At 61.0% G+C, this 115,343-nt stretch carries 93 protein-coding genes and 1 pseudogene (1 of these 94 running past the window's edge); 43 read left to right on the plus strand and 51 right to left on the minus strand.

What is annotated here, in order from left to right:
- Nucleotides 1-167 precede the first annotated feature (167 nt).
- Nucleotides 168-7,379: an NEL-type E3 ubiquitin ligase domain-containing protein gene (locus VNV36_RS12440; protein WP_325718012.1), complete on the minus strand. Its 7,212-nt coding sequence runs from the start codon at nucleotides 7,377-7,379 to the stop codon at nucleotides 168-170.
- A gap of 172 nt (nucleotides 7,380-7,551) precedes the next feature.
- On the opposite strand from VNV36_RS12440, the gene VNV36_RS12445 reads away from it, so the two are divergent.
- The 3 genes from VNV36_RS12445 (at nucleotide 7,552) to VNV36_RS12455 (ending at nucleotide 10,419) form a co-directional block, all read left to right on the plus strand.
- Nucleotides 7,552-7,770 (plus strand): DUF2970 domain-containing protein, encoded by a 219-nt coding sequence (locus VNV36_RS12445; protein ID WP_325718013.1) that lies wholly within the window; start codon nucleotides 7,552-7,554, stop codon nucleotides 7,768-7,770.
- Nucleotides 7,771-8,282: 512 nt separating this feature from the next.
- The gene (locus tag VNV36_RS12450; RefSeq protein WP_325718014.1) at nucleotides 8,283-9,941 is read left to right on the plus strand and encodes a nitrite/sulfite reductase; all 1,659 of its coding nucleotides are present in this window, start codon (nucleotides 8,283-8,285) and stop codon (nucleotides 9,939-9,941) included.
- Nucleotides 9,925-10,419, plus strand: a complete 495-nt coding sequence (locus VNV36_RS12455; protein ID WP_325718015.1) for a DUF934 domain-containing protein — start codon at nucleotides 9,925-9,927, stop codon at nucleotides 10,417-10,419. The genes VNV36_RS12450 and VNV36_RS12455 overlap by 17 nt, the downstream gene beginning before the upstream one ends.
- A 66-nt stretch (nucleotides 10,420-10,485) precedes the next feature.
- On the opposite strand, the gene sohB is transcribed toward VNV36_RS12455, so the two are convergent.
- Nucleotides 10,486-11,517, minus strand: a complete 1,032-nt coding sequence (gene sohB / locus VNV36_RS12460) for a protease SohB (RefSeq protein ID WP_325718016.1) — start codon at nucleotides 11,515-11,517, stop codon at nucleotides 10,486-10,488.
- Between the two features lie 204 nt (nucleotides 11,518-11,721).
- Here sohB and VNV36_RS12465 point away from each other — a divergent pair, with 204 nt between their 5' ends.
- Together VNV36_RS12465 and VNV36_RS12470 are read left to right on the plus strand one after the other, a co-directional pair.
- Nucleotides 11,722-12,432, plus strand: a complete 711-nt coding sequence (locus VNV36_RS12465; RefSeq protein WP_325718017.1) for a histidine phosphatase family protein — start codon at nucleotides 11,722-11,724, stop codon at nucleotides 12,430-12,432.
- 63 nt (nucleotides 12,433-12,495) lie between these two features.
- On the plus strand, nucleotides 12,496-12,813 hold the full coding sequence (locus VNV36_RS12470) for an SCP2 sterol-binding domain-containing protein (protein WP_325718018.1): 318 nt from the start codon (nucleotides 12,496-12,498) through the stop codon (nucleotides 12,811-12,813).
- A gap of 76 nt (nucleotides 12,814-12,889) precedes the next feature.
- Here the strand turns inward: VNV36_RS12470 and VNV36_RS12475 are convergent, their stop codons facing one another.
- Together VNV36_RS12475 and VNV36_RS12480 are read right to left on the minus strand one after the other, a co-directional pair.
- Nucleotides 12,890-13,393 (minus strand): RES family NAD+ phosphorylase, encoded by a 504-nt coding sequence (locus VNV36_RS12475; RefSeq protein WP_325718019.1) that lies wholly within the window; start codon nucleotides 13,391-13,393, stop codon nucleotides 12,890-12,892.
- Nucleotides 13,390-13,809: an antitoxin Xre/MbcA/ParS toxin-binding domain-containing protein gene (locus VNV36_RS12480; protein ID WP_325718020.1), complete on the minus strand. Its 420-nt coding sequence runs from the start codon at nucleotides 13,807-13,809 to the stop codon at nucleotides 13,390-13,392. Before VNV36_RS12480 ends, VNV36_RS12475 begins: the two co-directional genes overlap by 4 nt.
- A 467-nt stretch (nucleotides 13,810-14,276) precedes the next feature.
- Here VNV36_RS12480 and VNV36_RS12485 point away from each other — a divergent pair, with 467 nt between their 5' ends.
- The 4 genes from VNV36_RS12485 (at nucleotide 14,277) to VNV36_RS12500 (ending at nucleotide 19,389) form a co-directional block, all read left to right on the plus strand.
- Nucleotides 14,277-15,995 carry a hydrogenase maturation protein gene (locus VNV36_RS12485; protein ID WP_325718021.1) on the plus strand — a complete coding sequence of 573 codons (1,719 nt, stop codon included), beginning with the start codon at nucleotides 14,277-14,279 and terminating at the stop codon, nucleotides 15,993-15,995.
- Between the two features lie 199 nt (nucleotides 15,996-16,194).
- Complete coding sequence (locus VNV36_RS12490; RefSeq protein ID WP_325718022.1) at nucleotides 16,195-17,058, plus strand: LysR family transcriptional regulator; 864 nt, start codon at nucleotides 16,195-16,197, stop codon at nucleotides 17,056-17,058.
- Nucleotides 17,059-17,170: 112 nt separating this feature from the next.
- Nucleotides 17,171-18,316, plus strand: a complete 1,146-nt coding sequence (locus tag VNV36_RS12495) for a sterol desaturase/SRPBCC family protein (RefSeq protein ID WP_325718023.1) — start codon at nucleotides 17,171-17,173, stop codon at nucleotides 18,314-18,316.
- A gap of 56 nt (nucleotides 18,317-18,372) precedes the next feature.
- Complete coding sequence (locus tag VNV36_RS12500; RefSeq protein WP_414705511.1) at nucleotides 18,373-19,389, plus strand: SMP-30/gluconolactonase/LRE family protein; 1,017 nt, start codon at nucleotides 18,373-18,375, stop codon at nucleotides 19,387-19,389.
- Nucleotides 19,390-19,496: 107 nt separating this feature from the next.
- On the opposite strand, the gene VNV36_RS12505 is transcribed toward VNV36_RS12500, so the two are convergent.
- Together VNV36_RS12505 and VNV36_RS12510 are read right to left on the minus strand one after the other, a co-directional pair.
- Complete coding sequence (locus VNV36_RS12505) at nucleotides 19,497-19,661, minus strand: hypothetical protein (protein ID WP_325718025.1); 165 nt, start codon at nucleotides 19,659-19,661, stop codon at nucleotides 19,497-19,499.
- Nucleotides 19,662-19,760: 99 nt separating this feature from the next.
- A complete protein-coding gene (locus VNV36_RS12510; RefSeq protein ID WP_325718026.1) occupies nucleotides 19,761-20,009 on the minus strand; it encodes a hypothetical protein in 249 nt (82 codons plus the stop codon).
- A 203-nt stretch (nucleotides 20,010-20,212) separates the two neighbouring features.
- Between VNV36_RS12510 and VNV36_RS12515 the strand changes: the two genes are divergently transcribed.
- The gene (locus VNV36_RS12515; RefSeq protein ID WP_325718027.1) at nucleotides 20,213-20,734 is read left to right on the plus strand and encodes a DUF4142 domain-containing protein; all 522 of its coding nucleotides are present in this window, start codon (nucleotides 20,213-20,215) and stop codon (nucleotides 20,732-20,734) included.
- 59 nt (nucleotides 20,735-20,793) lie between these two features.
- Here the strand turns inward: VNV36_RS12515 and VNV36_RS12520 are convergent, their stop codons facing one another.
- A complete protein-coding gene (locus VNV36_RS12520) occupies nucleotides 20,794-21,057 on the minus strand; it encodes a hypothetical protein (RefSeq protein ID WP_325718155.1) in 264 nt (87 codons plus the stop codon).
- A gap of 255 nt (nucleotides 21,058-21,312) precedes the next feature.
- Here VNV36_RS12520 and VNV36_RS12525 point away from each other — a divergent pair, with 255 nt between their 5' ends.
- The 6 genes from VNV36_RS12525 to VNV36_RS12550 are packed head-to-tail and all read left to right on the plus strand — an operon-like array spanning nucleotide 21,313 to nucleotide 26,743.
- Nucleotides 21,313-22,164: an STAS domain-containing protein gene (locus VNV36_RS12525; protein ID WP_325718028.1), complete on the plus strand. Its 852-nt coding sequence runs from the start codon at nucleotides 21,313-21,315 to the stop codon at nucleotides 22,162-22,164.
- A gap of 4 nt (nucleotides 22,165-22,168) precedes the next feature.
- Nucleotides 22,169-22,531 (plus strand): STAS domain-containing protein, encoded by a 363-nt coding sequence (locus tag VNV36_RS12530; RefSeq protein WP_090283199.1) that lies wholly within the window; start codon nucleotides 22,169-22,171, stop codon nucleotides 22,529-22,531.
- Nucleotides 22,528-22,932: an anti-sigma regulatory factor gene (locus tag VNV36_RS12535; protein WP_325718029.1), complete on the plus strand. Its 405-nt coding sequence runs from the start codon at nucleotides 22,528-22,530 to the stop codon at nucleotides 22,930-22,932. The genes VNV36_RS12530 and VNV36_RS12535 overlap by 4 nt, the downstream gene beginning before the upstream one ends.
- On the plus strand, nucleotides 22,929-23,942 hold the full coding sequence (locus VNV36_RS12540; RefSeq protein ID WP_325718156.1) for an ATP-binding protein: 1,014 nt from the start codon (nucleotides 22,929-22,931) through the stop codon (nucleotides 23,940-23,942). Before VNV36_RS12535 ends, VNV36_RS12540 begins: the two co-directional genes overlap by 4 nt.
- Nucleotides 23,935-24,810: a sensor histidine kinase gene (locus tag VNV36_RS12545; protein WP_325718030.1), complete on the plus strand. Its 876-nt coding sequence runs from the start codon at nucleotides 23,935-23,937 to the stop codon at nucleotides 24,808-24,810. The genes VNV36_RS12540 and VNV36_RS12545 overlap by 8 nt, the downstream gene beginning before the upstream one ends.
- Nucleotides 24,800-26,743: a PAS domain-containing hybrid sensor histidine kinase/response regulator gene (locus VNV36_RS12550; RefSeq protein ID WP_325718031.1), complete on the plus strand. Its 1,944-nt coding sequence runs from the start codon at nucleotides 24,800-24,802 to the stop codon at nucleotides 26,741-26,743. Before VNV36_RS12545 ends, VNV36_RS12550 begins: the two co-directional genes overlap by 11 nt.
- Before the next feature lie 163 nt (nucleotides 26,744-26,906).
- On the opposite strand, the gene VNV36_RS12555 is transcribed toward VNV36_RS12550, so the two are convergent.
- From VNV36_RS12555 to VNV36_RS12660, 22 genes and pseudogenes are all read right to left on the minus strand, one after another.
- A complete protein-coding gene (locus tag VNV36_RS12555; protein WP_325718032.1) occupies nucleotides 26,907-29,540 on the minus strand; it encodes an excinuclease ABC subunit UvrA in 2,634 nt (877 codons plus the stop codon).
- Nucleotides 29,541-29,580: 40 nt separating this feature from the next.
- Complete coding sequence (locus VNV36_RS12560; RefSeq protein ID WP_325718033.1) at nucleotides 29,581-31,692, minus strand: ATP-binding protein; 2,112 nt, start codon at nucleotides 31,690-31,692, stop codon at nucleotides 29,581-29,583.
- Between the two features lie 134 nt (nucleotides 31,693-31,826).
- Nucleotides 31,827-32,516 (minus strand): GntR family transcriptional regulator, encoded by a 690-nt coding sequence (locus VNV36_RS12565; RefSeq protein ID WP_325718034.1) that lies wholly within the window; start codon nucleotides 32,514-32,516, stop codon nucleotides 31,827-31,829.
- Between the two features lie 372 nt (nucleotides 32,517-32,888).
- Nucleotides 32,889-33,548, minus strand: coding sequence for a DUF799 domain-containing protein (locus VNV36_RS12570; protein ID WP_325718035.1), 660 nt, complete (start codon nucleotides 33,546-33,548; stop codon nucleotides 32,889-32,891).
- A complete protein-coding gene (locus VNV36_RS12575; protein ID WP_325718036.1) occupies nucleotides 33,545-33,913 on the minus strand; it encodes a DUF4810 domain-containing protein in 369 nt (122 codons plus the stop codon). The genes VNV36_RS12570 and VNV36_RS12575 overlap by 4 nt, the downstream gene beginning before the upstream one ends.
- A gap of 28 nt (nucleotides 33,914-33,941) precedes the next feature.
- Nucleotides 33,942-34,628 carry a CsgG/HfaB family protein gene (locus VNV36_RS12580; protein WP_414705512.1) on the minus strand — a complete coding sequence of 229 codons (687 nt, stop codon included), beginning with the start codon at nucleotides 34,626-34,628 and terminating at the stop codon, nucleotides 33,942-33,944.
- 272 nt (nucleotides 34,629-34,900) lie between these two features.
- Nucleotides 34,901-37,999 (minus strand): error-prone DNA polymerase, encoded by a 3,099-nt coding sequence (locus tag VNV36_RS12585; RefSeq protein WP_325718037.1) that lies wholly within the window; start codon nucleotides 37,997-37,999, stop codon nucleotides 34,901-34,903.
- The gene (locus tag VNV36_RS12590; RefSeq protein ID WP_325718038.1) at nucleotides 37,975-39,390 is read right to left on the minus strand and encodes a Y-family DNA polymerase; all 1,416 of its coding nucleotides are present in this window, start codon (nucleotides 39,388-39,390) and stop codon (nucleotides 37,975-37,977) included. Before VNV36_RS12590 ends, VNV36_RS12585 begins: the two co-directional genes overlap by 25 nt.
- 5 nt (nucleotides 39,391-39,395) lie before the next feature.
- Nucleotides 39,396-40,013 (minus strand): translesion DNA synthesis-associated protein ImuA, encoded by a 618-nt coding sequence (imuA, locus tag VNV36_RS12595; protein WP_325718039.1) that lies wholly within the window; start codon nucleotides 40,011-40,013, stop codon nucleotides 39,396-39,398.
- The gene (gene lexA, locus VNV36_RS12600; protein ID WP_325718040.1) at nucleotides 40,013-40,630 is read right to left on the minus strand and encodes a transcriptional repressor LexA; all 618 of its coding nucleotides are present in this window, start codon (nucleotides 40,628-40,630) and stop codon (nucleotides 40,013-40,015) included. The genes imuA and lexA overlap by 1 nt, the downstream gene beginning before the upstream one ends.
- Nucleotides 40,631-40,771: 141 nt before the next feature.
- Entirely contained in the window at nucleotides 40,772-41,077 is a 306-nt protein-coding gene (locus VNV36_RS12605; RefSeq protein WP_325718041.1) for a DUF971 domain-containing protein, read from the minus strand.
- Nucleotides 41,074-42,036 carry a HEAT repeat domain-containing protein gene (locus VNV36_RS12610; RefSeq protein WP_325718042.1) on the minus strand — a complete coding sequence of 321 codons (963 nt, stop codon included), beginning with the start codon at nucleotides 42,034-42,036 and terminating at the stop codon, nucleotides 41,074-41,076. The genes VNV36_RS12605 and VNV36_RS12610 overlap by 4 nt, the downstream gene beginning before the upstream one ends.
- Complete coding sequence (locus VNV36_RS12615) at nucleotides 42,033-42,881, minus strand: ABC transporter ATP-binding protein (RefSeq protein WP_325718043.1); 849 nt, start codon at nucleotides 42,879-42,881, stop codon at nucleotides 42,033-42,035. Before VNV36_RS12615 ends, VNV36_RS12610 begins: the two co-directional genes overlap by 4 nt.
- Nucleotides 42,881-43,663, minus strand: a complete 783-nt coding sequence (locus VNV36_RS12620) for an ABC transporter permease (RefSeq protein WP_325718044.1) — start codon at nucleotides 43,661-43,663, stop codon at nucleotides 42,881-42,883. The genes VNV36_RS12615 and VNV36_RS12620 overlap by 1 nt, the downstream gene beginning before the upstream one ends.
- Before the next feature lie 130 nt (nucleotides 43,664-43,793).
- On the minus strand, nucleotides 43,794-45,188 hold the full coding sequence (locus VNV36_RS12625) for an ABC transporter substrate-binding protein (protein WP_325718045.1): 1,395 nt from the start codon (nucleotides 45,186-45,188) through the stop codon (nucleotides 43,794-43,796).
- 221 nt (nucleotides 45,189-45,409) lie between these two features.
- On the minus strand, nucleotides 45,410-45,655 hold the full coding sequence (locus VNV36_RS12630) for a 4Fe-4S dicluster domain-containing protein (protein ID WP_007959413.1): 246 nt from the start codon (nucleotides 45,653-45,655) through the stop codon (nucleotides 45,410-45,412).
- Between the two features lie 26 nt (nucleotides 45,656-45,681).
- Entirely contained in the window at nucleotides 45,682-47,412 is a 1,731-nt protein-coding gene (locus tag VNV36_RS12635; protein WP_325718046.1) for a fumarate reductase/succinate dehydrogenase flavoprotein subunit, read from the minus strand.
- The gene (locus VNV36_RS12640; protein WP_325718047.1) at nucleotides 47,409-48,161 is read right to left on the minus strand and encodes a GntR family transcriptional regulator; all 753 of its coding nucleotides are present in this window, start codon (nucleotides 48,159-48,161) and stop codon (nucleotides 47,409-47,411) included. The genes VNV36_RS12635 and VNV36_RS12640 overlap by 4 nt, the downstream gene beginning before the upstream one ends.
- Nucleotides 48,162-48,713: 552 nt before the next feature.
- A pseudogene (locus VNV36_RS12645) lies at nucleotides 48,714-48,897 on the minus strand (gfo/Idh/MocA family oxidoreductase); the annotation flags it as partial.
- Between the two features lie 30 nt (nucleotides 48,898-48,927).
- Nucleotides 48,928-49,815, minus strand: a complete 888-nt coding sequence (locus VNV36_RS12650; RefSeq protein WP_325718048.1) for a Dyp-type peroxidase — start codon at nucleotides 49,813-49,815, stop codon at nucleotides 48,928-48,930.
- Nucleotides 49,816-49,890: 75 nt separating this feature from the next.
- The gene (locus VNV36_RS12655; protein ID WP_325718049.1) at nucleotides 49,891-50,628 is read right to left on the minus strand and encodes a DUF72 domain-containing protein; all 738 of its coding nucleotides are present in this window, start codon (nucleotides 50,626-50,628) and stop codon (nucleotides 49,891-49,893) included.
- 10 nt (nucleotides 50,629-50,638) lie between these two features.
- Nucleotides 50,639-52,426 carry a thiamine pyrophosphate-requiring protein gene (locus tag VNV36_RS12660; RefSeq protein ID WP_325718050.1) on the minus strand — a complete coding sequence of 596 codons (1,788 nt, stop codon included), beginning with the start codon at nucleotides 52,424-52,426 and terminating at the stop codon, nucleotides 50,639-50,641.
- Nucleotides 52,427-52,608: 182 nt separating this feature from the next.
- On the opposite strand from VNV36_RS12660, the gene VNV36_RS12665 reads away from it, so the two are divergent.
- The 4 genes from VNV36_RS12665 to VNV36_RS12685 all read left to right on the plus strand — a co-directional run bounded on the left by VNV36_RS12665 (nucleotide 52,609) and on the right by VNV36_RS12685 (nucleotide 57,929).
- The gene (locus VNV36_RS12665) at nucleotides 52,609-53,109 is read left to right on the plus strand and encodes a cupin (protein ID WP_325718051.1); all 501 of its coding nucleotides are present in this window, start codon (nucleotides 52,609-52,611) and stop codon (nucleotides 53,107-53,109) included.
- A 211-nt stretch (nucleotides 53,110-53,320) separates the two neighbouring features.
- Nucleotides 53,321-54,160 (plus strand): glutathione-dependent disulfide-bond oxidoreductase, encoded by an 840-nt coding sequence (yghU, locus tag VNV36_RS12670; RefSeq protein WP_325718052.1) that lies wholly within the window; start codon nucleotides 53,321-53,323, stop codon nucleotides 54,158-54,160.
- A 268-nt stretch (nucleotides 54,161-54,428) separates the two neighbouring features.
- On the plus strand, nucleotides 54,429-56,609 hold the full coding sequence (locus VNV36_RS12680; protein ID WP_325718053.1) for a TonB-dependent siderophore receptor: 2,181 nt from the start codon (nucleotides 54,429-54,431) through the stop codon (nucleotides 56,607-56,609).
- Nucleotides 56,610-56,735: 126 nt separating this feature from the next.
- On the plus strand, nucleotides 56,736-57,929 hold the full coding sequence (locus VNV36_RS12685; RefSeq protein WP_325718054.1) for a GAF domain-containing sensor histidine kinase: 1,194 nt from the start codon (nucleotides 56,736-56,738) through the stop codon (nucleotides 57,927-57,929).
- A gap of 11 nt (nucleotides 57,930-57,940) precedes the next feature.
- On the opposite strand, the gene VNV36_RS12690 is transcribed toward VNV36_RS12685, so the two are convergent.
- Complete coding sequence (locus tag VNV36_RS12690) at nucleotides 57,941-58,873, minus strand: helix-turn-helix transcriptional regulator (protein WP_041478660.1); 933 nt, start codon at nucleotides 58,871-58,873, stop codon at nucleotides 57,941-57,943.
- Nucleotides 58,874-59,424: 551 nt separating this feature from the next.
- Between VNV36_RS12690 and VNV36_RS12695 the strand changes: the two genes are divergently transcribed.
- The 4 genes from VNV36_RS12695 to VNV36_RS12710 all read left to right on the plus strand — a co-directional run bounded on the left by VNV36_RS12695 (nucleotide 59,425) and on the right by VNV36_RS12710 (nucleotide 63,351).
- A complete protein-coding gene (locus VNV36_RS12695; protein WP_325718055.1) occupies nucleotides 59,425-60,774 on the plus strand; it encodes an MFS transporter in 1,350 nt (449 codons plus the stop codon).
- 99 nt (nucleotides 60,775-60,873) lie between these two features.
- Nucleotides 60,874-61,566: a fumarylacetoacetate hydrolase family protein gene (locus VNV36_RS12700; protein WP_325718056.1), complete on the plus strand. Its 693-nt coding sequence runs from the start codon at nucleotides 60,874-60,876 to the stop codon at nucleotides 61,564-61,566.
- Between the two features lie 38 nt (nucleotides 61,567-61,604).
- Nucleotides 61,605-62,363 (plus strand): SDR family oxidoreductase, encoded by a 759-nt coding sequence (locus tag VNV36_RS12705; protein WP_325718057.1) that lies wholly within the window; start codon nucleotides 61,605-61,607, stop codon nucleotides 62,361-62,363.
- Nucleotides 62,364-62,394: 31 nt separating this feature from the next.
- Entirely contained in the window at nucleotides 62,395-63,351 is a 957-nt protein-coding gene (locus VNV36_RS12710; protein ID WP_325718058.1) for a 2-hydroxyacid dehydrogenase, read from the plus strand.
- A gap of 664 nt (nucleotides 63,352-64,015) precedes the next feature.
- Here VNV36_RS12710 and VNV36_RS12715 read toward each other — a convergent pair.
- Together VNV36_RS12715 and VNV36_RS12720 are read right to left on the minus strand one after the other, a co-directional pair.
- On the minus strand, nucleotides 64,016-64,357 hold the full coding sequence (locus VNV36_RS12715) for a YajG family lipoprotein (protein WP_325718059.1): 342 nt from the start codon (nucleotides 64,355-64,357) through the stop codon (nucleotides 64,016-64,018).
- A gap of 85 nt (nucleotides 64,358-64,442) precedes the next feature.
- Nucleotides 64,443-65,087 carry an ATPase gene (locus tag VNV36_RS12720; protein ID WP_325718060.1) on the minus strand — a complete coding sequence of 215 codons (645 nt, stop codon included), beginning with the start codon at nucleotides 65,085-65,087 and terminating at the stop codon, nucleotides 64,443-64,445.
- A 163-nt stretch (nucleotides 65,088-65,250) separates the two neighbouring features.
- Between VNV36_RS12720 and VNV36_RS12725 the strand changes: the two genes are divergently transcribed.
- Nucleotides 65,251-65,538 (plus strand): hypothetical protein, encoded by a 288-nt coding sequence (locus tag VNV36_RS12725; protein WP_325718061.1) that lies wholly within the window; start codon nucleotides 65,251-65,253, stop codon nucleotides 65,536-65,538.
- Nucleotides 65,531-66,025, plus strand: coding sequence for a PaaI family thioesterase (locus VNV36_RS12730; protein ID WP_325718062.1), 495 nt, complete (start codon nucleotides 65,531-65,533; stop codon nucleotides 66,023-66,025). The genes VNV36_RS12725 and VNV36_RS12730 overlap by 8 nt, the downstream gene beginning before the upstream one ends.
- Before the next feature lie 70 nt (nucleotides 66,026-66,095).
- Here the strand turns inward: VNV36_RS12730 and VNV36_RS12735 are convergent, their stop codons facing one another.
- Nucleotides 66,096-68,300: an OsmC domain/YcaO domain-containing protein gene (locus VNV36_RS12735; protein ID WP_325718063.1), complete on the minus strand. Its 2,205-nt coding sequence runs from the start codon at nucleotides 68,298-68,300 to the stop codon at nucleotides 66,096-66,098.
- A 219-nt stretch (nucleotides 68,301-68,519) separates the two neighbouring features.
- On the opposite strand from VNV36_RS12735, the gene VNV36_RS12740 reads away from it, so the two are divergent.
- Nucleotides 68,520-71,129 (plus strand): bifunctional diguanylate cyclase/phosphodiesterase, encoded by a 2,610-nt coding sequence (locus tag VNV36_RS12740; RefSeq protein ID WP_325718064.1) that lies wholly within the window; start codon nucleotides 68,520-68,522, stop codon nucleotides 71,127-71,129.
- Between the two features lie 49 nt (nucleotides 71,130-71,178).
- Here the strand turns inward: VNV36_RS12740 and VNV36_RS12745 are convergent, their stop codons facing one another.
- Together VNV36_RS12745 and VNV36_RS12750 are read right to left on the minus strand one after the other, a co-directional pair.
- Entirely contained in the window at nucleotides 71,179-71,568 is a 390-nt protein-coding gene (locus tag VNV36_RS12745; protein ID WP_325718065.1) for a VOC family protein, read from the minus strand.
- A gap of 22 nt (nucleotides 71,569-71,590) precedes the next feature.
- Nucleotides 71,591-72,070, minus strand: coding sequence for a hypothetical protein (locus VNV36_RS12750; RefSeq protein WP_325718066.1), 480 nt, complete (start codon nucleotides 72,068-72,070; stop codon nucleotides 71,591-71,593).
- 31 nt (nucleotides 72,071-72,101) lie between these two features.
- On the opposite strand from VNV36_RS12750, the gene VNV36_RS12755 reads away from it, so the two are divergent.
- Nucleotides 72,102-74,228 (plus strand): TonB-dependent receptor family protein, encoded by a 2,127-nt coding sequence (locus VNV36_RS12755; RefSeq protein WP_325718067.1) that lies wholly within the window; start codon nucleotides 72,102-72,104, stop codon nucleotides 74,226-74,228.
- Nucleotides 74,229-74,257: 29 nt separating this feature from the next.
- On the opposite strand, the gene VNV36_RS12760 is transcribed toward VNV36_RS12755, so the two are convergent.
- Complete coding sequence (locus VNV36_RS12760) at nucleotides 74,258-74,776, minus strand: GNAT family N-acetyltransferase (protein WP_325718068.1); 519 nt, start codon at nucleotides 74,774-74,776, stop codon at nucleotides 74,258-74,260.
- Nucleotides 74,777-75,028: 252 nt separating this feature from the next.
- Here VNV36_RS12760 and VNV36_RS12765 point away from each other — a divergent pair, with 252 nt between their 5' ends.
- Nucleotides 75,029-76,045: an alpha/beta hydrolase family protein gene (locus VNV36_RS12765; protein WP_414705513.1), complete on the plus strand. Its 1,017-nt coding sequence runs from the start codon at nucleotides 75,029-75,031 to the stop codon at nucleotides 76,043-76,045.
- A gap of 90 nt (nucleotides 76,046-76,135) precedes the next feature.
- Nucleotides 76,136-76,642, plus strand: coding sequence for a peptide-methionine (S)-S-oxide reductase MsrA (gene msrA, locus VNV36_RS12770; protein ID WP_325718070.1), 507 nt, complete (start codon nucleotides 76,136-76,138; stop codon nucleotides 76,640-76,642).
- 54 nt (nucleotides 76,643-76,696) lie between these two features.
- Here msrA and VNV36_RS12775 read toward each other — a convergent pair whose 3' ends face one another.
- Nucleotides 76,697-77,941, minus strand: coding sequence for an MFS transporter (locus tag VNV36_RS12775; protein WP_325718071.1), 1,245 nt, complete (start codon nucleotides 77,939-77,941; stop codon nucleotides 76,697-76,699).
- Between the two features lie 63 nt (nucleotides 77,942-78,004).
- On the opposite strand from VNV36_RS12775, the gene VNV36_RS12780 reads away from it, so the two are divergent.
- Complete coding sequence (locus VNV36_RS12780; protein ID WP_325718072.1) at nucleotides 78,005-78,997, plus strand: AraC family transcriptional regulator; 993 nt, start codon at nucleotides 78,005-78,007, stop codon at nucleotides 78,995-78,997.
- A 45-nt stretch (nucleotides 78,998-79,042) separates the two neighbouring features.
- Here the strand turns inward: VNV36_RS12780 and VNV36_RS12785 are convergent, their stop codons facing one another.
- Genes VNV36_RS12785 through VNV36_RS12795 form a run of 3 tightly spaced genes read right to left on the minus strand, consistent with a single transcriptional unit; the run spans nucleotide 79,043 to nucleotide 81,305 of the window.
- Nucleotides 79,043-79,804 (minus strand): carboxymuconolactone decarboxylase family protein, encoded by a 762-nt coding sequence (locus VNV36_RS12785; protein ID WP_414705509.1) that lies wholly within the window; start codon nucleotides 79,802-79,804, stop codon nucleotides 79,043-79,045.
- 11 nt (nucleotides 79,805-79,815) lie between these two features.
- Nucleotides 79,816-80,253: a cyclophilin-like fold protein gene (locus tag VNV36_RS12790; protein ID WP_325718074.1), complete on the minus strand. Its 438-nt coding sequence runs from the start codon at nucleotides 80,251-80,253 to the stop codon at nucleotides 79,816-79,818.
- Between the two features lie 23 nt (nucleotides 80,254-80,276).
- Nucleotides 80,277-81,305, minus strand: coding sequence for an alpha/beta hydrolase (locus VNV36_RS12795; RefSeq protein ID WP_325718075.1), 1,029 nt, complete (start codon nucleotides 81,303-81,305; stop codon nucleotides 80,277-80,279).
- Between the two features lie 134 nt (nucleotides 81,306-81,439).
- Between VNV36_RS12795 and VNV36_RS12800 the strand changes: the two genes are divergently transcribed.
- Nucleotides 81,440-82,354 (plus strand): LysR family transcriptional regulator, encoded by a 915-nt coding sequence (locus VNV36_RS12800; protein ID WP_325718076.1) that lies wholly within the window; start codon nucleotides 81,440-81,442, stop codon nucleotides 82,352-82,354.
- A 194-nt stretch (nucleotides 82,355-82,548) separates the two neighbouring features.
- Here the strand turns inward: VNV36_RS12800 and VNV36_RS12805 are convergent, their stop codons facing one another.
- Entirely contained in the window at nucleotides 82,549-82,791 is a 243-nt protein-coding gene (locus VNV36_RS12805) for a hypothetical protein (RefSeq protein ID WP_325718077.1), read from the minus strand.
- A 101-nt stretch (nucleotides 82,792-82,892) separates the two neighbouring features.
- Complete coding sequence (locus VNV36_RS12810) at nucleotides 82,893-83,117, minus strand: DUF2188 domain-containing protein (RefSeq protein WP_253501027.1); 225 nt, start codon at nucleotides 83,115-83,117, stop codon at nucleotides 82,893-82,895.
- An 18-nt stretch (nucleotides 83,118-83,135) separates the two neighbouring features.
- On the opposite strand from VNV36_RS12810, the gene VNV36_RS12815 reads away from it, so the two are divergent.
- From VNV36_RS12815 to VNV36_RS12835, 5 genes are all read left to right on the plus strand, one after another.
- Nucleotides 83,136-84,023: an alpha/beta hydrolase gene (locus VNV36_RS12815; protein WP_325718078.1), complete on the plus strand. Its 888-nt coding sequence runs from the start codon at nucleotides 83,136-83,138 to the stop codon at nucleotides 84,021-84,023.
- Between the two features lie 431 nt (nucleotides 84,024-84,454).
- Nucleotides 84,455-96,175: a BapA/Bap/LapF family large adhesin gene (locus VNV36_RS12820; protein WP_325718079.1), complete on the plus strand. Its 11,721-nt coding sequence runs from the start codon at nucleotides 84,455-84,457 to the stop codon at nucleotides 96,173-96,175.
- Between the two features lie 75 nt (nucleotides 96,176-96,250).
- Complete coding sequence (locus VNV36_RS12825; protein WP_325718080.1) at nucleotides 96,251-97,657, plus strand: TolC family outer membrane protein; 1,407 nt, start codon at nucleotides 96,251-96,253, stop codon at nucleotides 97,655-97,657.
- A complete protein-coding gene (locus VNV36_RS12830) occupies nucleotides 97,654-99,816 on the plus strand; it encodes a type I secretion system permease/ATPase (RefSeq protein WP_325718081.1) in 2,163 nt (720 codons plus the stop codon). Before VNV36_RS12825 ends, VNV36_RS12830 begins: the two co-directional genes overlap by 4 nt.
- 5 nt (nucleotides 99,817-99,821) lie before the next feature.
- On the plus strand, nucleotides 99,822-101,009 hold the full coding sequence (locus tag VNV36_RS12835; RefSeq protein WP_414705514.1) for an HlyD family type I secretion periplasmic adaptor subunit: 1,188 nt from the start codon (nucleotides 99,822-99,824) through the stop codon (nucleotides 101,007-101,009).
- Here VNV36_RS12835 and VNV36_RS12840 read toward each other — a convergent pair whose 3' ends face one another.
- Both VNV36_RS12840 and VNV36_RS12845 read right to left on the minus strand, forming a co-directional pair.
- Complete coding sequence (locus VNV36_RS12840) at nucleotides 101,010-101,606, minus strand: trypsin-like peptidase domain-containing protein (protein ID WP_325718082.1); 597 nt, start codon at nucleotides 101,604-101,606, stop codon at nucleotides 101,010-101,012.
- 220 nt (nucleotides 101,607-101,826) lie between these two features.
- Nucleotides 101,827-102,579, minus strand: coding sequence for an SDR family NAD(P)-dependent oxidoreductase (locus tag VNV36_RS12845; RefSeq protein WP_325718083.1), 753 nt, complete (start codon nucleotides 102,577-102,579; stop codon nucleotides 101,827-101,829).
- Nucleotides 102,580-102,699: 120 nt separating this feature from the next.
- Here VNV36_RS12845 and VNV36_RS12850 point away from each other — a divergent pair, with 120 nt between their 5' ends.
- Both VNV36_RS12850 and VNV36_RS12855 read left to right on the plus strand, forming a co-directional pair.
- Entirely contained in the window at nucleotides 102,700-103,626 is a 927-nt protein-coding gene (locus VNV36_RS12850; protein ID WP_325718084.1) for a LysR family transcriptional regulator, read from the plus strand.
- A gap of 118 nt (nucleotides 103,627-103,744) precedes the next feature.
- Nucleotides 103,745-104,749: an SDR family oxidoreductase gene (locus VNV36_RS12855; protein ID WP_325718085.1), complete on the plus strand. Its 1,005-nt coding sequence runs from the start codon at nucleotides 103,745-103,747 to the stop codon at nucleotides 104,747-104,749.
- Nucleotides 104,750-104,769: 20 nt separating this feature from the next.
- Here the strand turns inward: VNV36_RS12855 and VNV36_RS12860 are convergent, their stop codons facing one another.
- The 5 genes from VNV36_RS12860 to VNV36_RS12880 all read right to left on the minus strand — a co-directional run bounded on the left by VNV36_RS12860 (nucleotide 104,770) and on the right by VNV36_RS12880 (nucleotide 110,364).
- Nucleotides 104,770-105,879, minus strand: a complete 1,110-nt coding sequence (locus VNV36_RS12860) for an NAD(P)/FAD-dependent oxidoreductase (protein ID WP_325718086.1) — start codon at nucleotides 105,877-105,879, stop codon at nucleotides 104,770-104,772.
- On the minus strand, nucleotides 105,876-106,979 hold the full coding sequence (locus tag VNV36_RS12865) for a DegT/DnrJ/EryC1/StrS family aminotransferase (RefSeq protein ID WP_325718087.1): 1,104 nt from the start codon (nucleotides 106,977-106,979) through the stop codon (nucleotides 105,876-105,878). The genes VNV36_RS12860 and VNV36_RS12865 overlap by 4 nt, the downstream gene beginning before the upstream one ends.
- The gene (locus VNV36_RS12870; RefSeq protein WP_325718088.1) at nucleotides 106,963-108,204 is read right to left on the minus strand and encodes an MFS transporter; all 1,242 of its coding nucleotides are present in this window, start codon (nucleotides 108,202-108,204) and stop codon (nucleotides 106,963-106,965) included. The genes VNV36_RS12865 and VNV36_RS12870 overlap by 17 nt, the downstream gene beginning before the upstream one ends.
- A gap of 82 nt (nucleotides 108,205-108,286) precedes the next feature.
- A complete protein-coding gene (locus tag VNV36_RS12875) occupies nucleotides 108,287-109,558 on the minus strand; it encodes an OmpP1/FadL family transporter (protein ID WP_325718089.1) in 1,272 nt (423 codons plus the stop codon).
- Nucleotides 109,559-109,737: 179 nt separating this feature from the next.
- A complete protein-coding gene (locus VNV36_RS12880; protein ID WP_325718090.1) occupies nucleotides 109,738-110,364 on the minus strand; it encodes a TetR/AcrR family transcriptional regulator in 627 nt (208 codons plus the stop codon).
- Nucleotides 110,365-110,563: 199 nt separating this feature from the next.
- On the opposite strand from VNV36_RS12880, the gene VNV36_RS12885 reads away from it, so the two are divergent.
- Together VNV36_RS12885 and VNV36_RS12890 are read left to right on the plus strand one after the other, a co-directional pair.
- The gene (locus tag VNV36_RS12885; RefSeq protein ID WP_325718091.1) at nucleotides 110,564-111,676 is read left to right on the plus strand and encodes an SMP-30/gluconolactonase/LRE family protein; all 1,113 of its coding nucleotides are present in this window, start codon (nucleotides 110,564-110,566) and stop codon (nucleotides 111,674-111,676) included.
- A gap of 366 nt (nucleotides 111,677-112,042) precedes the next feature.
- A complete protein-coding gene (locus tag VNV36_RS12890; protein WP_325718092.1) occupies nucleotides 112,043-112,405 on the plus strand; it encodes a DUF6124 family protein in 363 nt (120 codons plus the stop codon).
- Nucleotides 112,406-112,508: 103 nt separating this feature from the next.
- Here the strand turns inward: VNV36_RS12890 and VNV36_RS12895 are convergent, their stop codons facing one another.
- Nucleotides 112,509-112,901, minus strand: a complete 393-nt coding sequence (locus tag VNV36_RS12895; RefSeq protein WP_325718093.1) for a RidA family protein — start codon at nucleotides 112,899-112,901, stop codon at nucleotides 112,509-112,511.
- Nucleotides 112,902-113,132: 231 nt separating this feature from the next.
- Here VNV36_RS12895 and VNV36_RS12900 point away from each other — a divergent pair, with 231 nt between their 5' ends.
- Nucleotides 113,133-114,035 (plus strand): bestrophin family protein, encoded by a 903-nt coding sequence (locus VNV36_RS12900; RefSeq protein ID WP_325718094.1) that lies wholly within the window; start codon nucleotides 113,133-113,135, stop codon nucleotides 114,033-114,035.
- 72 nt (nucleotides 114,036-114,107) lie between these two features.
- Here VNV36_RS12900 and VNV36_RS12905 read toward each other — a convergent pair whose 3' ends face one another.
- Complete coding sequence (locus VNV36_RS12905) at nucleotides 114,108-114,407, minus strand: hypothetical protein (protein WP_325718095.1); 300 nt, start codon at nucleotides 114,405-114,407, stop codon at nucleotides 114,108-114,110.
- Nucleotides 114,408-115,213: 806 nt separating this feature from the next.
- Here VNV36_RS12905 and VNV36_RS12910 point away from each other — a divergent pair.
- On the plus strand, nucleotides 115,214-115,343 hold the 5' portion of the coding sequence (locus tag VNV36_RS12910) for a methyltransferase regulatory domain-containing protein (protein WP_325718096.1). Its footprint extends 1,412 nt past the window's final position; the window shows 130 of its 1,542 coding nt (coding positions 1-130); the start codon lies at nucleotides 115,214-115,216; its stop codon lies beyond the right edge, outside the window.

Genomic DNA, 115,343 nt, shown 5'->3' on the forward strand with positions numbered 1-115,343 from the left:
CGGCCGGCTGAGCCAGCGAAGCCGATGGGCCGGACGGTGGACTGGAAGAGATTGCGTTCATGATTGCTCCTGTTTAATGGAGCCATCAGCAAATCATTTCAGGCCATTGCATTTGCGGTATCCGGCTATGGCTCGACCGGCTGCGCGTAACAAAAGATGTGCTGCGTTCAGGGCCGCCGTGAAGGTCCCGGCCTCGGCGACAGGCGACCAAGCGCCTCTGACTCATCGGCAAAGCTCTTGAGATCGATGATCTCGCGGCGCGTCAACTCAACCTGTTTCTGTCGGCGCAGCACCTCCATGGCCGCGCCAAGGTTATTCAATTCCCGATTGTACTGTTGCTTGTCGAGTTCACCCCGCTCAAGTCGCTCATCCAGCATGCTCCACAGTTGCAGGCGCCGCTCGTCAACGGCGGCATTGATCGCGCGCATCTCTTGCGGGTAACGCTCTTGCAGCCAGGAGATCCAGTAATCGCGTTCCACCATGCTCGCGGGCAGTGCGTCAGTCTGCTCCGCCTCCAGGATCGAGGCGCGGGTTCGTGCCTGGATTTCACCGCTGAGCGGGCTGTCGTAATGCATGTAGGCCGGTTGCCCGGGCAATTCCAGGCCGTCGTCCCAGCCACGGCTCAAACCGATGCGATATCTCAGGCGTACCTCGGCGCGGTCAAGACCGTCCCCGGCGGCTTCAGCCAGGGTTTCGACCCTGTCCAGGCGAAACAACTGGCGGGACAAACGCAACAGGGCCTGGCCCCTGAGCCCCATCTGGTTCAGTGGAATTTCCTGCAAGGCGCGCTGCACGGCGACCCGGACTTCCATATCGCTGAACGTCAGGATCCGCCCATCGGTACAGGTGCCGTGGGTTTCAGCACCCGCGAACAGCAACTGTCGCAATTCGGTGTCTTCGCTGGCCGCTTGCATCACATCCCACATTCTGCGGCGCAAATCCGCCGGCACCCGCCGGAAGTCCTCAGTATCACGCAGCAAGCGCAACAACTGAAAGAACCGCTCGTGACCGGGTTCTTGCGCCAATTGGGTCCAGAGCGATGTTCTTTGCGCTGCCAGTTCCGGGCCGCTGTTCTCCAGCCAGGGCTCCAATGCCTCGGGCGCAACATTAATGGCCGGATTGAGGACAGCTTCCACTGGCTCCACAACGGCGTGGGGATCGTGCACGACGGGGTTGTCATTCTCCCCGGCAGGTATGTCCGGCGATTCGAGCAAATCGCCGAAAACATGAGCCTCGATCATCGCCTCGATGTTTGCGCGGGACATCTCCATCACATCTGGCGCTGCGTGCTCGCGGGCGTAGCGCCGCATCGTCTGCAAAGCCGGCAAGGACAAGCGCGGGTTATCCGACACAGCAGTTCCTTGCAGCAGGTGCTCGTGGGCACCATTGAACAGTTCTGCAGGAATGTCGACGAGCTCGTTGCCAGTCAGGTTCAGGCTGCGTAATTGCCTTGCCTGCAAGGCACCGACAGGCCACTCGTTGAGGTGGTTGTAGCGCAGATCCAGGTTCTGCAGGGCGCCGAAGTCGGGCGGGTTGAATACGCGGACCTCGTTATAGCCGATATCGAGCCGGCGAAGACGCCCGCGGCCCAGCAACGGATAAAGACTGGTCGCGCTGCGCAGGTCGCAATATTGCATTTCCAGCCGCTCCAGATGCCGCATCCGCAGCACCGGGCCGGGCACCGACCTCAGTTCATTGCCACTGATGAACAAGGTCTCCAGGTTGGGAAAGGCATTGAGAAACCCGTCAGAGCCGCGCGTGGTCATGCCCACACGGCTCAGATCCAGTGTGGTCACAGCCGGAAGCTGTACCGCAAGCACCGGTAAATCACCGGTGTGCAGCCCATCGAACTCAAGTTCCAGCCCTGGACCGCCGACGTTTTCAGCAAGGTCATCGAGCCACGCGTCGCGGATTCTACGAGCCGCCACCGAGCGGTTTTGCGCGTTGATCTCCAGTGTTTCGGTGCGGACTTCGCGGGTATACAGCCAGCCATTCAACTGACGGGTCAAAGCTTCGCAGGTCAGCTGCCATCCATTGATCTGCGCTTCGATCTGCGCATCGTTCAAGCCCAGCGCCTGCAGATTCCGCACCGTGAGCCGAGCTTGCTCTGGCAGCATGATCCGGCTCAAGCGTTGCACGTGTGCATTGGCTCCTGCTTCTGCGGAGATCCCGGCTGCGGGCTCGGCAAGCGGCAGCAGCAGGTCGAGGAACGACCATCCGGTTTCGTTCGGCGGAAAATGCTCCGGCACCGGTTCGGCAGCGAATCGCGTCAAGGTGCCCCGTTCGAGTCCTCTTTGCTGCTCGATACGCTGCATTGCCGTGTTCAGACTGACCTCACCTTCAGGGTTGAAAACGTTGCCCGTCAGGTTGGTTCTCATCAATACATCGGGGTGGGACAGCACGGGGGCCGGCAGCGAGGCGATGCGGTTGTCGCGCAAATCGAGCCAGTTCAAACGCGACAGGTTTTCGGCGCCGCCGGGCCATGTTTGCAAATGGGTCGACCTCAGGTTCACGGCGCGCAGCCTGCTCATTGCCCCGACATCGACACTCCCCAGCGGATTGTCGCTCAGATTCAACCGCTGTAGATGCTGCAGCCCATTGAGCTGCTGCTGCACATCCGCCGTGACGACGATCCTGTTGCCTGACGCGTCGAGGCGGGTCAGCGCTGGCAGGTCAGCCGCTGCAAAGGGCAGTTCGGTAAAGGTATTGCCACTGACTTCAAGGGTTTCGACACGGCTGAAAGCGCGGATAAAACTGCTGGCCTGTTCACCGGGAATGTCCAGCAGCCGCAAACGCACGGTACGCACGTGGGCAAAACTGCCCGGCGGCAGCGGCGGAAGTTCGGTGATTCTTTCTGCTGCCGGCAATACGGCGAGATCAGATTGCGGCGCAGGCAGCTCGAACGTCGCGACGTCGGCCCGCAGGCCATAGCGCTGACGAACCGTGCCATGCCAACTGGTTTTAAGCGCGTTGAGCAGCTCGGCATTGCGCCCCGTCGCCCAACGTCGCCGGGGCGCTGAATAGCGTGTTCCATGCCGCAGAGTGGGTGTGTAGAACGGCGCAAAGATGGCTTCATAATCGGCCCTGAGTTGCTCGATCGCTGCCAGTCGCGCCGCAGGTGTTGGCCAGGCGGCATCGAAGACTTGCGCCAAAGGATCGATGCCACCCGGCATCACGGCCATTGTGTCCAGTTCGGCACGGCAGAATTCGCTGACCATTTGATGCACATCGACCAGATGGCCGAAGGGGCCGGCATACTGACTGACATAGTCATAAGCGCGCCGGAACGTCGTCGGGGTGACCCTCGACCAGTCCAGCGACAGCCCCGCCCAGAGTTGTTCGTGTCCGTGATACAGCGACTCGGGCAAGGTTTCGATCAAGGTGTGTGTCAGGTCCAGCCGCTCCAGCTGGTCAAGCCGTTCGACATACTCCGGCCATCGCCACAAGGCGCGCGGAGCATCGATGCGCAAGCTGCGCAGTCGCGTCAGTGACGTCAGATCCATCCCGTGCAGGGTGGTTGCGTCAGTTCCCGAATAGTCGATGCGCAGGGTTTCCAGCGATGTTAGCGCCTGGAGCCGTGGCGCAAAGGTCTGGTCGAGCAACCGGGCGTCGGTGGAAAATCGCAGACGAGTCAGTCCGGGCATCCGGGTAACCGCTTGCGGCAGTGTAGTGAGCGGACGGGCCAGGGCGGCCTGGCCATATCGTTGGCCCGCTTCGCCCATCGACAAATCCGTGACGTTCGGGAACGCCGTCAGGAAGCTGTCCGCATTGGCGTCCGTGATGCCGGTGCCCGTCACGGACAGTTCACGCACATGGGGAAAACGCGTGGTCAACGCCGGCAGTGAAGTCTCGCCAACCAGTGACAGCCGCGCTGCTTCGGGATCGCTTGGGGCCAATGGGCCATTGCGCCAGGCTTGCCTCAATGCCTGCGCCACTTGCCCCCGGTGCTGTGCAGTCTGACTGCTGGACGGGCCTGCCTGCCATTGATCAAGGGTGACATTGAGGGCGTCCCATTCCTGCCGCCTGGATTCCAGCTCGGCGTTGATTTGCACATCGCTGCGACCCCGCTGCTGAGCGAAAAAGGCTTCGGCCTGTCGCGGCTCGGGATATAACTGCGCCACGCGTGACTCCAGCGTCGGGTTGAAACCCGGGCCAAGCCCGTTCGCGTGATAGCCCCTCAATTTCTCGCCGACCCGTACCGGCGGCTTGAAACTTTTGGCTCGCGGAGCCAGCACTTGCACAGCCTCATGCCGATGAACATGCGCAGATTCAATGATTTTGTGTTGCAGTTCACTGCCACTGCTGCCCTCGAACAGTCCCAGATCCGCACGCATATCATCGGGCAACGCGTACATGAGCGAACGGTAAAAACTGTCCTCTACCCTGGACACCCGATTGATCGCTTGCCCACGCTCATTGAACGCCTGGTAAAAAGGCCCGTTCTTGACCAGGTAGCGTTTAACCGGCGCTGACGGCTCACCGATACTGTCCAGCAATGCGCCACTGACGCTGCCGTCACGAATTTCCAGACGCAGCAGCGGCGACCACTGCGGTAACTGTTCCAGAGCAAACAACGCGAGCCGCCGACTCTCTGCCGTCGCCAGGTTCTCACTGTGCAAACCGACAAATGCGCGGGTCTGGCGCCCGTGGCGAACATGCCAGCGGGCTTCTTCGAGCAGCTTCAAAGGCGGGCGCCCGGTCGCTTCCATTCGCGCCAACTGTGAAGGCGTTGCATGATCCACAACGTCCTGCGCGGCCGCATCGCTCAGGCCGGGACAATGACGCTGCAGGCTGCGCACACGGGTGCTCAGTGGTTCGGTGCCTTTGTAGAGGCTGTCAAAAATCGCTGACTGGCGCGTATAGGCCAACTCGGCGAGCTGCTTGCCAAACTCACTGGGTCGCGCCGCACGGTGCTGCGCCGCGCGCCTGCCCAGCAGATGAATGATCTCGTTTTCCTCAAGCGCTGCCAGAACCCGCGCTGGCATTTCCCCGTTCAACACCTGGGTACGACTCACGCGGATCACCGGTTTGCGAGCAATCCCGAACGCGGGATGTTGCCCGCCATACGGGATGGTCTGCCCCGTTCCTTCCGGCCCCATGGAAATCTCCAGCACCCGGTCAGGCGGCCAGTTCGGCATTTCGGTGACCAGCGGCAGTGCATACATATAGCGCTCATCGATCGGCCTTGCACCGCGTAATTGCTCGATCATTTGCCTGGCTCCCGTGTCGGCCTCGAACAGACGCATGGCGTCGCGCAATTCGGGTGGCGGTGGCAGATGATCCATATGCATCTTGCGCAAGGCGTTGTCGCTGACGGCACTGATATCGGCCAGCCTCAGCAATGACTCGTCGGAGAAGCCATCGACGATATGGCCCATGCGCCGCAGCAACGTCAGCCGCTCCCAGCTCATGGGTTGCTCCAGTGTCAGGCGCCAGGCACCGTAGCCATTATGGCCAAGGACAGGTTGCCAGGCGTCGGGATCCGTGGGGTGTCTGAGGCGCCATTGAGCGGTCGACGGGTCAAGCACTTGCTCGTAGACCTTGCCGCCCTGCCGAATGAAGGTCTTGCCATTGACCTGGTACTGCCCCAGCACATTCGGCCCCGACGAATCGCTCAGGGCGATGTCGTGTTCATAGCCGCTGAAATCGGCTTTCCACAGGCGGGTTTCGCCGTTGGGCAAAGTCACCGGGTGCAGTTGCTCGATGACCGGCTCGGCTTTGACTGCCGTCAATCGATTGAAAATCGCGCCCCCTGCGACCATCAAGCTGATCTGCGCAAGATTTTCGGCGACATCCACCAGATGCGCCTTGGCGGCGTGCTTGTCGCCCTCGCTCCACTCGATCGCACCTTCAATGGTTTCGTACAACAGTTGCCCGGCCATGACCGCCATCATGATTTCGCCTAGCACCGGCACGAACATCGACACCATATTGAGCGCCAGGAGGCCGAACTGCAGCAGGCCAGCGAGTTTGGCGTCGCGCGCGTTGGCATCGACGTCACGGGTGGGAACTGCATGACTGCGGGCATCGGCAAATACCTTGTCGCGATGTTGTTCGTAGAGATAGGTCCACAGGTCGGAGTTATCCGTCCAGTAACCTTCGTTGTTGCGAGGGATAACCTCGGGTGCAATGAAAGGATCTGGCTCCGGCTCCATCAAAGGCCGTTCAGGCGGGGTTTCCCTCAGCTCGAAGAACGGAAAAAACGCAGAGGCATAAGTAGCCACCTTCAGCCATGGCGATGACAGCAGGTCAGCTGGAGAGTCGGGCGATGTGCGCATGAATTGGCTGAAGTAATAGGTGCGCTGGTCATAAGGCATGAACTGACTGAAAAACGTTTGATAAGACGTCGGATCGCCGTTTTTCACCTGCTCATCGTCGCGCTCGGTAAACCGACGCTTGAACCTGTTCTCTGCACTGTCATCGTCGTAGCGCATCAGTGGCTGTTCGGGATCATTGGGCACATAAAGGATCAGCGCATCCGCTCTATGCCGTCGCTCACCGACGGAGAAAACGACACAACCCACTGTTCTGTGCCGCATCAGACTCAGGTCACGAAACCAGACCGGTTTGTTGCCGATTTTTGGATGAACCTCGCCCTTGATCACCGAGAGGATCATCGCGTGATCTTCCGGGAGAATATCCTTCGTCAATAAAGCGCGCTCGGCCGCGGCACGCATCGCGTTTTTTTGACCGGCAATGAATTGTTGCCGAAGCCGGGTTTCGGCGTGTGGATCCGCCGGATGAAAAAACGATTTGAGATAGGCCTGGTATTTCGCACCGATGTCGAGATTTCGGCACAGACGGAGAAACTCTGGAACCGTCAAGTTCAACGCCACGGACACGTAAGTATCGGGCTTTTCGGTTTGTTGAATGAAACCGGAACTGTCATGAAAGGCCCCGGGCAAACACTCACGGTTCTCGAAATTATGCAAAGCGGCCTGCAGCATCGCTAACTTCAATACTTCAAACGAGCCCAGCTCTATGGCGAAAATTCCCAAGGCCAGAGGACGCTTGAGACACAAAAAGGTTTTGTCGACATCCACCTCAACCTTGTATTGATCTTTCAATGCTTTCACGAGGAGCGGTCGGGCAAAATCATCGATGTCCTGAAAGGCTGACATGGTTTTGTCCAGCTCTGTCTGCGCCTTGAAATAGTCCCGATAACTCTCATCGAGAACCTTGCGCTGCTGTATGGGTGCGCCTCTGTACCAGACGGGTAACTTCACCCTCGCCTGTTTGAACTCAGCCTTGCGTTGCACCGAAGCGTCAATCAGCCATTGCGGCACCGCGGCCTCCAGAAAAGGCCCATGGATACTTTCGGTCGCAGAGGTTTTTGCCGGATTGTCCGCAGCGCGCGGGATATGGGAATCGGGGGACATACATCGCTCCTGTAAATAGAGCGACAGCACATCATCCTCGCCCAGTGATCGGGCGGTACATAGTTATAAGAACGGGCGAGAGTTGTAACCAAGTGTCTGAGGCAGGTGAAGAACAGGCAACTGCGCGCTATTTGACTATGCTTGTGAGGCACGACTTTTCGCAGAGGGATTTATGGACGATCCAGTCGACAACAAACCGCCGACCTTCTGGCAAATGCTGCACAGTGTCATGGCAGCGGCGTTCGGGGTACAGAGCGGCAAGAATCGGGAAAGGGACTTCACCCACGGTAAACCCAGCCATTTCGTCATTCTGGGCGTTTTGTTCACGGCAGTATTCGGGCTGACGCTGTTTGCCATCGTCAAACTGGTGCTGCATTTGGCCGGGGTTTGATGCTCCGCCGACAGTGCAATGCTGGAACAGGCAAAGTGAGCTATCCGGGCCTTGTGAGAAAGATCACGCTAACGGCAGTGCGCCGAAAACAGGCCCGGAACGCTGTTCACTGATGACTGACCCAGAAGACCGCTGTTCCCACTACAAGAATGATCAGAAACAAAATGGCCCACGCGTCAACGCTGCTGTCGCTTTTCCTGGCTTTGGTCGGGTTGCTCATTGCATCGCCTCTTGTCGGTTTTATCGGTGATTGCACAAAGACTCAACGACAGTTAAGACGATGATTGTCCGCACGACAAATGTGGAATATCCGAGAGCGATGCTCGTTAGGCTATTTGGTTCTTTGCATATACTCAAACATCACTTTTGCGCATAACTGCAAACGGGTATATTGCCCCGGCTCCGTCAGGGAGTGCGCGGCCGTGCGCGCAGAATTGCAGAGGCAACATCGGACTCCAGCAAGCGAAAACGCAGCGTTTTCCGAGTAGCCCAAGCCTGAGAACAGGACTTATATGTACGTATACGACGAGTACGATCAGCGGATCATCGAGGACCGCGTCAAGCAGTTCCGTGATCAGACCCGACGCTATCTGGCAGGTGAGCTGAGCGAAGAAGAATTCCGCCCCCTGCGCCTGCAAAATGGTCTGTACATCCAGCGCTTCGCGCCGATGTTGCGTGTGGCGGTTCCTTACGGCCAGCTGACGTCGCGCCAGGTGCGCATGATGGCCAAGATTGCCCGCGACTACGACAAGGGCTACGCGCACATCAGTACGCGACAGAACGTGCAGTTCAACTGGCCGGCGGTGGAAGACATCCCGGACATCCTCGCTGAACTGGCGACCGTACAGATGCACGCGATCCAGACCAGCGGCAACTGCCTGCGCAACGTCACCACCGACCAGTTTGCCGGCGTCGCCGCCGATGAAGTGATCGACCCGCGTCCATGGTGCGAGATCGTCCGTCAGTGGACCACGTTCCACCCCGAATTCGCTTATCTGCCGCGCAAGTTCAAGATCGCCGTCAACGGTTCGACCGCTGACCGCGCCGCCATCGAAGTTCATGACATCGGTCTGGAGCCCGTCTACAACGCCGCTGGCGAGCTGGGTTTCCGCGTGCTGGTCGGCGGCGGCCTTGGGCGTACGCCAGTGGTAGGCGCGTTCATCAATGAATTCCTGCCCTGGCAGGATCTGTTGAGCTACCTCGACGCCATTCTGCGTGTGTACAACCGCTACGGCCGTCGTGACAACAAATACAAGGCGCGGATCAAGATCCTCGTCAAGGCACTCACGCCTGAAGTGTTCGCGCAGAAAGTGGAAGCGGAAATGGAACACCTGCGCGGTGGCCAGACCACGCTGACCGAGGCCGAACTGCATCGCGTCGCCAGGCACTTCGTCGATCCGGACTACAAGATCCTCGACAACCAGAGCGCGCAACTGGCCGATCTGGACAAGGAACATCCAGGCTTCGCCCGCTGGCGTGCGCGCAATACCCTGGCGCATAAGAAACCGGGCTATGTGGCCGTGACCCTGTCGTTGAAGCCGACCGGTGTTGCGCCGGGCGACATTACCGACAAGCAGCTCGACGCCGTTGCCGATCTGGCCGATCGCTACAGCTTCGGCCAGCTGCGCACCTCCCACGAGCAGAACATCATTCTTGCCGATGTCGAGCAGAGCCAGCTGTTCACCCTGTGGGGCGAATTGCGCGAGCAAGGTTTCGCCACGCCGAACATCGGCCTGCTGACCGATATCATCTGCTGCCCTGGCGGTGATTTCTGCTCGCTGGCCAATGCCAAGTCGATCCCGATTGCCGAATCGATCCAGCGCCGTTTCGACGATCTGGACTACCTGTTCGATATCGGCGAGCTGGACCTGAACATCTCCGGTTGCATGAACGCCTGCGGTCACCACCATGTCGGCCATATCGGCATCCTTGGCGTGGACAAGAAAGGCGAAGAGTTCTATCAGGTCTCCCTCGGTGGCAGCGCCAGCCGTGATGCGAGCCTGGGCAAGATCCTCGGCCCGTCCTTCGCGCAGGAAGCCATGCCGGACGTGATCTCGAAGCTGATCGACGTGTACGTTGAGCAACGCACCGAAGATGAGCGCTTCATCGACACCTACCAGCGTATTGGCATCGACCTCTTCAAGGAACGCGTCTATGCAGCGAATCATTAAGAACAACGAAGTCGTCGACGAAACCTGGCACTTGCTGCCGAAGGACGCGACGTTCGATGGCATTTCCAACTGCGATGACCTGATCGTGCCGCTGTCGCTGTGGCGCGATCATGGTCATGCCCTCAAAGCCCGCGACGGCGGCCTGGGTGTCTGGCTGGATGCTGACGAGGAAGCCGAGGAAATCGGTGAAGACGTCAATTGCTTTCAGGTCATCGCGCTGAATTTCCCGGCGTTCACTGACGGCCGCAACTACTCCAACGCCCGCCTGCTGCGTGAGCGTTATGGTTTCAAGGGTGAACTTCGGGCAATCGGCGATGTGCTGCGCGATCAGTTGTTCTACATGCGCCGCTGCGGTTTCGATGCCTTTGCCGTGCGTCCGGACAAAGATCCGTACGAAGCCCTGGAAGGCCTCAAGGACTTCTCGGTGACCTACCAGGCCGCCACTGACGAACCGCTGCCGCTGTTCCGTCGCCGCTAAGCCTGCGCATTGATGCGCACACAAAAAAACGCCGGTCAGTGACCGGCGTTTTTTTATGCGTGTCGTTTACCAGAAGCGTTGCTGGGTCAGACGACTCCACCAGTTCAACAGCACGCGGTCCACTGAACCGCTGGCGGCCATGCCGATGCGTTCCTGCAGACTTTTGCGCTCGGCGTAGTGCAAATGGTAAACCTCAGCCTGTCTGGCCTTCTGCGCGAGGTACTCATCGCTGGTCTTCAATTCGTCTACCAGTTGATTTTCCAGTGCTGCGATACCGAGCCAGACCTCGCCCGTGGCCACCTCGTCGATAGCCAGTTGTGGTCGATAACGGGCGACGAAGTTCTTGAACAGCTGATGAGTGATGTCGAGATCCTCTTGAAACTTCTCGCGACCTTTTTCGGTGTTTTCGCCAAACACGGTCAGGGTGCGCTTGTATTCACCGGCGGTCAGCACTTCAAAATCGATATCGTGCTTCTTCAGCAGCCGGTTGACATTGGGCAGCTGCGCAACCACGCCAATGGAACCCAGAATGGCAAACGGTGCGCTGATGATCTTCTCGCCAATGCACGCCATCATGTAGCCGCCGCTCGCCGCGACCTTGTCGATACACACGGTCAGTGGCACGCCCGCATCGCGGATACGCGCCAGTTGCGAAGACGCCAGGCCGTAGCTGTGCACCATGCCGCCGCCACTTTCCAGGCGCAGGACCACTTCGTCCTTCGGCGTGGCCAGAGTCAGCAGCGCGGTGATTTCGTGGCGAAGACTCTCGGTAGCGGAGGCTTTGATGTCGCCATTGAAGTCGAGCACGAACACCCGTGATTTGGCTTCAGGTTTGTTTTTGCCCTTTTTCTCGCTCTTTTCGGATTTGGCCTGGCTCTTGCGCAGTGCCTTGAGCTGATCCTTGTCGAGCAGGGTCTGTTCCAGCCGCTCGCGCAAACCCTTGTAAAAATCGTTGAGCTTGCTGACCTGCAACTGCCCTGCCGATTTGCGCCGACCTTTGCCACGCAATGCGGCAAAGCTGGCAAGTACCACCAGAATGGCGATCACCAGGGTCACAGTCTTGGCCAGGAAGCTGGCGTATTCGGTGAAAAAATCCACAGAGACTCCTCAAAGCAATGCGTGAACATGAAACACACGCGGAATGGCTCCAGCATACCCATGCACCGGCTCGTCGACCAGCCGTGAAACCTTCGGCAACACGCCTGTAACGAGCATTTCAAACAAGCGTATGTTTTTTCATTGACAGCTCTCTGCCATCCTCATAACCTCGCCAGACCTTCAACGTACCCGGATGACGCGGACGTGGGCAGCATCTACTTGATACGACATGGCCAGGCCTCCTTTGGTGCAGACGATTACGACGTCCTGTCACCGATTGGCGTTCGTCAGGCGGAAATCCTTGGCCAGCACCTGGCCGATCTGGGGATCCGCTTCGATCGTTGCCTTGCCGGCGATCTGCGCCGTCAACAGCACACCGCTAGCAGTGCACTGGAACAATTCAGCGCCAGAGGCCTGCCGGTACCCGTCCTTGAAACCGATTCCGCCTTCAACGAATTCGATGCAGACGCAGTGATCCGCGCCTTGCTCCCGGCGATGCTGCCGCAAGAGCCGGAAGCCCTGGAAATCCTGCGTAACGCAGCGCAGAACCGCGGTGAATTCCAACGCATCTTTGCCCTGATCGTCGAACGCTGGCTGGCTGGCACTTACGACACACCCGGCCTGGAAAGCTGGCTGGGTTTCGTCGAGCGGGTTCAGGCCGGCCTGCATCGTATCCTCGATGTGGCGGACAAAAACCAGAAAATCGCCGTGTTCACATCCGGCGGCACCATCACTGCCCTGCTCCACCTGATTACGCAAATGCCTGCCAGACAGGCCTTCGAATTGAACTGGCAAATCGTCAACACCTCGCTCAACCAACTGAAGTTTCGCGGTCGCGAGGTGGCTCTGGCTTCCTTCAACAGTCACGCACACCTGCAACTGCTGAAGGCCCCGGAACTCATCACTTTTCGTTGAGTCCGGCTTACTGTGACCCTGGCTGTAACCACCCAGCTCCCATGACCAAGAAAGGATCGAACCATGACCTCCGTAGCTGATGCCGTAAAAGCAATGCAAGCCAAGTTCAACCCAGCCGCCGCTGCCGGTCTGGACCTGGTCTTCGGTTTCAACATCACCGACGAAGACAAGCAATACGCCCTGATCGTCAAGGACGGCACCTGCGACATCCAGGAAGGTGAAAACCCGGGCGCCAACTGCACGCTGGTACTGGACAGCCAGACCCTGAAAGATATCGTCAGCGGCGAAACCGACGGCATGCAGGCTTTCATGGGCGGCAAGCTGCGCGTTGAAGGCGACATGATGCTGTCGATGAAACTGTCCGAGCTGTTTCCTTCGTAAGAAGTCGAGCAACTCATACAAATCCCGTCCTTGTGACGGGATTTGTCGTTTCAGGAACAACGGCCATCGGAGCATCTCAACTCAACGCAAAATCCTTCAGCAAACGCGTATCCAGGCCAAACCGCTCCTGTGACACCACTTTGTATTGCCCTTCGGCCAGTTCGCAATTCACCAGCAGGTTCCAGGAGTGTCGGGTTGCAACCGAGGGCATCAGCACAAATGGATGCTCGGCCAACAGCTCCTCGGCAAACCGTTGTTGATTATGTGAGGGCAGCGTCGGTATCAACCAGTTCGGGTTTGGCAACTCTTCAGGCTGCACGACTCTGATACTGGCTTCGTCGACGACTTCGAAGCAGGTGAGGATGTGAGGCTCTCGGTCAAGCACATCGAGGCTTGCATGGGCCGCCACTTCCAGAATCGCGGTGGATGGATCGACCGCTGCGTAAACCACTCGACGACCCGGCGCGTTCCATCGACCACCCTTCTGCCCGGAACCAATGCCCTTGTCCCACGTGCAACGATACATTTCAGGATCGAGTCGCCAGGCATACCAATGTTCATCCCATGGCAGGGGATTCATTGATAAACCCCGTATTTGATGCGGCTCAGATAGTCTTCCACCATCCGAAACCCCAGCGCATGTCCGACCAGATCAAGTGGCACATGACCGTTGAGATACGGCGTGGACTGTTGCAGCCAGGACTCGGCCCTGGCCTGACGCCCAAACACTTCAGTGGCCAGTTCCAGCGCCCAGGCGTATTGGTAGGCGATGATGCTCTGCTGCGTGTCCAGGCGCACCGGGAAGGCTTCCTTGAGCAGACGGCGCACGGTCCTGACGGATTTGCCGGTAATACGTTTGACCATATCGCCTTGCTGATAGAGCTCGCAGGTTGCGAGCATGTTGACCACATCATGCAGCTCAAAACCTTCACTTGTGCAACGGAGAACAAGCATCGGGTCGTCACCCGTGTCCTGCCCGCGCAGTAACAACTGCACGGGTGTGCCCTCGGGCTTTGTCAATCCCGTTAGCCGGGGCGTTTTTGCGGTAGGCATGGCGACGTCCTCCGAGGGGCATCTGGCGCGGTCGTTGCGCCAGTAGTGGCGAGGGGAGTAGGCAGGCGTATGACTTTCAACCAGTGGGATTCGCATATTGCATCCTTTGCTTGGGTTCAGAGCGATCAGTGCGCTCAGTGACTTCAATGTCCGGCCTCGATGCTATAGATCGCGCTTCCGACGACCAACCTGAAAAAGTCGTCAGAAATATCTCCTCATTTGATCGAAACGCTTTTGTTTCCGTAGGACTTGAAGGGAAATTTCCGCCACTGCATTTGCGCATTGGCTGACAGAACGTTGATCCGGGTCAGGTGTGCATGTGCATGCACTGAGTAATCTCCCTGCTCCATCGAAGGCCACGGAAGGCTCATCGGGAGCCTGCGGCCCATCCCTCTCAAGGAAGACCCTTCATGCAATCGCTCAAGATCATTCTGCTGGCGTCAGCGTTCAACGGCTTGACCCAACGGGCCTGGCTGGAACTGCGCCAGGCCGGGCATTCACCCAGCGTGGTGCTGTTTACTGATGAAAACGCTGTGTGCGAACAGATCGAGCACAGCGGCGCCGATCTGGTGATCTGCCCATTCCTCAAGGATCGCGTACCCCATGGGCTATGGAGCAACACCCGGCGCCCGGTGGTGATCATCCATCCGGGCATCGTCGGTGACCGGGGCGCCAGTGCGCTGGATTGGGCGATTACCCACGAACTGCCGACCTGGGGCGTCACTGCGCTGCAAGCGGTGGAAGAAATGGACGCCGGACCAGTGTGGGCCACTTGCGAATTCAATCTGCCACCCGGCTTGCGCAAATCCGAGCTGTACAACGGCCGGGTCAGCGATGCGGCAATGGTGTGTATCCGCGAAGTGGTGGAAAAGTTCGTCGAAGGTTTTCAGCCGGTTGAACTGGACTATACCGACCCCAGCGTGCGCGGCAGGCTGCAACCGAACATGAAACAGGTCGATCGCAGCTTCAGCTGGCACGATTGCGCGCGCTTCATCAAGCGTTGCATCGACGCGGCCGACGGCCAGCCGGGCGTACTGGCAAGCCTGGCTGGCGGGCAGTATTACGTGTATGACGCCCACCTTGATTCGCGCAGCGGTGTGCCCGGTGCAATTCTCGCGGTGCATGACGACGCCGTGCTGATCGCTGCCGGCGATCAAAGCCTGTGGATCGGCTCGCTGCGGCGCAAGCCTCAGCCTGGCGAGGAGACTTTCAAACAACCGGCGCGGCATGTGCTGGCCGGGCAGTTGGTCGATGTACCGGTGCTGCAGTGGTCGATTGCCACACAGCCGTTCTGCGACGAGGCCTATCAACCGATTCGTTACCGCGAATCAGGGCATGTCGGAGAACTGACGTTCGAGTTCTACAACGGCGCGATGAGCACCGAGCAATGCCAGCGCCTGGTCGAGGCGCTGCGCTGGGCCAAGACACGAGATACCCGAGTGCTGCTGATCAGAGGTGGCCGGGGCAGTTTTTCCAACGGCGTGCACCTGAACGTGATTCAGGCTGCGCGGGATCCGGGGGCTGAAGCCTGGGCCAATATTCAGGCGATTGACGATGTTTGCGAAGAGCTGCTCAGCGCGCGGCAACTGGTGGTCAGCGGCGTGACCGGCAACGCTGGCGCGGGTGGTGTGATGCTGGCGCTGGCGGCGGATATCGTTTTGGCCCGCGCCGATATCGTGCTCAATCCACACTACAAGAGCATGGGTTTATACGGTTCCGAATACTGGACCTACAGCCTGCCCCGCGCTGTCGGCCCGGCGATGGCCGAGCAATTGACGCAAGCCTGCCTGCCGGTCAGCGCGATTGAAGCCTGGCAACTGGGCATGATTCAGGAAATCGGTCCACGCTGCCCGGATGAATTTTCCCTGTGGCTGTTGCAGCGGGCCAATGGCGTATTGAGCGATCCGACCTACGCGGCGGTACGGGAGCGCAAATCGCGGATTGATCAGGAGTCGATCCGCCGGTGCCGGGAGGCTGAGCTGGAGCAAATGCGCGAGGACATGGTGCATGACCGCAATGGCTTTGTCGAAAAATGCAGCAACTTCGTTTATAAGCGCAGGGTGTGTGGCACGCCGGCGCGGTTGATCGAGGACTGGGCGCGGGCGCATCTGGTCGAGTTGGCCAGTTGATTTTGCCCTGACCGGACGCCGGATGCCGTTCGGGTAGGAGCTGCGGCACGCTGCGATCTTTTGATCTTGCTTTTAAAGATCAAGATCAAGAGATCGCAGCCTCGTTTCACTCGACAGCTCCTACAGGACTTTGGAAACCTGTAGGAGTGATTCAACGCCTGCACTTACAATGCGCCCACCTCCAGAACCCGGCCCGCCCATGGACATCGACCTCGCCCGCACCTTCCTTGAAATCGTCCGTCACGGCAGCCTCGCAGCCGCTGCGCAGAAGCTGTTCGTCACGCAGACGGCAATCACCGCGCGGGTACAGAAACTCGAAAGCCAGTTGGGTAGCACACTATTCGTGCGCAATCGCGCCGGGGCGAAGTTGACGGCCAATGGCGAAGCCTTCGTCATCTACGCCAACCAATTGGTGCAGACCTGGGAAGCCGCCCGCCGCGACTTGCCGTTGCCCGAGGGTTATCACAACGTTCTGCACATCGGTGGCGAAGTCAGCCTGTGCAATCCCCTGATGCTCAGTTGGGCAGCGCAACTGCGCGAGAAAATCCCCGGGCACGCGCTGCGCATGGAAATTCGCGATGGCGAAAACCTGCTGCGCCAGCTCGAACTGGGGGTGCTCGATGCGGCGCTGGTTTATCAGCCGGAATACTGGCCAGGATTGCAGGTCGAGCAGGTGCTGGAAGAAAAACTGATTCTGGTGCGTGCGCCCGAGCGTCCCGACCCGTATGTCTACATCGACTGGGGTCCGGACTTTCGCCGTCAGCACGACGCCGCCCTGCCGGAAAAAGCCAAGGCTGCACTGAGTTTCAACCTTGGCCCGCTGGCCCTGCAATACATCCTCGAAAATGGCGGCAGTGGCTATTTCCGCACCCGCGTTGTGCGCACTTACCTGGAAACCGGCGCACTGGAAGCCGTCACCAAGGCGCCGGAATTCGGCTATCCGACCTATCTGGTGTACTCCCGTGATCGCGACTCGGCGGTGCTGCAGCAGGCCTTCGATCTGTTGCGCGAAGTGATCCGCACCGATGATGACTGGTCGCAACGCTGGAACCCGCTAAGCTGAAACAGCGCCTTCAGTCCAGAGCATGGCGCTTGTGACCTCAAGGTTCGCCCTGCACACGTCAGCGGATCGGCTAATCTGCCGGGTATAACCACAATACCCGCAGGTGAAAGCGTTGAGGCAGACCACCGAGGCATTTCGCAGCCGTTACCGTGCGGCCATTCATCCGTCGTACAACCCGTGGCTGCACGGCACGTTTGTGCTGCTGTTCGGCATGCTCGCGGTCGCCGCATTCTGGCGCACGGTGCATTCGGTGAGTTGGCTGCAATGGCTGACCGTGCCGCTGACCCTGCTGTTGTTCAACTTCGGCGTGTACATGGTTCATCGCCATCTCGGTCATCAGAAAAAAGCCTTCGCGAAGATGTTCTATGCCCGGCATGCCGGCGACCACCACAGTTTCTTCACCCCCGGCCACATGACTTACGACAGCGCGCGTGACTGGCGGGTGATTCTGTTTCCAGCCTGGTTGATCGTGATCCATACGCTGGTGATCACCCTGCCCCTGTGGTGGCTGCTCGCCCGATTCAACGCCAACGTCGCCGGGCTGTTTGGCGGCTGCATGGTGCTCGGCTATCTGCTCTACGAGGTGTTTCACGCCTGCGAACATTTGCCCCCGCAGAATGCGTTGACCCGCTTGCCGTGGATTCGCCAGATGCGCCGTCTGCATGAGTTGCACCACCGCCGCGAGCGCATGCAGGCGCGCAACTTCAATATCGTTCTGCCCTTGATGGACTACCTGTTCGGCACGCTGTACCGCGAGCCGGAATCCGCCCCTTTGAGTCATTCGAGAATGCCCATGACGCGCATGCAGCATGAGATCGATATCGCCGGCGAACCGATCGCCGTACTGGCGTACGCCGCCAGCGTCAGTCACTGGCCGCAGTGGCATCCCTCCTCGTTGAAGATTGACGGCCCACAAGGTCCATTGCATGCCGGTGCGCGTTTCGAAGAGGACATCAATGCCGGCGGACGTGCCGGTCACTTGCGCTGGGAGGTCACGGAATATTTACCCGGCCGGCGCTGGTGCGCACGCGCGCAAGGTGATCACGGCCTGGCCTTGCGCCTGACCTACGAGTGCTCGGCTGCAGCAAGCGGCACGCGTTTCTTGCGTATGCTGGAATATCGCTTTGAGGGTTTGGCCATGCGCCTGGCCAATCGCCTGTTGCTCAGGCGGCGCATCGAGCGTGAGTCCGCCGCCTCGATGCTGGCGTTGCGCGACACGGCTGCGCAGTCCATCGACTCGGCGAGGGTCAACGCGTGAAATTACGCCATGGACTGTGCCTGCTGATCGTTCTCGTCATCGCCTTCCTGTTACTGATGCCAACCAAAGTCGAACCGGTGGCCTGGACACCGCAACCGGCGCCCTCGCTGAAGGATGGAATCTATGCGCAGAACCAGCGGCTCAAAGGGGTGGTGAAAGTCGGCCCGAGTGACATCGAAGGGCCTGAAGCGCTGCTGCTGGAGGATGAATTCCTCATCACCGGTCTGCACGACGGTCGGCTGATCCGCAGCAGCCTCGATGGCGCGCAGCGCAAGGTGCTCGCGGACACTGGCGGCCGTCCCCTGGGTCTGGCACGCCACCCGAACGGCATGCTGGTGATCGCCGACGCGGTAAAAGGTCTGCTGTCCCTGGATGCACAAGGTCGGGTGATTCCCTTGACCACCGAAGCCAACGGTGTGCCGTTCGGTTTCACTGACGACGTAGCGATCGACAAGTCAGGGCACTACGCTTACTTCAGCGATGCGTCCAGCCGTTGGGGCTACGGCCATGACGGCGAGGCAATCATCGAACACGGCGCCGACGGTCGCTTGCTGCGCTACGACTTTCAGAGCGGCAAAACCAGCGTGCTGCTCGACAAGTTGCAATTCGCCAACGGCGTCACCCTTGGCCCCGACGAAGCCTATGTGCTGGTCAATGAAACCGGCGCCTATCGCATCAGCCGCTACTGGCTGAGCGGGCCGAAGGCTGGCACTCAAGACCTGTTTATCGACAACTTGCCGGGGCTGCCGGACAACCTCGCTTTCAATGGTAGCAATCGTTTCTGGGTGGCCTTGTATGCGCCGCGCAATGCGTTGCTCGATGTCACTGCCGAACACCCGTTCATGCGCAAGATGATCGTGCGGGCATTGATGGTGTTGCCCAAGCCTGTAGAGAAGCGCGGGTTCGTGTTGGCGCTGGATCTGGACGGCAAGGTGGTTGCCAATCTGCAGGATGCGGGCAGCGGCAACTACTCACCGATTACCACCGTGCGCGAGTATGGGCAGTGGTTGTATTTCGGCTCGTTGAAGGCCAGGCATATGGGCAGGATGGGGTTGGATTCGGCCCTGAAATGAGCCTGCTGGATTGGCGGGGAATGGACATGCGCCTTCGCGAGCAGGCTCGCTCCCACAGGGGGAACCCATTTCAAGGTGGGAGTGAGCCTGCTCGCGATAGCGGTCTGTCAGTTGCTGGATCTGTCAAACTTCTCCGGATCGTCGTCCTCCGGAAGCTCCTCGACAGCTTCTTCGGGATTGGCAGTGGTATGTGCCGGGCTGTTCGGTTCAGGACGGGTGGGAATCGGATCGAAACCGCCCTGCTCTTCACTGGGAAACTTCGGATCATTCATGAGGCACCTCGCAACGAGTCGATGGTTTGCAGACTCTGCACATTGGAGGTGCCGTTTGCGGTCACCGTTCCCTTCAGATGGCAACCACGGGTCGGTTGATTACTGTCCCGTCAGCGGCTGCCCGGCCAGTCGGGCGACAATGTCTTCTTTGGCAAGCACGCGTTTCTCTTTGAGTTTTTTCAAGTCGTCATCGCTGAGTGAATTAGCGTCCTCGGCCTCGACCACTTCCTTATCCACCGCGAAGTATTTATTCAACAACGAATCCAGTTTTGGATCCGCGGAGCGTTTGTGCTCGATCTCTTCCTTCTTGCAGCCCAAGTCCTGATACAGATCATGTGAAACCGGCATGAAACACCTCCATCAAAGTGATCGACAACCAGCGCGACCGATGCGCCGACTCGTTGTCAGCATGGCCTTGCACAATGGCTCCTGTCGACACCCTGTCAGACCAGCGGTTGCCGTTCGTCGCCCTGTCGTAAATGCGATAAAACCTTTCGCGCCCGCGCTCGCTCCATTGATTAACGCTCACAAAAACCTGCGTGGAGATACCAATGGACGGATTCAACCTGCGTCATCTTGCTCTGGCTGTTGCCCTGACTACCGCCATGGGCAGTGCGTTCGCCGCAACTGACAATGACTTTGTCGATAACGCTGCCGCTGGCGGCATCGCTGAAATCGAAACCAGCAAGCTGGCTCTGCAAAAAAGCCCATCAGCCGATATCAAAGCCTTCGCCAAGCAGATGATCACCGATCATACGAAGGCTAACGAAGAGCTGAAGAAAATCGCCCAAGCCAATGACATCGAAGTCCCTGACGACACCACCCTGGTCAAACAGGCCAAGGAAAAGATTCTCGACATGCGCGATGAATCCTTCGATGCGGCCTATGCCAACAACCAGGTCAAGGCTCACGAGGAAACTATCGAGCTGTTCAAGAAACAGGCGAATACCGTGACCGACGACAAGACCAAAGGCGCTACGGAACTGAAAGCGTTCGCGCAACAAATGCTACCCGCGCTGGAAACACACTTGGTCCATGCCAAAAAGTTGCAAGCCGACCACCCGAGCAAATAAGCACCGGGACAATGAAAAAGGCCGCATCCCTGGATGCGGCCTTTTTTCTGGTTCGCCCATTAACCGCCGTCTGTGTCGATATCAGCGTCGGTATCTTCCCCCGGTTCCGGCCGATCCGGGTCGGGCTTGAAGCCTGGGCTGAAGTCGTTGCTGTTATCGCTGTGATGCTGCTTCTGATCGACCTCGGTCGCTGCGCTGTCAGCCTGGCCTTGTTCAGCCGGCGCAGGGGTGTGTTGCCCCGGGGTCTGTGGGTCGATGGCCGGATCGTTGCGATTGATTGATGCAGAGGACTGATTTTGCTGTTGCGGCGCTTGCTCGTTCATATCCACCTCATTCATAGTCCCGCCTCCTTCTTCCAGCACCACTGGAAAACGTCGGGCATGCAGATTCGAAGCCTGGCGCCATGGATTCGTTCAAAAGATCGCCGCCTGTTGCCACGCCGACTAGAGTTACCGGGGCGTTCGACGCGACAGAAAAAATCATCGCAAGCCGACCAACTATTTCAAGCGGCAAATGTCAGTCAATCGCGCCGGTCATTTCGTTGAACCGGTCCTCTTTCGTAACGGAGCGACACGCACATGGCAGCACTGCAGAACAGCACAGTTGAAGCAATCAAGAACAACCAGACTCAACTGCTGAGCGAGTGGACCAAACGCCTCGAAGCCAGTGGCGCCACGCGCAACCTCAAAGAGCAAGACCTTGCCCAGCAAACCCGCGATCTGCTGAACCTGTTGCTGGCGGGTCTGGCAAACGGCAACGGCAGCAAGATCGCTGCCGCAGGTTGGGAAGATACTCGCCAGTTCCTTGAGAAGCTCTCCCAGAGTCGCGCCCTGCTCGGTCAGGACTCCCAGCAAACTGCCAACTTCATTTTCGCGCTCAAAGGGCCGATCTTTGCGTTGCTGCAGAATCATTATCAGGATCAACCGGCCCTGCTTGCCGAGCAACTGCTGGAAATGTCCGAACTGCTCGACACCGTCGGCATGCACACCATCGGCACTTTCCAGAAATCCCGCGAAGCGGTAATCAAGCGTCAGCAGGAAGAATTGCTCGAACTGTCGACCCCAGTGGTCAAGCTGTGGGACGGCGTTCTCGCGCTGCCGATGATCGGCACCCTCGACTCGCAGCGCACGCAAGTGGTGATGGAGTCGCTGCTGCAACGCATCGTCGACACCGGTTCGGAAATCGCCATCATCGACATCACTGGCGTACCGACCGTTGACACACTGGTCGCCCAGCACCTGCTGAAAACCGTGACCGCGATTCGCCTGATGGGCGCCGATTGCATCATCAGCGGCGTGCGTCCGCAAATTGCCCAGACCATCGTTCACCTGGGTCTGGATCTGCAAGGTGTCGTGACCAAGGCCAATCTGGCCGATGCGCTGAAACTGGCCCTGACTCGCCTGGGCATCAGCCTCGGCAAAGCGGTCTGAGCCGATGGAACGTATTCCGATTCTTCAAATGGGCGATTTGCTGCTGGTGACCATTCAGGTCGACATGCATGACCAGCTCGCCCTGACCCTGCAGGACGATCTGTCCGAGCGCATCAGCCGAACCTCGGCGCGTGGCGTGTTGATCGACATCTCCGCGCTGGACATGGTCGATTCGTTTATCGGGCGCATGATCGGCACGATTTCCGGCCTGTCGAAAATCATGGACGCCGAAACCGTGCTGGTCGGTATGCAACCGGCGGTGGCGATCACGCTCGTGGAGCTGGGTATGACCTTGCCGGGTGTCAGCACGGCACTGAACGTCGAACGCGGGATGAAACTGCTGCAGGATCGAGTACGCCTGCAATGACCGTACGCAGCAGCGGCACTCAACCCATTCTGATTGAGCAGGACGTCGTGCTGGCGCGCCAGACCACGCGCAAGCTCGCCACCGATTGCGGCATGCGCCTGATCGATCTGACCAAACTGGTGACCGCCGTCAGCGAGCTGGCGCGTAACACCATGGTCTATGGCGGTGGCGGCGACATGGACTGGCAGATCCTTGAGGAAAACGGCCGTGTCGGTTTGCGTCTGACCTTCCGCGACGAAGGCCCGGGCATCCCCGATATCAAACTGGCGATGACCGACGGCTGGACTTCCGGCAGTGGCCTCGGTTTGGGCCTGACCGGCGCCAAGCGCCTGGTCAATGAGTTCGAACTCGACACTGAGCCCGGCAAAGGCACGCGCATAACGATCACCCGATGGACATGAATATCACCGGGTCGCTGACCCAGGTTTTGCCGATCGAGGACAGCAGCCAGATCGGCCACGCCCGGCGCACCGCGCAAAAACTTGCCGAGCAACATGGTTTCGACGAAAACGATGCCGGGCGCGTGGCGCTGGTCGCCACGGAACTGGCCAGTAACGTACTCAAGCATGCCCAGCGCGGTGAGTTTCACCTGCGGCTGCTGGCGCGACCGGACCACGGCTTCGGCATCGAAATGCAGACCGTGGATCGTGCCCAGGGTTTTGATCTGGATGCGTGTCTGGCCGACGGTTTTTCCACCGGCGGCACCCAAGGCATCGGCCTCGGCGCAGTGTCGCGCCAGACCAACGTGTTTGATGTTTACGCTGACCAGCGTGGCGCTGTGCTGTTGGCGCGGATCTTTCCACGCAGCGATCGCCAGGCCGATATCCGCTTTGGTGTCAGCCAGCATTCGCTGCATGCCGATCCGGCCTGCGGTGATGTCTGGCATTTGTCGTATGAAGGATCGCGGATCAGCGCGCTGGTGGTCGATGGCCTCGGTCATGGCGAAGATGCCGAGCGCGCGGGCCTGGCCGGTGCACAGGCTTTCGCCCGGGCACCGTTTGCCGATCCTGTGGTATTGATGGAAGACCTGCATCAACAAATGCTCGGCACCCGTGGTGGCGCCGTGGCGTTTGCGCAATTTGACAGCCAGCGCGATGGCCTGACGTTCGCCGGTGTCGGTAATATCGGCGCCAGTCTGCTTGACGCTGGCAAGTCGCGCGGGCTGGCCTCGCATCCCGGCATCGTTGGCGGCCAATACCGTAAAGCCAAACCCTTTGACTATGCTCACGTAAACGGACATTTATTGATCATGTACAGCGACGGCTTACAGTCCCGTTGGAACCTTCAAGACTACCCCGGCCTGGTGCATCGCCATCCCGCTGTGATAGCCAGCGTTCTGCACCGTGACTTCTGTCGCGGTCGCGATGACGTTACGGTGCTGGTCGTTGCCCTGGAGGCCAGCCATGGCTGAGTCGACGACCTTGAGCCACGCCGAACAGGCCGCGCTCATCGCCCAGTTGCAGCGCGAAACCACGGCCCTGCGCGAAGAGCTCGATGAAACCAACCAGGGCGTGCTGGCGCTGTATGCCGAACTCGACAACCAGGCCGAGGAGCTGCGTCAGGCGTCGGATCTGAAAAGCCGCTTTCTGTCGTACATGAGCCATGAGTTCCGCACGCCGCTGGGCTCGATACTGAGCATCAACAGTCTGCTCGCCGACGAACTCGACGGCCCGCTCAGTCCGGAACAGCACAAGCAGGTGGCGTTCGTCAGCACCGCTGCCCGCGAGCTCAGTGACATGGTCGATGACCTGCTCGATCTGGCGAAAATCGAAGCCGGGCGCATCACCATCTCTCCGGCCTGGTTCGACATGTTCGACCTGTTCTCGGCACTGCGCGGCATGTTCCGTCCGATCGTCGACGCTACGGCAGTCGACCTGATCTTCGAAGAACCGCGCGGCCTGCCCCGTCTGTACACCGACGACAAGAAGCTCGGGCAGATCCTGCGCAACTTCATCTCCAACTCGCTGAAATTCACCACCCGTGGTGAAGTGCGGGTGTCGGCACGCATGGAGGGTGAAGACAAGGTTCGCTTCGCTGTCAGCGACACCGGCATCGGCATTGCGTCAGAACTGCACGACACGTTGTTCGAGGATTTCTCCCAGGTTGACTCGCCGTTGCAGAAACGCCTGCGCGGCACCGGGCTGGGTCTGTCGCTGTGCAAGCGTTTCGCTGCGTTGCTGGGCGGTGAAGTCGGGGTAGAGAGCACGCCTGGCGTCGGCTCGACGTTCTTTGTCATCATCCCGTTGGCAATCGCTCTGGAGAACGTCGATGAATCGTGACATCCGCCTGTTGATTGTCGATGACAACGTCGCCACCCGTTACGCGCTGCGTCGGCGCCTGGAGCGCCATGGCTACACGGTGCTCGAAGCCGGTACCGGCAGCGACGGTCTGGCCTTGATCGAGAGCGAAGCGCTCGATGCCTTGATCCTCGACGTCAACCTGCCGGACATGAGCGGTTTCGACATCGTCCGCCTGCTGCGCGCCGATCCTCAGACGGCACTGCTGCCGGTGATCCATGTTTCAGCGGCGTCGATCCAGACCGGAGACATCATCACCGGCCTCGACGCCGGTGCCGATGCTTATCTGATTCACCCGGTCGATCCCGACGTGCTTTTGGCAACGTTGCGCACGTTGCTGCGGGTGCGCGACACCGAAAATGCCTTGCGCGAAAGCGAGGCGCGTTTTCGCGAGATTTTTGCCAACGTTTCCGCACCGATCGCGGTGCTCGATGCCACGCTCAAAGTGCACGAATGCAATCATGCGTTCTCCCAGCTGATCGTCGACAACCGCGACCCGCAGGCTCTGCGCGAATGCTTCGCCGAGGACCAGTGCACGATTCTTGACGAACTGCGTCTGCGTCTGGTGGACGGCGAACGCTGGAAAGGCACGTTGAACATGCGCGTGCAGGGCGAAATCCGCGAGACGCAGTGGCAGATTTCGCCGTATCGCACGCCGGAACTGAGTCTGGTGTTCGTCGAGGACGTCACCGAGCACCGCCACCGCGAGCGCTCGCACCTGGCCCGGCTGGACGACACCACCACGCAGTTGGCCAAGGAAGTCGCCGAGCGGGTGCACGCCGAAGCACAGCTGCTGCAAGTACAGAAAATGGACGCGCTGGGCAAGCTCACCGGCGGTATTGCTCACGACTTCAACAATTTGCTCACCGGCATCATCACCAGCCTCGAATTGATTCAAAAGCGCGTTGCCGACCAGCGTCTGGACAAGGTCCAGTTCTACTCCGAAGCGGCGCTCAGTTCGGCGATGAGTGCGGCCTCGCTGACCCATCGTTTGCTCGCATTCGCACGTCAGCAGCCGCTCGATACCCGGCCGGTTGACATCAATGAACACGTCCGTTCGCTGGAAGAGTTGCTGGTGCGCACCATCGGTGAGCGCATCACCCTCAAGCTGGAACTGACCAACAAACCGGCGATTGCGCTGGTCGACCCGGTGCAGCTGGAAAGCGCCGTGCTGAACCTGGTGATCAACGCCCGCGATGCCCTGCCCTCGGGCGGCAATATCTGGGTCAACACCTACGCGGCCTATTCCCATGGCGATCCGAATCTGGCCGATGGTGCCTATGTCGCCCTGTCGGTACGCGACGATGGCACCGGCATCGAACACAACGTGATCGACAAGGTGTTCGAGCCGTTCTTCACCACCAAACCCTTGGGTCAGGGCACCGGGCTCGGCTTGTCAACCATCTATGGCTTCGCCCGTCAGTCGGGCGGTGACGCGCACATTCGCAGCGTCGCCCGGCGCGGCACCGAAGTGACCATCATGCTGCCCGGCACCAACGACCCGACCGGGGCTGACGCGCCTGTGCCCGTGCCTGACGCCAAAGGCAGTGGCGAGCATGTGCTGATCGTCGAAGACATGGCCACCGTGCGGTTGTTCGTCACCGAGGTGCTGGAAGATGCCGGCTATCGCTGCACGCAGGCGGCAGATATCGAATCGGCGCTGGAGCGTTTGCAGAATGACTCATCGATCAACCTGCTACTGACCGACGTCGGCCTGCCGCGCATGAGCGGCCGGGAATTGGCCGATGTCGCCCGCGGCTGGCGCGAAGGGCTGCCGATCCTGTTCATGACCGGCTACGCCGAAACCGCGATCAACCGCCAGGTCTTTCTCGGCAGCGGTATGGACATGTTGATCAAACCGTTCCAGATCAGCGAACTGCTGGACAAGGTCCGCCGCACCCTGGATGGCGCCTGACTCGACGCCCATCACTGACGAGAGACTACCGCCTCCTGTGGGAGCGAGCTTGCTCGCGAAGAAGCCCGTCCAGTCAGATCATCTGCGACTGACGCTCCGCTTTCGCGAGCAAGCTCGCTCCCACAGGGGATCTCGAGTGATTCTGCTGACTTTGGCGCCACTGTCATTGGCGCAAAGCCCGGGCGAGAAACGCCGCAGTCTTGCTCTTCTTGCTGGTCGCGACTTTCTGCGGTGTACCGGCGGCCACGATTCGGCCGCCCTGATCACCAGCCCCGGGGCCGATGTCGATTACCCAGTCGCTCTGCGCCACCACGCGCATTTCATGTTCGACCACGATCACCGTGTGCCCCGCCGTGACCAGTGTGTCCAACTGCTCCAACAGCCGGTCGACATCCCGCGGATGCAATCCCGTTGTCGGCTCATCCAGCACATACAACGTCGCGCCACGCTGGCTACGCTGCAATTCGGTGGCCAGTTTGATCCGTTGCGCCTCACCGCCGGACAGCTCCGTGGCCGGTTGCCCCAGGCGCAGATAGCCCAGGCCAATATCGCGCAAGACCTCCAGCGATCGACGAATCCCTGCCTGTTCGGCAAACACTGCCACCGCTTCATCGACGGTCAATTGCAGCACCTGGGCGATGCTCAAGCCCTGCCAGAGAATCGCCAGGGTCTGCGGGTTGTAGCGCGCGCCATGGCAGGTCGGGCACGGCGCATACACGCTGGGCATGAACAGCAATTCAACGCTGACAAAACCCTCGCCCTCGCACGTAGCGCAACGCCCCTTGGCGACGTTGAAGGAAAACTGCCCGGCGTCATATCCCGCTGCTTGCGCCTCGGGCGTGGCGGCGAACAGTTTGCGCACGTTATCGAACAGCCCGGTGTAGGTCGCCAGATTGGAACGCGGTGTGCGCCCGATCGGTTTCTGATCAACCTGCACCAGCCGCTTGATCGACTCCAGCCCGGCCGTGATCTGACCGGAACCGGGCGGCGGCGTATCGTCTTCCAGGCTGATTTCTTCCGGCTCTGCCTCAGCCACCGGACGCCCCAACTGCGCGCCAACCAGCTCCAGCAAGGCCTGACTGACCAGACTCGACTTGCCGGATCCCGACACACCGGTCACCGAGGTAAAGCAACCCAAGGGAAATTCGGCGCTGAGATTATTCAGGTTATTGCGGGTGACGCCGTCCAGCTTCAGCCAGCCCTGGGGCTTACGCGCGGGGCGAATGTCGCGTTGTTTTTCCGCAAACAGATAAGCGCGGGTCTGCGAGTCCTCAACTTCAGCGAGGCCGTCAGGCGGACCGCTGTACAACACCCGTCCGCCTTTCTCGCCCGCCGCCGGGCCCACATCGATCAACCAGTCGGCGCGGCGCATCGTCTCGACATCGTGCTCGACCACGAACAGCGTATTGCCGTCAGCCTTCAAGCGTTGCAGCGCCTCGAACAGCGCCTCGCCATCGGCCGGGTGCAAACCGGCGGACGGCTCGTCCAGCACATAAATCACTCCGAACAGCTGCGAACCCAATTGCGTGGCCAGGCGCAAGCGCTGCAACTCGCCCGAGGACAAGGTCGGCGTACTGCGCTCGAGCGCCAGATACCCCAAGCCGAGATCGGTAAGCGTACTGACTCGCTCGAGCAAATCTTCGGCGATGCGTTGCGCCGCCAGCCGTTTTTCCAGCGACAGGTTCGGCGTGTGCCGCACGTCCGGTGCGTTGGCATGACCACTGGCACCGTGGGCCACCCGCTGCTGGCGGGCCTCGCGGGTTTGCGCATGACTGAGGGTGTCGCTGCTCTCCTCGGCCTGTTCAAGGTAATTGCTCGCCGCCACCGGCCGCAGCACCTCGGCCACTTGCAGCAACGGCATCTGCGCCAGCTCACCGATGTCATAGCCGGCAAAGGTCACCGACAGTGCCTCGCGCTTCAGGCGTTTGCCGTCGCACAACGGGCACGGACTGCCGCGCATGAACTGCGAAACGCGCTTCTTCATCAGCGCACTTTGCGAATGAGTAAAGGTGTGCAGGATGTAACGCCGGGCGCCGGTAAAGGTGCCCTGATAACTCGGTTCCATCTTGCGCTTGAGGGCGACGCGGGTTTCCTCCGGGGTCAGCCCGGCGTACACCGGCACCGTTGGCGTTTCTTCGGTGAAGAGAATCCAGTCACGCTGTTTCTTCGGCAGTTTTTTCCAGGGAATATCGACGTCGATGCCCATGGTCACGAGGATGTCGCGCAGGTTTTGCCCCTGCCATGCCAGTGGCCAGGACGCCACGGCACGCTGGCGAATTGTCAGGTTCGGATCCGGTACCATCAGTGCTTCGGTCACTTCATAGACGCGGCCAAGTCCATGACACTCTGGGCATGCGCCCTGCGGCGTGTTCGGTGAAAAGTCCTCGGCGTAGAGCATTGGCTGTCCGGGCGGGTAACTGCCGGCGCGGGAATAGAGCATGCGGATCAGGCTCGACAAGGTGGTCACGCTGCCCACCGAGGAACGCGCACTGGGCGTACCCCGCTGCTGTTGCAGGGCCACGGCGGGCGGCAAGCCTTCGATGGAGTCGACATCCGGCACACCGACCTGGTCGATCAGACGCCGTGCATACGGCGCCACCGATTCGAAATACCGCCGTTGGGCCTCGGCGTACAGCGTGGAAAATGCCAGTGAGGACTTGCCTGAACCCGAGACGCCAGTGAACACCACCAGCGCATCGCGCGGGATGTCGACATCAACGTTCTTCAGGTTGTGTTCGCGGGCGCCGCGCACGCGAACCATGCCGACGGGTGCTTTGGAGTTGCGCTTGGAAGTCATCGGCCTGCCTTGATTGAGAAAACGGTGACAGCACTCGGCCTCAGGTGCCGAGCACCTCGCAAATCATCTGCAACAACGCTTGCGGACTGTAGGGTTTGCCGAGCAGATGCGTATCGGGGCTGAGCTGGTGGTCGCGGGAAATGATGTCGCGGGTGTGGCCGGAGGTAAACAGCACAGGCACCGGCGGCGTCTGCACCTTGGCCCAGGCGGCGAGATCCGAACTCTTGATCAGGCCGGGCATGACCACGTCGGTGAAGATCAGGTCGATCTCGATGCCTTCCAGCAACATCTGCATCGCGATATCGCCATTGCTGGCCGTCATGACCCGATAGCCTTCTTCGCGTAGCAACTCGACCGCCGAAGCGCGCACCGCGTCGTTGTCTTCCACCACCAGGAGCGTCTCGTGGCCACCGCCCTTGCGCTCGCCGACACTCGCCGACTCTTCGCGGATCGGGCGCAGACTGCGTGGAAAAAACAACTGCACCCGCGTGCCTTCGCCTACCTTGCTGTCGATCTCGACGTGGCCACCGCTCTGTTTGACGAAGCCGAAGACCATGCTCAAACCAAGCCCGGTCCCCTGCCCGTCGGCCTTGGTGGTGAAGAACGGCTCGAAGACCTGTTCGAGCATCTGCGGCGCGATGCCCACCCCGGTATCGCTGACCGCGACGCGAACATACTCACCGGCAGCGATGCCTTTGCCGGCACAGAATTCACCGTCCAGGCGCACGTTGGCGGCGTTGAGGCCGATCACGCCCTCGCCTTTCATTGCATCGCGGGCATTGATCGCCAGGTTGAGAATGGCGTTTTCCAACTGGTTGCGGTCGACGTTGATATGCCACGGCTGGGGCGGCAACTGCACGTCGATCTGAATGGTTTCGCCCAGGGCCCGCTGGAGCAACTCGCCGACCCCTTCGAAGATCTGCTGCGGGTTGCACACCGCAGGCGACAGCGGTTGACGTCGGGCAAACGCCAGCAATTGTGACGACAGCTTGGCACCCCGCTCGACGGCCGCCAGCGAAGCGCTGACGCGACGTTGCACGTTGGCATTGTCCGGCTCATGGCGGGCCAGCAAGTGAAGGTTGCCGGCGATGACCTGCAGCAGGTTATTGAAGTCGTGAGCGACACCACCGGTCAGGCCGCCGATGGCTTCAAGTTTTTGCGATTGACGCAATTGCTCTTCCGCAGCCAGTCGTGCATCCACTTCAGCGGCTACGCGCTGTTCGAGGTTGCGGGTGAATTTGAGCAGGGATTCTTCGGCGTTCTTGCGCTCATGAATGTCGATCAGCACGCCGGGGAAGCGAAAAGGTTTGCCGTGTTCATCGAACTCGCAGGCACCACTGGCCAACACCCATAAATACTGGCCGTCGGCGCGCTGCACGCGGTACTCGGCATTGTACGGATCGCCGGTGCGCACGCAGTGGGCGACCCGCTCCTGCACCCACAGGTGATCATCGGGATGAATGCGCGATTCGGCGATGTCTTGTGGCAGATCGCTCAAGTCCTGGTCTGGTGGATAGGAGAACGTCCGGGCAAAGCGCTCGTCGGCTGACAAACGATTGTTTTTTATGTCCCAGACAAACGAGCCCAGCAGCGCCCCGGCATTGAGTGCCAGACGCACGCGTTCGTTGTCGGCGCGGTAGGCATTTTCCGCCGCTTGGCGCAGGCGTTCGGAATGCACCAGTTCGGTGGTCTCGACCACCATCGCCATGACGCCGCCGGGCACGCCGTCATCGTTGGCCACCGGGCTGTAATACAAATCCATCCAGACGTCTTCCGGCACGCCATCGCGCAGCAATACCAATTCCTTGTTGCGGTAGGACAAGGTGCCGCCGGCCAGGCAGGTGTCGACAACGTGACGGTTGAATTCGGCGACTTCCGGCCAGCCGAGCTCTACCGGGGCGCCGAGCAGGTAAGGATGGCGCCCGCCGGCGAATTCGGAATAGGCGTCGTTGTAGATCATGTAACCGGCGTGGCCCCAAAGCATCACCATCGGCAACGGCGAAGCCAGCATCAGTTGCACGGTGCTGCACAGGCTGGCCGGCCAGTCGGCAAGCGGACCCAGTTCGGTGTGGCTCCAGTCGAACGCACGAATGCGTCCGGCCATTTCGCCTTTCCAGCCCTCACAGCCATGGCTTTCGGATAAAAACTGCATCGCCTGACTCAGTGTCCCTTTTGCGGTTTTCCGATTGATCGCAACGCTTGAGCTTCGCGATGCCCGTGTGTTTCGAGGCCTCGAAACCGCATTGGTTTCATTGGAGGTATAGTCGATTTCCAACACGGGCCGCTTCAGACGCCAATCAGGTGTTTAAGCGGGTGGTAGCCGGATTTCATTTTCGCGGCAACATCAAGGATTGCCTTCTCGATCCCGTTCAGATGCGTGCAGGTCAGCTCGATGGCCGCGCTCTGATTACCCGCTTCGATATACTCGAGCAAACGCAGGTGTTCATCGTCGCGGCAGGCTTCATGGCTGTCGTCGTCCAGCGCGGCAGCGTACAGCGAGGCGCGGGAAATCAGCTTCTGAAACCAGTCGAGCAACACCGGATTGTTCAGGCTGCGCGCCAGTTTGATGTGGAACTCGCCGAGCAGATGAATCAAGCGTTCGTGATCGCCGGCGGCATGGGCGGCATCTTCGAGCAACAAGTGCTCACGCAGATCCTGCAGCGCAACGACGTCTTTACGTCGACACAGTTCAGTGACGATGCCGATTTCGATCAGTCGCCGGGTTTCGAACAGCGAACGGATCTCTTCGTCACTGGGCAGCGACACCGATGCACCTTTGTTGGGCTCGGTGGTGACCAGGCCATCGGCCTCCAGTTGCTTGAGCGCAGCACGCACCGACGTGCGGCTGACATTGAACAGTTCGGCCAGCGAAGCCTCGCCCAGCTTCATCCCGGGACGCAGCGAACGCTTGCTGATCGCCGCGTAAACCCCTTGATAGACGCGGTCGACCGTGGTTTCCGGTTTCTTTTCGGTCATTCGAACACTCCTTTGGCGTCGGGCAGCCAGCCCTTCGCGGTGGCTGGCCATGGAAAAAGAGCGGCAGACGCAGATTAAACCGGGCATGTCCAAATTGCATTTATATATTGCATACCGGCGGGTGATGGCGCTGAGCATCGACCAGTTGCGGGAGGTCGTTTTGGCGAGGTGTTGGATTATCTGCCGAACCACTCGTTGCGAGCGTGGGCAGTAGCGAACGGATCTGGCTTTGCGCCAGATGAACCGACAGACAACCCATTCCCTTGTGGGAGCGAGCTTGCTCGCGAAAGCGTTGTGTCAGTCAACATCACCGTTGAATGACCCACCGTTTTCGCGAGCAGGCTCGCTCCCAGAGGAATTTATGGTGTGTTCTCAGTCGGTGCCGTACTTCGGCGAACGCGGTCCATACAGCAGACCCGCCGGGTGGCCGGCCGACAGCAGACGATTGCTCGCCACACCGGCAATCGGGTAACCGGCATCGGTGGAGCTGTTGATGATCTGCTTCACCGCGGCAGTGATGAGCATGCCGATCAACCCACCGCCACCGTTGTTGCCACCCTCTTCACTCGAAGCCCGCGCCGCGCCGGTCCAGAGCGTGGTGCCACTTTTCAGGTCGACCAGTTTCGCCGTCGCCGTTACTGCAGTTTCACTGCTGATCACCATGTAACGCGTACCGTACTCGGTCACGGTGATGTACAGCGCCGCGTCCGCACCGAAGATTTCCTTGAGCTTGGCAGGCGGCGCCTGGTGGATGTCATCCGGGGTGGTCAGGCCGTTCTGGCGGAACGTTTCGTCTACCAGCGTGATCGGCAATACGTAGTAACCGGCTTCAGCGAGGGGAAAAGTCACCTGCGACAGCAGGCTGTACGAGGCCTTCACATCCGGCGAGGTGTTCAGCGGTGGCAGCACCAGAATGGTCTTGGGCCGCGCCTGTTTGTAGGCCGCGTAATCCACGGTCTTGGGCGCGACACAGCCGCCCAGCAAGGTCAGAGCCAATGCGGCGGCGAACAGTTTCAAGGTACGCGAGATCATTGCACGGCTCCGGCCTTGGCGTTTTTAAGCAGAAAATCCATATAGGTACCGGACTCGGGAAACAGCGCTTTCTCGGTGTTGAACTGCTGCACCATCTGGTCGTCCTTGCCCATGCTCAGATAGAGCAAACCAAGGTGCGCGTGATAACCCGGCGGCACAGCCTTGCCGGTGGAACGAATCTTCTGCAGATCACGTTCGAGTGCTTCGGCCTGAGCCTCTTTCGGCTCTTCACCTTTGAAGTATTCGTAGACCTGGGGCTCGTAGCCTTCCCATTGATAGAGGGTTTTGGGGCCCGCACAACCGGCCAGCAAAGTGCTGGCAGCCAGGGTCAGCGCTATCAGCGAGCGCGAAAAAATCGGGTTCATGGGTATTGCTCCTTGCAGTAGGCAGTGATCAGTTGCCCGGTTTCCAGGCGCCAGCGTTCATGCCATCGACCAGACGATTGATCGCCTCGCGCATGGCCAGATCGAGGACTTTGCCGTTGAGTGTCGAGTCGTAGGCAGCAGTGCCGCCGAAGCCGATGATTTCGCGATTGGACAAGGCGTACTCGCCGGCGCCCTGGGTCGAATAGACCACTTCCGAGGTGCTGATGTTGACGATGTTGAGGTTGACCTTCGCGTAGGCGACCTGGGTCTTGCCACGGCCGAGAATGCCGAACAACTGGTGATCACCGGTCTCTTTGCGGCCAAACTCGGTGACATCACCGGTTACCACGTAATCGGCACCCTTGAGGCGCTGGGCCTGGCCCTTGATGGTTGCTTCCTGCTGGATTTCGCCCATGTTGTCGCGGTCCAGCACAGAGAAGCGATTGGTCTGCTGCAAGTGGGTGATCAGAATGGTCTTGGCTTGACCGCCGAGACGATCAACACCATCGGAAAAGATCCCGCGCATATAGCTGGAGCGGTTGTCGAACTTGCCCACCGCCATCGGCACGCGAGCGCCGGTCCAGACTTGCGACGCACTTTCAACCTTCGCCACCGGCAGCGCGCGGGAGCTTTCGGTGGCGCAGCCGGCCAGTGTCGTCGCGAGGGTGCCCAGCACGGCGATGGCGACGCCTGAAACCAGCATCCGGGAGATCATTCTCATTGAATATTCCTTTGAAAAACGCAGATGTCCCGGCGCGACAATGCGCTCGGGAGCTGAAAAGGGGCCGCAGTATGACAAAGTGCCATCATTGAGAACAGGTTTTTTTGGCGCCAGCAGATTGGCTGGACCGGCCGTATCCAGATCCACTGTGGGAGCGAGCCTGCTCGCGAAAGCGGCGTGTCAGACGAATCATCTCTGACTGATCAATCGCTTTCGCGAGCAGGCTCGCTCCTACAGGGTTGGGTGTTTGGCTTGGGGGACAGGAATCAGTGGAAATCGCGGCTCTGCACATGAATGCCGTTGAGCAGCGGGGTCAGGTCGCTCATGCGTCCGGCGATCAGGTGGCGGACGTCGCCTTCGCGTTCCCAGCGGCCATCGACCTTGAGCAATTGCGAGCCGACCAGCACTTGCCGTTGGCGCTCGGCCAGGTCACGCCAGACCACCACGTTGACGTTGCCGAACTCGTCTTCCAGGGTCACGAACGTCACGCCGCTGGCCGTGCCGGGGCGCTGCCGTCCGGTGACCAGCCCGGCCACGCTTACTGGCCGGCCATGTTCAATGTCCATTAATTCCCGCGAGCTGCGGCAACGTCGGGCCTGCAATTCGCCACGCAGCAACGCCAGCGGATGCGGCCCCAGCGTGGTGCCCACCGTGGCGTAATCGGCGTGCAGGTCTTCGCCAACGCTGGGTTTGGGCAGGACGATTTGCGCTTCTTCTGTGCCGGGCAGCCCGGCGAACAGGCCAAGTTGTTGCTGCACCCCCGCCACTTCCCAGCGCGCGCGATGGCGATGCCCGGCAAGACCGCGCAAGGCGCCGGAGTCTGCCAATAACGCCTGCGCACGGCTGTCGAGGGACGCCCGCTCGCCCAGGTCGGCAACATCGGCAAACGCCCCGTGGCGGCGCGCCGCTTCGATGCGTCGGGCGTCCTCTTCGCGAAAGCCTTTGATCATGCGCAGGCCCATGCGGATCGCCGGTTGCCCGGCACTCAGCGGTTCGAGGCTGCAATCCCAGTCGCTGGCCCGTACGTCCACCGGGCGGATCTGCAAATGATGCCGGCGTGCATCCTGAAGAATCTGGTCGGGGCTATAGAAGCCCATCGGCCAGCTGTTGATCAGTGCACAAGCGAACGCCGCCGGTTCATGACACTTGAGCCAGCAACTGGCATAGGTCAGCAAAGCGAAACTGGCAGCGTGGGATTCGGGAAAGCCGTAACTGCCGAAACCCTTGATCTGCTCGAAAATCTGCGCGGCGAATTCCGGCGTGTAGCCGTTCTTCTGCATGCCGGCGGCGAGACGTTCCTTGTGCGGTTCCAGTCCGCCATGGCGTTTCCACGCGGCCATCGAACGGCGCAACTGGTCGGCCTCGCCGGGGCTGTAGTCCGCGGCGACGATGGCGATCTGCATGACCTGTTCCTGGAACAGCGGCACGCCCAGGGTTCTTTCCAGCACGACTTTGAGCGCAGGCGACGGATAGCTTTCCGCCTCCTCCTTGTTGCGCCGACGCAGGTACGGATGAACCATGCCGCCCTGAATCGGCCCCGGGCGGACGATCGCCACTTCGATCACCAGATCGTAGAAGGTCTTTGGTTTCAGGCGTGGCAGCATCGACATCTGCGCGCGCGATTCGATCTGGAACACGCCGACGGTATCGGCGCGGCTGATCATGTCGTAGGTCGGTTTGTCTTCGGGCGGAATCGTCGCGAGAGTCAGATCCAGATCGCGATGACGGCGCAGCAGATCGAAGCAGCGGCGAATCGCACTGAGCATGCCCAAGGCCAGGATATCCACCTTGAGCAGGCCGACCGCATCGAGGTCGTCCTTGTCCCACTGAATGATGGTGCGGTCGGCCATCGCCGCGTTTTCGACCGGCACCAGGGTGTCCAGCGGTTGTTCGGAAATCACGAAACCGCCGGGGTGCTGCGACAGGTGCCGGGGGAAGCCGATCAGTTGCCCGGTCAGGCTCAATACCCGGCGCAGCACCGGGCTGTCCGGATCGAAGCCGCCTTCGCGCAGACGTTCCAGCGGGGGTGTTTCGTCGCTCCAGCGGCCGCAGCATTCGGCCAATGCGTTGATCTGATCCGGCGGCAGGCCCAAGGCCTTGGCCACATCGCGCACGGCGCCGGTGGCGTGATAGGTGCTGACCACCGCTGTCAGCGCCGCGCGCTGGCGACCATAACGGTTGAACACGTATTGCAGGACTTCTTCACGGCGCTCGTGCTCGAAATCGACATCGATGTCCGGCGGCTCATTGCGTTCTTTCGACATGAAGCGTTCGAACAGCAGCGTAGTGCGATCCGGATCGATCTCGGTGATGCCCAAGGCAAAGCACACCGCCGAGTTGGCCGCCGAACCGCGCCCCTGGCAAAGGATTTTCTGCTCGCGGGCAAAGCGCACAACGTCGTGCACGGTGAGGAAGTAGCTTTCGTAGCCGAGCTCGGCGATCAGCTTCAATTCTTTGTTGATCTGCCTCAGCACCTTGAAGGGTGCGCCTTTTTCCCAGCGCCAGGCGATACCTTGTCTGGTCAGATGCCGCAGCCATGAACTGGCGCTGTGGCCCACGGGCACCAGCTCTTTCGGGTAGTGATATTTCAACTCGCCAAGTTCGAAGGTGCAGCGGCGGGCCAGATTTACCGACTCTTCAAGCAAGGCCGGCGGATATAACTCGTGCAGCCCATGGAGGCAGCGCAAATGCCGCTCGCCATTGGGGTGCAGACGCAAACCCGCTTCGGCCACCGGCACGTGATGCCGGATCGCGGTCATGGTGTCCTGCAAGGCGCGGCGACCCCGGGCGTGCATGTGCACATCGCCGCTGGCCACTGCTGGAATGTGCAGCTCAGCCGCCAGATTCAACAATGCTGCGAGCCGCTGCTGATCGTTCTGTCCGCGATGCAGTTGCACCGCCAGCCACAGGCGTTCGCCGAAGGCCTGTTTCAGCCAGCGTCCCTCTTGCCGGTCATCCAGTGAGTCCGGCACCCACAACACCAGCAAACCCGGCAGCGCTTGGTCGAAGTCTTCGCGCAGCACCTGATACTGGCCTTTCTGCGTGCGCCGCCGGGCACGGGTGATCAAGCCGCACAGCGCCTGATAACCGGCAAGGTTTTCCACCAGCAGCACCAGTTTCGGGCCATTGTCGATGCGAATTTCGCTGCCGATGATCAGCGGCAAGTCGACGGACTTCGCCGCTTGCCACGCGCGGACGATCCCGGCCAGGGTGCATTCGTCGGTGATCGCCAGCGCCTGATAACCGTGTTGTTTTGCCCGCTGAAACAGCTCCAGCGCACTGGAAGCACCGCGCTGGAAACTGAAGTTCGACAGGCAATGCAGTTCGGCGTAATCGGCGCTCACGCGAACCAACCCTGCAACCACAGCGGACCGCCCTCGCCCACGGCGCGCCAGGCCCAGCCCTGCTGACCGGCGCGGTTCTGGATCAGGTAATAATCGCGCCGCACGTCGCCACCGTCCCACCAACCGGACTCAATACGCTCTGGCCCCATGAGAATCCGCGCCGAACCTTCCGCTACGCTCTGCGGTTCGCTGAGCAGCCAGCCGGGACGCTGCACGCCGGGCAAACCGGTGCAGGGCTGTTTGTCGACAGTGTTCTGCCACGCACACTCGGGGCGGTGGTCGGCCTGAAAGCGCAGCCCATGCACCGCATCATCGCCCAGCCGTGCGCGCAGGCGTTCGCGCAGTTGCTCCCAGGGCAAGGTCTGCTGCGGGCGGTCGTCGAACAGCTCCTGATACTGCGGGACGAAACTCGGCAGGTCTTCGGCGCGCAAACGAAAGCCGCGCACTGGCGCCTCGACCTGCACTTGCTCCAGCCGCCCGCGTGCCAGTTCGAACAGCATCGCCGCGTCACGTTCGGCACTGAGCAGGCCGACCTTTATTACCGTGTCCGCCAGCCCGGCGTGTTCCAGATGCAGGTCGAAACGCTGTACACCGCTGTCGCGCCCGCAGAGGAACGCCGACAGATCGCCGGTCAGACGCCGTAACGGGAACAGCAAGGCTTGGTGAGATTGCACGTCGAAATTGAGTTCGATGCGGCTATCGAAACGATCCGGCGGCAGGTAGAACGCCAGCGCCAGCGGTCGTGCGCCGAACAGTGTGTCGAGGTGCTTGAGCATCTGCGCCTCGAAGCGCCGGGCCAGGGCCTGACGTGGCAGGCTTTGTACTTGAGCGAGATTGCGCAGGCCCATACGTGACAACGCCGTGGCCACATTCGGCTCGAGCCCGACACGGTCGACCGGCAATTGCCCGAGGTGATGCTGCAAGGCTTGGCCGTCCGGTACCACCAGGCCATCGTAGGCATTGGCCAGCACCCGCGCCGCCACCGGATTCGGCGCGGCAACGATGCGATGACGAAAGCCCAGCTCAGTCAGTTCCTGGCGCAGGCGTGCTTCGAATTGTGGCCAGGTGCCGAACAGACCGAGGCTCGATTCAATCTCGAATACCACGGTGCGCGGGTAATGCACGCTGACCTGGGCGCTGAACCGATAGGCCCACGCGGCGAGAAACTGCTGCCAGTGTTCGACCTCCGCCACCTCGTAATCTGCCGTGGCAAAGCCTTTGCTCATGGCCTGGGCGGCGGTCATTGACATCCCCGGCCGCAGGCCAAGTTTGCGCGCCGCCGGATTCACCGCTTGCAGCACCCGGCGCTGGGCCGGGCCATTGAGCAGCACCAGTGGCTCGTCAGGGTCCGGCCGCTGACGCTGTACGGCGTCGAGGGCCAATTGCGGAAACAGAATACATACCCAGCGCATGACGATCAGTGCCCCACGGTAAAGGCAATCGGCGCCGCACGGGCCAACCCGCCACGGCATTTGAGCACGCGCAGCTGTGCCGGTCTGGCATCGATGGCGATCCGTAACGCTGCTGGTGACGGGTTGATTGCTTCGCTCAACGGTCGCCAGGCAAACGCCAGGGTCTGGCCGGTTTCCGCCGCCACCTGCAAACGTCGCAACGCACGGTCATCGGCCTTGTTGGGCCAGCACAGCACCGCGCCGCAACTGCCCGAACGCAGACACTGCTCTGCTGCCCACAAGGCGTCGCGCTCGCTGGCCTGAATCACCGACAACTGGCGCAAGTCGACCCCGGCACTGGCCCAGGCTTGCGGATACGGCACGAACGGCGGAGCCACCAGCACGATGCGTTCGCCCGCCGCCGACAGCCGCGCCAGCGTCGGCCAGACCAGTTGCAGCTCACCGACCCCGGGGCCGGCAAGGAGGATTTCGCTCAGTGCCGCTTCCGGCCAGCCGCCGCTGGGCAGGGCCGCGTCCAGCGCCGCATGCCCGGTCGGCTGCGGGCTGGCCGCCGGTGGCGCAGGCCGGCCGCGCCAGACCTGGCCGCCATTGAACAGCGTATCCAGTGCAACGACGGCGCCCATCAGCCTTGCCTCACCAGACCACAGAACACGCCTTCGATGGCCAGATCCTGGTCATCACGCACGACAATCGCCCGATAAGCCGGGTTGCGCGGCAACAGGCGCACTTGATCACCAACCCGTTCGAAGCGTTTGATGGTGACCTCACCGTCCAGACGCGCGACGACGATCTGCCCATTGAGCGCCTCGGGATTGCGCCGCACACCGACCAGATCGCCGTCGAGGATGCCGTCCTCGATCATCGAGTCGCCCTGCACCCGCAACATGTAATCCGGAGTGCGCGAGAACAGCGCCGGGTCGAGCATCAAGCGGTTATGAATATCGGCATCGGCACCGATCGGCGTACCGGCGGCCACACGACCGAGCACAGGGATTTCCAGCAGTTCCGGGCGCGACTGTTGCCCGAGCAGGCGAATGCCCCGGGCCTGATGCGCATTGACCTCGATGAAACCGGCTTCGGTGAGCGCCAGCACATGCTTGCGCGCCACGCTGCGCGAGGCAAAACCAAAAGCCTCGCTGATTTCAGCGAGGCTTGGGGGCTGACCGTGTTCGGCGATGCGTTCGCGGATAAAGGTCAGGATGGCGGTACGGCGGGGAGTCATATTGGTCATGGAGTACATTTGTACTCCTGTAGGAATTTGCTGACAAGAACCGCCAGTCGGCGTAGGAGCTGCCGAAGGCTGCGATCTTTTGATCTTGCTTTTAAAAGTCAAAGTCAAAAGATCGCAGCCTCGTTTCACTCGTCAGCTCCTACAGAATCCTCAGGTCTCTGTAAGAATGCGCAGAGGCGAAGAATCAAGTTGCGCCAGATACGCCCACGGGTAAATCCCGCGTTGGTGGCCATCGCTGAACACCAGTTGCACGCCATACCCCTGCGGGTTGAGTTCGATCAGCCGAACACGATCATCCACCAGCGGCGTGACGCCGCGCAGGCGAAATGCGCGGCATTGCGAGCACGGGCATTGCCGGCGCAGAACGGCATGCTTGAGCAGCGATTCACTGCCATCCGGCCAGCTCAGCCGTAACGTGCGCTCGCTTTGCGAATTGCCTACCGACAAGGGATTCATTGCAACTGACTCAAGGCAATGCGCACGGCTTTGCGCACTTCCGGATCGCCGTCGTCCTGCGCCGCCTGCAACGCAGCCACGGCACCGCGGTCATTCAATTCACCGAGGGCCAGTGCGGCTTCCTTGCGCAGGTTGCTGATGCGGTGGCCGAGGGTGTCGATCAGCGCGTCCAGCGCCGGAGCGAAGCGCAAGCGACCGAGACTGCGGGTGGCACGCAGGCGCACTTGCCAGTAATCGTCGCTCAACGCTTCGACCAGGGCCGGGCCGGCATCGGTGTGGCCGACCTTGCCCAGCGTGGTCGCGGCTTCTTCGCGCACTTGCCACGCTGTGTCCTGCAAGGCCTGGCGCAGCGCGGGCAGCACTTCGGCACTGCTGGCCAGACCGAGCGCACCGGTGGCGGCGCGGCGCACTTCGGTGTCCGGGTCGTCACTGGCCAGTCGCGCCAAGGCTGGCAGCGCGTCGAGTTGCTTGAGCCAGCCGAGCACGCCCACCGCTTCACGCCGCACATTGGCATCGGCGTCGTTCAGCGCGGCGATGGCCGCCGGCGCGGCCTCGGCGAAACGCAATTCACGCAACGCGCGAAATGCCGCGATGCGCACGCTGACATCGGCATGCGCGGTCCACGGCAAAATCAGCCGCCCTGCCGCTTCAGTCTTGAGCTGGCTCAGACTCTGCGCCGCCGCTGATTGCACGGCGGGCGACGGATCGGTCAGCGCTTCGCACAAGGCTTGCACGACCGCTTCCTCTTCCCAGGCTTCCAGCAGACGCGCAGCTTCAGCACGGACTTCCTCGGCGGAATCCTGGCGCAGGCGATCGACCAGCCAGAGCAAGCCATCGGGCTCTTCCAGATCGGCCAGATCAATCAGCGCAATGCGCCGCACGCCGGCATCGTCGGCGGTCAGGCGCGGTTGCAGGGCGAGAATGTCAGCGTTGTCGGTCAAAGCAAAAATTTCGGTCATAGGGCAAATCGCGGCAAAGGGTTTTCAGGAGGCAGACCGAGCGGATTGAGGCGCGGCAGCGGGCGGTCGTTGTCGTTGCGCAGCAGGTCGAGACAGTGGCGTTTGAGGCGGGCGAACTCTAGGCTGGTCACCAGTTCACTGGTGCGCGGACGCGGGAAATCCAGACGCAGGTCTTCGATGATCCGTCCCGGCCGTGCGCTCATCACCAGCAAGCGATCGGCGAGAAACAGCGCCTCGTCGATGTCATGCGTGACAAACACCACGGTGGTGCGGATGCGCGTCCAGATGTCCAGCAGCAGTTCCTGCATGTTCAGACGGGTCAACGCATCCAGCGCGCCGAACGGCTCGTCCATCAGCAGCAGACGCGGACGATTGATCAGCACCCGGGCGATCTCGACCCGTTGTTGCATACCGCCGGAAAGTTGATCCGGCCAGCGCTCGGCGAAGCCTTCAAGGCCGACCAGTTTGAGAATGTCATCAGCAGCGCGACGCCGCTCGGCCTTGCCGATACCGCGCATTTTCAGGCCGAAGGCGACGTTGTCGCGCACCGTGCGCCACGGGAACAGCGTGTGATGCTGGAACACCATGCCGCGCTGCGGTGACGGTTCGGCCACAGCAGCACCATCGACTTTCAGGCTGCCGGTGTTTGCACTCAAGTGCCCGGCCAGGGCACCGAGCAACGTCGATTTGCCGCAACCGGACGGGCCGAGAATACACACGAACTGGCCGGGTTCGATTTGGCAGTCGAGCCCTTGCACCGCTTCGAAAGCCTCGCGCCCCTGGCCGAGAACGATGGACAACTGACGGATATCGATCCGCCCTTGCGCAGTTTGCATCACGCTCATCAGGCTTTGCCTCGCGGTCGATGCCAAGGCGTGAAGACCCCGCCCAGGCGTTTGATCAGCCAACTGCTGCCCATGCCCAACACACCAATCAGGAGCATGCCGACGACGATGTCGGCGTAGTTCTGGATGGTGTAGGACTCCCAGGTGTAATAACCGATGCCGAACTGCCCGGAGATCATTTCCGCTGTCACCAGGCAGAACCACGAAGTGCCCATGCCGATCGCAAGGCCAGTGATGATGCTCGGCGCCGCGCCCGGCAGAACCACCTCCACAAGAATCGCCCGGCGCCCTGCCCCGAGGCTTTTGGCTGAGGCGATCAGGCGGGGATCGACGCCTTCGACACCGTGCACCGTATTGAGCAGGATCGGGAACAGCGCGCCGGTGAAGGTGATGAAGACCATCGACAACTCCGAGGACGGAAACATCAGGATTGCCAGCGGAATCCACGCGACGGCGGGGATTGGCCGCAGGACTTCCAGTGGCGGCAGCAGAAGGTCTTCGGCCCATTTCGAACGACCGATGGCCACGCCCAGGGCGATGCCGATCAGCAGTGCGGCGAGGTAGCCGGCAAAGACGCGGCCGAGACTGCTGCTCAAGTGCTGCCAGAGTTTGCCGGAGTCGCCCAGGCCCAGCGCTGCTTCGATGACAGCCAGTGGCGTCGGTACGTTGGCGAAGGTCACCAGGCCGAGGTTCCAGTGATGGCTGGCGGCGAGTTGCCAGAAGAGCAGGCAGAGCAGCAGTGAGGACGTTTTTGGAATCCAACGCAAATAAGATCTGAACACAATAATTCCTCTCACCGGGATCCTTGTAGGAGCTGCCAAAGGCTGCGATCTTTTGATCTTGATCTTGAAAAACAAAGTCAAAAGATCGCAGCCTTCGGCAGCTCCTACATGGGAATGCAGCGTTTTGGGGTTAGCGCACTGCGAGGGCTTGCGCAGTGGCATCGCTGAAATCGAACACCTTGCCACCCTGCGCCGTGGCGTATTGCTGGGCCTGGCCCTTGAGCAGAAATGCGCTCAGGCGGCCCTTGGCATCGCTGGCGAACCACGCCTGTTCGGCCAACAACTTGATCCCGCTATCACTGGCCTGGGCATACACCGCACGAATATTCCTGCCCTCCTGCTTCAGCGCAGCAAATGCCGACTCCGCCGAGCCATAACGGCGCACCTTGTCTTCACCGCGCACCCAGATTTCCGCGACATGGCTGAAATCGCTAATGGCCTTGCCTGTTGCGGCATCCACGCCCGGCACCGGCGTTTGCGCGTAGTTGGCCAGTTGTGCGGTGTAGTCCAGATTCGACGCCTTGAATGCCGCGCGAATGTATCGATCATCGATAAAGGTATTCAGATCAAGCCCGCGGTCAGCCTTCTTCAGCAACTTCAAGGTAGCGATGGCGGTGCCGACAGCCTGGCGATATTCCGGCTTCCAGCTCAGATCACGGGTCTGTACGCCAAGGGGGCCGTGGAACAGGTAGTTGACCTCGGCATCGACGCCGGTGACTTTGGCGATCAGTTCGCTGTACTTCTCAGGTTGCGCGGCGAGCAGTTGATTGGCTTCGATGCTGGCGCGCAGATAGGCGACGACGATTTCCGGGTACTTTTTCGCATAGGCCTGATCCACCAGCGCGCCGTGGAAAGTCGGCGCATTGGCCTGTGCGCCGTCGTAGATCTTGCGTGCGAAACCACGGCTCGGGAACAGCTCGGCGAATGGCACAAAATCGGCGTGGGCATCGATCTTGCCGGCCTGCAACGCAGACCCGGCGACTTCCGGCGGTTGGGCGATGATGTTGACATCCTTGAGCGGATCCCAGCCCTGCTCTGCCACCGCGCGCAGCAACATGCCGTGAGCGGTGGAGGCGAACGGCACCGAAATGGTCCTGCCCTTGAGTTCGCTCAGACTCTGCACGGTGGAAGCGCTCGGCACGACGATGCCATTGCCACTGCCCTTGATGCTGCCCGACAGCACGCTGATGAACAGGCTGTGCTTGCCGGCGGTTTCGAACGCCACGCCGTTGAACGCACCGGGGAAATCGGCCATGGCGCCGAAGTCGAGTTTGCCGGCGACCATCTCGTTGGTCAGCGGCGCGCCACTGGTAAAGTTCTTCCACTGCACGTCGTACTGCGCATCTTTGTAGGCGCCGTCGTGCGGCAGGTATTTGTCGAGCAAGCCGAGCTCACGGATCAACAGCCCGCCAGCGGCGCAGTTGATGGTGGTGTCCTGGGTGCCGATGGCGATGCGGATGGTTTCGGCCGAAGCCGATAAAGTCAACGAAGCCAGTACCAGACCGGCGAATGCTGCACGCAACATGAGTGTTCCCCCTCGAATCGTTTTTGAAGTTCGTCTCCGCCGCGATCAGGGCGCGGTGGGAAACGAGGGGTTTTCGGTGAATCGAGCGTCCGGGTGTTGCCGGGTAGCTAATGGCTTGCCACAGATCCCCCTGTAGGAGCTGCCGAAGGCTGCGATCTTTTGATTTTGTTTTTTCAAGATCAACAGATCGCAGCCTTCGGCAGCTCCTACAGGGGTTGTGTTCAACGCAAGAGATAAGGGATTTCGACCTTCACCGCCCCCGTCGGGCAATCCTTCTCGCACGGCATGCAGTACCAGCATTCATCGAACGCCATGTAGGCCTTTTGCGTGGCCGGGTTGATCGCCAGCAGGTCCATCGGGCAGACGTCGACGCACACGGTGCAGCCCTTTTCGGCGATGCATTTGTCCTCGTCCACGGTGACCGGGGCGTTGGAGCGGAAGAAGATTTCCTGAGCTTGATAGGCCATGGTTGGAGCTCTCTATAAAAGATGTCTCAAGCGGCGAAAGCGCCAACGCGCAAGCGGTCGTAGGCCAGCATTTCTTCGGCGTCGAGCGGGATGATGTAAGGCTCGACGGCTTTCTTGAAGCTGGTCATGCGGCCATCCTCGCCCTTCTTCAGATGGCAATGGCAGAACCATTCAGCGTCGTTGCGTTGCGGATGATCGACGCGATAGTGGTACAGGCCCCAGCGGCTTTCGGCGCGGAACAGCGAAGCGCGGGCGGCCATTTCGGCGCAGTCGCGGATCACACTGGTTTCCATGGCGCGCATCAGTTCGTGAGCGTTATTGGCCTTCATCTGCTCAAGGTCGCGCTCGATGTCGCTGAAACGCTGCAGGCCGATCTGCATCTTCCTGGTCACTTTCGGCGGTTGCAGGTAGTCATTGACGAAGCGCCGCAGCTTGTACTCGACCTGTGCCGGCGGCAGGCCGTGTTCGCGATCGAGCGGTGCGTAGACCCGGGCCTTTTCTTTTTCGATCTGGTCAGCGTCCAGTGCGGAAAATTCACGGCCGGCGACAAAGTCAGCGGCGTTGTGCCCGGCAAACCAGCCGTAGGTAAACGCGCCGAGCATGTAGTTGTGCGGCACCGCCGCCATGTCACCGGCCGAGTACAGACCTTTGACCGAAGTCTCCGCGCGCTCGTTGACCCACACGCCGGACGCCGAGTGACCGCTGCAAAAGCCGATTTCCGAGATGTGCATCTCGACCATCTGCGTGCGGTAGTCGGTGCCGCGATTGGCATGGAACTGGCCACGGCTCGGGCGCTCATTGCTGTGCAGGATTTCCTCGATGTTCTGGATGGTTTCCTCAGCCAGGTGGTCGAGTTTGAGGAACACCGGGCCGTTGCCGCTCTCCAGTTCCTGGTGAAACTCCCACATCATCTGCCCGCTCCAGTAGTCGCACTCGATGAAGCGTTCGCCCTTGTTGTTGGCGGTGTAGCCGCCCAGTGGGCCGGTGACGTAGGCACAGGCCGGGCCGTTGTAATCCTTGATCAACGGGTTGATCTGGAAGCACTCGAGATTGGCCAGTTCCGCGCCGGCGTGATAGGCCATCGCGTAGCCGTCACCGGCGTTGGTCGGGTTTTCGTAAGTGCCCATCAGGTAGCCCGACGACGGCAGGCCGAGGCGCCCCGCTGCACCGCAGGCGAGGATCACCGCTTTGGCCTTGATCACGTGAAAGTCGGCGGTGCGGCAGTCGAAGCCCATCACACCGTTGACCGCGCCCTCCTCGTCGGTCAGCAAGCGCGTGCAGACCAGCCGATTGGTGATGCTCACCCGCGCACGCTTCAATTGCCGATACAGCACTTTTTTGATGTCGTGCCCTTCCGGCATCGGCAGCACGTAAGCGCCCATGTGATGAACCTTTTTCACCGCGTAATCACCGGTTTCGTCCTTCTCGAACTTCACCCCCCAACGGTCGAGCTGCTCGATGGTTTCGAAACTGTGGGTGGCATAGGCGTAGACGGCGGCCTGGTTGACGATACCGTCATTGGCGATGGTGATTTCCTTGGTGTACTGCTCCGGCGTCGAATGGCCGGGGATGATCGCGTTGTTCAGGCCGTCCATGCCCATGCTGATCGCGCCGCTGCGTTTGACGTTGGCCTTGTCGACCAGCAGCACGCGCAGATCGGGATTTTTTTCCTTGGCTTTGATCGCGGCCATCGGCCCGGCCGTACCGCCACCGATCACGACGATGTCGTATTCCTGCTCAAGCGTGCTGCGCGTCATGCCTGCTCCCCTTTTTGCCGGTCGATCCGCAGGCGGTACTGGAACGCATCGCCACGGTAATAAAGGTGTTCGAAATCCAGCGGCTGGCCTTGAGCGTCATGGGTCAGGCGCTCGATACGCATGATCGGCGAGCCGGCCTCGATGTTCAGTGCCTGAGTCAGATCGCTGTCGGCCAGTACCGCGTCGATGGCAAGGTCAGCATGGCCAAGGGCAATACCGCAGTCGTTTTCGAGGATCAGGAAGATATCGCGGGTGACCAGATCAGCCTTCTCCAGCCGCTCGCCAACGGCTTTGGGCAGGTAGGTGATTTCCAGTGAGATCGGCTCGCGGTTGATCAGGCGCACGCGTTTGATCTGCGCGACGACTTCGCCTTCGGCTACTTGCAAACGTTCGGCGACACGTTTATCGGCGGCGATGAACCTGAAACTGCGCAGGCGGTTGATCACTTCGTAACCGCGTCCGGTCATGGACTCGGCAAGGCCTTGCAGGCTGCTGACGTTCTGGAAGGTTTTCGGTTTGGCGACGAAAGTGCCTTTGCCGTGGATCTTGAAGATCAACCCTTCCTTTTGCAGATCGCCCAGTGCCTGGCGCACGGTGATGCGGCTGACTTTGAACAGCGCACCGAGCTCGCTTTCGGAAGGCATCTGACTGTCTTGCGGGTATTCACCGTCGAGAATCCGCGCACGGAGTACATCGCGCAGTTGGGTGTGCAGCGGAACGCTGCCAAGAGAGAGAACGTTATCGGTCATCACGGGATCACTTGTTATAACGAGTTATGACGTGATCTTAGAGTGGCTATGACAAGGTTGAGAAATATTGTTTGGACATAACCTTAGATGCACCTTGAAAAGCAAAAGATCGCAGCCTTCGGCAGCTCCTACAGTTGAACTGCGATTCCCCTGTAGGAGCTGCCGAAGGCTGCGATATTTTGACTTCAGCGAACAGTGGCGTTTGAATTGAGAAACAGCGAATGCGCATAACCTTTGAGCTGGACACAGTTCCCGAGCCCCCGGCACCTGTGGCGAGGGAGCTTGCTCCCGCTCGGCTGCGCAGCAGTCGTAAAGGCGACTGACTCGGTTTGCCTGAGACAACGTGCTATCGGTATCGGGGGCCGCTCCGCGCCCCAGCGGGAGCAAGCTCCCTCGCCACAGGGTTGTGGTTTACAGGGGAAGATCAGTGGCGTTTGAGGATTTGGTCCATGTCCCAGTCGGCCTTTAGCGCCTGTTCAGCGACTGCCGGGTGCTGTGCATCACCATGAATATGCGCATTCATCCCCAGCACGTGATGCCACTGAATGTACTCTTTTCCACGCAGCAATGCTTGCCGGCGGCGGCGACTCTGAGGCTGTAGGCGTAGTGGCTGTCGGGCGGCGTAGTCAGTCACCGCTTCGAGGCGGCGGCCCATCACCGCCACCAGCGCCGAACCCGGTGCCTTGTAGAAGGCCGGCCCACTCTTGCGTTCTGTCACATCGCCGCAACCGACCATGCCCCAACGTACTACATTCTTTGTCTGTCCTCAGCCGAGGCGCAAGGCGCGCAGGTCAAGGTGACCGTCCTTGAGCGGCGGGCACCAGTAATAACCACCGGTGATCGGCCGGCTGATCCGGTACAGACCATCGGCGATACCGTCTTCCAGTCCGCTCATGCGCCGCAGCTGTGTTTCAAACGCATCCAGCGAAAAACCGAAGGCAAGGAACATCAACCCGGCGCGATCACCTTCAATCCACGGCATCGAACGGCGCACGACAAACGCCTCGGGGGCAAAGCTTTCCTGAGCGGTGCGTTTGACGTGAGCAGAGATCGGAGCGTCGTCGATTTCTTCGTTATCGCTCAAGCGACGGCCCATGATGTCGTCCTTGGCGCCGGCGGATAAGCGATGAAAACCCTTGAGGTCGTGCTGCCACTGCTGGATCGCGGCGAAGCTGCCTCCGACCAGTCCATCAGCGCCGGTGCTCAGCAGCGCGGCGGCGACAGCGGCGTCGTCATGGGGGTTTTCCGTGCCGTCTTCGTAACCGGTGAGGTCGTGGCCCGCCATGTGGCGGAAGGTTTCCTGCATCTGCACCAGATGCAGGGCCGGGGCCAGTGCGGCTTCCAGGGCGTGGCTGCGATTGAGCAATTCACCGCGGTCGACACCGTGCAACCAGACCCATAATGCGTGCTGGGTCGAAGGGTTCTCTACGCCAACGCCGGTCAGGGCCGGGAAGCTGCGCAGGCCGTCGATCTGCACATTGAGCGCCTTGGTCAGGGATTCACCGAAACCGAGCACCGCCGACTTGCCATCCACCAGCATCAGCAGTTTGTCGATCGCTTGCGGCAATGCTTCAACCGAGTCCAGGGCGAAAAACAGGTGACGTGCTTGCGCAGGAACGGGGGTGGCGAGAATGCCCGGCTGGTAGTAACTCATGTGAACTCCTTGAAAAAGTGCGCGGAGTTTACCTGTAGCCGGATGGTTTGTGTGGGTTGCGAAAGCGTCCTTGTTTCAGCGTTTACTGCGTTCGATCAATGCCTTCAAAACCAGCGCATTCGCAGTCGCAGCGCCGCTGGCAGTATTGTCGAAGATGCACCAGATGTCTTTGCCCTCGCCGCTCGCGCTCTGCAGGTTCTGAGCAAGACGTTGCAGATAAGCCTCGTCATAGGCGCTGTGGTAAATCCGCGGAGAACCGTGCAGGCGCCAGTATTGCAGGCCTTGCCAGCCACCCGGCGCAGTGTCGGTGCTGATCCGCGACGGGTCGACCACCGCTTGAGCAATATGCAAGTCCACTAACGTTGCCTCGCCGCCAGTCCACGATTCGTGTCGCGGTTCCAGTACCACGCTACCGCGGAAACGCTCGCGCAGGGCTCGAAAAAACACCTCGGCAACCGGCTCATCGAACGCAAGCTTGGGCGGCAGTTGTACCAGCAGGCATCCCAAGCGGTCGCCCAGACCTTCGCATTGCCCGAGAAAATCATCGAGCGCCGCCGAACTGTCCGCCAGCCGTTGCTCATGGGTGATGAGCTTGGGCACTTTCACTGCGAAGCGAAAGTCTGGCGGAACCGAGTCGGCCCAGCGTTCGTAGGTCTGGCGTCGATGCGGGCGATAGAACGAGCTGTTGATTTCCACGCAGTTGAAGCGCGCAGCGTAGCGTTGCAGATGCGTGCCGTCGGCCGGAAACGCTGGCCAATGCTCGCGGCCCAGGCTCCAGCCGGCGCAACCTGTGTAAATCGTGGGCTCGTTCAATCGCTCACCGTCATTTCTTGCGCGGGATCACGGCGCCGAGCACCTGTTTGGCGGTTTGCACAATCACCCCGACTTCGTCCGGGTCGCCTTTGAGCAGCGTCGTGGCGAATTTCTTCGCCTGCTCCAGCTTGATGTGCGGTGGCAGCGGCGGCACGTTCGGGTCGGTCTTGAACTCGATCAGCACCGGCACTTCCGAGGCCAGGGCTTGCTCCCACGCTGGCGCAACATCCTCTTCGCGATCGACGAAAATGCCCTTGAGGCCAATGGAAATCGCGAACAAGTGATACGGCACGTCGGGGATGCTCTGCGACGCCTCGAACTTCGGATCGCCCTCCATCACCCGCTGCTCCCAGGTGACCTGGTTGAGGTCTTCGTTATTGAACACCGCGCAGATCCATTTCGGGCTCTGCCATTGCCGCCAGTATTTGGCGACGGTGATCAGCTCGGCCATGTTGTTCATTTGCATTGCGCCGTCACCGACCAGCGCAATGACCGGACGCTCCGGGTACGCGAATTTGGCCGCGATCGCATACGGCACCGCAGCGCCCATCGAGGCCAGGCCACCGGACAATGAGCATTTCATGCCACGGCGGATTTTCAGATCGCGGGCGAACCAGTTGGCGCAGGAACCGGAGTCACTGGTGATGATTGCCTGCTCGGGCAAACGGGGCGACAACTCGTAGACCACCCGTTGCGGGTTGACGGGATCGGCTTTGGCCATGGCGCGCTTTTCCAGGGTTCTTTCCCAACTGCTGCGCCAGGATTCGATTTTCTTGCGCCATTTGGTTGAGGTTTTCTGTTCCAGCAGCGGCAGCAATGCAGCGAGGGTTTCTGCTGCATCACCGACCAGATTGACCTCCATCGGATAACGCAGGCTGAGCATGTCCGGCTGCAAATCGATCTGCACGCCGCGCGCCTGGCCTTCCTTGGGCAGAAACTCGGAATACGGAAAGCCCGAACCAATCATCAGCAAGGTGTCGCACTCGCTCATCAGCTTGTAACTGGGCTCGGTGCCGAGCAGGCCGATGCTGCCGGTGACCCACTGCAGATCGTCCGGCAATGCCGCTTTGCCCAACAAGGCTTTGGCCACACCGGCGCCGAGTTTTTCCGCCACGGCGATCACCTGGTCGGTCGCCTCCAGTGCGCCGGCCCCCACCAGAATCGCGACCTTTTCGCCACTGTTCAGCACCTCGGCGGCGCGCTGCAGATCGGCGTCATAGGGCACGACCTTCGGCTTGCTGTAACCGACACCGGAATGCGCGGTGCCATGGGCGCGGGCCGGTTGTTCGTAAGGCAGATCCTGCAGGTCATTGGGCAGGATGAGTGCAGTAACACGGCGCTCGCCGACGGCGGTGCGCACCGCACGATCCAGCAAATGGCGCACTTGCGATGGCGCCGAAGCCTGCTGCACAAAGGCACCGGCGACATCCTTGAACATCGACACCAGATCCAGCTCCTGCTGGTAGTGGCTGCCCAGCGCCGTGCGCGCCTGCTGGCCGACAATCGCCAGCACCGGCATATGGTCCATCCGCGCATCATAGAGACCGGTGATCAAGTGCGAAGCACCGGGGCCGGAGGTGGCGATGCACACGCCCAGCTCACCGGTGAACTTGGCATGGGCCGAGGCCATGAACGCGGCCATTTCTTCATGCCGCGCCTGGACGAATTCGATCTTGCCTTTGGCCCGGCTCATGGCGCCAAACACGCCATTGATGCCATCCCCCGGATAACCAAAAATCCGCGTGACGCCCCATTCGCTGAGCCGTTCAACCAGAAAATCACCTACTGTCATCGTCATTTCGATCCTCGCCTTTTGCCGCTGCATGGACATGTAAGGGTCTGGACAGTGGCGTTAGCGACGAAGTTTCGATGGATTGTGCGGGCAAGGGCTTTGGCGCCGTATTTGCGCCGCAATGAATTTTTTTGAGGCGAACGCCCTGCCCTGCGGTCGACTGATCACTGATTGACGGAGGATGGCTCATGAGCGAAGTACAAACCTTACGGCTCGAACGCAATGACTGGGTGCCGAACAATCCGCGTTTGCCGGTGTTGATCTATCGCAGCGCGCTTGCCATCCAGGGCGACGATCCGGCGGCGCACTTCGAGCAAACGTTCAGCGCCAACGGCTGGCCACCGCAATGGCGCTACGGGATTTATGACTATCACCACTACCACACCGAGGGCCATGAAGTGCTTGGCGTGGCGGCGGGTCAGGCGCGGTTGATGCTCGGCGGGCCTGACGGACATGTGCTGGAGGTGAATGCGGGGGACGTGTTGCTGCTGCCGGCCGGGACCGGCCACTGCAACCTGGGGTCGAGTGATGATTTTCTTGTGGTAGGGGCGTATCCGCCGGGGCAGCAGGCGGATATCTGCCGGAAGGCGCCGAGTGATGAGCAAATGGCGCGGATTGCAGGGCTTGGGTTTCCCGAGAGTGATCCGGTGCAAGGAGCCGGTGGTGCGGTTGGGCGGTATTGGATTTGATGGTTCACCACATAACCCTGTAGGAGTGAGCCTGCTCGCGATAGCGGTGTTTCAGTCAATATCTTATTTGCCTGATATACCGCTATCGCGAGCAGGCTCATTCCTACAGGGGATTTGGGTTGATTGTTAAATCGATGAGGGGCTGGCACCCGCCGGAAATTTTCCCTACGGTGTCCACCTGTTCTCTCCCAGCATCGACGAGGTCCGTTTCATGAGCAAAGCGTCTTACGTTCCGCCCAAGGTCTGGAAACATGAAGCCCCTTCCGGCGGCCACTTCGCCAGCATCAACCGTCCGGTGGCCGGGCCGACCCACGACAAGGCGCTGCCGGTCGGCAAGCACCCGTTGCAGCTGTATTCGCTGGCCACGCCCAACGGCGTCAAAGTCACCGTCATGCTCGAAGAACTGCTCGCGCTTGGCCACAGCGAGGCCGAGTACGACGCCTGGCTGATCCGCATTGGCGAAGGCGATCAGTTCTCCAGCGGCTTTGTCGAGGTCAACCCGAATTCGAAAATCCCAGCATTGCTGGACCGCAGTGTCGAGCCGCCGATTCGTGTATTCGAGTCCGGCTCGATCCTGCTGTATCTGGCGGAAAAGTTCGGCGCCTTGCTGCCCAAGGATCCGGCCGGCCGCACCGAAACCCTTAACTGGCTGTTCTGGCAAATGGGCTCAGCGCCATATCTGGGCGGTGGCTTCGGGCATTTCTACGCTTATGCACCGGAGAAGCTCGAATACCCGATCAACCGATTCACCATGGAAGCCAAGCGCCAACTGGATGTACTGGACCGCCGTCTCGCCGAGAGTGCGTATCTGGCCGGCGACAGCTACACCATCGCCGACATCGCGGTGTGGCCGTGGTACGGGCAACTGGTGCGCAACAACGTGTATTCAGCGGCGGAGTTTCTTGCGGCGCATGAATACACCCATGTGCAGCGCTGGGCGGAAGACATCGCCAAGCGGCCGGCGGTCGTTCGTGGACAACGGGTGAACCGTACGTGGGGCGATGAAGAGACACAGGTGCCGGAGCGGCATGGGGCACAGGATCTGGATTGATTCCAGAATCCGCATAACCCTGTGGGAGCGAGCCTGCTCGCGAAAGCGTCGTGCCAGACAACGCATCTGTTGAATGACACACCGCCTTCGCGAGCAGGCTCGCTCCCACATTGGCTTACCAGAGATACCCAGATGCAATTGTGAAAAAATCATTAACTAACTGACCCGTACGGGTTTCTTCCTCCGGATTCTTCCGACATACTAATGCGAATAATTCTTACATGCACTCGCATTAATATCGTTTGGGTAATCCTGGGGAAGCAGATTGATGTCGTTTCAGACCGTTCACCGCCGTTCGACCCTCTCACCTAATCTCCTGGCACTGGCCATCGGCATGGCCAGCATCGCCCCTGTCCTGGCCGATGAGGCCGCGCCCGCTGCGCCTGGCAACGCGCCAGCGAACGGCACACTGGAACTGCAAGCGACCGAAATTGGCGCCACCCAAATGAGCAGCACCACCGAAGACACGCAGTCCTACACCACCGGCCCGATGCAGACCGCGACCAAACTGTCGCTGACCATGCGCGAAACGCCGCAGGCAGTGACGGTGATCACCCGCCAGCGCATGGACGACCAGAACATGACCAGCGTCAACGACGTGGTGCGCGGCACACCGGGGCTGTTCCTCAGCGAGGCCAGCGGTCCGGGCCGGCAGACTTACAAGGCGCGCGGTTTCGATATCGACAACATCATGTACGACGGCCTGCCCAGCTCGTATTCGCCCTTCACCCTGGCAGTGCAACCGAACCTGGCGATGTTCGACCGCGTGGAAATCGTCCGTGGCGCGACCGGCCTCGTCACCGGTGCCGGCAACCCGTCGGCGGCGATCAACATGGTGCGCAAGCGCCCGACCGCTGACCAGCGCGTCACCCTCACCGGCGCCGCCGGCAGTTGGGATGACTATCGTGGTGAGGTCGATGCGTCCAGCCCGTTGAACGACAGCGGCACCCTGCGTGGCCGGGTGGTGACCTCGTATCAGGGCGCCGACAGTTTTCGCGACAAGGAAGAAAACGATCACGGCCTGTTCTATGCCATCGGTGAAGCGGATCTGAGCGACAGCACCACCGCGACTCTCGGTTTCTCCCGCCAGAACGACCAGACCAACTATTTCTGGGGTGGTTTGCCGATCGGCGAAAACGGCCACCACCTCGACTTGCCCCGCTCCACTTACCCGGGCACCGACTGGGAAAACCGCAAGTTGCAGGTCGACACCGTGTTCGGCGAAGTCGAACACCGTTTCGCCAACGACTGGAAATTGCACCTCGGCGGCTCGACCTCGACCCTCGAAGGTGAATTCTCCGGCACTTACCTGTCGCGTTACGACGGCCCGCTGGAGACCACCGCGTACCAATCTCACCACACCGACAAGCAACGCGCGTTCGACGGTTTTGCCAGTGGCCCGTTCGAAGCGTTCGGTCGCACGCATGAACTGGTCGTCGGCGCCAGCAACCGCGTGTACGACGCCACCACCAAGGAATACTCGCCGTACGACACGGGTCTGCCGATCGGTGCGCCAAAACCTGATTTCGTGCGTAGCGGCAAATCGCGCAACGTCACCACCCAGGACGCGGTTTACCTGACCACGCGCTTGAGCCTGGCCGATCCACTGACGCTGATCCTCGGCAGCCGCCTTGACTGGTACGACTACGACGACCGCACCGCCGATGGCGATTACAAAGTCACGCGCAACCTGACCCGTTACGCCGGCCTGATCTACAAACTCGACGACCATCACTCCGTTTACGCCAGCTACACCGACATCTTCACCCCGCAGACCCAGAAAGACCTCGGCGGCAAAGTACTGGAGCCGATCGTCGGCGAAAACTACGAAGTCGGCATCAAAGGCGAATATTTCGACGGTGCGCTGAACGGCAGCGTGGCGGTGTTCCAGATGGATCAGACCAACCGCGCGACCCAGGCTGCGACCCAGTTGGGCTGCCCGGAGCTGACCTGCTACGAGACCTCCGGCAAAGTCCGCGCCCAGGGCGTGGACATGGAACTGCAAGGTGCATTGACCGAGCAATGGCAAATCGGCGCCGGCTACACCTACACCCGCGCTCACTACATCAAGGACGAAAACCCGGCCAACAACAATCAGAAGTTCGACACCGACATGCCGGAGCATCTGTTCAAGGTCTCCACCGTGTACCGCTTCAAAGGCCCGCTGGAAAAACTGCGTGTGGGCGGCAACGTCTACTGGCAGAGCCGCATGTACAACGACATCGCCCTGGCCGGCGGCAGCAGCTATCGCCTCCAACAGGGCGGCTACGCAGTCACCGACCTGATGGCCGGTTACGAGGTCAACAAGCATCTCGACCTGCAGGTCAACGCCAACAACATCTTCGACCGCAAGTATTACTCGTCCATCGGCACCGACGTGACCTGGGGGTCGACCGACAATTACGGCACGCCGCGCAGCTACATGATGACGGCCAAGTACAAATTCTGAGTCGACAGGCTCAGCGCGCAGCACGAAAGGCGCCGGGAGTTCTTCCGGCGGTCTTTTTCGCAGGTTCATTAGGCATGGCCGGTAATTACCGATAGTCTTTGGCGACACTTTCGCGAAGCGCCGGCCATGCCCCAGACAGACTTTTCATCCGACCTCCAGGCCATCGGCAGCATTGACGCTGTGCCGGTGATTCTGAGCATGGTCAAGCACATGACGGGCATGCGCTTCGCAGCGGTGGCACGGGTCACCGAGAGCAAGTGGATAGCCTGCGCCGTTGATGACTCGATTGACTTCGGGTTGTTGCCCGGTGGAGAGCTGCTGCTCGAATCGACGATCTGTCATGAGATCCGTCAGCATCGCCAGCCGGTGATCTTCGGCCACGCCAGTGGTCACCCGGTGTTCTCCCTTCACCACACGCCGAAGACCTACGGCCTGGAAAGCTACATCTCCATCCCGATCATCAAGGCCAATGGCGACTTTTTCGGCACGCTCTGCGCCATCGATTCGGTCCCGGCGAATCTCGACGACCCAGCCATCGAAAAAACCCTGACCCTGTTCGCCCAGTTGATTGCGATGAGTCTTGATACCCAAGGTCATCTGCACGCCACCAGAACCGCGTTGGCCGATGCCAACGAACTGGGACGCCTGCGCGAACAGTTCATCGCGGTACTGGGCCACGACTTGCGCACGCCGCTCAGTGCCATCCGCATGAGCACCGACCTGCTGGAAAGCAAAACCGAAGACAAACGCTCGCGGACGCTGCTGGCGGCGATCCGCAACAGTTCGGTGCGCATGGGCGTGTTGATTGAAAACATCCTCGACTTTGCCCGGGGCCGGCTCGGCAGTGGCATTCCGGTGCAGCGCAAACTGGTCGATGACTTGCAACAAACCCTGCGCCTGACCCTTGAAGAGATCCAGGTAGCGCATCCGCAGGCGACGTTCGTGCAGGCGCTGGAGGTGCCGGCCGGCGTGTACTGTGATCCGCTGCGCATCAGCCAGTTGTTGTCCAATCTGCTGGGCAATGCAGTGACCCACGGCTCCACGGCCGAACCGATCGTGCTCAAGGCCTATGCCGAAGGCGACGAGATCGTCATTTCTCTGACCAACCAGGGCACGCCGATTCCGCCCGCACTGATGCCGCTGCTGTTCGAACCGTTTTCCCGTTCCGAGGCCGGCCAGCGCAATGAAGGTTTGGGATTGGGCCTGTACATCGCCGGGCAAATCGCCAATGCGCACAACGGCACATTGAGCGTGACCTCGGACAAGGACGCCGGCACCTGCTTTGTGGCCCGCTTCCCTGCCCGTTTCAAGTGGGTCTGAGGTTCGCTCCACTAAGTGTTCAACGGTGTCTGCGGCGTGTCCGGGTTCAGTTGGCGCCGGCGAAACTGCCCCGGCGGCTGGCCATGGATCTGCCGAAACCGTCGCGAGAAATAGGCCTCATCGGCGAAACCGCACAACCGCGCCACCTCGCCCACAGAGCGCGTGCTGTTGAGGAGGAAATTGCGCGCGGCGTGCATGCGTCGCTCCAGCACCAGCTCGGTGAATGTCTTGCCGATCTCCTTGCGCAGCCAGTGCGTCAGGTAGGTCGGTGACAGATAAGTCGCAGCGGCGACCTTGATCAGGTTGAGATCGGGATCGGCGATGTTCTTGCGCAAATATTCAAACATGCGGCTCAAGGCATCGCGGCGGCTGTTCTCGGCGGCATTCTCTTCCGCCAGACGCTTGAGCGGTTCGGCGTAGAGAAAACACACGCTGCCAATCATCTGCAGCAACAAGCCCTTGAGCATTTCCCGCGTACCGAACTGGCGGTTTTCGTCGAGGCTGCGCATCTGCTCGATCAAGCCGCAGACCTGGGCGAAATCCTCATCGCCGAGGATGAAATCCAGATGCTCCTGAAAGCGGAACGGCGAAAGCTCGGGCGCCAGCAGGATCGACACTTCTTCCAGATCCATCGGGTCGCACTGCAAATGCGGCAAGAGGAACGTCTGGGAAAAGTTGATGACAATGAAATTGCTGTCTGCCGGATGCGGAATCACATGCACCCGATGGGGCAGGATGAACGCCAGGGTGTTGCGCGGGAATGGTCGCTGGACGCTGCCGATGTGCTGCACGGTGTCGCCACCGAGGTTGATCTGAATCTGGAAATACTCGTGCCGGTGAGGAGCGGTTTCGGCGCGCCGACCCTTTTTGTCGCGAATGTAGAAATCGGTCAATTCGCTGCGCTGCTGCATGACGTAGGTCGGGATACGGCTGGGTGAAGACATGGGCGGGAGGTCCTCCGGGCAGTGAGGTGGCGGCTGTCATCTTGCAGGGTTGAGGGGTATGCGGCAACGAGTCATACGATGACATTGGATTTTTTGAAAGAAGCACGACGACGCGCCTGTCCAAAAACAACATTGCTATCGAAATCGTGATAATCGTTATTTTTCATGTAGTTATCATTGATTCATTATCTTGGATATCAAGACAGATCGTATTTATCTTTTTGGACAGGTTTGCTCAACCCACTTTTTTGAAGAAAAAACGTTCTAACTCCATTATTGATTTACAAACGTTGTACGACCACTGTGATGACAACGCAGCCCAACCTCTTTCAAAAACAATCAAAGGTGCGCACGTCATGATCCTGCTATTTCCCCTCGCCGCCCCGCCCGATCCTGCCTCGATAACCGCCGCAGACAGCTGTCGCTGACCGTCTGAATCCAGCGGTTCATCGCGCCCGCTTCACGTTCGATTGCCATGCCCCCCACAGTGCGGGCAACGCCATCGGCTGCTCGAAAAATCTCGACTCTTCTAACAATAACGAGGTCTTTGCATGTCCAACTCCCATACCTCCAATGCCAACGTGCCGCCGGTGATTGTCGGCGCGCGCGATGCCGTTTCGGCGCAGCGCCTGCCTACCCGGCGGCGCTGGTTCATGCTGTCGCTGCTGCTGATCGCGACGATCATCAATTACATCGACCGGGTGAATATTTCGATTGCCGCGCCGTTCCTGGCCAAGGATCTGGGCCTGGACAAGATTGAAATGGGCCTGATCTTTTCCGCCTTCGCCTGGACCTACGCCCTGGCGCTGGTGCCGGCCGGATTTATCGCCGACCGTTTCGGTTCGCGCTTCACCTATGGTGTATCGCTGATCAGTTGGTCGACCGTCACCGTTTGCCAGGGCTTCGCCACCGGTTTCGCTTCGCTGTTCGGCCTGCGCTTGGCGGTCGGGGCCATGGAAGCCCCGGCCTTCCCGGCCAACAGTCGCGCGGTCACGGTGTGGTTTCCGGCGCGGGAACGCGGCCTGGCCAGCAGCATTTACGTGTGCGGGCAATATCTGGGCACGGCGCTGTTCACCGGCGCTCTGCTATGGCTGGCGACAACTTTCGACTGGCGCCATGTGTTCTACAGCACCGGCGCACTCGGCATCGTTTTCGGTGTGCTGTGGCTGTACCTGTATCGCGATCCGCTGAACTGCAAGAAAGTCAGCCAGGAAGAATTGAAGTACATCGAAACCGGCGGCGGTCTGGTCAAAAGCAGCCAGGAACGCACGCGCTTCAACTGGCGGCAGATTGCCGAACTGTTCAGCTATCGGCAGGTGTGGGCGATCTGCATCGGCAAATTCGCCAGCACTTCGGCGCTGTACTTCTTCCTGACCTGGTTCCCGACCTATCTGATCGAAGAACGCAAACTGACCATGATCAAGGCCGGTATCTTCGCCGTGCTGCCCTTCGTCGGTGCGACGGTGGGGATTCTGCTGGCCGGCATCGTTTCCGATCTGCTGATCCGTCGTGGTTACTCGATGTCCTTTGCGCGCAAATTGCCGCTGGTGGTCGGTTCGATGCTGGGCATGTCGATCGTGCTGGTGAATTTCACCGATTCCAACCTGATCTGCATCGCCGTGCTGACCGTCGCCTTCTTCGCCCAAGGCATTGCGTCCTCATCGTGGGCAGCGGTGTCGGAGGTGGCGCCAAAAGAGCTGATCGGCCTCACTGGCGGAATCACCAGCCTGGCGGCGAACATCGGCGGCATCGTCACCCCGATCGTGATCGGCGCCATCGTTCACGCCACCGGCACCTTCGCCTATGCGTTCTGGTTTATCGGGGGCGTGGCGCTGATCGGCACCCTCTCCTATTCGTTACTGCTCGGACGCCTGTATCGCATCGAGCTGAAGGTGCGCTGAGCGAAAAAACCCGGATTTGTCCAAACGCAGGCGGCTTTCGTCCAACTTCGCCGACGCCAGCCGCCGTACGCTGCACTTTCAAACAGGATGACCCGCAGGATGAACATGACCGAATACGTCTTTACCCCGGATCTGCCCGTGACCTTGCCGGTGCTCGGCACTGAGCAACGCTTTCCCGTCGGCCGGGTGTTCTGTGTCGGCCGCAATTACCCGTGGCCGGACACCCAGGGCCAGTCTCGCCAGCCGCCAGTGTTCTTCATGAAACCGGCGAGCTGCGTGGTCGATGCCGTCGGCGAGGTGACTTTTCCTCCGGTGACCGAAGATTTTGTCCATGAAATCGAACTGGTCGTGGCCATCGGTGAAGGTGGCGCGAACATTCCTGAAGACCAGGCCCTCGCCTACGTCTGGGGCTACGCCGCCGGACTCGACCTGACTCGCCGCGATGTGCAACGTGTCGCCAAAAGCAGCGGCTTGCCTTGGGAAGGTGCCAAGGTCTTCGACGGCGCTGCGCCGATGACCGCCATCGTGCCGGTGCCTCGCGCCGGGCATCCTGAAGGTGAGTTGTGGTTGAGCGTCAACGGCGAAGAACGCCAGCGCGACAACCTCGACAGCCAGATCTGGTCAGTCAGCGAAATCATCAGCCGCATCTCGCAATCCGTGGCCCTGCGTGCCGGTGACCTGATCATGACCGGCAGCCCCGCCGGCGTCGACGGTCTGCATCCGGGCGATGTGATCAACGCCGGCATCGACGGCATCGGCCAACTGGAAATGCGCGTCGGCCCACGGCCCTGATCCCATCAGCCGTGGTGTTTTGAACACAGGAGAACACTATGACAACCGCTTTGAAAGTCGCGCTGGTCACCGGTGCCGGCAGTGGCATCGGCCGCGCCGTGGCGCTGGGGCTGATGGCCGACGGCTTCACCCTGGTGCTTGCCGGACGCCGGCCCGAGCCGTTACAGGCATTGGTCGAACAGGCCGCGAGCCAGGGTCATCAAGCCTTGGCCGTGCCCACCGACGTGCGCGATCCGGCCAGTGTCGACACGCTGTTCGCGACGATTGCCGAGGTCTACGGGCGCCTCGACGTGGTCTTCAACAACGCCGGGGTCAACGCCCCTGCCGTGCCGCTGGATGAACTGACCTTCGAGCAGTGGCGCAACGTGATCGACACCAACCTCAACGGTGTCTTTCTGTGCGCTCGCGGCGCATTCGGGATGATGCGCAAGCAACAGCCACAGGGCGGGCGGATCATCAACAACGGTTCGATATCCGCGCACACGCCACGCCCGTTCAGCAGCGCCTACACCGCGAGCAAACACGCGGTGTTGGGCCTGACCAAATCCTTGGCACTGGATGGACGCGAATTCAACATCGCCTGCAGCCAGATCGACATCGGCAACGCGTTGACGGAAATGTCGGTACGCATGACCAAAGGCGTACGTCAGGCCAACGGCAGCATCGCCGTCGAGCCGATGGTCGACGTCAAACACGTCGCCGACGCCGTGCGCTACATCGCCGGCCTGCCACTGTCGGCCAACGTCCTGAACATGACCGTCATGGCCAGCGCTATGCCGTTTGCCGGCCGCGGTTGAGCCGGCCTTTTTATTGCGTAACGAGGTAGCCATGAAGCCAGAAATCCTGCAACTGAGCCCGATCCTGATCCCGCAAATCAACACGCGCCTGGACGAACTGTTCACCGTGCGCCGCTACTTCCAGCAGGCTGACAAACCCGCCTATATACAAGAACACGGCGCCAACATTCGCGGCGTCATCACCGGCGGCCACACCGGCATCAGCCAGGCGCTGATGGCGCAACTGCCCAATCTTGAAATCGTCGCGGTGAACGGCGTCGGCACCGATGCCGTCGACCTGGCCTACGCCCGCGACCGTGGCATCCGCGTCACCGCCACCATCGGCGCCCTCACCGAAGACGTCGCCGACCTCGCCATCGGCCTGCTGATCTCAGTGTGTCGCGGCCTGTGCACCAGCGACCGTTACGTGCGCTCCGGCCAATGGCCGCACAGCCCGACACCCTTGGCCCCACTGCCCTTGGCCCGGCAAGTATCCGGCATGCGCATCGGCATCGTCGGCATGGGCCGCGTCGGCCGCGCCGTGGCCGTGCGCGCCGCCGCCTTCGGCTGCTCGATCAGCTACACCGATCTGCAGCCGATGAGCGATGTCCCGCACACCTTCGTCGCCGACCTCAAACAACTGGCCCGCGACAGCGATGCCCTGATCCTCGCCGCCGCGGCCGACAAGGGTGAAGCGATCATCGATGCACAGGTGTTGCAGGCATTGGGCAAGGACGGCTATCTGGTCAATGTGGCGCGGGGCAAACTGGTGAACGAGGTGGATCTGGTTGCTGCGCTTTCTGCTGGAGAGATCGCCGGCGCTGCGCTGGATGTTTTTGTCGACGAGCCGAACGTACCGCAAGCGTTGTTTGCCAACGAACAGGTGGTGCTGCAACCACATCGAGCCAGCGCCACGTTACAGACCCGCACGCGAATGGGAGAAATGGTGGTGGCGAGTTTGCTTGATAGCTTTGCGGGGAAAGTGCCGGTTGGGTGTGTCACGGGGTGAATGGCTTCTGGAGCGCTGTTCACGATTGCGGCATACACCGCCATCGCGAGCAGGCTCGCTCCTACAGTTTTGATCGGTTGCATTCAGTGAGAAACGGGTCGGCTGTCAGGCCGCTATCGCGAGCAGGCTCGCTCCCACAGAAAAGCAAAATCAAGATCAAAAGATCGTCCGAACGCGGCCCGAGCCTTCGGCAGCTCCTACATACGATGAGCGTTAGCTCGAGTGAAGCTTTTGATCTTGGAGCCCGTCGGCAGGCTGAGCGGAGGGATTGATCCGGGCGTGGGAGCGCAGCGACCGTACGACGCAGTCGTACACAGCGAGTGTAGGTGCAGCGAAGCAAACCGGAGCCGCTGCGCCAGGATCGATCCCGCAGCGAAGGAACCCCGAGCCTCAGCGAGCGGGCCGAACGTCAGGGCGCAGCCTTTTTGGGTACTTTTTCGGCGTCTGGAAAAAGTGCCTCGCCGTAAGGGCGAAACCGCCAGCCGCAACACCCACCAAAACGGATATTCACCCAAACCCCAAAGAAGCATGGTCGGCCCAAAGGCCGCCAAGCCGCCAAGCCGCCAAAAAAAACCCCACAAACCGAAACCCGGCGTGGGGCAAGAAATTGGCTGGTTGCGGCCAACCAAAGGAGCTCTGTCAAAAAACCATCCGAGGGCTCAGATCAAATGCAATCCTGAGCCGCCCGCTCAAAAGTCGAAGGCAACAAATTCGATGCCAGCAAATGCCGCTCATAGATGAACACCTTGCCGCCCTTCCCGGCCTTGTAAGCCTCCAGCACGTTATCCGCCGAGACTTTGCTGGGCACCACAATCCGATAACTGCGCTGATTCTGCGAAACCGTCGGATTCAGCGCACTGCCTTGCAACTTCGGCACCACGCACTCGGCATACTGCGCAGGCGTCTTGCTGGTCTGCAACGTCAGGGTCGGATCGTTCGGCGCGGAAGCGCAACCGGCGAGCAACAGAGAAGCAAAAGCCATGGCAGGCACGAATAAAGGACGCATCGCAGTAATCCTGAAAATAAAGGTTCGGTTCAACCGGCAACGGTTCGACTTCATGGCGCCGCCGTTGCCATTTGCGTTTTAAGAATCAGCTCGACGCCACCAGGGCCTTGAGCGACAAATCGAATTGCTTCAGCGCGTCGAGTTGCAGGTCACGCTGCTGATTGATCTGTGCAGCGATTTGCGGCGCCGCCTGGTCATGCACCCAGACCGAAGGCAGCTCTTGCTCGATTGCCCCTTCCGCCTTGCCGATGTATTGCAGATCGGCGTCGTAGAACCGCGCGGAGAAGCGCGCCTCGACCAGACTGTTGCGCTGGGTCAGCAAGCGATTGAAGGTGTCAAGCTTGACCACCACATCCGGATGGGCCTGCACCAGCGCATCGAGATTGTCGTAAACAGTCACCGAGACGAACTGCTGTTGCAGCGAACTCACCAGCCAGTCGAGCGCCAGTTCCGGGTCGGAGCTGCCGACAAAGGCGTCGCGGATTCGCGAGTCAAGCGCGTCTTTCGCGCCGTTCAGCGCCATGTCGTGGTAGCGCTCCAGGTACTGCAGGTTCTGCAGGGTGTTTTCGCTTAACAACACACCCACGGTCTGCGTGTGCTGTAAAGCCGAGGCGCTGGCGGCGATGGGTTGCAGATGACACGACCGGGCGTCGTCTGCGTACGCCGGTGCAGTGGCAACCACCCCGCCCATCAGCAGGGCGATCAATGCCAGTCGAGTCAGAGTCTTCATCGCGCAATTTCCTTGAGCTGCGTCTTCGATGGAGGCGATTTTCCGCCGATCGCCGGCAAAGCAGAACTTGCGTTTCTTGATGGTCACTATTACTTCCAGCAATAGTTGCGTGCCGCACAGAGTGATGCACACTGAACCTACTAAAAAAGATGAGGGTCTCGCCTTGAGAACGTTTGATCTGATCCGTGACGCCGTGCTGCCCGACTTCCGCGAGCGCGTGGCGGACTACCTGATCCAGTACGAAAGCGTCTTGCTGGACAAAACCACCCGCGATCCGCAATTACTCCGCGACACCGCCAATCAACTGCGCGGTTACCTGCGCGGGCTCAACACGACCCGCGTGCTGGGCATGGCTTATTGGGAAGAGCTCGACCGCCGCGTCGTCGATACCTGGCTGACACCGAAAGCGTTGCCGGCCTCGCCGCTCCAGGATGACCCCCGCCATGCCTAGCCACGACACCCCACTGCAAGACCTCGCCGCCCCCGAAGGCGTCTGCTACGGCTGCGGCGGTCGCAATCCGCACGGCCTGCACGTCAAAAGTCGCTGGAACGACGACGGCAGCCAGGTCATCGCCGAACACCTGCCTGACGCTCAATACTGCGGCTGGCCGGATCTGGTCTACGGCGGGCTGATCGCCATGCTCGTCGACTGTCATTCCAACTGGACAGCGATGGCCTGGCACTACCGCGCAGAAAGCCGCGAAGCCGGCAGCCTGCCGCGCATCGACTGCGTGACTGGCAACCTCGGGATCAAGTTCATCAAACCGACGCCGATGGGCGTAGCGCTGGTCTTGCGGGCGTGGGTCGAAGGTGAGGTTGGGCGCAAGACGCGGGTGATTTGCGAGGTGTATGCGGGGGACGTGCTGACGGCCGTGGGTGATTCGGTGTTTGTGCGTGTCGATACGGGGCAGCTGGCCAACGCCGCGCATGGCCGCTGAAGTCAGTTCGACCTGTAGGAGCTGCCAGAGGCCCGAGCCTGCGGCAGCTCCTACTTTGGACCGCCTGCTTTCAATGCGACAAGGTAGTCGCATTCGCCCGCGCCGCATGCAGCTTTTTATAGCTCTCGATCAAGCGCAAATGCCGGTCCAGCCCCTCCAGCTTCATGCTCGTCGGCGTCAGACCGTAGAAACGCACACTGCCGTTGACCGAACCAATCGCCGCGTCCATACGTTCGTCGCCGAACATCCGGCGGAAGTTCGCTTCGTAGTCTTGCAGTTCAAGGTCTTCGTCCAGCTCCATCTCCAGCACCACGTTGACCGCCTGATAAAACAGACCACGCTCGACGGTGTTGTCGTTGTACTGCAGGAACGCTTCGACCAGATCCTTGGCCTCGTCGAACTTCTGCAACGCCAGGTAGATCAGCAAGCGCAGTTCGAGAATGGTCAGCTTGCCCCACGGCGTGTTGTCGTCGAACTCGATGCCGATCAGCGTGGTGATGTCGGTGTAGTCATCGAGCTCGGCGCTTTCCAGGCCTTTGACCAGATTACGCAGGCCGACTTTGCTCAGATTGTGCAGGTTGAGGATGTCGGCGCGAAATTGCAGGGCTTTGTTGGTGTTGTCCCAGATCAGGTCTTCGATCGGGTAGATCTCCGAGTAATCCGGCACGAGGATGCGGCAGGCCTTGGCACCGATGTGCTCGTACACTGCCATGTAGACTTCTTTGCCCATGTCTTCGAGGATGCCGAACAGGGTCGCCGCCTCTTCGGCATTGGAGTTTTCACCGTGGCCTGAGAAGTCCCACTCGACGAATTCGAAGTCCGCTTTGGCACTGAAGAAGCGCCACGACACCACACCGCTGGAGTCGATGAAGTGTTCGACGAAGTTGTTCGGTTCGGTCACTGCCTGACCCGAGAAAGTCGGTTGCGGCAAGTCGTTCAAGCCTTCGAAGCTGCGGCCCTGCAACAGCTCGGTCAGGCTGCGCTCCAGCGCGACTTCCAGGCTCGGGTGCGCGCCGAACGAGGCGAAGACGCCGCCGGTGCGCGGGTTCATCAGGGTGACGCACATCACCGGGAATTCACCGCCCAGCGAAGCGTCCTTGACCAGCACCGGGAAGCCCTGCTCTTCCAGGCCTTTGATCCCGGCGAGGATGCTCGGGTATTTTTCCAGCACTGCCTGCGGCACGTCCGGCAAGGCCATTTCGCCTTCGAGGATTTCGCGCTTGACCGCGCGCTCGAAGATTTCCGACAGGCACTGCACCTGCGCTTCGGCCAACGTATTGCCCGCGCTCATGCCATTGCTCAGGTAAAGGTTTTCGATCAGGTTGGACGGGAAATACACCACTTCGTTGTCCGACTGACGCACGAACGGCAGCGAGCAAATGCCCCGCTGGGTGTTGCCGGAGTTGGTGTCGAACAGGTGCGAGCCGCGCAGTTCGCCGTCGCGGTTATAAATGCCGAGGGTGTACTCGTCGAGGATCTCGCTCGGCAACTCATCCTTCGGTCCCGGTTTGAACCATTTCTCGTCCGGGTAATGCACGAACTCGGCGTTGGCGATCTCTTCGCCCCAGAACTGATCGTTGTAGAAGAAATTGCAATTCAAGCGTTCGATGAACTCGCCCAGCGCCGAGGCCAGTGCGCCTTCTTTGGTGGCGCCCTTGCCATTGGTGAAGCACATCGGCGAATGCGCATCGCGGATATGCAGCGACCAGACGTTCGGCACGATGTTGCGCCACGAGGCGATTTCGATCTTCATTCCGAGGTCGGCGAGGATGCCCGACATATTGGCGATGGTCTGCTCCAGCGGCAGATCCTTGCCAGCGATATAGGTGCCCGCCTCCGTGCCCGCATGCGGCATCAGTAATGCCTGGGCATCGGCGTCGAGGTTGTCGACTTCTTCGATGATGAACTCGGGGCCGGTCTGCACCACCTTCTTCACCGTGCAGCGGTCGATCGAACGGAGGATGCCCTGGCGATCCTTGTCGGAAATGTCGGCGGGCAACTCGACCTGAATCTTGAAAATCTGGTTGTAGCGGTTTTCCGGATCGACGATGTTGTTTTGCGACAGGCGAATGTTTTCCGTGGCAATGTTACGCGTGTCGCAGTACAGCTTGACGAAGTAAGCCGCGCACAAGGCCGACGACGCCAGGAAGTAGTCGAACGGCCCCGGTGCCGAGCCATCGCCCTTGTAGCGGATGGGCTGATCGGCGATCACCGTGAAGTCGTCGAACTTGGCTTCAAGTCGAAGGTTGTCGAGAAAGTTGACCTTGATTTCCATGCGGGATTACCAGAATACGGCTAAACGAATGGCGGCCATTATCCGGTTTTTGCGCGGGAAGTCTCGCCCTTTCGGGATTCGCCGCCGGCCGGCCGTGCAGGAAATTCCGGCAGATTCGCTACACTTTGAACAAATCTTCGCGATGCCATAAGAACAATCTGAACATTGTGCCCGCGCCATTGTTCTAGATTCAGTACACACCGGATCAAGGACGAGTACATGGCCGTTTCCCTCGTTGCGCCGCCAATTCCCACCCCGCAACGCGCCGTAACCCGGCGCCTGGCGATTGCCGTTGGCGCGCTGTTTATCGCAGGGGTCATTGCGGCAGTCAGTACTTTGCTGGGCATCGCCAACTCCCTCGACGCTCAGGACCTGGAACACAATCAGTTCTACTCGTCGCGCGCCGTGGAAAACCGTATCACCACCTCGAAAAACTACATCACCAGTTACGCCTACTGGACCACTGCCTATGAGGCCTTGAGCGGGCCGGTCGACACCAACTGGGCGTATACCGAGCAGAACATGGGCAAAACGCTGTTTACCAGCGATGGCTATGACGGTGTATTCGTCCTTGATCGCAACCGCACCAAATACGCGTTGATTCGCGGGCAAATGGTGGACACCGACGTGTCGACGGTGCTGCAGACACCCGCCTCGGAGCTGGTCGAGCAAGTGCTGAGTCAGCCCGATCTGACCAAACCGGTCAGCAGCTATTCGCTGTTCGAAGGCTGGCCCGCGTTGATTACCGCCGCCGCGATCATTCCCAATGACGAGCGCCCGCTGGATGAGCTGAGAAATACTTCGGTGCTGGTGTTCGTCGACAAGCTCACCCCGACCAAACTGCGCAAGATCGGCAGCGGTTATGGCCTGACCAACCTGACTCTGGCCCCGGATCAAACCATCGAAGCCGGCCAGCCACGGGTGCCGCTCGACAGTACCGGTCACAGTCTGGTGGCGGATCTGCAACGGCCCGGGCAGCAATTGCTGTGGTCATTGACCCCGCCGCTCGGCGCGACCTTTGTGGTGTTGATGCTGCTCACCGCGTATTTCTTCCGGCACGCGCTGCGCTCATCGCAATACGTCGACAACAGCATCCAGGCGATGCAGGCCTCGAACCGGGCACTCGAAGCGGCCAACCATGCGCTCGAGGCCAGTGAAGAGCGCTTTCGCGCCGTGGCCGAAGCAGCGTCGGACTGGATCTGGGAAGTCGATGGCGACCTGTCGCTGACGTACCTGTCGGCCCGTTTCAGCGAAGTCACCGGCTACCCGCAAGCCTTTTGGCTGGGGCAGGACATTGGCGAACTGCTGTCGTGCGATACCACGCCGCTGGAGCTGTGGTTACGCAAACTCAGCGCAGAGACCAGCGCCGGCGACTTGCGTTGCACCTACCGCGATCACTCCGGGCAACCGCGCCATTGTCGGCTTTCCGCCCGGCCGATTTTCGACAAGGACAAGGTCATTGGCTATCGCGGGACCGCCAGCGACATCACCGACGAAGTCGCCGCCCATGCGCAGATTCAACACCTGTCGATGCACGACGCCCTGACCGGTCTGCCTAACCGCAACAAACTGGCGCGTTATCTGGACGAAGTCCTGCTGCTCAAGGAGCATGCACCGCCGCTGTCGCTGCTGATGATCGACCTCGACAATTTCAAACCGATCAACGATTCCCTTGGCCACCCCGCCGGCGATGCGGTCCTGCAGGAAGTTGCCGTGCGCCTGCGCGAATGCACCCGTGAAAACGATATCGTCGCCCGCCTCGGTGGTGATGAGTTCGTCGTGGTGCTCAACGGCATGGACAGCCATCACGAAATCGACAAATTCTGCACGCGCCTGATCGGCAGCCTGCACCAGCCCATTGTTTACGAACAACATCCGTTGCACATCGGCGCGAGCATCGGTATCGCCCTCAGCCGTCGTCACGGTTTTGTCGCCAGCGATCTGATCCGCTATGCCGACATCGCCCTCTATCAAGCGAAGTCCGACGGCAAGAACACCTGGTGCTATTTCGAAGCGCACATGAGCGACCAGATCCAGACGCGCCGGCAAATGGAAGATGACCTGCGCCATGCGCTCAAGCACGACGAATTCGTGCTGCACTATCAGCCGCGCTACAAGGTCGACGGCAAGCAGATCGTGTCGGTCGAAGCGCTGGTGCGCTGGCAGCACCCGACCCAAGGACTGTTGGGGCCGGACGTGTTCATTCCACTGGCCGAGCAGACCGACCTGATCGTGCCGCTGGGCCGCTGGGTCTTGCGCGAAGCCTGCGAAACGGCGCTGGACTGGCCACAGGACATCCTCCTGTCGGTCAACCTGTCCCCTGCGCAATTTGCCTTGAGCGATGTGGTCGAGGACGTGCGCGAAGTGCTGGTCGCAACGCGTTTTCCGGCCAGTCGCCTGGAACTGGAGATCACCGAGAACGTGATGCTCAATGACACCGATGGCGCGCTGACCACCATGAACCAGCTCAAGGAACTCGGTGTGCGCCTGAACATGGATGACTTCGGCACCGGTTATTCTTCCCTCGGTTACCTGCGCGCCTACCCGTTCGACGGGATCAAGATCGACAAACGCTTTATCGCCTCGATCAGCAGTGGCACCAATGACCGTGCCGTGGTGCAGGCGATCATCGGTCTGGGCAAGGCCATGGGCCTGACGGTGACTGCCGAAGGCGTGGAAACCGAGGAACAACTGGCGATTCTCGGCAGAGATCAATGCAACGAAGTGCAGGGTTACTTCATGAGCCGGCCGATCGACAAGGCAGCTTTTGCCGACTTGCTGCGGCTTTCGCGACTGGCGCCGGCCGGCAAAAAGGGACGGGTGACCTGACCTCAGTCCTGGCCGGCCACCCGCCAGCCTCGTGAAACAATTGGCACGTTCAGCCGCTGTAAAACACCGCCAGCTTGTTGCCTTCGGGATCGCGCAGGTAAGCCACATAAAAGTCCGGCGTGTAGGCCTCGCGAGTGCCCGGCGGACCTTCGTCGCTACCGCCGTTGTCCAGCCCGGCCTTGTGCACCTGATCGACCTTGAGCCGCGAGTCGGCGCGAAACGCCGGCATCATGCCGTTGCCCGGGGTTGCCGGCTCGCCATTGAATGGTTGCGAGATGTGCACACTGCCGGGGCCGTTGGACTTGTCGGCGCAATCGGGCAGATAGAAACAGTAATGTTCTTCGCGATCATGAAGATAGCCGAGCGGCGCCAGGATCGCCTTGTAAAAGGCTGCCGAACGCTCCACGTCGTTGGCGCCAATAAACAGATAGCTGAGCATATGACGTCCTCCGATGGCCGTTTCAGCCTTGTGGCTGTTCCTCGCTGGGGGTGAAGACACTGCCGGCGTCGCGCACCAGTTGACGCCATTCGGCGCTGGTGATCAGGCCTTGCTCTGCCATTTCATCGGCGGCCTTGAGCAACTCGTCATATCGTTGCTCCGGATCCAGCTGCGTCTGTGTTTGCGCCGCCATTTTGCGCCAAGCCGCCAGTGATGCCTGTTTTTGTTGATCGAACATGGGGGTATCTCCTGAAAGACTCACCCGGTAGAAAGACAAGGCAGCAAGGAGGTTCAGGGCAGTCGACGGATGGACGATTCCTGCAAGAACGCAGGTAGTCCCGAGGCCGAAGCTTGCGCAGCATCGCTTCAACAACCCGCTGAAATTGTTTATTGACCCTAAAGGTCTGATCCGTGAAGTTAGTGCACGCCGGTTGCCATCAACGATGAAAAAAGCCTGTTCGCCATGTGTTTCCCTGGTTTCTTTTGACGTCGCACTGTTCATTGCCCGATCCCTGCTTGCTGGAGTTTTTCCGATGCCATCGCCCAAATCACTGCCCACTGCCCTGCTCGGACTGGCCCTCGCCTGCCCGGTGATGGCCGAGACCCAAGGTCTGCAGTTGGGGCAGGTGCTGATTTCGGCGGATGATCGCAGTGGCACTGATGCGACGGTCGAAGAGGCCGGGGAGCGCCTCGAACAGGTGCCCGGCGGCACTAACGTGGTCGACATGCGCAGGCCGCCGCAGGGCCGCGTTGCCAGTAATCAGGACGTACTGGCCTATCAGCCAGGGGTCTATGCGCAGTCGGCAGGCAACGAAGGCGTGAAGATTTCCATCCGCGGTTCCGGCATCAATCGCGCGCCCGGCGCCCATGCGTCGGGGCTGTACACGATGCTCGACGGCCTGCCACTGACCGGCCCGGGCGGCACGCCCTATGAGTTGCTTGAGCCGCTGTGGGTCGAGCATGTCGAAGTGCTGCGCGGTGCCAACGGGTTTGATCGCGGCTCGCTGGCGCTGGGTGGCGCCATTGATTACGTCAGCCACACCGGTTACACCGCGCCAAAACTGCAAGTGCGCTACGTCACCGGCAGCTACGGCTATCAGCAGCGCCAGATCAGTTCCGGGCAGGTGCTGGGGGATTTCGATTACTACGTGTCGCTGACCGGTGCCGACGCTGACGGCTATCAGGATCACACCGCCAGCGACCGCAAAGGCCTGATTGCCAACTTCGGTTATCGCTTCAATCCGAACCTGGAAACCCGCTTCTATTTTCGTTATCGCGAGACCGACAACGACCTGGCCGGCCGGGTGACCAAGCACTCCATCGAACACAGTCCACGGGCAGCCAACCCGGCGTATGTGGCGCGCGACGACAGCCGCAAGCAACCGGGCAGCACCTTCATCGGCAACAAGACCACGTTCTACATCGACGACGATTCCAGCATCCAGACCGGTCTCGCCTACCACGACTACCCGATGGACCTGCGCGAAGGCCCGAACCGCTTGAAGGTGGCCTATACCGACGTCAGCGGCACCTTCGACTACAAGCGCCGCGACACCCTGCTCGGCATGGAAAGCCGCAGCAATGTCGGCTTGCGCGTCACCAAGCATCTGCCCAACGACGGCGCCAGTGAGTTCGTGCGCATTCCGAGTGGCAACACCGCCGGCTATGCACCGGGCACGCGCATGCGCAACTTCACCTATCAGGGTTCCGACACCGTTCTGCATGTCGGCAACGACCTGGAGATCGCCAACGACCTCTGGCTGACCACTGGCCTCGCCGCCATCTACACCCGCCGCGAAAGTGCCGTGACCTATCCGCAAGGCGGCGGCAAAACCAGCCTCAATGACTGGGACTACGCACCGCGTATCGGCCTGCGCTATCAGCTCACCCCGGACGTGCAAGTGTTCGGCAACCTCAGCCGCTCGGTCGAGGCGCCGCACCCGTGGTCGCTGATTTACAGCTCCAACGTGCGCTTCCCGGCCGGCAGCGGCGCCGCCACTGGCACCCAGCGCGACCCGATCGAATTGCAAAACCAGACCGCAACCACTCTGGAACTCGGCGGCCGTGGCGACAGTGCAATCGGCGCATGGAGCCTGGCGTGGTATTACGCGCGAGTTCGCCATGAACTGCTTTCGGTACTGCCGAACGCCAATGCCGTCACGCCCTATGAACTCAACGCCAGTGCGACCGTGCATCAGGGCATCGAGGCCAGCCTCGACAGCCAACTCTGGAGCGCTGCCGACGGGCGCCGGTTGAGCCTGCGTCAGGCCTACACCTTCAGCGACTTCCACTACCGCGACGATGAGCGCTTCGGCGATAACCGCCTGCCGGGTTTGCCGATGCATTATTACCAGGGCGAACTGCGTTACGACTGGCCGCAGGGCTTCTTCGCTGCCGTAAACACGCAGCTGGTGTCAAAGGTCGCCGTGGACTACGCCAACAGCTACTACGCCGACCCGTACGCCCTGTTCGGCGCCACCCTGGGCTACAACGCGCCAAAGGGTGACTGGCAAGGCTGGGTCGACATGCGCAACCTGACCGGAAAACGCTACGCCGCGACTGTCACGCCGGGGTATGACGACAAAGGACTGGACGCCGCACGCTCGACGCCGGGTGAAGGGATGGGGGTGTATGTCGGGGTTTCCTGGAATTTGCTGTAAAGCCCGGCGTGCGGTGAGTTTTTCTTTGTTCAGGTCACCCGCCATGCCATGGCGCACCGACTTCCTGCAGCAAAACCGTGGGCATACTCTTCGTTTAATAGCGCAGCCAACCGTTTGTCCAGGTTGGCCTGCGCTTTCGTTTCAAACCCCATGCGCGCATAAAAAGGTGCATTCCATGGGACATTTTTAAACGTTGTGAGCGTTAGGGAACGCAGCCTGTTCGATCGCGCATAATCCTTCGCTGCCTCGACCAGACGCCGTCCCAAACCTTTTCCTTGCATCGAATGGCTCACTGATAGTTCATGGATATGAAGATCATCGACATGCCGCTCGGCACTCAGGAATCCCTGCGGCCGGTCTTGCATATCCACGGCGACCCAACAAGTCGATAAGCCAATGAGTTCACGATGTCGATCTACGGACATGGGAGCCGACTCGGCCAGCCAGCTCAATCCGTCAATCAATCTGAACGCCTGCGCAGCGCAAATCTCAATCGCCGGCAGGAACTGCGCATCTGCCGATGTGGCAAAACGGATGACTACATTCATCGCGGGCCTGTGCTGTAAGTGAGTGGTTGGAAGACAACCTGCTGGTTCATCGCTCAATGCGAACCGCATGAACCACTCTACCCCGTCGCTTTTGCTATGGGATTCGATAGTTCGCTGGTGACGCCAAGTCATTATCAGGCAAGCTATGAATCTTCCCTCAGGCTTTGGCCAGGGACAAGATCCGCCGAATTTCACTCATCATGGATGACCGCCCTAGTGAAAAAATCGCTCACCGCCCTGCTTCTTAGCTTCATGACCACCGCAACGCTGGCTGACATCAGTGCCATCGGCATCCAGTCCACCACCCTCCCCGACCGGCAAAACAACCGTCCGCTCGAGATGGTCGTCTGGTATCCCGGCACCACCACAGCCGCTGCACAATTGATCGCCGACGACGCGGTCTTTGTCGGTGCCTCTGCCGTTCGTGATGCTGCCCCCGTGGTCGGCGAGCATCCCTTGGTGGTCCTGTCCCACGGTTACCGAGGCAACTGGAGCAATCAGGCCTGGCTGGCGAGTGCGCTGGCCCACCAGGGTTATATCGTCGCTGCCGTCAACCACCCCGGAACCACCACTCATGACCGCAGCCCGCAGGCGGCCGCACAGTTGTGGCAGCGCCCCGCCGACCTGAGCCGGGTGATTGATGCAATCACTTCCCAACCGGATAAATTCGGCACCGTCGCCAAGGATCGGATTGCGGCGGTCGGCCACTCACTCGGTGGCTGGACTGCGCTGGAAATCGCCGGTGCGCGGTTTGACCCGGACCAGTTCGCGCAGGATTGCAAAGCACATACTCAGCTTTCCAGCTGCAAGGTCTATCAACAAATGAATCCGGTAGGCACCCCGGAATTAAAGACAGCATTGGCCGGTGACCTGCGCGACAAGCGCGTCGCCGCTGTGGTCTCGCTGGATCTGGGCCTGTCGCGCGGCATGACCAGCCAGAGCCTTGCGACATTGCCAGTGCCGACGCTGGTGATCGCCGCCGGAGCGCCGTCGCAGGATCTGCCGGCAGTACTGGAGTCAGCGGATCTGGCCAAGCGTCTGCCTCAGGCGTCGACACGTTATATCGAGATCGCCGATGCCAGCCATTTCAGCTTCATGTCGCTCTGCAAACCGGGTGCGGAGGCTTTGCTCGAAGAAGACAGCGCGGGTGACGGCATCATTTGCCGCGATGGCGACAATGCGCGGCCACGTGCGGTGATTCAGCAACAGGTAACGTCACTGATCAGCGATTTTCTGGCGCAGACCGCTACCAGCGAGCGCACCCGTTAAACAAAGTCCGTTTGCTCATGACCTTGGAATCGGCCACCCCGCCCTCATAACAGTCAGTATCGCCATTGTCCCCAAGAGGAAGTACACGCCATGACCACTCAAACCGAAACTGCCATTCTCGCCGGCGGCTGCTTCTGGGGCATGCAGGATCTGTTGCGTCGCTACCCGGGTGTGCTGAAAACCCGCGTCGGTTACACCGGCGGCGATGTGCCGAATGCGACCTATCGCAACCACGGCAACCACGCCGAAGCCATCGAGATCGAGTTCGATCCGGCAGTGATCAGCTACCGGCAGATCCTCGAGTTCTTCTTCCAGATCCACGATCCGAGCACGCCGAACCGTCAGGGCAACGATCTTGGCCCGAGCTATCGCTCGGCGATCTACTACCTCAACGACAAGCAGCGCGCGGTCGCCGAAGACACCGCTGCCGACGTTGACGCTTCGAAGCTTTGGCCGGGCAAAGTGGTCACTGAAATCGAACCGGCCGGCCCGTTCTGGGAAGCGGAACCCGAGCACCAGGATTACCTGGAGCGGATTCCGAATGGCTACACCTGCCACTTCATCCGGCCGAACTGGAAACTGCCCAAGCACGCTTGACGACAACAGCGTTGGCCGGGCTCGGTGCCTCGCCAACGCCGCACCCTGATCGAGTTACAAATGCACCGGCGCCGCTGCCGCCGTGCCCGGTTCCGGCACATCGACATTGACCCGCAGTGCGATCAGTACCGCCGCCAGCAACATCAGAAGCCCGGCCGCGACAAACACACCATGGATGCCGCTGAAGCTGAACACTGCACCTCCGGCAGCAGCGCCTGCGGCAATCGCCGACTGCACCGACGCCACGACCATGCCGCCCGCGCTTTCTGCCTGATCGGGTATCGAGCGCGCCACCCAGTTCGACCATGCGACCGGCACGCCACCGAAGGCCATGCCCCAGAGCGCCAGGAGCAACGCCTGCCCGGTGATTGAAGCCGGCAACCCGACCAGCGCCAGCGCAGCAACACCCACCAGCACCGGCATCAGCACCAACGTGCCGCGCGGACTGCGCTGCAACAGCCAGCCGGCGAACAGCGTGCCGGCAAAGTTCGCCACTCCGAAACCGAGCAGCATCAACGCCAAGGCCTGCGGTCCGACGCCAGTGGTGCTTTCGAGAAATGGCCGGATATAGGTGAACAACGCGAAGTGACCGGTGTGCACCAATACGCAGCCGAACATGCCGATAGCAATGCCCGGCCGCAGCAACACCTCAAGCACCGTGCGCAGGCGTGACGGACGATGGGGCGTCAGACTCGGTAACGTGAACATTTGAAAAACCAGCGTCACCACGCCAACGGCTGCCGCCGCGAAGAACGCACTGCGCCAGCCAAACTGTCCGCCGAGATAACTGCCCAACGGCACCGCCACCACAGTACCCACAGCGATCCCGCTGAAGATGATCGACAGCGCACGCGGCAGCAGCGCGGCCGGCACCAGACGCATAGCCACGGCCGCCGCCATGCTCCAGAAACCGCCCAAGGCTATGCCCAGGAGGATTCGCATCATCAGCAAGACCGTGAGGCTGGACGAGAACGCGACCAGCAGATTCGAAGCGATCATCAGTCCCGAAAAACCGAGCAACACCAGCCGCCGATCAAGGCTGCGCGTCAATCCTGGCACCAGCAATCCGGCAAACAACGCCACAACCGCTGTCACCGTCACGGCTTGGCCGGCCAACGCTTCGCTGACGCCGAGATCGAGCGCCATCGGCGTCAGCAGGCTGGCCGGCAGATATTCCGCCGTGAGCAGACCGAACACTCCCATCGCTAGCGAAAACACCGCCATCCACGCAGGTGTCGTCGGCTCCTCGTCAGCGCGCGTGCCCAGGCCGGACTGCCCGTCACATACACAATCATTCATCGCAAGACTTCCTCAGACATTGTCGAGAGGGCAGTCTATTGATAGCAGTCAGGATGATCTATGATGCGCAGTCTTGAACTTTTGATCGAAACCCCGAACATGAGCAACACTGATCCCTTCTCACTGTCCTCAGACCTCATCACTGAATTGCTGCGCAGCATGCGTCTGCGTGGCGTGCAATATCGACGGATCCACGCCGGTCCGCCGTATGGCCTGGGTTTCAGCGACAAACTAGGCCATGCGTATTTTCACTTCATTGCCGCTGGATCGGCGGTGTTGCGGTTTGAGGACGGCAGCGTGTACGAATTGTCGGTAGGCAATGCGGTATTCATTGCCCATGGTGCCGCGCACCAGTTGCTGTCACACAAAGGTGCCGAAGTGCAGGACATTGACAGCGCCGTCGCCGCTCCACTCGGCGAAACGGTATGTGCGGTGCAGGTCGGGCAAAGCACCGACTCGCGCGATAGCGCTCTGCTCTTCAGTGCCTGTATGGAGTTCGAACTCGGCAGCCTGCAAGGTCTCGGTCGGCTGATGCCCGGACTTATGCTGATCGACGCAGGCGGGCAGCGTTATCCGGGATTGGTGCCGATCCTCGCGACCATGGAACGCGAAGTCAGCGCAGCGCGCATCGGCTTCGCCGGCATTCTCGCTCGCCTCGCCGACGTGGTGGCCGCGATGATCGTTCGCGGCTGGGTCGAATGCGCTTGCGGCAACGCCTCTGGTCTCGTCGCCGCCCTGCGCGATCCACGTCTGGCCAAGGCCTTGCTGGCTTTGCACCAACAACCGGGCCGCGACTGGAGCGTCGCCGAACTGGCAACGCTGTGCAACACCTCACGCTCGGTCTTCGCCGAACGCTTCCAGACCATCCTCGGCACCCCGCCGCTGCGCTACGCGACCGAACTGCGAATGCGCCTGGCCAGTCAGTGGTTGACGCTGGAAAGGATGCCGATCGAAAAAGTGGCGCAACGCTTGGGCTATACCTCCCAAGCAGCGTTCAGTCGTGCGTTCAAGCGCATCACGGGGAGCTCGCCGGGAGCAAGTCGGCGCCAGCGCTGAAGACAAAAATCGCCGTAACAGAACCGCACTCATTCTGTGCCACCCTCACCGCCGGATTCTGTCCAGCCCTGCACTCACCCGTTGCGCAGCCTGCAAATCCCCACGCGCCTCCAATTCCTGCGCCACTTGCCGCAACTGCTCAACCGTCATTCCCACATTCAGACTGATCTTCAAATGCGACTCCAGTTGCGACTCCACCCCAGCCATCGCTGCCAGCGCGCCAACAGTCGCCAGTTCCCGATCCGTCCATTGCAGGTTGTCGCGAGCGAAGATGTCGCCGAACAAGTGCACTTTCAGAAACTGATCGATCGCCGGGGCGAATTCGAACAGCGGGCCGGACACTGGCGCGCCGACCAAGCGGGTCTGATTGTCAGTGCCGAGTTCGGTCAGCGCATACCCCGACGGCACCGGGCCGGGCTCGCGTCCTGGCGCGTCTTCGATGCCCCGCGCGGCGCGTTCCTCCACGACGTTCATCAGCAGGGACAAGGCGTTGAGGCTGCGCGGGAATCCGGCGTAGGCATACAGCTGCACCAGAATTTCCTTGGTTTCGCTGAGACTCAGCCCAGCGTCGAGGCCGCGATTGAGGGCGTCGTGCAAACGCGGCATGTCGCCGATGGCGGCGTTGGCGGCAATCGGAGCGATCGCCAGTTGCTTAAGGGTCAGAGGCTGTTCTTTCATGATCGATTTCTCCGGTGATCGGGAAGGATTGGCGCCAAGAGGATTCACGCAGACTGCGCTGGTGAGGACCGCGCAGCCGAGGATTGCGGCTCGAAGAAGACGCCGTTGATGCAGCGTTGTCCGGTTCATCAATGATCTCCTCACTCATCCAAAGTGAACGTCACCCGCACATCGCCGCGCCCCAAGGCCCCAGCCAAGTCCTGCGGGCGGTCGATGCGACCAAGACGTGAATAGCGGTAAGCCGAATCGAAGGTTTGGTAGAAGACCACCAACGTATCGTCGCCGTACAAAAGGAAATCGCCATTGTGGATCGTGCCCGGGCGGTACGGCCGGGTGGGCAGTGGCGGCTGCACGGTGGCGTATTTTTCGTTACTGTGCAGGTCGGTCATGTCCAGGCTCAGGGGCAATCGCGTGAGCAGTTCCCGTGTGCTCGGGTTGTCATCCAGAGCAATTGCAAAGCGGTGTTCTCCGACAGTCATCCACATCGTGGTGTCCTGCGCAGCGGTAGTGGCAGACAGAGCAAAGGGCACCCATGTCATCAGCGCCAATCCCTTCCAGGTATTCGCAAAGATTTGCATGACTCTGCTCCGTCGCCTGGGCGTTACTTCAGGTTGCTCTGGAAGAACTGCGTCAACTTGGCGAAGGGAATCTGCTCGACCCGGTCATACAGATCGACATGGCCGGCATTCGCTACGATCACCAGCTCTTTCGGCTGCCCGGCGAGACGGAATGCCTCTTCGCTGAACTCGCGCGAGTGCGCTTCGGCACCGGCGATAAACAACATCGGGCGCGGCGAGATACTCTCGATATCGACGAATGGATAGAAGTTCATGAACTTGGTGTTGCTGCTCAGCGTCGGACGCGTGGTCTGTTGCGGCGTCGAGCTGGCCGGGGTGAATTCGCCGCGCGGGGTGCGGTAGAAATCGAAGAATTCACGCTGGATCGGGTGCGTGTCGGCCTTCAGTTCCAGCACCGTTCCGCCGGTGTATTCGACCTTGCCGCCGGTGAACTCGGCGTAACGCTGTTCGGCCGCTTGCGCGATGATCTGCTTGCGCTGCGCAAGAGTTTGCGAGTGCTTGAGGCCGTCACGGTTGGCCGCGCCCATGTCGTACATGCTGACCGTGGCAATGGCTTTCATCCGCGGGTCGATTTTCGCTGCACTGATCACAAAACTGCCGCTGCCGCAGATGCCCAGCACGCCGATGCGCTCGCGGTCGATGAATGGCCGGGTGCCGAGGTAATCGACGGCGGCGCTGAAGTCTTCGGCATACATGTCCGGTAACACTGCGTTGCGTGGCGCGCCCTCGCTTTCACCCCAGAACGACAGGTCCAGCGACAGAGTGACAAAGCCCTGCTCCGCCAGTTTCTGCGCATACAGATTGGAGCTTTGCTCCTTCACTGCGCCCATCGGGTGGCCAACGATAATCGCCGCGCTACGTGCTGCCGGATCGACTCCCCTGGGGATGAACAGGTTGCCGACGACGTTGAGTTGATATTGGTTCTTGAAGCTGACCCTCTGCATGGTCACCTTGTCGCTTTTGAAAAAGTTGTCGGCACCGTGGGACATGTCAGCTCCGAATGCAGTGAATGAACTCAGGAGAAACCCGAGCAGTACGAACAGTCGTTTCATGGGGGCGTCCTTGATCGAGAAGCCAGGCGAGGTCGAGGTGGGGATATTGTTGCGCAGGCTTGAGGCTTTGATTAGCTAATGAGTGCTTAATGCGGTTATAAACGCAGCTAATCAATAACCCCGAGCGTTGCGCCATGGCCAAACCCAACTTCAACGACCTGCTCGCCTTCGTCACCGTCGCCCGCAGCGGTAGTTTCACCCGCGCGGCGGTGCAGCTGGGCGTGACGCAGTCGGCAGTGAGCCAGGTAGTCTCGGCGCTTGAAGCGCGTCTGAAAATTCGCCTGCTGACCCGCACCACGCGCAGCGTGTCACTGACGGCGGCGGGCGAACGGCTGTTGCACACCGTGGGCCATCGTTTCGATGAAATCGAAGCCGAGCTGGACGCTCTGAGCGAGTTGCGCGACAAGCCTGCCGGTACGGTACGCATCACTTGCGGCGACAACATCATCAAGACCACCTTGCTGCCGAAGCTGACACCGCTACTGCTGCAATACCCGGACATCAAGGTCGAGTTCGATATCAACTACGGTTTTCGTGACATCGTCGCCGACCGCTTCGATGCCGGTGTGCGCTTCAGCGATACCGTCGCCCAGGACATGATCGCCGTACCGATCGGCCCACCACTGCGAATGGCCGTGGTCGCTTCGCCCAGCTACTTTGCCCAACACCCAGCCCCGCAACATCCGCGCGATCTGACGGCGCACCGCTGCATCGACATCCGTTTTCCGACTTACGACGGTGTCGATGCCTGGGAATTCGAGCGTCAGGGCAAAAAGCTGAAAGTGCGGGTCGATGGCCAGTTGGTATTCAATTCGACTGTGCACATCGCCGACGCAGCTGTGAACGGGTTGGGAATTGCCTACCTGCCCGAAGACGAGTTCGGTGTTCATCTGGGTGAGGGCCGGTTGGTCAGAGTGCTGGAAGACTGGTGCGAACCGTTCGGTGGCTTCCACCTCTACTACCCCAGCCGCCGACAACCGTCGCCGGCGTTTTCACTGGTGGTGGCTGCGTTGCGCGTGGTGAGAGACCCAGCCGTAGTGCAGGAGTGAGCCTGCTCGCGATAGCGTCGGCACACCCAACAGAGCAAGAGCCAGATACACCGCCTTCGCGAGCAGGCTCGCTCCCACAGGGTTTTGCGTCAGATCCGGGAAATCAATCGATTCACAAGTCCACTGTGGGAGCGAGCCTGCTCGCGAAGGCGCCAGACCAGGCACATCATCTCTGCATGCCCCCCGCGCCCCCCTCACAACTTCGGCACGTCGCCGGTAGCCTCGGCAATCGTCGCCAGGGTTTCCTCCATGCTGGCGATGTCTTCATGCAGCTTTTGAAACACCAGATCCATCGACTCGGGGGCGTCGACGGTCTGATGACCACGAAGCGACTCGACGCTACCGCTCTCCACGTGCTGGAGAATGTCGACACTTTCTCGCAGTGCAAACAGCTGATCAAAGATAGCGGCAATCTGCGCCTGGCTCCGGGCGCTCATCGCTTCCCCGGCCTCCAGATCAGCGACCCCCATCCCAGACATGCAATGACCATAATCAGACCCTTCTGAAGAGGCGATGAACGCAGAGAATAACAGGCGGCTCAGCCTTTGGTTTTGCGCGGATCCGCAGCGCGCGGGAAGGTGCGTTCTTCCTGGATCGTGCCGTCCTCTTTATGGATTTTCAGCGAGGCGGTTTTGTCTTGCAGGAATTCGCTGGCGATCTGAGTGATCTCGGCTTTGGTCGAAGCTGTTTTGGACGCACGCTGCGCGCCCTCTTTGACCAGTTCCCAGCGCTGCTGGTTTTTGTTGATGTGGTAGTTATCCATTCCTTCACCTCTGATTGAATGATCAAGACCGGTAATGGATTGACCCTGGCCGCTGCAGAGAGTTTGAAAGAATTGCATCCGGCCTCAATAAGCGAACTCGTGACCCAATTCGCTTTCCATCACGACGGCAAGAGTCTGCGCCTTTGTCTTTACCAGCCCGACCGCACGGTACGGGGAAATAACGTCGCTGCGATCCTGTACATCCACGGGGGAGGTTTTGTCCTCGGCCAACCTGAAATGGCGGACGACTACCTGGCCGATCTGGCCGAAGAACTCGAGGCAATCATCGTCGCCGTCGATTATCGTCTCGCCCCCGAGCACCCCTTCCCCATTCCCCTGGAAGATTGCTACAGCGCCCTTGGCTGGATGGTCGCCCAGCAGCAAACGTTGAACATCGACGCCGGGCAAGTGCACGTCATGGGGCACAGCGCTGGCGGAGGACTGGCGGCGGCGCTGGCGATTCTGGCGCGTGACCGCGGCGAGTATCCCATCGCCAGCCAGGTGCTGATCTATCCAATGCTCGATTACCGCTCCGGCAGCGCAGCCTCGCCTCATGAAAACGGCACGACCGGGATCATTGGTTGGCCGCCCGAGGCCAACCGGTTCTGCTGGCAATGCCTGCGCGCAAATTACCCACTGGATGACCAGCGAATCGGCTGGTTTTCGCCGGCCCTGCAGACAGACTTGAGTGACTTGCCACCCACTTTCCTGGCAGTTGGTGCGCTGGATCTGTTTCTTGAGGAAGACGTTGCATTTGCCATGCGCCTGTCGCGCGCGGGGATTGCGGTAGAGCTGCATGTCTATCCTGGGGCGCCACACATGTTCGATCAGCATACGGGTGACGTCACCGACCAATCAGCACTCGATATCGTTCGATCACTTCGACGATCAATAGCTAGCGTATGAAGTGTTAACGAGCCAGAAAATCGCTGCTGAAACGTAAAACCATCAAGGCTCGAAATTCTTGTACAACTTTTTCCAGGGTCCTGTTCTTTCGGATTAATACCTTCGCGGACAGGCAATTCCGGGACAAGCCAAAGGCTTTGAGCTGCTTGATATCGCATCGCCGTCACCGAGTTGGCTTCAGCTGCAATTCACGTTTCTGGACTTTACGCCCATGGCGGCGATGACACATTTTGTTTCACCCAAACATGCTTGGATCCAACGTTCCGACAAACGGTCGCCTTGGTACTTTCCATTATTTATCAGTTAGATAGCTTTTCGGGATCTTCAACTTTCGATTCCAGCCAAAAATCAGGCAGCTGCAATTCACACTCCCTATCTATGGTTTTAAAACCAACCGTGGACGTCCACCCATGCATTTACAGGGAGTAGTAATGGACAACATCGTCATCGCCGACAAAGCCAATTCTCAGCTCACCGCCCAAAACTGGGGCAATGTTCAGCTTACCCAGCCTTCAGTTGTACAAATTCCAGTCAGGCCCGACCAACTGGCGTCAACCAGCCGGAGCGGTCAGGATTTGATCGTTAACCTGAAGTCCGGCGAGCAAATCAAAATCTCCAATTTCTTCGTCACCAGCCCTGAAGGCGTTCCCAATGACATCGTTTTCCAGGGAGATGACGCCACGCTGTGGCAGGCGCGCTACAACGCCGAGCCGTTCAATGGCTTTACCTTTGACAAAATCAATTCACTGGACGATCTGATTGCCGGTGTCGGCGTGGTGGATGGCGCAACGCCCGCGTGGGCGATTGCCGGGCTCGGCCTGCTGGGCGCAGGCGGTGCGGCGGCCGCTGCGGGCGGGAGCGGCGGTGGTGGCGGCGGCGGTGGAGGCAGCAGCGATACGACACCTCCGTCCCCTGCGACGGGATTGACCTTGTCCGCCGATGGTCGGGTGCTCAGTGGCTTTGGCGAACCCGGCAGTCTGGTGCAAGTACGCGACGCGACGGGTAATCTTTTGGGTTCTGGAACCGTGGGCCCTGACGGCAGTTTCCAGATCGATCTGGGCACGCCTCAAAACAACGGTCAGCCGCTCGACGTCACCCTCACCGACCCAACCGGGAACGTGTCCACACCGGGCTCGGTCACCGCACCGGATACCACTGCGCCGACAGTACCGGCCAATCTGACTGTAAGCCCCGATGGCACCCGACTCAGCGGCACCGGTGAAGCCGGTGCAACCATCCAGGTGCGCGGCGCCGACGGCACCCTGCTCGGCAGCGCCGTCGTGGCGGCGGACGGCACGTTCAGCGTCGCGCTCAGCCCCGCGCAAACCGGCGGTCAGCCGCTGACCGTGAATGCTATCGATGCGGCCGGAAATACCTCCCCTGCCGCCACCACGACTGCGCCGGACATCGTCGAACCGCAGACACCCGGCAACCTTGGCTTGAGCGGCGACGGCAGTCAATTGACAGGCACCGCCCGGGCCGGTACCACCATTGAAGTGCGTGCCGCCAATGGCGACTTGCTCGGCCGCGCGACGGTGGGCGCTGACGGTACCTTCAGCGTCACGCTGAGCCCGGCGCAGGCCAACGGCGAGGTCATCGGCGTCGTGGCGTTGAACAGCGTCGGTGCGCAATCGCCGGCGGTGACATTCAATGCCCCGGACATCACCGGACCCGCCGCTGCGACTGATCTGGCCATCAGCAGCGATGGCCTCACGGTCACCGGCCGCGGCGAGCCTGGCAGTACCGTGCGCGTCACCAATGCCCAAGGCACCCTGCTCGGCACAGCGCTGGTGGCGGCTGATGGCTCGTTTACCGTGCAACTCAACGCAGCGCAAATCGACGGTGAAACCCTGAATGTGCAGCTCACCGACGCAGCCGGCAATCCTTCGCCGGCGGTGACCCTCATTGCGGTCGATCTGGATGGTCTGACTCAGCCGAGCGACATCGTCTTGAGCGTGGATGGCTTACAGATGAAGGGGCGCGGCCAGGTTGGGTCAACCGTCACCGTCCGCGATGCCAATGGCAACCTGCTCGGCTCGGCAATCGTTGCAGCGGACGGCACCTTCACCGTGCAGCTGAGCAGTCCTCAGAATAATGGCGAAACGTTGCAGATCAGTGCGAGCGACGCCGCTGGCAACACCTCTGCCCCGCTGGACTACGTGACGCCTGACACCCAGGGCCCAGCGGCGGTGTCCAACCTCACGCTCGATGGCCAGGGCCAGACGCTGACCGGCAAGGGTGAAATCGGCGCCTCGGTTACCGTGCGCGATGCGGCGGGCAATATCATCGGCACCGCTACCGTCGGTGCCGATGGCAATTTCACTGTCAACCTCAGCACCGCGCAGACAGACGCGCAACAACTGCAGGTCATTCAGACCGACGCTGATGGCAACCCTTCGGCGCCGGTCAATGTGACAGCACCGGATCTGACGACGCCGGTTGCAGTGTCCGATGTGAACATCTCGGCGAACGGCGCGGTGGTCACTGGTGCAGGTCAGGTCGGCGCGACCGTGACGGTCACCGACGCAGGCGGCGTGGTATTGGGCACTGCCGTAGTCGGCAGCAATGGCCGTTTTGAAATCAACCTGTCCACGCCACAAACCAACGGCCAGAACCTCAGCGTCGTGCAGACCGACGGCTCGACCTCGGCCTCTCCGGCAGTGCCGGTCGAGGCACCCGATATTCAGGCGCCCACCGCGCCGTCAGACCTGGCCCTGGATGCAAACGGCACGCAACTGACCGGTAGAGGCGAACCGGGTGCAACGGTGTCGGTCAAGGATCTGGCCGGCAATACCCTTGGCACCGCAATCGTCGACGGCACTGGTGCATTTTCGGTAACACTGAACAGCGCGCAGACCGACGGCCAGAAACTGCAGGTCAGCCAATCGGATGGCGTGAACGTTTCCCCCAGCACGCCATTTACAGCGGCAGACACTACCGCGCCGCTTGCGCCTGACAATGTCGTGCTTGGCAGCAACGGCGTGACCTTGACCGGGACCGGACAAGCCGGCAGCACGGTGACAGTGACCGCCCCTGACGGCACGGTGCTTGGCACTACGGTCGTTGCCAGTGACGGCAGTTTCACCGTCAATCTGAGTCCGGCGCAGCTCGACGGCCAGGTACTGAGTGTCATCCAGACCGATGCGAGCAACCTGCCCTCAACCGCCACCCCGGTCACCGCACCGGACATCACCGCCCCGCCCGCGCCGACCGGTCTGGTCATCGACCCGGCAGGTACCACGCTGACCGGGACGACGCAGCCGAATAACACCGTGCAGGTACTGGATGCCGCCGGCAACGTCATCGGCACCGCAACCGCTGACGGCACTGGCGCGTTCACGGTCAATCTCGATACCGCCCAGACCAATGGCGAAACCCTGCAAGTGGTGGTGTCGGACGGCACCAACGATTCGCTGGCGGGCAGCGTCACCGCACCGGACAGCACCCCTCCGGCAGCGGTCAGCGATCTGGCGATCAACCCCGACGGCACGCAGGTGTCCGGTCTCGCCGAGCCCGGCACCACGGTCACCGTGAGCATCGCCGGTGGCAGTGTTCTGGGCACCGCAACGGCAGGCGCCGATGGCCGCTTCGTCGTCACGCTCTCTCCAGCGGCGGGCACTGGCAGCAGCCTCGAAGTGATCAGCACTGACGGCGGCGGCAACGATTCGCCAGCAGTGCCGCTGGCAGGCCCAGATGGTTCTCAAGTGGCTACGCCGAGCGATCTGGCCTTGAGCGCCGACGGTTTCACCCTGACCGGCGCGGGAACCCCGGGTTGCACGGTGACTGTAACTGGCAGTAATGGCGTGGTACTCGGCTCGGGGCTGATCAACAGCTTCGGGCGTTTCACCTTGTTACTCAGCGCCAAGCAGATCAATGCGCAGGTATTGCAAGTCACCGCCACCAGTCCCGACGGTGATGTTTCGGTTCCTGGCACTGTGACCGCTGCCGATGGCACGCCGCCGGACGCCGTGACCAACCTGGTGCTGAATGCCAATGGCACCGCGCTGACCGGCCGAGGCGAGGCCGGCGCGACGGTCACCGTGACTGACAGCAGCGGTACTGTGCTGGGTAGCGCACTGGTCGCCAGCAATGGCAGCTTCAGCCTTACGCTGACGCCGGCGCAGCTCAACGGCCAGGCACTCACCGCCATTCAGCGCGATGCCGCCGGCAACCTGTCGCAGCCTGCCAGCGTCATCGCCGCAGATTTGCAGCCGCCCGCCGCCGCGACCGGCGTCACCATCAATGACGTCGGCACTGTGGTCAAAGGTCAGGGCGAAGCCGGCAGCACCGTGACGGTTCGCGATGCTGCCGGCACTGTGCTGGCTACTGGCCTGGTCGATCAGAGCGGCAACTTCCAGGTCACCCTGCCCAACGCACAGAACACCGGGCAAACGTTGCAGGTCACGCTGACCGATGCGAACGGCAATACATCGACGTCGACAGGCGTGAACACCGTGGACGCCACACCGCCAGCCGCGGTGCAGAATCCGCTGATCAGCGCCGATGGCAGCACGCTTAGCGGCACCGGTGAAGCCGGGGCGACAGTGACTGTCACCAACGCCAGCGGCACTGTGCTGGGTAGCGCCGTGGTCGGTGCCGACGGTACGTTCAGCGTGACCCTGGCGCCCGCACCCACCAATGGCGAGGCGTTGGCGATCAGCCAGACTGACCCTGCCGGCAATGTGTCGCCGTCGACCAGCGTCAATGCGCCCGACATCAGCCCACCGGCGGCACTGACGCAAGTCGCGGTGAATGCTGACGGCGTAACCGTCACCGGCCACGGCGAGCCCGGTGCCACGGTGTCGGTGCGCAGCGCTGACGGCACGTTGCTGGGCACGGCGCAGGTCGGCAGCGGCGGTGCGTTCAGCGTGACGCTGAACACACCACAACTGAATGCCCAGGTGTTGACCGTTACTCAGGAAGATCCGCCGGGCAACGTCTCCACCGCTGTTGAAGCGATCGCGGTGGACTTGACCGCGCCAGCCATTCCAAGCGCTTTGAACCTCAACGCGGCAGGCGTGCAGCTGACCGGCAACGCCGAGGCCGGTAGCACGGTGACCGTACGCGACAGCCAGGGCAATGTCCTCGGTACCACCACGGCCGCCGCAAACGGCACTTTCCAGATCACCCTCAACAGCCCGCAAGTCAACGGCCAGGCGTTGAACGTGACGGCGACTGACGCGGCGGGCAATCCGTCCGCCCCGGCCACCGTCAATGCCGCCGACACCACAGCGCCACTGGCGGCGAGCAATCTGGCGATCAGCGCCAGCGGTGCCACATTGACCGGTACCGGCGAAGTCGGCGCCAGTGTCGAAGTTCGGGACGCCGGCGGTAATCTGTTGGGTACCGCCACCGTCGGCACCAACGGCAACTTCAGCCTCACGCTGTCGCCTGCGGTAGTCGCCGGATCTACCCTCTCGGTGCTGCAGGTCGATGCCGCCGGTAACACCGGGCCGGCGACGCCGGTGACCGCACCGGGCAATCTGGCGGAAAGCGCGCCGACCAATCTGGCCCTCAGTGTCGACGGCTTGACCCTAACCGGGTCGGCCACCGCTGGCAGCACCGTGAGCATTCGCAATGCGTCGGGCGTGCTGCTCGGCAGTGCGCTCGTCGCGGCCAACGGTACCTTCAGCGTGACGCTCAATGCCGCGCAACTCAACGGCGAGCAACTGTCTGCCGTGGCGACATCGAGCACCGGCATCAACTCGTCCCCGACTGACTACACCGCCGCTGACGTTGCCGCGCCAACGCCACTCAGTGAACTGAGCCTGGCACCCAACGGCAGCACTTTGACCGGGCGCGGTGAGGCCGGCGCCACGGTAACCGTGCTCGGCACTGGCGGGGTTGCCCTCGGCAGCGCGGTAGTCGCGGCCAACGGCACTTTCAGTGTCACCCTCAGCCCGGCGCAAACCTCGGGCCAGACCCTGAGCCTGAGTCAGGCCGACACCGCCGGCAACGAGTCCAGCAGCGTCAACCTGATCGCGCCGGATCTGGTCGCGCCCAATCCGCCAGCGGCGCTGGCCGTCAGCACGGACGGCACAGTGTTGTCCGGTACCGGTGAGGCCGGCACCACGGTCAACGTCTACAACGCTGCCGGCACGCTGGTCGGCACCGGCACCGTGAGCATCGATGGCACTTTCGCGATCAACCTTACCGCGCCGCAAGCCAACGGCCAGGCCCTGACCGTGTCGCTGACGGATGCCGCCGGCAACACCTCGGCGGCCACACCATTCACCTCGGTGGACAGCACGCCGACCGCGGCCGTGTCGCAATTGAGCATTGGCGGTGACGGCGCGACCCTCACCGGACGCGGCGAACCTGGCGCTCAGGTTCGGGTGATCGACAGCGACGGCAATGTACTCGGTACCGCCGTCGTCAGCCCGACCGGTACCTTCACGCTGACCCTGACTCCGGCGCTGACCAATGCCGAAGTGATCACCGTGGTGCAAGCCGACGCTGCGGGCAACGACTCCGCTGCGGTGAACCTGACAACCCCCGACTTCACTCCGCCGGATCCACTGGCCAACGTCGCCATCAATGCCTCCGGCGCGCTGGTCACCGGTACCGGCGAACCTGGCGCCACCGTGACCGTGCGCGATGCCAACGGCACCTTGCTCGGCACCAGTGTGGTGCTCGGCGACGGCACCTTCAGCGTCACCCTCAATCCACCACAGATCAATGAACAGATCCTCAGCGTGCAACAGGCCGACCCACCCGGTAACGTCAGTGCTCCGGTGGCGGTCACTGCACCGGATCTGACCCCGCCCGCGACGCCGGTCGATCTGTTGCTCAATGCCGACGGTGACCTGCTCACCGGTACCGGCGAAGTCGGCGCCAGCGTCCGCGTGACGGCCGCCGATGGCACCGAGCTGGGCACGGGCACGGTGGGTAGCGACGGGCGCTTCCAGATCACCCTGACCCCGGCGCAAACCAATGGCCAAGCGCTGTTCGTGGTGCTCGCCGATACGGTTGGCAACGCCTCGCCTGCGGGCACGTTGACTGCACCTGACAGCACCCCGCCGGCGGCGCTGACCGATGTCGAAATCGATGCCAGCGGCAGCCTTGTCACCGGCTCCGGCGCGGCCGGTTCGCAAGTGATCGTCACCAATGCCCTCGGCACCATCGTCGGCACCGGCATCGTCGCTGCCGATGGCAGTTTCAGCGTGACCCTCGATCAGCCGCTGCTCAACGGTGAAGCCTTGTCGGTGATCCAGCGCGACGCGGCGGGCAATCCCTCGCCTGTAGTGCCCATTACTGCGCCGGATATCACCCTGCCGGCCGCGCCCGCAGGCCTCGCGCTGACGCCCGACGGGCTGACCCTGACCGGCACCGGTGAAGCCGGCGCCACCGTACGCGTGCTTAGCGCGACCGGGACGGTGCTGGGCTCGGCAACAGTGGCCGCCAATGGCACATTCAGCGTGACCCTCAATCCGCCGCAAGTGAACGGTGAGCTGTTGAGCGTCAATCAGACCGATCTGGCGTCAAACATCTCGCCAGCAGCGCCCGTGCAAGCGGGCGATAGCACCGATCCGCTGGAGGTCGCCGACCTCACTGTCAGCCAGGACGGCTTGACCGTGACCGGCACTGGCGAGCCCGGGGCAACCGTCACCGTGCGTGACGGCGCCTTGGTGCTCGGCACGGCGACAGTCGCGGCAGACGGCAGCTTCAGCGTCACCCTGTCAGCCGCGCAACTCGACGGCCGGACGCTGTCCGTGGTTCAGGCCGATGCGCAAAACAACCTCTCCGAGCCGGTACTCGTCGACGCGCCGGACAGCACCGCACCGATTGCGCCGACAGTCACCTCGTTGACCGGCGCAGGCACGCTGCTCGCGGGCACCGCCGAAGCGGGCAGCACCGTGACGGTGTTGTCTGCCAACGGCACATTGCTGGGTACGACCGTTACGGCGAGTAATGGCACCTACACCGTCACGCTCAATCCGGCCCAGGCCAACGGCCAGCTGTTGACGGTGATCGCCACGGACGAGGCGCAGAACGCATCGCCGGCGCTGCTCTACCCGGCGCCGGATATCACCGCGCCGGATGCCGTCACCGGGCTTACCATCAGCGGCGACCTGACCCAGCTCGCCGGGCGTGGCGAAGCCGGCGCGACGGTCGAAGTGACCGACGCGTTGGGCAATGTCGTCGGCAGTGGCACGGTCGCGGCCAACGGTACGTTCCTGATTGATCTGGCCCCAGGCATCACCGCCGGCCAGGTGCTGACGGTGAACCAGACCGACGGGGCTACCAACGTGTCGGCAGACGCAAGCCTGACGGTTCCGGCGGTTCCCGCACCGGACGCACCAGCCAATCTGCTGCTCAGCGCCGATGGCCTGACGCTGACCGGCACGGCGGCAATCGGCACTACCATCAACGTCTACGGTGCGAACAACGCGCTGATCGGCACTGCCGTCACCGGCGCCGATGGCACATTCAGTGTGGTGCTGACGCCTGCGCAAACCAATGGCCAGACCCTGGAGGTCACCGCCAATACCGCGTTGGGTGGCGCTTCGCTGCCGAGTGAAATCATCGCGGGGGACACCTCGGCGCCGGCGCCACTGAGCGATCTGCTCGTCAATGCCAATGGCACAGTGGTGACCGGTCGCGGTGAAGTCGGCGCATCGGTCACCATCACCGGCGCTGGCGGCGCAATTCTCGGCAATGCGGTGGTCGGCGCCAATGGCACGTTCAGCGCGCAGCTCAATACGCCGCAGGTGAACGGTCAATTGCTTAACGCTGTGCAAACCGACGCGGCCAATAACACGTCGCCAGGTCTTAACGTCACCGCGCCTGACATCACTGCCCCGGCGGCACCGACAGCGCTGGTGCTGAGCGGCGCGGGTCTGGTGCTCGGCGGGCTCGGTGAAGCCGGCGCCACCGTCACTGTGCGCGGTGCGGGTGGCGCGGTACTGGGTACGGCGACCGTAGCTGGCAACGGTAGCTTCTCGGTGACCTTGTCGTCGGCACAACTCAACGGCCAACAGTTGAGCGTCACGCAGAGTGATGCGGCGGGCAATATTTCGCCGCCCGCCAATCTCACCGTCGCCGACACCACGGCGCCGGCACCGTTGGCCAATGTCGCGTTGAACGGTACCGGGCTGGCAGTCAGCGGCACGGGCGAAGCCGGTGCCACCGTCAGCGTGACCAACGCCGCCGGCACCGTACTGGGCACCGCGGTGGTCAATGCTGGCGGCACCTTCACCGTGCAGCTGTCCAGCGCACAGCTCAACGGGCAACAGCTCAACGTTCAACAGGCGGATCCGGCGGGCAATCTGTCGCCGGTGTTCAACCTGATAGCAAGCGATGTGCAGGCACCGATCGCAGCCAGCGGTCTGGCCCTGGCTGCCAATGGCCTGACCTTGAGCGGCGTCGGCGAAGCGGGGGCGACGGTCAATGTGTATGGCCCGGGCGGCGCGCTGCTCGGCACCACTACCGTGGGCAGTGGCGGCACGTTCAGCTTCAACCTCAATACCGCGCAACTGGACGGCCAACTGTTGACCGTGCGTCTGGTCGACCCGGCCGGCAACCTGTCGCCCAACGCCAGCGTGACAGCACCAGACGTCACCGCACCCGGCGCACCGACTGCTGTCAGCGTCAATGGCAGCGGCACGTTGCTCACCGGTATCGGTGTGCCCGGTTCGACCATCAGCGTGCGCGGCGTCGGCGGTGTGGTGCTCGGCACCGCGACCGTTGCCGCCAATGGCAGCTTCTCGGTGGTGCTGGCCTCGGCGCAAATCAACAGCCAGGTGCTCAGCGTCACTCAGGCGGATCCGAGCGGCAACGTTTCGCTCGCGGTGACCGCCACGGCACCGGACCTGACGCCGCCTGCCGCCGCCACGGCGCTGCTGGTCGGTGCCGACGGTCTGACCGTCACGGGTACCGGTGAGGCGGGAGCAACCGTCACCATCAAGTCGGCCACCGGCAGCGTTTTGGGCACCGGCACCGTCAATAACCTCGGGGTGTTCACCATTGCCCTGAGCAGCGCGCAGATCAACGGCGAAAAACTCACCGTCAATCTCACCGACGCTCGCGGCAACGTCTCCGTCGCAGCCAACGTCACTGCGCCGGATGTCGACGTCAACGCGCCAGTGATTGCCAGCGACAACCTCGCCGTCGGCACCGTTACCCTCACCCCGGCCACCGCGTCGCAGACGTTCAACGACTCGTTCACCACGCTGCTGTCCGGTTTCTCGAAAACCTTCACCTTCACGGTGGCCAGCGGGACGCGTCTTGACCCGACGCTGACGCTGACCACCGGCAGCCTGATTTCGCTGATCGACGGCGTGGTCTATACCCTGCAAGTGAAGGATGCCAGCGGCAACTGGGTCACCCTGGATGTCAATGGCAGCGGTGGCCTGCTCGACCTGATCGCCCTGACCGGCCAGGGCGTGCGGGTCGACATCGGCAATCTGCTGTCAGGCGACTACCGCCTGACGGTGTCGAGCACTGGCATCGGCGTACTGACCACGGTCAACACGCAGTTGCAACTGGACGTCAGCAGCCTCACGCAATTCAACGGCGTCGCCGGGCCGGCCGTGACCGGCAACGTCATCACCAACGTCGGCGTCGATGGCACGGTCGACCAGACCGGCCCGGACAACGGTGCACAATTGCAGATCTTCAAGAACGGCGCCTGGGTCAGCGCCGGTGCCGGCACCACCGTGCAGGGTCTGTACGGCACGCTGACCATCGATGCCAACGGCAACTACAGCTACAAGCCCAACGGCAGTGTTGGCAGCGTCGGCAAGGTCGACGTGTTCAACTACCAACTGGTACACCCGAACGGCTTGAGCGACACCGCCAATCTGTATGTGCGCATCGACAGCCCGCAAGCCACCGAAGTCTGGAATGACGCCAACCTCGGCAGCCCCGCGCTGCTGGTTGACGCCACGCCGGACGTCGCCTCGACCGACATCACCCTGGTCAACCGCGAAGTCACCACCAACTCCAATCTCGGCACCTTCAACGTGCTGCTGGGCGGCGGCAGTGGCAACTACAACACCGTGGTCGCGACCAATACCGTCAGCGACCTGACCGTGGTGGTCAATTCGAGCAACCTGCTGACGCTCCTGGGTTCGATGACGGTGGGCCTGTACAAACTCAACACCGCCACCAACCAGTACGTGCTGGTCAAGAGCTACGGCGGTAACGCATTGGTCAATCTTGGTGGTGGCAACTACGGGATCAAGTTCGACGACCAGACCGCCGGCAGCTATCAGGTCCGGGTGGCGGTAGGCGGCGTCGGTCTGCTCACCAGCGTCAACACCAGCCTGATCAACGTGGCGTCCTACACCAACCAGTTTGTGGTCGGCAGCTACACGCCGGTGTCGGGCAATCTGCTCACCGACACCGCAGGTGGCGGCGCCGATGTGCTGGGCTCGGTGTACACCTTGCTCAGTGTGCTGGTCGCCGGCAATTACGTGGCGCCGGGTTACAACGGCGTCTCGTTGGTCGGCAACTACGGAACACTGCTGGTGCAGGCCAACGGCAACTACACCTACACGCTCAAGGCCGGACTGACCGATGCGGTGATTGGACAGGAAGACACCTTTACCTACCAACTGACCCACCCCAACGGCACCGTCGACACCGCCACCCTGACCATCGACCTGAACAAGGCCGGCGCTTTCGCCAGCACCGCGTTCTCGGCCCTGGCCAGCGATGACCTCGGTATGGCGCACGCCGCAGGCAGTGAATTGATTCAGGGCACCGAAGGCAACGACACCCTGGACGGTTCGCACGGTGGCGCGATCACGCTGCAAGGCGGCGCCGGCGACGACACGCTGATCATTGCCGACCAGCAGTTCACCTCGGTCGATGGCGGCAGCGGCACCGACACCCTGCTCTGGGCCGGCGGCGACGTGTCGATCAACCTCGGCGATCTGCAGAGCAAAATCCACAACGTCGAAATCCTCGACCTCAACCATTCCAGTGCGGTAGCGCTGACGCTGAACCTCGGCGATCTGCTGGCGATCACGTCGGCTGACAACAACACCCTGCTGATCAAGGGTGACAGCAAGGACAGCGTGCACATGACCGATGGCTGGACGGTGGACGGCACGCAACAGGCCGACGGCGTCGACTATGTTCAATACACGGCACAGGAGGATCCGAGCCACCACTTGTGGGTGCAGAACGGCATTCAAGTGGTTTGAAACACGACATCAGCAACGTCCGTCTCTCAACAGTAAGGGAAGTCTGTGGAGTCAGTTTTTCGCAAGCAATGGCCGATGGTCCTGTTGACCATCGGCCTCTACCCCGCTTTCACCGTCGGCGTTCGCGCCGACGATAACCTCGACAGCAGCTTGCGCAGCATCAGCCCGTCGCAACTGCAACAACCGGCAGGCAACGACAGCCGTTCGCGGCTCGCCGCTACAGCCAAGGTTTCCGCCGATACGGATGCACTGGGTCTGGAACAAGCGGTCAGGCTGGCCGTAGCCTGGCACCCGCGTATCGGCGAGGCCATCGGCACTCTTTTTCAGCAAGGCGAAGGCGTCAATGTCGCCGAATCCGGCTATTACCCGCAGGTCACCGGCGGCATCAAGGGTGGCTATACCAGCGGTTACGGCAGCGATGCCGGCAGCCAGTCGGTGAACATTTCCCTCAAGCAGATGCTGTATGACTTCGGCAAGGTCGCAAGTTCCGTCGACGCTGCCCGCGCTCGGGTGGCGCGCAGTCAGGCCGGGATTTTGCTGGCCATCGACGACATCGCCCGCGACACCGCCAAGGCTTATATCGAAGTGCAGCGCTATCAGCGTCTGCTCGAGGTCGCCCGCGAGCAGATTCAAGGCATCGGCGGCATCGTCGACTTGGCCAGGCAGCGCAGCGACATGGGCGCCAGCACTCGTTCCGATATGGTCCAGGCGCAGTCACGGGCCGAAGGCGCAACGGCGACGTTGCAGGAATTCAAGGCGCAATACGCGCGTTGGCAGGCGACCCTGACCAGCCTGCTCGGACGCCGCACGCCGCCGGCGGTCAGCGCTGCCTCTGCGCCAACGCTCAGTCAGGCCTGCGACGCTTCGCGAATCTCCGACGCCCTGCCCGCTGTTCTGCAAGCCGCCGCGCAACGCACCCAGGCCCAGGCCGAACTGGCTCAGGCCAAGGCCGAAGCCTACCCGACCCTGTCGCTGCAACCGTCGGTCAATCAATACCTGGACAACAATTACGACGAGCAGAACTCAAGGGCCGATCGCACCCAGGTCGGGATCTTCCTTAACCTCGAAGTGCCGATCTATCAGGGCGGCGCCATCAGTGCGCGCAGCCGCGCCGCCGGCCATGCGCTGACCGCAGCGGATTCGGCTGAAGACTTTGCCCGCCTGCAAGCGCGTCAGGGTCTGGCTGAAGCCCAGGCGCAAACGTCGGGCCTGAACCGTCGGCTGCGTTCGCTGGAATCTCGCCAGAGCAGCATCACCGAGGCGCGAATGTTGTATGGCCGCCAGTACCTGGAACTGGGCACCCGGCCGCTGCTGGATTTGCTCAACGCCGAGCAGGAAATCCACCAGTCGCGCTTCGATCTGGTCAACACCGAGGCCGATCTGCAACGCCTGCAGATCGACTGCTTCTACAACAGCGGTGCGATACGCCGGGTGTTCGGCATCGACCACAGCGCCATCCAGAATGTCGAGATCCTGCCATGACCGATGCCAGCATCACTATCCCTGAACCCGTGGTTGCCGAGGCGCGAGAAGATTATTCGCCGTGGCTGGAAGCGGTGCTCAAAGTCGCGCGGCACTATCGCCTCGACGTCTCCCCGGAAAGCGTGCGCCTGGCCTCGGTGCACAGTGAAGGCCGGGTCGAAGAAGTGGTTCGGCACATGGCGCGTCAGGCCGGACTCAGCGTCAAATTCGCGGTGTTCGACAACAAGAGTCTGAGCCGCTGGCGCACGCCGCTGGTGGTGCAACTGCGCGACGGTCAGGTCGGGGTGCTTGAAAGCATTGGCGAGACTGGCGAGCTGGGCATCTGCTTCAGTGGCGATCAGGGTCTGCAAAGTCGCATGGACGCGTCGGCCCTCGCCGAGCAAGCCTCGCGCACGGTGATCCTGCGCCCGACGCAACCGGTAGCCGACGTGCGCACCAACGACTACATCAAACCCTACGACGAACACTGGTTCAGGCGCATCGTGCTCACCGACCTGCGTCCTTACAGCCAAGTCATGATCGCATCGTTGGTAGCCAATCTGCTGGGCATGGCCGGGGTACTGTTTTCGATGCAGGTGTATGACCGGGTGATCCCGGCCGAGTCGCTGCCGACCCTGTATGTGTTGTTTGGCGGCGTGATGCTGGCGCTGCTGTTCGATTTCGTCATGCGCATTCTGCGTCTGCGCATCACCGACGTGCTGGGCAAGCGCGCCGACCTGCGCGTCTCCGATCTGGTGTTCGGCCACGCTTTGCGCCTGCGCAATTGCGCCCGGCCGAAATCAACCGGTTCATTCATTTCGCAGCTGCGCGAACTGGAGCAGATCCGCGACCTGATCACCTCCAGCACCGCCACGGCACTGGCGGACATGCCGTTTTTTCTGCTGTTTCTGCTGGTGTTCTATTTGATCGGTGGGCCGCTGGTGTTGATTCCACTGGTGGCGTTGGTGTTCATGTTGCTCCCCGGGATCATCGCCCAACCGCGTCTGGCCCGACTCGCCAACGCCTCGATGCGCGAAGCGGCGCTGCGCAACGCCATGCTGGTGGAAAGCGTACAGGGCCTCGACGACATCAAGGCGCTGCAGGCCGAGCAGCGCTTCCAGCAACAGTGGAACCAATACAACGCGGCCTCGGCGGACAGCAGCCTGCGTTTGCGCACCCTGACCAACAGCCTGGTGGCGTGGACGCAGAATGTGCAAGGCGGGGTCTTTGCGGTGGTGATCGTATTCGGCGCGCCGATGGTGATTGCCGGCGACCTGACCACCGGCAGCCTGGTCGCGGCGTCGATTCTGTCGTCGCGGATGATGGGGCCGATGGCGCAACTGACCCACGTGCTCACCCGGTGGCAGCAGGCCAAGGTCGCGCTCGAAGGCTTGAACCGGATCATGCAAATGCCGGTGGATCACCCCGAAGGCAGTCAGCGCGTGCACTTGCCGGCGATTCGCGGCGACTACCGCCTGCGTCAGGCCAGTTTCCGCTACAGCGAAGAATCTGCCCCGGCGCTCAACAGCATCGACCTGACCATTCGCCCCGGCGAGCGCATCGCCCTGCTCGGCCGCAACGGCGCCGGCAAGTCGACGTTGCTGCAGGCGCTGGGCGGTGCGATGGATCTGAGCAGCGGGGAAACCACGCTGGACGGCATCGCCCTCGCCCACCTGGATCCGGCCGACCTGCGCCGCGATGTCGGCCTGCTGTCACAACAGGCGCGGCTGTTTCACGGCACCCTGCGCGACAACATCACCCTCGGCGCCGGGCAGGCCAGCGATCAGGAAATCATTGCCGCGTTGAACGTCACTGGTGCGCTGGATTTTGTCCGTCAGTTGCCCAAAGGCATGGATCATCTGGTGCTCGAAGGTGGTTTGGGTCTGTCCGGTGGTCAGCGTCAGAGCCTGTTGCTGTCGCGACTGTTGATCCGCCAGCCGCAGGTGCTGTTGCTCGACGAGCCGACGGCAGCGCTCGATGACGTCACCGAGCGTTTGCTGCTGGAAAAACTCGCGACCTGGACCCAGGGCCGCACGCTGGTGGTCGCCACGCACCGGGTCAGCGTATTGCAACTGGTCGAGCGGATCATCGTCCTCGACAACGGGCGCATCGTGATTGACGACCATCGCGATGCAGCGCTCGCGCGGTTGCGCGCACCGGGCAAAGGAGTGGCGGTATGAGAGCGATGACGACCAACATAGCGGACCCGATGTCCTACCTCGACGGGCGCGATGAGCGTGCCATTGCCGGCGGTGCGCGGGTGATTTGGGGCTGTGCGCTGATGCTCGCCTGTTTCGTCGCATGGGCGGCGTGGTTTGAGATTGTCGAAGTCTCGACCGGCACCGGCAAAGTGGTGCCCAGCTCTCGCGAGCAAGTGATTCAGTCGATGGAGGGTGGCATTCTTGAGCAGCTCAATGTCACCGAAGGCGCCTTGGTCGAACGCGGCCAGATCCTCGCGCAACTGGACCCGGTGAAGAACCAGTCCAACGTCGGCGAAAGCGCGGCCAAGTACCGTGCGGCGCTGGCCAGCGTCAATCGCCTGCAGGCCGAGGTCAGCGAAAAGCCGCTGACGTTCGACGCGTCGCTGCAAGAGTTTCCCGATTTGATCCGCGCCGAAACCGAGCTCTACCAGACCCGCCGCAAAGGTCTGGCGGAAACCCTCGACGGTATTCAGAGCTCGCTGAAACTGGTGCGCAGTGAACTGGCGATCACCGAAAACCTGGCGAAGATCGGCGCGTCGAGCCGGGTCGAAGTGCTGCGTCTGACTCGCCAGCGCTCGGAGCTGGAACTCAAGGCCACCGAAGCCCGCTCCGACTACATGGTGCGTGCCCGCGAAGACCTGGCCAAGGCCAACGCCGAAGCGCAGATGCTTGAAGCGGTGATTCGTGGCCGCACCGATTCGCTGTCGCGCCTGACCCTGCGCTCGCCGGTGCGCGGCATCGTCAAAGACATCGAGGTCAGCACGATTGGCGGCGTCATTGCGCCCAACGGCCAGGTCATGCAGATCGTACCGCTCGATGAACAACTGCTGATCGAGACGCGTATCTCGCCGCGCGATATCGCCTTCATCCATCCGGGCCAAGCGGCGAAAGTCAAAATCACCGCCTATGACTATTCGATCTACGGCAGCCTCGACGGCGAAGTGGTGACGATCTCGCCGGACACTATCCAGGACGAAGCCAAGCCGGAAATCTTCTACTACCGCGTGTTCATCCGCACCTACTCGGATGAACTGCGCAACAAGGCCGGCAAACGCTTCGCCATCGTGCCCGGAATGATCGCCACGGTGGACATTCGTACCGGCGAAAAAACCGTGCTGGACTACCTGATCAAACCGCTCAACCGCGCCCGCGAAGCGTTGCGCGAACGTTGATCAGCGACTGGCCAGCTTGGTCGCTGGCGGCGCCGTCGGGGTAATACTTGCCTGATAGCGCGCCCACTCGCGATTGATCTCCGCGTACGGCAGGAAAATGCTTACGCGCGGTTGATCAAGCAGGTCCGGGCGCTTGAGGCGGCTGACGTCATCACGGGTGAGGAACGCCACGTTGATGCCAACCACTTTGCCATCAGCGGAAAACACCGGGCCACCGGACATGCCCTTGGCCAGTGCGCCATTGTGGGTGCCGTAAAGCACGTTGCCCTCTTTGACGTCGAGGCGAACCATGGCCGGCAAGGCCTGGCCGGTGCCCTTGACCGACATGTACAGCGAGTTGAAGCCCACCGAGGTCAGTTCTTCGCCAGGCTTGTAGCCGCGCCACGCCGGCACACTAGTGGCCTTGTGGCGGAAGAACTGCGCATCTGCCTGCCCCTGGAAAACCGTGCCTGACAGATACGGAATGTGCTTCACCGTGACGGCGAAATCTTCATTCCATTGCACAGCCGAGCCCATCAGCACGTAGGGCAAAGGCGCGCCGGAGTGAACGATAAAGGCTTGGTCTAGAACAGGATCCTGAACAAAAGCGACTGGCATTCCATTGCACCCGCTGAGCAGCAACGACGCTGCAACAAGTGACTTGAGGGGGCGCATTTTCGGCACATCATGAGGTGAGGAAAGGTGCTGCAATATGTCATTGCGCCATCACCTAAGCAATAGGCTTAGACTACCGCTGGTCGGTGAGCGATATATTTGATTAATGATTGGATCCAACGACTGGAATGGGACGATGGCCGCCATCGTCCCTTTTCGCAGGTCAGATCTGCGCTTGTCCACCGTCAACGAACAGCTCAATACCATTGACGAAGCTGGCATCGTCCGAGGCGAGGAACAGCGCAGCAGCGGCGATTTCCGCCGGCTCGCCGACGCGGCCCATTGGCACTTGCGAGGCCAGATAATCGAGCAAACCCTGCTGTTGGGCCGCGTCCGGGCCGGCCAGATCAACCAGACCCGGGGTTTTGGTCGCGCCTGGGCTGAGGGTGTTGACGCGCACGTTGCGGTCTTTCAAATCAACGATCCAGCTGCGGGCGAAAGCCCTGACCGCAGCCTTCGACGCGGAGTACACGCTGAACGCCGCCGTGCCCGAACTGCCCGCCGTCGAACCGGTAAGAATTACCGAAGCGCCTTTGGCCAGCAGCGGCAAAGCTTTCTGCACGGTGAACAGCACGCCTTTGACGTTGCGCTCGAAGGTGTCGTCATAGTGCGCCTCGGTGATATCGCCCAGCGGCAACATCGAGCCACCGCCGGCGTTGGCGAAGAGCACGTCGAGGCGGCCCTTCTCGGCGCCGATCTGCGCGTATAAAGCGTCGAGTTGTTCGAGTTTCGTCGAGTCAACCTGAACACCTGTGGCGTTGCCGACCAGCGCAACGGCGGCGTCCAGTTCCGCCTGACGACGGCCGGTGATGTAAACGTAAGCGCCTTCTTCGGCGAAGCGTTTGGCGGTGGCCAGGCCAATGCCGGTGGTGCCGCCGGTGACCAGTGCGATTTTGCCTTGAAGTTTGCCAGTCATGAGATTTCTCCAGAACGTTGAAAGTGCTAATCGGGTTGGGTCGGGATCTGGGAAAAAGCATATCGACGCTCCCGACCTTTCAAAATAGAATTGTCTGAAACTCATCGTTGCAGAATTGAAATGAGCAAACTGCCGGATTTTGAAGGATTGGCCATGTTCGCCAAGGTCGCGGAGGAAGGCTCGTTCGCCTCCGCAGCGCGGGTGATGGGCGTATCGGTACCTACTGTGTCGCGTGCCGTGGCGCGCCTGGAGGAACGTTTGGGCGGTCGCCTGTTCAACCGCACTTCGCGGCAATTGGCGCTGACTGAATTCGGTTCGAGCATGGCCGCCAGAGCCGGGGACATTTATCGACAGGCCGAAGAGGTCGAGAGCGAAGCCCAGGATCTTTCGGTGCAGCCACGCGGGCAGGTTCGGCTCGCGGTGCCGATGGCCTTCGGGCTGCGCTGGGTCGCGCCGTTGTTGCCGAAATTGCTGCGCCAGTATCCGGAACTGTTCGTTGATCTGCATTTGCATGACGCCTCGGTCGACCTGATCGCCGAAGGTTTCGATGCCGCACTGCGTATCGCTGCCCTCCCCGACTCGTCGCTGGTCGCTCGCCGGTTGTGTGCGGTGAGTCAACTGCTGGTGGCGTCCCCCGGCTACCTTGAAGCCCACGGTCGCCCCACTCATCCGGGTGATCTGGCAACGCGCTCGTGCCTCAGCTACGCCTACCGCGCGCGCACGCAAGTCTGGCGCTTCACCCATCACAGCGGCGTTGAGGAAGATGTGGTGCCCAAGGGGCCGCTGCGGGTGACCAACTCCGACGCGCTGCTGCCGGTGCTGCTGGAGGGCCTGGCCATAGCCGAATTGCCGGAGTTCATTGCCAGCGAATACCTGGCTGACGGGCGACTGGAGGTATTGTTGCCCGAGTGGCACATGACTCGCGGCGGGTTGTATTTCATGACGCCGTCGGCACGCAGTCGGCCGGCGAAGATCAGGGCGCTGTCCGACTTTTTCGCAGAGCATCTGTCCGAGCCCGTGTGGCGCTGTGATCCGAGCCACGGCTGATACTCGCTCATGTGAACGTTCGTCGGTGCGCTTGGCGAGCGCACGGGCGATCTGCAGAGTGCGTGCTAGGGTGTCTAGCCAAAGCCCGTTTCAATTCAGCAAATAATGAGGAGGATTCATGCCACTTCATCCCATTCTGTTCATGGGCGGCTCCGGCGCCATCGGCCACCAGACGGCTCGCGCATTGCGCGCGGCCCATCCCGACGTTCCGCTGTTGATCGGTGGACGAGACCTCGACAAAGCGCAGCAAGCCGCTGAGCAAATCGGCAACGCTCAGGGTGTCGCCATCGATACTCGCGCCGAGGACTTGGGCCTGGGTGATCGCCCGGTCAGCGCCATCGCGCTTTTTTACATGGACCACGCCCTCGCCGGGCTGCGCTTGGCGCAAGAGCGCAGGGTGCCGCACCTGAGCATTTCATCCGGCGTTTTCGAAATTGCTCCGCAAATCGCCAGCTTCATTCAACGCCCCGACGCAGCGCCCATCGTTCTCGGTTATGAATGGATGGTCGGTGCGACCACCGTCGCCACACTGCACGTTGCCAAGGCATTTGCCCGCGTGCACGAAATTCGCCTCCACGCCCTGGTCGACGAACAGGACGGTGGCGGGCCGACAGTGGCCGCCGATTTCGAACACCTGAACAAGATGCTGCCCGCCGCGCTGACCCGGCGCGGTGGTGAATTCATGTGGCGTGAAGGCGACGACGCCAAAGTGAGCTTTCGCGCCGTGGACGGCACGCCCCTGCAGGGGGCCGGCTTTTCCTCCATCGACGTGACTGGCCTGGCCGCCGCAACCGACGCCCCGAACGTTGAGTTCAATCTTGCCAGCGGCGTCAGCTCGACCCGCCGTCAGGGCCAGCCGATGTCGACGGAGATACTGATCGAACTCGAAGGCACGGATCACCAAGGGCATCCGTTACGCACACGCCACGCCGTGGTACACCGCTCAGGTGCTGCCGCTTTGACGGGGCTGAGTGTGGCCATGTTGCTGGAGCGACTGATCGGGCTGGATGGGCAGCCACCTACTCGGCCGGGGCTTTATTTTCCGTATCAGTTGCTGGAGGCGCAGGTGTTTCTGCGACGGTTGCAGGAGGACGGTGGTGAGTTGATCGAACTGAGCGTGTGAGCCTTCTGGACAAAGGCTGGTCAATTTTGCCCGAGCGCCCGTACGACGCGCTCCACGATTGCCAGACAGCTCGTCAACCCCGGAGATTCGATGCCGAACAGATTAACCAGCCCCGGCACTCCATGCTCCGAGGGGCCACTGATGACAAAGTCCGCCGCCGGCTCGTGTACGGCGTTGATTTTCGGGCGGATGCCGCTATAGGCGGGTTCCAGGCTGCCATCGGGCAGGCCGGGCCAATAGCGCCGAATCGCCTGATAGAAATCCTCGGCCCGCTGAGGATCCACGCGGTAATCAACGTGATCGATCCACTCGACATCCGGCCCGAATCGCGCCTGCCCCCCGAGGTCAAGCGTCATGTGCACGCCAAGACCCGCGGCTTCGGGCGCGGGATAGATCAGATGGCGAAAGGGTAGCCGACCGCTGAAGCTGAAGTAGCTGCCTTTGCACAACCTCGCCAGCGGTACATGTCGTGGTGACAGACCAGCGATATGGCCCGCAAACTGTGGCGCAGACAAGCCCGCACAGTTGATCAGCTCGCCACAGCTGACGTTCATGGGTTGCGCGCCGCCGATCTGCAACTCGAAACCTTGCGGGCGGCGACAGGCCGATTCGAACGGCGTGTTAAAGGCAAACGAGGTGCCCGCCGCCTCGGCGTCTGCTTGAAGGGCAAGCATCAAGGCATGGGAATCGACAATGGCGGTGGAAGGCGACCAGAGTGCCGCGACACATGACAACTCAGGCTCCAGTTCCAGCGCCTGCCGGGCGCTGAGCAGTTGCAGGTCGCTGACGCCGTTGCGCCGTCCCTGCTGCCATAACCGCTGCAATGCCCCGCACTGCGCGTCCTCGGTTGCGACGATAAGTTTGCCCAGACGCTGGCACGTTACTGCGTGCGCTTCACAAAAGGCATAAAGGCGATGCCTGCCGTCGACGCACATTTGCGCCTTCAAGCTGCCAGCGGGGTAGTAGATACCGGCGTGAATGACTTCTGAATTGCGCGAACTGATGCCCGTTCCGATGCGCTCACCCGCCTCCACCACAATCACTTCACGGCCGCTCAAAGCCAGCGCCCGGGCGACAGCCAGCCCGAGCACTCCTGCGCCAATCACCACACATTCGATATCGACGCTCACCGCCCCACCGTGCGTTCGAATTGCTTGATCAGCATGACGATTTTTTCCACGTCGCCATCCGACAAATGATGGTGGCAAGGAAGTGTGAGCATTTGCCGGGACAGACGTTCGGTTGTGGGCAACACGATGCGCGGCTGACTGCTCAACCATGCCTTCTGCCAATGAATGGGCACCGGATAATGAATGGCTGCTTGCACATCGTGCTCTGCCAGATATGTCTGCAGCTCGTCACGGCGCGTGGATTGCACGACATAGTGATAGTAGGCATTTCCCGGTCTGCCGCCCCCCAGGTCGATGCCCGTGCGGGTTGTCGACAGGGCGTCATCATAGAATGCAGCGATTTCCACGCGTCGCTTCAGCCAATGATCCAGATACTTCGCTTTGATGTTGAGTGCCGCTGCCTGCAACGAGTCGAGTCTGGAATTGATGCCGAAGCGGATCGATTCGTTACGGGTCTCCAAGCCGTGATTGCGTGCAATCCGCGCATGCTCGGCAATTCTCGGATCGCGAGTCACCAGCATCCCGCCATCACCCAGGCCACCGAGCGTCTTCAAAGGATGCATGGAAAACGCTGACGCATCAGCGCAAGTTCCAACTTGCCGGCCATCGATCGTGGTGCCGATCGCCTGGGCGCAATCCTCGATCACGGCAACCCCGCGCGAGCGGCACAGGTCGATGATTGCGTCGATATCCAGAGGGCGTCCGCGCAGATAGACAGGAATGACAGCTTTGGTCCGATCATTCACCAGTGGCGCAATCGTTTCGACGCTCAAGAGTTCATCGTCACCCACATCTGCCAGGATCGGCCGGGCCCCGACAGCAACAATGGCTCCGACAGTGGCAACGAAGGTATTGGCGCAGGTGATCACCTCGTCACCGGGGCCGATATCGAGCGCGCGCAATGCCAGAAACAGCGCATCCGTGCCTGAATTGAGGGCAACGGCGTGCGCGCCGCCACAGCGATCCGACATCCATGACTCGAATGCCAGAACCTGATCGCCGAGAATGAACTCGCCCGATTGCAACAGCTCCCGCCAACGCTCAAAGATCTCATCAGAGAGATCCTGAGCCTGTTCCTGTACGTTATTGCACTTGATCATTACGCGCACTCCCTGGCATGAACATGATGGACGTCAGGACGATCAGCAGTGTGCCAACCGCACTGATGACGGCAGTCAACGAAAGTGTCTGGGAGTAGCCGATCATCCCGCCGACTACGCCGCTGCCCAGATAAATGAAGGGGTGCACACCGCTGGTAACAAAGGTATCCACTGCCACGACTTTGCCCAGATCCTTTTCGGGCGACAGTGTCTGCATGGCGGTTGCCCAGCCGGTGAGCCAGGACGCTTCGACGATACCGACGAACGTTGCCCCTAGAATAGCCATCCATGCCGCCGTCCCCAGCCCGAGCAGCGCCATCGCTCCGGCCAGGAACAACCCGCATACCACCGCAAGTCCCACCAGGCGTTCGTGCCCCGAGGCCAGCACGGTGATAACCGAACCGAGACAAGCGCCGAACCCCGATGCTGCCAGGCAATATCCCCACATTTCTTCGCTGAAACGAAGACTGATCGCGTAGGGTGCAACGACCAGAAAAATCGGAAAACACAGCACGTTCACCACCAGCGTCGCCGCAAACCCCAGCACCAGCGTGGCGTTGTGGGTGACCACGGTGATGCCCTTGAACGCCTCGCGCAGGGAGAACTCTTCTTCGGATTCATGACGGCCGACATTCGGTAACTGAGCGGTGTAGATCGCCGCGCCGAAGAAGGTCAATCCATCGATCAGTATCCCCCAGACCGGATCCCACAAGATGATGAACACGCCCAACGTCGCCGGGAACAGAATGGCGACCAGGTTATCGATGAAGTTCATCGCGCCGTTGCCCGCCACCAGCGCTTTTTTGGGCAGCAGGCTCACCAGCAGCACCTGAGCGCATGGCCGGGAAACGCCGATGCCGATGCCGAAAATCAGATAGGCCAGCACCAGCCAGCCCCATGACGCACCGGTCAGAAGCAGCGCGACGGCCGCAAGCTGCGCCATGCCTCGCGCCGTATCGGTGTAGATGAGCACCTGTCGAGGCGACTTGCGATCGGCCAGCATCCCCCCGGCCAAAGCCCCGATGACGGTTCCGGCTCCGACTGCAGCCATGATGAAGCCAAACACATCACCACCAAAACCGTCCCGTATCAGCGCTATGGGCAGCGCCGCCAGACAGATGGCGTCGCCGGCCATCGACAGGCCCTGGCCGATAAGCAACTTGCGAAAAGGCAGGACTTGCAGCGCATCGTTATAGGGGGATAAACGTTCTTTGATAGAAATCATCGGTGCCCCTCCTTGAGGCAAATATATCCATCCTGGCCGCGCTCGGTTGCCAGCTGCCGGTCGGCCCGTTTGCAGCGCCGAATCAGAAGCGATAGCTGACGGAAGTGCCGAGGCCGCTGGCGCTGTTCTTGTATTTGGCGCTGTAGGAACCCTTGCCTGCCGAGGTGTCGTTGATCTCGACGCTCTCTTCCCAGAGATAGGAATAGGCGACGTCGATCGTGACATTTTCCGCTGGGGTCCAACCGGCGCCGAGGCTGAACACCTGTCGATCGCCCGTGGGGATACGCGGGCCACGGTTGGTGTTGTTGGCGGGCGATTGATCAACCGAGAACCCGGCGCGCAGCACCCATTGGTTGTTCAACCGATATGCCGCACCGATTGCATGAGCCCAGGTGTCATGCCAGTTCTGCTCTTCGCTGATCGTGCCCAACTGGCCGCTGAGCAATGGCGGCAATCCGCTGTTTTCGATCGTCAGCTCCTTGAAGCGACTCCAGCGCGTCCAAGTGCTGCCGGCATACAGCGTCCAGTCGTTGTTCAGTTGATGGGTGACCGAGAAGTCCACCGACTCCGGGGTGTCGACGTCCAGCGACGCGTCATAGCTGCGGCCACTGACGCCGAGCACATTGAAGATGCCATCGCTGAGTTTGCTTTTCGCGTCGAGGTGGTAACTGACCTTGGAGTGATAGGTCAGGCCCAGACGGGTCTGCTCGGTGGCCTGGACCATGATCCCGGCGTTGAAGCCCAGCGCGGTGTCGTCGCCGGTGCTTTTGACTTTGCCGTCATTGCGCCCGGGACTCAGCGGATTGGCGACCATCCCCGATAGCTCGCCGCTGATGCGGTTGATGGTCGGGCCGAAGCCGATCGACACTTTGTCGTTGAAGGCATAGCTGATGGTCGGCTGGAACGTCAGCGTGGTGACTTCGCTTTTGTTGGCGTAGTAGCGCCCGGCGAAACCACTGCCGTAGTCGGTGATCAGGCCGAACGGCACGTAGAACCCGACACCGAACGCCCAATGCTCGTCGATCGGCTTGACGTAATAGCCCATCGGCACCGTGGTGGTCGGCACCATGTCACCGTCTTCCTTGCCGCCAAACGTACTGCGGGTCTGGCTGATATCGGACTTCGCAAACAGCGTTGCCTGCCCGACGCTGGCTTGCTCTCTTTTCAGCCGCGCCATGCCCGCCGGATTGCCGAACACGGTACTGGCATCCTCCGCAGATGAAGAACGACCGGCAAAACCGGAACCCATGCCGCTGACGCTTTGCTCATTGAGTGCGAAACCGCCCGCGAAGGCATTGGAAGACGCAAGAATGACAGCCAACCCTACAGGGCGCTTGAGCGTTGTTTTTTTCATTGTCTGGACTCTGTGGGTGTCTCGGAAATGGAATAGCTGAACTGCGACGGCCATGTTATCCGAGTGACCATATCAGTCAACAGTCACGCTTTGGGCGTTCAAAAGTTGCCTCGATGCAGTCGCGTAGAGATCGGGAACTGGCATGGGCAACTGATCCGGGTATTCGGATCAGCAGAGGGTCAAGGCATCAAGCTACGCAAGATGAGGTTCGAGGTCAGCGCGGGTGCCACCTCGATGAAATCCAGATTGTGTTGCAGCATGAGTGGATTGACGAAGGGCCGCAGCGCCAGGTGGATCGACTCGACGGTTTCGTCCAGCGGCGTCCTGCGCTCGAACTCACCCGCCTCGCGCCCTTCACGGACTATGTCGGTGATAAAGCGCTTGATTTGCGCATCGTAACGCTGCGCACTCGGCCAATTCTCGCCAGCCGCAAAGGCTGCGATGTCGTAGAGCTTGCGGTCGTTGAAGAACAGATTCACCCCCGTGGCGATCACGGTTTTTACCAAGCGGCGGAAGCGCTCGGTAGGCGTCAGGTTTTCTTCGTTGATCGCCAGCTCGACCGCCGCAACGATCTGAGCCAGGCAGTTGGCACAGATGGCCTCGCCTATCGCCTGTTTGGAATCGAAGAACTTGTAGATGTACGCCTTGGAAAACCCGATCGCCTTGGCCAGGTCGGAAACCGTGGTCTTGGCGTAGCCATACTGGCTGAAATGCTCGTTGGCAGCCGCGACGATCTGATCACGAATGTCGTGATCGACTGGCCCACGCGGGCCGGGGAAGGATGAGGAAACGGAGGTCTGATTCATGTGGGCAGCTTACTCACCCGACCGCGGACTGACAACGTGTGGCGCTGTATGGATATCGCCAAGCCAGACACCAGTGGGAGCGAGCCGGCTCGCGAAGTTGCACTTGCAACCCCGGGTATGAGCGTGTCACTTGTACGATGTCTTATCACGATGTATTACTAGGCCTCCTAAACAAAAATAAAATCATGGAGACCGCTACATGGACTCATCTCGGCCTGAATACTTTGACCCAGCCCCAGGCAACACCCGCCGCAGCTTCCTGAAAAAGTCCCTCGCTGTTTCCGCGACACTCGCCACCGTCGGCAGCGCCGCACTGACCCGAATCGCCGATGCCGCCGAACCCTTGAGTCAGCGCTACCCTGACCCACTGGTTCACATCCTCGACGACAGCTTCCTCGAACTACGTGTTTTCAACGCCAGTGTCGAAAAGCTCGCCACCGGCATGCGCTGGGCCGAAGGGCCGGTGTGGGTCGGTGATGGCCGCTATTTATTGGTCAGCGACATCCCCAACAATCGCATCATGCGCTGGGACGAAATCACCGACACCTTCACGGTGTACCGCGAGCACTCGAACTTCTCCAACGGCCTTTGCCGCGATCGCCAAGGGCGGCTGATCGTCTGCGAAGGCTCCACCACCACCCGCGAGGGCCGCCGCATTACGCGCACTGAATTCAATGGTTCGATCACCGTGCTGGCCGACAGCTTCGACGGCAAGCCCTTCAACTCGCCCAACGACATCGTCTGCAAAAGTGACGGATCGATCTGGTTCACCGACCCGCCATTCCAGACCGGTAATAACTACGAAGGCCACAAAATCACCCCGACGCAACCCCACGCCGTTTACCGCATCGACGGCCAGAGCCAAAAAGTCACTCGGGTGATCGACGACCTCAACGGCCCCAACGGCCTGTGCTTCTCTCCCGATGAAAAAACCCTGTATGTCGTCGAAGGTCGCGCCAAACCCAATCGCCTGATCTGGGCGATTGCCGTGAACGACGACGGCACACTGGGCGAACGCCGCAAGCACATCGAGGGCCTGGACTATGCCGCAATCGACGGCATCAAATGCGACGAAGCGGGCAACCTGTGGTGCGGCTGGGGCGGCAACGGTGATCCCCGGGCCGACCTGGAAAAACTCGACGGCGTGCGCGTTTTCAATTCGCAGGGCAAGGCCATCGGGCACATTTCACTGCCAGAACGCTGCCCGAACCTGTGCTTCGGGGGGCGCGAAGGGAATCGACTGTTCATGGCCAGCAGTCACTCGATCTACTCACTGTTTGTGAATACTCGTGGTGCCACGTTTGCACTGTAAAAAACCCTATTTCTTAAACACGCCGTGTAAACCAACCAGACAGGCACCTCCAGCGAGCTACGACGCCTTGCGCCATTGCCTACGACTACGCCAGAATCCGCCGGCTTGTGCGCCTCGGGCCGGGGTTCTATCGTTGGCTGGTCACTGAAAACAGTGATCGGGTTTGGTAGCCCGTGTATTCGAGGTGCGCAATATCATCATTTGGCGAAAGTCTTCGCCTGGCATTTTATGGTGGTCATGCGCAGGGCGCTTTCGAGCGCGCCGGTTTTCCTCGTGTCCCGGTCTACCAACCTGTGCATGGCCGCCACCCATCGTTTGGTAGCGAGCGGGTGATGGCTCCTTTTAAGCGGCATGAGGAGATACATCATGTTCAAAGTCACACCAAATCCCCCGACCACCGACCCTACCTCCCCCTACGAATCCCTCGATTCCAGAAAACTTCACGAAGCCGCCGACCGCGCCCTCGACCACTACCTCCAACCCGCCGACGCCATCAAAACCACGCCCTACCAAACCAGTAGCATGTTTATCGCCAACCCGAAAACCGCGACTGAAGAATTGCTGGTCAACGCCAGTGAATCACTGGGCTCGGCCTCGGTGATGCTGGGTGATGTGATCGGACTGGTTGAAGGATCTGCTCGGAAAACCCTGCAAGGTATCGCGCAAGTAGTGATGCTCGGCGAGCTGGCCGTTAATCAGGCGTTGGATAACGTCGTGCCGGTGGAGTAGGCATTCGCCTCGATCTGGCGGCGGTCATTTCCTGCTGACTCGCCGCCGTTCGTTGCATGAATGTCACCCGCCCAGGATTTTGATAATCACTGACCATGGAAGATTATCGCGCTACGGCGACGCATTTGATCTCCACAAGGAGGCCGGGGCGGGCCAGTTCACTGACACCGATACAAGTCCATGCACAAGTGCCCCTGGGAAAGACTGCATCCTTCACGCGTCTGAAAATGGGCATATGGCGCTGCATATCGACGTGATAAGTCGTCATTTCAACGACGTCTTCAAAGTCGCAGCCACCGGCCTCCAGGACAAGCCGGAGATTGGCCCACGCGGCTAGAAACTGCTGCTCAGGGTCTTCGATAATCGATAGATCCGGTGTCCGGCCTACCTGTCCAGCGCAGTAGAGCGTCTTTCCGACCTTTACAGCGGGTGCATAACCCGCACGCTCGCAGAGCAATCTCATGCCATCTGGAACAATGATCTGACGATCAATCATGGTTGTTGAGCCCAAAACCTGAACGGATACGAAAGCTAACCCAGGCGCCAGAGCGGCGTCCACTCGGCTCAATGCTCATTAATCCATCAAACACGGGCAGGTGTGCCAAGCGCACGCCGACGGCTTTCCGACCGCCAACGAGGTCAGACTCTCTGCCAGAAGCGAACCTTTGCCCTCAAGCATCGTCCGAGCTTAAGCGTTTAAGCTAACTGCTGGCCACGAGGTTTCCGTTTGAAAGCTGCCATCGTCAAAAAATACCGTCTGATCATCAAAACCCTGGGCTACGTGGGTTGGGCTTTGTTCTGGCTGTTGCTCTGGGACATCGCCGTCACGGTGGATTTCATGCTGTTTCTCAACGCCAAGCTGAACCTGCCGCTGATGCCGCTGACCTTGCTCGGCTCGGCGTTGATCGTGTTGATCAGTTTTCGCAACAGCAGCGCTTACAACCGCTGGTGGGAAGCGCGGACGCTGTGGGGGTCGATGATCAACAATTCCCGCAGCTTCGCCCGGCAGGTTCTGACACTGCTGGACGACACGGGCAGCGAGGTCAATCCAGTCAAGTCGACGCTGTTGCGCCGTCACGTCGCCTATGTGAATTGCCTCGCCGCGCATCTGCAAGGCCAACCGTGTCCCGAGGAGGTGCGGGCATTCATTCCCGCCGAAGAGTTCGCCCGCAGTGGCACGACCAACAACTTTGCCAACGATATCCTCACCGGCTCGGCGACCTTGCTCGCTCGTGAATACAAGGCCGGGCATCTGGACAGTATTCGTCTGGCGCGGCTTGAATCGACACTGGTAGACCTGTCCAACAGTCAGGGCGGCATGGAGCGGATCGCCAATACGCCGCTGCCCTACCCTTACGTGTACTTTCCAAGGCTGTTTATTTCGTTGTTCTGCCTGATCGTGCCGGTGGGACTGGTGGAGTCACTGGGCTGGTTCACGCCACTGGCATCGACCGTGGTGGGGTTCATGCTGCTGGCCATCGAGCGCATCGGCACCGATCTGCAGAGTCCTTTCCGCCACAGCGAACACCAGATTCAGATGGAAGCGCTGTGCGAAACCATCGAAAAGAATTTGCAGTCGATGCAACGTGATTCGTTGGGTGATGTGCGCAGGCTTGAAGAGCACGCTTGAGGTGCAGTGATCGGTCACCATCAGAAAGATGACTGGCCGATCCCCACTTCTTTAGTAAGAGCTGCAGAGCACTTATTGATAAGTGTCCGCCTCCTCAGCCGGATAAAACTCGCCCTCCTTCCCCAGTTCTTTTAGCCGCTCGCGGGCGATCACCTCAACGCGGGCCACTGCGGCCTGATCGTCAGGATCAACCAACTGCAAGCACAGGCGTCGGACATTCTGATCATGGGTACCCTCGCTGAGCATTTCGTGGGTGAAGACCTGCTCACCCCGCCATAGGCATAACTGGGTATGGGTCCCGCCGAGCCATATCTCGTTGATTGATCCAAGGTCAGTGGTAGCCAGTTGGTCCACGGTAATTGTCTTATCCATCGCGCCGTTCCTTCCAAATGTTCGTGTACAGGTACGACTTGCAGGCATAGCGTGTCGTTCCTCACCACCACCAAGCAATCCTCGCGGCCTCAACACGCCTGGGGCAGAAAGTAATCTGTGGCGAGGGAGCTTGCTCCCGCTGGGTCGCCAAGCGGCCCTGAAAACGGGACTGCTGCGCAGTCCAGCGGGAGCAAGCTCCCTCGCCACGGTTACAGCGTCGTGCTTGATGGGCTCGTAGCGGTCAAAACGCGTCACTGGATTTAAGTTCACCATTGAAACCGCGGCTGTCACCACCACCAAGCAGTACACGTGGGCTCAGCATGCCTGAGGCAGAAAATGATTCTGTGGCGAGGGAGCTGGCTCCCGCTGGGTCGCGAAGCGGCCCCTGAATCGGGACTGCTGCGCAGTCCAGCGGGAGCAAGCTCCCTCGCCACAGTTACAGCGTCGCGCTTGATGGGCTCGTAGCGGTCAGAACGCGTCACTGGCTTTAAGCCCACCATTGAAACCGTGGCTGTCACCACCACCAAGCAGTACACATGGGCTCAGCATGCCTGAGGCAGAAAATGATTCCGTGGCGAGGGAGCTTGCTCCCGCTGGGTCGCGAAGCGGCCCTGAAAACGGGACTGCTGCGCAGTCCAGCGGGAGCAAGCTCCCTCGCCACAGTTACAGCGTCGCGCTTGATGGGCCCCACTTCCAGGGCGCCGAGTACAGCGGGGTCGGGAAAGTATCCGGTTTTTCTGCTTGTCGCGCGCAATCACAACCCTTTATAAGACTGCCACTCCCCCCAAGAACAAGAGGCTGTCCCCATGAGCAACGCCTGGAACGAAGGTTATTTCACCGACGAAGGCTACACCTACAGCTATAGCCGGGAGATCAATCCGGTATTCCAGCGTTACTGCCTGTTGTTGCGCGGCTTTGCCAGTCTGGAAAGCAGCG

Origin of the sequence: Pseudomonas sp., assembly GCF_035554175.1 — a bacterium.
In the GTDB taxonomy this organism is placed as follows: Bacteria; Pseudomonadota; Gammaproteobacteria; order Pseudomonadales; family Pseudomonadaceae; genus Aquipseudomonas.

Coding starts and splice junctions, on each gene's coding strand:
- VNV36_RS12440 (WP_325718012.1), bottom strand. CDS start 7,379: ATGTCCCCCGATTCCCATATCCCGCGCGCTGCGGACAATCCGGCAAAA.
- VNV36_RS12445 (WP_325718013.1), top strand. CDS start 7,552: ATGGACGATCCAGTCGACAACAAACCGCCGACCTTCTGGCAAATGCTG.
- VNV36_RS12450 (WP_325718014.1), top strand. CDS start 8,283: ATGTACGTATACGACGAGTACGATCAGCGGATCATCGAGGACCGCGTC.
- VNV36_RS12455 (WP_325718015.1), top strand. CDS start 9,925: ATGCAGCGAATCATTAAGAACAACGAAGTCGTCGACGAAACCTGGCAC.
- VNV36_RS12470 (WP_325718018.1), top strand. CDS start 12,496: ATGACCTCCGTAGCTGATGCCGTAAAAGCAATGCAAGCCAAGTTCAAC.
- VNV36_RS12475 (WP_325718019.1), bottom strand. CDS start 13,393: ATGAATCCCCTGCCATGGGATGAACATTGGTATGCCTGGCGACTCGAT.
- VNV36_RS12485 (WP_325718021.1), top strand. CDS start 14,277: ATGCAATCGCTCAAGATCATTCTGCTGGCGTCAGCGTTCAACGGCTTG.
- VNV36_RS12490 (WP_325718022.1), top strand. CDS start 16,195: ATGGACATCGACCTCGCCCGCACCTTCCTTGAAATCGTCCGTCACGGC.
- VNV36_RS12500 (WP_414705511.1), top strand. CDS start 18,373: ATGCCAACCAAAGTCGAACCGGTGGCCTGGACACCGCAACCGGCGCCC.
- VNV36_RS12505 (WP_325718025.1), bottom strand. CDS start 19,661: ATGAATGATCCGAAGTTTCCCAGTGAAGAGCAGGGCGGTTTCGATCCG.
- VNV36_RS12510 (WP_325718026.1), bottom strand. CDS start 20,009: ATGCCGGTTTCACATGATCTGTATCAGGACTTGGGCTGCAAGAAGGAA.
- VNV36_RS12515 (WP_325718027.1), top strand. CDS start 20,213: ATGGACGGATTCAACCTGCGTCATCTTGCTCTGGCTGTTGCCCTGACT.
- VNV36_RS12520 (WP_325718155.1), bottom strand. CDS start 21,057: ATGAACGAGCAAGCGCCGCAACAGCAAAATCAGTCCTCTGCATCAATC.
- VNV36_RS12525 (WP_325718028.1), top strand. CDS start 21,313: ATGGCAGCACTGCAGAACAGCACAGTTGAAGCAATCAAGAACAACCAG.
- VNV36_RS12530 (WP_090283199.1), top strand. CDS start 22,169: ATGGAACGTATTCCGATTCTTCAAATGGGCGATTTGCTGCTGGTGACC.
- VNV36_RS12535 (WP_325718029.1), top strand. CDS start 22,528: ATGACCGTACGCAGCAGCGGCACTCAACCCATTCTGATTGAGCAGGAC.
- VNV36_RS12540 (WP_325718156.1), top strand. CDS start 22,929: ATGAATATCACCGGGTCGCTGACCCAGGTTTTGCCGATCGAGGACAGC.
- VNV36_RS12545 (WP_325718030.1), top strand. CDS start 23,935: ATGGCTGAGTCGACGACCTTGAGCCACGCCGAACAGGCCGCGCTCATC.
- VNV36_RS12550 (WP_325718031.1), top strand. CDS start 24,800: ATGAATCGTGACATCCGCCTGTTGATTGTCGATGACAACGTCGCCACC.
- VNV36_RS12555 (WP_325718032.1), bottom strand. CDS start 29,540: ATGACTTCCAAGCGCAACTCCAAAGCACCCGTCGGCATGGTTCGCGTG.
- VNV36_RS12560 (WP_325718033.1), bottom strand. CDS start 31,692: ATGCAGTTTTTATCCGAAAGCCATGGCTGTGAGGGCTGGAAAGGCGAA.
- VNV36_RS12565 (WP_325718034.1), bottom strand. CDS start 32,516: ATGACCGAAAAGAAACCGGAAACCACGGTCGACCGCGTCTATCAAGGG.
- VNV36_RS12570 (WP_325718035.1), bottom strand. CDS start 33,548: ATGATCTCGCGTACCTTGAAACTGTTCGCCGCCGCATTGGCTCTGACC.
- VNV36_RS12575 (WP_325718036.1), bottom strand. CDS start 33,913: ATGAACCCGATTTTTTCGCGCTCGCTGATAGCGCTGACCCTGGCTGCC.
- VNV36_RS12580 (WP_414705512.1), bottom strand. CDS start 34,628: ATGATCTCCCGGATGCTGGTTTCAGGCGTCGCCATCGCCGTGCTGGGC.
- VNV36_RS12590 (WP_325718038.1), bottom strand. CDS start 39,390: ATGCGCTGGGTATGTATTCTGTTTCCGCAATTGGCCCTCGACGCCGTA.
- imuA (WP_325718039.1), bottom strand. CDS start 40,013: ATGGGCGCCGTCGTTGCACTGGATACGCTGTTCAATGGCGGCCAGGTC.
- lexA (WP_325718040.1), bottom strand. CDS start 40,630: ATGTACTCCATGACCAATATGACTCCCCGCCGTACCGCCATCCTGACC.
- VNV36_RS12605 (WP_325718041.1), bottom strand. CDS start 41,077: ATGAATCCCTTGTCGGTAGGCAATTCGCAAAGCGAGCGCACGTTACGG.
- VNV36_RS12610 (WP_325718042.1), bottom strand. CDS start 42,036: ATGACCGAAATTTTTGCTTTGACCGACAACGCTGACATTCTCGCCCTG.
- VNV36_RS12615 (WP_325718043.1), bottom strand. CDS start 42,881: ATGAGCGTGATGCAAACTGCGCAAGGGCGGATCGATATCCGTCAGTTG.
- VNV36_RS12625 (WP_325718045.1), bottom strand. CDS start 45,188: ATGTTGCGTGCAGCATTCGCCGGTCTGGTACTGGCTTCGTTGACTTTA.
- VNV36_RS12630 (WP_007959413.1), bottom strand. CDS start 45,655: ATGGCCTATCAAGCTCAGGAAATCTTCTTCCGCTCCAACGCCCCGGTC.
- VNV36_RS12635 (WP_325718046.1), bottom strand. CDS start 47,412: ATGACGCGCAGCACGCTTGAGCAGGAATACGACATCGTCGTGATCGGT.
- VNV36_RS12640 (WP_325718047.1), bottom strand. CDS start 48,161: ATGACCGATAACGTTCTCTCTCTTGGCAGCGTTCCGCTGCACACCCAA.
- VNV36_RS12650 (WP_325718048.1), bottom strand. CDS start 49,815: ATGAGTTACTACCAGCCGGGCATTCTCGCCACCCCCGTTCCTGCGCAA.
- VNV36_RS12660 (WP_325718050.1), bottom strand. CDS start 52,426: ATGACGATGACAGTAGGTGATTTTCTGGTTGAACGGCTCAGCGAATGG.
- VNV36_RS12665 (WP_325718051.1), top strand. CDS start 52,609: ATGAGCGAAGTACAAACCTTACGGCTCGAACGCAATGACTGGGTGCCG.
- yghU (WP_325718052.1), top strand. CDS start 53,321: ATGAGCAAAGCGTCTTACGTTCCGCCCAAGGTCTGGAAACATGAAGCC.
- VNV36_RS12680 (WP_325718053.1), top strand. CDS start 54,429: ATGTCGTTTCAGACCGTTCACCGCCGTTCGACCCTCTCACCTAATCTC.
- VNV36_RS12685 (WP_325718054.1), top strand. CDS start 56,736: ATGCCCCAGACAGACTTTTCATCCGACCTCCAGGCCATCGGCAGCATT.
- VNV36_RS12690 (WP_041478660.1), bottom strand. CDS start 58,873: ATGTCTTCACCCAGCCGTATCCCGACCTACGTCATGCAGCAGCGCAGC.
- VNV36_RS12695 (WP_325718055.1), top strand. CDS start 59,425: ATGTCCAACTCCCATACCTCCAATGCCAACGTGCCGCCGGTGATTGTC.
- VNV36_RS12700 (WP_325718056.1), top strand. CDS start 60,874: ATGAACATGACCGAATACGTCTTTACCCCGGATCTGCCCGTGACCTTG.
- VNV36_RS12705 (WP_325718057.1), top strand. CDS start 61,605: ATGACAACCGCTTTGAAAGTCGCGCTGGTCACCGGTGCCGGCAGTGGC.
- VNV36_RS12710 (WP_325718058.1), top strand. CDS start 62,395: ATGAAGCCAGAAATCCTGCAACTGAGCCCGATCCTGATCCCGCAAATC.
- VNV36_RS12715 (WP_325718059.1), bottom strand. CDS start 64,357: ATGCGTCCTTTATTCGTGCCTGCCATGGCTTTTGCTTCTCTGTTGCTC.
- VNV36_RS12720 (WP_325718060.1), bottom strand. CDS start 65,087: ATGAAGACTCTGACTCGACTGGCATTGATCGCCCTGCTGATGGGCGGG.
- VNV36_RS12730 (WP_325718062.1), top strand. CDS start 65,531: ATGCCTAGCCACGACACCCCACTGCAAGACCTCGCCGCCCCCGAAGGC.
- VNV36_RS12735 (WP_325718063.1), bottom strand. CDS start 68,300: ATGGAAATCAAGGTCAACTTTCTCGACAACCTTCGACTTGAAGCCAAG.
- VNV36_RS12740 (WP_325718064.1), top strand. CDS start 68,520: ATGGCCGTTTCCCTCGTTGCGCCGCCAATTCCCACCCCGCAACGCGCC.
- VNV36_RS12745 (WP_325718065.1), bottom strand. CDS start 71,568: ATGCTCAGCTATCTGTTTATTGGCGCCAACGACGTGGAGCGTTCGGCA.
- VNV36_RS12750 (WP_325718066.1), bottom strand. CDS start 72,070: ATGAACAGTGCGACGTCAAAAGAAACCAGGGAAACACATGGCGAACAG.
- VNV36_RS12755 (WP_325718067.1), top strand. CDS start 72,102: ATGCCATCGCCCAAATCACTGCCCACTGCCCTGCTCGGACTGGCCCTC.
- VNV36_RS12760 (WP_325718068.1), bottom strand. CDS start 74,776: ATGAATGTAGTCATCCGTTTTGCCACATCGGCAGATGCGCAGTTCCTG.
- VNV36_RS12765 (WP_414705513.1), top strand. CDS start 75,029: ATGACCACCGCAACGCTGGCTGACATCAGTGCCATCGGCATCCAGTCC.
- msrA (WP_325718070.1), top strand. CDS start 76,136: ATGACCACTCAAACCGAAACTGCCATTCTCGCCGGCGGCTGCTTCTGG.
- VNV36_RS12775 (WP_325718071.1), bottom strand. CDS start 77,941: ATGAATGATTGTGTATGTGACGGGCAGTCCGGCCTGGGCACGCGCGCT.
- VNV36_RS12780 (WP_325718072.1), top strand. CDS start 78,005: ATGCGCAGTCTTGAACTTTTGATCGAAACCCCGAACATGAGCAACACT.
- VNV36_RS12785 (WP_414705509.1), bottom strand. CDS start 79,804: ATGAACCGGACAACGCTGCATCAACGGCGTCTTCTTCGAGCCGCAATC.
- VNV36_RS12790 (WP_325718074.1), bottom strand. CDS start 80,253: ATGCAAATCTTTGCGAATACCTGGAAGGGATTGGCGCTGATGACATGG.
- VNV36_RS12795 (WP_325718075.1), bottom strand. CDS start 81,305: ATGAAACGACTGTTCGTACTGCTCGGGTTTCTCCTGAGTTCATTCACT.
- VNV36_RS12800 (WP_325718076.1), top strand. CDS start 81,440: ATGGCCAAACCCAACTTCAACGACCTGCTCGCCTTCGTCACCGTCGCC.
- VNV36_RS12805 (WP_325718077.1), bottom strand. CDS start 82,791: ATGAGCGCCCGGAGCCAGGCGCAGATTGCCGCTATCTTTGATCAGCTG.
- VNV36_RS12810 (WP_253501027.1), bottom strand. CDS start 83,117: ATGGATAACTACCACATCAACAAAAACCAGCAGCGCTGGGAACTGGTC.
- VNV36_RS12815 (WP_325718078.1), top strand. CDS start 83,136: ATGATCAAGACCGGTAATGGATTGACCCTGGCCGCTGCAGAGAGTTTG.
- VNV36_RS12820 (WP_325718079.1), top strand. CDS start 84,455: ATGGACAACATCGTCATCGCCGACAAAGCCAATTCTCAGCTCACCGCC.
- VNV36_RS12825 (WP_325718080.1), top strand. CDS start 96,251: ATGGTCCTGTTGACCATCGGCCTCTACCCCGCTTTCACCGTCGGCGTT.
- VNV36_RS12830 (WP_325718081.1), top strand. CDS start 97,654: ATGACCGATGCCAGCATCACTATCCCTGAACCCGTGGTTGCCGAGGCG.
- VNV36_RS12835 (WP_414705514.1), top strand. CDS start 99,822: ATGACGACCAACATAGCGGACCCGATGTCCTACCTCGACGGGCGCGAT.
- VNV36_RS12840 (WP_325718082.1), bottom strand. CDS start 101,606: ATGCCAGTCGCTTTTGTTCAGGATCCTGTTCTAGACCAAGCCTTTATC.
- VNV36_RS12845 (WP_325718083.1), bottom strand. CDS start 102,579: ATGACTGGCAAACTTCAAGGCAAAATCGCACTGGTCACCGGCGGCACC.
- VNV36_RS12850 (WP_325718084.1), top strand. CDS start 102,700: ATGAGCAAACTGCCGGATTTTGAAGGATTGGCCATGTTCGCCAAGGTC.
- VNV36_RS12855 (WP_325718085.1), top strand. CDS start 103,745: ATGCCACTTCATCCCATTCTGTTCATGGGCGGCTCCGGCGCCATCGGC.
- VNV36_RS12865 (WP_325718087.1), bottom strand. CDS start 106,979: ATGATCAAGTGCAATAACGTACAGGAACAGGCTCAGGATCTCTCTGAT.
- VNV36_RS12870 (WP_325718088.1), bottom strand. CDS start 108,204: ATGATTTCTATCAAAGAACGTTTATCCCCCTATAACGATGCGCTGCAA.
- VNV36_RS12875 (WP_325718089.1), bottom strand. CDS start 109,558: ATGAAAAAAACAACGCTCAAGCGCCCTGTAGGGTTGGCTGTCATTCTT.
- VNV36_RS12880 (WP_325718090.1), bottom strand. CDS start 110,364: ATGAATCAGACCTCCGTTTCCTCATCCTTCCCCGGCCCGCGTGGGCCA.
- VNV36_RS12885 (WP_325718091.1), top strand. CDS start 110,564: ATGGACTCATCTCGGCCTGAATACTTTGACCCAGCCCCAGGCAACACC.
- VNV36_RS12890 (WP_325718092.1), top strand. CDS start 112,043: ATGTTCAAAGTCACACCAAATCCCCCGACCACCGACCCTACCTCCCCC.
- VNV36_RS12895 (WP_325718093.1), bottom strand. CDS start 112,901: ATGATTGATCGTCAGATCATTGTTCCAGATGGCATGAGATTGCTCTGC.
- VNV36_RS12905 (WP_325718095.1), bottom strand. CDS start 114,407: ATGGATAAGACAATTACCGTGGACCAACTGGCTACCACTGACCTTGGA.